The following is a 115,343-nucleotide window of genomic DNA, read 5'->3' on the forward strand; positions in this document are numbered from 1 at the left end:
ACACCCAGCAGCAGGACACCCCGGCCTTCCGGGCCGAGTTCCTCCGGACCCTGGAGCTGCTGGAGGAGGTCGGCACCTGGCTCTCGCCGAACAGCGGAAGCGCGCACATCCGGCTGCCCTGCCCGGTCTGCGGCTGGGCCGAGAAGTACGCCGACCGGACGAGGCTGGTGGAACTGGACGAGGCCGGCGGCCTGTTCGAGGCCCACTGCTTCGAACACGGCCACTACGAGGCCGACATCACGCCCCTGGGCGGCGGCTACCTCGATCTCGCCACGCTCTACCGCAACGTCGTCAAGGAACGCTCCTACCGGCCCGACGACCGCACACTGCACGTCATGGTCAAGGGCGGCGACTGGGCGTTCGGCTGCCAGCTCGTCGACGGCGCGCACGCTGCCCTCGGGCTGCCGGTCGGCCCCCTGCCGGTCCGGATCTTCACCCCCCAGATCCTCGGCAGCGACGGCGGCAAGCTCTCCAAGAGCCTGCTGCGCGAAGCCGCCGAACTCGGGCTCACCCAGGACGAGAACACCCCTGCCTGGGTGCTCGACCCCTCCGCGTGGCCCGGCACCCAGGAGGACTACGTCGACGCGCTGACAGGACTCGGCGAGCTGGTGCTCAGCGACCCCAAGCACTTCTTCCGGTCCTACACCACGACCGCATTGGAAACCCTGATGAGCACCCGCCAGCCTGCACCGCACAACTCCCAGGCGAAGCGCCCCCGCACCATGCCGATCTACCGGCAGTACTTCGACCTGATCGCCAAGGGCGAGAAGACCGTCGAGGTGCGCGTCGGGTACGAGTCGATGAAGCGGATCAAGGCCGGAGACCTGATCAACTTCACCTGCCGCGAGTCGAATTGCCTGACCCGCGTCACGCGGGTCGGAAGGTATCGCACCTTCACGGAGATGTTCGGCACCGAGCGCGTGGAAGCCGTCAACCCGCACGCCACCGAGATCGAACAGCTCGAAGCGATCCGCGCCATCTTCCCGCCCCACAAGGAAGCGCTCGGCGTGCTCACGTTCGAGATCGAGCGGGTGGATCACGCATGAGCCTCACCCGCCGAAAGGTCCTGGTGATCTGCAGGGGCAACCACTGCCGCTCCCCGATCGCCGCGCTGGTCATCGCCGAGCGGGCCGGCGGCACCCTCGACGTGCGCTCGGCCGGCACCCGGGACTGGCACGTCGGCAAGCCCGCTCACCCCCTCATGGTCCAGGCCGCCGCCGGATTCGGCTACGACCTCACCGAGCACCGCGGAGCGTTCCTGGACCGGGAACTGCTGGACTGGGCGGACGACCTGCTGGTCGTGGACGAGGAGACCGCCGCAACTGTCCAGGCCCTCGTCGACCCGGACCGGCCCGTGCGCATCCTCGGCGAGGGCATCGTCGACCCTTGGGGCGGCGAGCTGCCGGACTTCGCCAGGGCCGTCTCCGAGATCCAGGACGCCACGAGGCTGTTCTACGCCACGTAGTTCCATCGCTGGTTCCGGTCGCTCCCGGACGTGACGAGCCGCCGGGGAGCGGCCGGACGTCCGGCGCCGGGGAGGTGGTCACCCTCACGGGCTACGTGTCGCGGCCGCCCAGTCCGCCAGGGTGGTGAAGTCGGTCGCCGTCAGGCCCACTCGGGGGTCGATCCGGTGGAGCAGGGCCGGGCCGTTGTGGTGGGTGGCGACCCAGGTGCGGTCGGCGTCCGTGATCTCGTCGTCCACCCAGGCGAACGGGCGGCCCTGGGCCCAGGAGACTATGGCGGGTGTCTTCCAGAACACGCCGTCCGCGGGCTCCGGCCGGGGGTCTGGCCAGGTGATGACGGGGAGTTCGGGCAGGCCCAGCAGGGGGGCGATGAAATCGTTGGCCTCCGCTTCCCAGGTCGTCGCCCAGGTGAGGGCGAAGGGGAGTGCGGCGAGGGCCGGGCCGTGGGTGGGGTTGAGCCAGACCCGGAGGGGTTTGACCGGCTTGTTGGGCAGGCCGTGGGCGCGGAGGCGGGCGCGTTCGGCGGCGTGCCAGTGGGGTGTCAGCAGGCGGTGGGTCCGGTAGCCCTCGGGGCGCCGGTGCGGTTTGGCCGCGTACGGGTTCAGGGGCCCGTCGACGTCCAACAGGAGCAGGGGTTGCATCGGGTCACCTCCGGGGATCGTCCCCGGCACCGTAGCGTGTGGGCTGCGTGCGGGGCACCGGGATTGATGTGGCCAAGGGGAGGTCCGGGTGGTGGGGGACGAGGTCGGCGGGCTGGTCGGGCGGGGGCGGCGGCTGCTGGACGAGCACGACTCGGCGACGGATCCGCGGCGGGCCGCGATGGCGCTGTCCGGCGCGCTGACCGCGTTCACGGCGGCGCGCACGCTGCTGGAGGACGCGGGGCCGGCCGCGCCGGGCGGGGCGCTCGCGGAGGTCCGGTGCCTGCTCGGGCTGACGCTCGCGGTCCGGTACTGGAACGGCGTCGATCGGCCGGAGTTCGCCGAGGACGAGCACATCCGGGCCGCGATGTGGGACGAACGGTCCGATGCCATCGGCCTGTTGACGATCGGTACGGCCGTGCTCGACCCGGCCGCGCCGGAGCGGGCGGTGGCCGCGGCGAAGCTCGGACTGCTGCTGTACGCGCGGCTCGGGGACGCGGAGGAGGACGGGCGGGCCCGCCCGGAGGACCTCGACCGGGCCGTGGAGGCGCTGCGCCTGGCCTGCCCCGTCCCGGTACCGCTCGGCCCGTGGCGGGTGCTCGGCCCCGGCGGACCGGACCGCACCCGCGACGGGCGGCAGGGGCGGGAGGGGGACGGCGGCTACGGCGCGTACAACGCCTACGACGAGCAGGATCCCGGTTTCCTCCTGGCCCTCGGCTGCGCGCTCGCCGACCGCCACGAGCGCGACGGCGCCCCGGCCGACCGCGCCGCCGCCGACGCCGTCCTGACCAGCCTGCTCGACCGGCTGCGCCCGCAGCCGTGGCACGAAGCGGGCGCCGCCCCGCCGCGCCCCGACCCGGCCGCCGGTCCGGGACCGGCCGAGCTGGCCGAACCGGTCGAACTGCTCGCCCGCCAGTGCCTGGTCCGGCTGCTGCTCGGCCCGGAGCGGGACGGCGCCGGGGACCCGGTGACGGTCGGCCGGGCCGTCGCCGAACTGGAGACGGTCGCGGCCACCACCGAGCCCGACGCGCCCGCCCGGCTGTGGGCCTGCCTGGCCCTGGTGGAGCAGTACGAGGCCCGCGGCGGTGGTACCGTCCGTCCCGAGGACGCCGCCCACCGGCTCGCCCGGCTGCGCGACCTGCGCCGGCTGGTCCCGCCCGAGGACCCGGACGGCGGCACCGTGCGCTGGGCGCTCGGGAGCACGCTCGGCGGCCTCGCCCGGATCGACCACTACCTCCTGACGGCCGAGGCGCGGGAGGCCGTCGAGGTGCTGCGCGAGGGCCTCGCCGGGATGGCCGAGGACGACCCGGTGCGACCGCCCTCGCACGCGGTGCTCGGCACGATCGTCAACGCGCTGTGCGAGCAGGAGCCCGACTCCTACCCCCTGGAGGAGGCGCTCCACCACCTCGAACGGGCCGTCGCCACCATGGGGGAGGAGGACCACCGCGTCCACCGTAGCGACATCCTCCAGCAGCTCGCCCACGCCTCCATCGCCCGCGACGAGTTCTCCACCGACCAGGCCGCACTGGACCGGGTGATCGGCCTGCTCGACGACGCCCGGGCCCGGCCCTCCGGCAGCCTGTGGTCGGCGGAGCACCTGGACGGCTCGCTGGCGGCCGTGATGAGCAAGCGCTTCGCGTTCACCAACGCCGCCGCCGACCTGGACGCGGCGATCCGGTACGAACGCGCAGCGTTCCGCCGGGCCGCGCCGGACGACGTCAACCGGGTCGTGCACCTGGAGAACCTGTCCGTCAGCCTCTACCGGCGGTACCTCCTCGGCGGCGACCACCAGGACCTCGAAGCCTCCCGCCGCTACACCGACGAGGTGGTGGCCTTCCTCGCCACCAGCGGCCTCCCGGGCGTCGGGCGGCTGCTCGGCGGGCACCGGCCGATGCTTGAACGGACCCGGCTGATGCTGGAGTTCCAGGCCGCCCTGGCAGTCCAGGACGTCGCGGCGATGGGGCGGGTGGTGGCCGAACTGGAACCGCTGGTCGCGGCGGTGCCCGAGGACGACCCGCTCCGGCTGGTGGCACGCGGCGACCTCGGCGCGGTGATGTTCTTCCACGCGCTGCACGCGGGGTCGGCCCGGCTGATGGACGCGGTAGGTCTGATGATGGAGGCGGCGGACGCGACACCGGCCGGGCACCTGTACAAGGCGGTGCTGACCCTGCGGGCCGCCGGCGCGTTCGTCCTGCTCGCCGCGAAGCGGCCGTTCAACGAGCACTACGCGGGCGGCGCGCTCCGCTACCTCGACGCCTTCCTCGCGGAGACCGACCCGGCCGGCCTGGAGGGCTCCCGGGGCCTGCTGCTGCGGGCCACCCTGCTGCTGGAGCGCTACCGCCACGCGCGCCGGCCCGCCGACGCCGTCGAGGCGCTGGCCGCCGCGGGATCGGTGCGCGAGCGGATGCGGCAGGGGACGCCGACCCGGCTGCTGGCCAAGGTGAGCGGGATCCTCGCCGCCGTCCACCGGGCCCGGCTCGGGCCGGAGGACCGCCGGCTCGGCCGTGGGTTCGGGCTGGCCGGGCTGCGCGAACTCGCCGCCGCGACCCTGCTCCAGGCCTCGGCCGAACCCGCCCTGCTGCTGGCCAGGGACGCCGCGTCCGAGGCGCTGACGATCGCCGGGTGGTGTATCGCCGACCGGGAGCACGAGGCGGGCCCGGGCGGCGGTGCACCACCCGGCGACGAGACGCACCTGCGGGCGGCCGTCGAGGCACTGGAACTCGGCCGCGGCCTGGTGCTGCACGCCTCCACCGCCACCACCGACGTCCCCGACCTGCTGCGGATCGCCGGGCACCAGGACCTCGCCGACGCCTGGCTCGGCGCCGGGCCGGAGGAGAGGACGGCGGCCGGCCCGGAGCAGCGGACGGCAGCCGGCCCGGAGGAGAGCACGGCGGACGGCCCCCGGCAAGGCCCGCCCGCCGACCCCTTCGACTTCGACGCGCTGCTCGGCCTGCCCGGCACCCTGCTCGAATCCCTCCCCGGCGGCGCCGACATCCCCATGCCCGACGACCTGCGCCGCCGCGCCCTCACCGCCCTCGCCGCCTCCCCGGCCGGGACGGCACTCGTGTCCGCGCCCCCGGTCGAGGAGATCGCCCGGAGCCTGCGCGCGGCCGACGCGGACGCCCTGGTCTACCTGCTGCCGCCCGCCGACGGGCGCAGCGGCCAGGCCCTGCTGATCACCGCCGGCGAGGACGGCGGCGCCGTCCACCTGCTGCCCCTCACCCTGGTCAGCAGCTCCGCACTCGACCTGCTGCACACCTACCGGCGGGCGCACCGAGAACGCCGGGCCACCCTGGACCACCTGCCGCCCCGCCACCCGGAACGGGTCGCCGCCCGGCGCCGCTGGCAGGGCACCCTGGGCGAACTCTGCGACTGGGCCGGCACCGCTGTGATGCGCCCGCTGCTGCGCCACCCGGCCCTGCGGTCGGCCGCCGCCCGCCGCGCGCCCGGCGCGCCGCCCCGGCTGGTGCTGGTGCCGTTCGGCGCGCTGGGCGGGGTGCCCTGGCACGCGGGGCTGCTCAGCAGCGGGCTGCGCGACGGCGGCCGGCCGGTGCGGGTGGTGGAACGGGCGGTGGTCTCGTACGCCGCCTCCGCGCGGCAGTTCTGCGAGGTGGTCCGGCGGCCCCGGCTGCCGCTCGCCGAACGGCCGGTGATCGTCGGCGACCCGACCAGGGACCTGATGTTCGCCGAGGTCGAGGCCGAGTACCTGCACGCCGACCACTACCCGCACGGCACCCTGCTCGGCTACGTCGAGGACGCCGAGGGGGCGGGCACCCCGGGTGAGGTGCTGGCCGCGCTGCCCGCGCCCGGACGGGCCGGGGCCTCCGTACTCCACCTGGCCTGCCACGCGCTGCCGTCCGGGCGCTCGCCGCTCGACGCCTACCTCGCGCTCGCCCCCGACCCGGGTGCCGGGGACCGGCGGGGCCGGCTGCCGGTCGGTGACATCCTCCGCCAGGCGCTGGGCCGCCCACCGGGCTCCCCGGGCGGGCTGGTCGTGCTCGACGCCTGCGTCAGCGACCACACCGGCGAGGACCTCGACGAGGCGCTCACCCTCTCCAGTGCCTTCCTCGCCGCCGGGGCGACGGGTGCGGTCGGCTCGCGCTGGGAGGTGTCCGACGAGATGGTCTGCGTGCTCATGTACGTCCTGCACGGCCGCCTCGCCGCCGGGGACCCGCCCGCCGAGGCGCTGCGCCGCGCCCAGCTGTGGGCCCTCGACCCCGACCGCGGCCTGCCGCCGGGTGCCCCGCCCGAACTCGTCTCGCTGGCCCGCCGCGCCCCGGACGCCCTGGAGGTCTGGGCGGCCTTCTCCTACCAGGGCTACTGACCGGCGCGGGGCGCCCGGCCCACGCCGAGAGCGGAGGGCAGGACCGAGGCCGGGGAGGACCGGGTCCGCGTCGGGGCTGTACAACGGCCGGCCGTGCGCTGTGCATGGCGAACACAAGGACACCCGGACGCGGCGTCGGCCGAACGTCGGGGGGCAGGCGTCTGCCAGGCCGCTGGCGCGGAGGGGGTGGGAGGGTGCAGGGTGTGACCATGTCCGAACGCCGTGACCGTCGCCGTCTGCACGCCCGCGCCCGAGCTCTCGGAGTGCCCGTCGGGCAGGTCGGCCGCCGGATCTCCCTTCGCCGGCCCGGGCCGCCGCTCGTGGAGCCGGCGTGGCCGCGTACCGCGGTGCCGGACCGGGACGAGGCCCCTGTTGTCGCCCGAGCGATGCCTCCGGCACTGGTGGCGTGCTGCACGGTCTCGCGCGACCGGCAGGTCACGGACGGCGGGACCGTGGTGATGCTGACCCGCCACACGGCCGACTGCCCGATCTGGTCCGCCCGCTGAGCACGGGCCCCGACGGACCCGACCGTGCGGCGGGTGTCCGACCGCTTTCAGGCGGACACCCGCGGCAGCGTTCCGCCGGACGCTCCGGTCGGGCTCGCGCGCCTGCGGAGGGAAGAGGCGGTGCCCCCGGTCCTACTGGTGGCTGCCCGCCGATGACGTCGGCGTTGCCCCCACCACCATGGCCCCGATGGTGTCCTCCGACCGTCGCGGGCGCCCGGTGGAGTGGGAAGTCGGAGAGCCCGACTTCCCACTCCACCGCAGCTGCTGTCAGCCGGAAGGCTTCGCGAACGTCGGCCGCACGAGTACGGCGAGCAGGGCGAGCACCGCTCCCGCCCTCACCAGGGCGGAAGACGCCGCGGCCGCGAGCGGCGGGCGGCCGTCGACAGTGTCAGGCGGCTGCGCGGGCCGCCTTGGTGCGGGCCGCGTCGAAGACGGCGGCCGGGTTCCCGTAGTAGAGCCATGGGCCGGCGATCTCCCGGCCCATCCTGCGGAAGAGATTCAGGGCCTGCGCCGGGCGGCCGTTCTCGATCAGGCCGTGGGCGATCCAGCCACGCGCCGGGACGATGCCGGGATGGGCGGGGTCGGCGGCTTCCAAGTCGGCCAGGGCGGCGTCCAGGGCGGCCGTGTACTCGGCGGAACGGTAGAGCGGGGCCGCGGACTCGTCGCGCAGGACCTGTTCCCAGTACGCCCGCAGCTTCAGCACCGTCAGCAGGCTGCCCGTCGGCGCTCCGGCGATCGCCTTGTCCACGAACTCGTGCATCAACTCGTGACTGCCCCGCCACTTCTCGCACCAGTACTGCAGCGCGGCGGCGTGCGCGCCGTAGTGGTGGGGCTCGCGGGCGACGATCTCCGACCACAGTGCGCGGTAGCGCTCGTGCGACCAGCCCTGGCCCATCGCGATCGGCTGCTGCATCACCCAGGCGTTCGGGTCCCCGGCCGGGGCGAGCCGGACTGCCTCGTACGACACCTCCGCCGCCTCCTGCAGCACCTGGTGAAAGCCCATGGCCTGCTCGCGGGTCACCTGGGAGGCGTACTGCGAGGTACGGATCTCCCAAGCCCGCTTGACCAGGGCGTCGGTCTGCACCTGGGCGGCCTCGGGGTTGTCGGGCTGCTCCTCGCGCCATCGCAGGAGCCAGGTGTCGTCGGTGGCCGCGAGGTCGCCGAACGGGTCCAACCGGGAGTAACGGGTGTTCCAGTCGCCGTCGCCGTCCGAGAGGTAGGCCGCGGCGGGTCGCCAGTTCCCTGCTCTGGCCGCGTCGAGTGCCGCCTGCGCCACCGGGTCGGAGGGTTCGCTGCCCACTTCGACCAGTTCTGCGCGCGGCACCAGGCCGGGTGCGGGTACACCGCGGCTCGTGGGGGCCGTGCGGTGCTTGTTCAGCCAGAGGCCCAGCCTGATGAGGAGGACGAGGGCGGCGATGATGAGGAACGGGTGGGACATGGGCCTGTTTCTCTATGGAACTCTGTCGCACGGGTGTGCGTTTGGTGGAGATCGTATAGCCGGTACCGGCCTGTCCCGACCCCGTCCTCCAGCCGCTCGCGGGCCGCCGACAGGTCCCCGGCGATGTGGGCGGCGATGCCGAGGTGGCGCAGCGCGTGCCGTGCGGAGGCTCCTCGGTGGCCGCTTCGCGCCGGTGCGGAACCGCCGGTCGGTCCCGGTGCGTGATCGGGGGTGTCCCGGAACCGCCCGTCCCCGCACACGTTTGGAGTCCCATGACCGACTACCGGACCGTCGGCCTCGTCCACCTGTTCATCGCGGCCGTCTCGGTCCTCACGCCGTTGGTCGGTGCCGTGGTGGCGGGCACCTTCATCCGTCGCCGGGGGCGCAACGCCCGCCTGGCGATGATCGGTTGTCTGGTGACGGCCCCGGGGCCGATCATTCTCGTCCTGGCGTCGAGCCTCGGCCTCGACACCGTGTTCGCGGGCATGGAGCCGCTGGTGGCGCTGAGTCTCGTCTCCGCGGTCTCGGTCCTGTTCCAACTGGCCGGTCTCGTCCTGATCCTGGCCGGGGCCCTCACCGCTGCCGCCCCGCCCGCCGCTCACCAGGCTCCCTATCCCTACGTGGCCCCGTTCCACGTCTACCCCACCGACGCGCCCCCGGGGCACTGACGGAGGGGGACATGCCGGTGCCCGCCCCGCGAACGCGGCGGGGCGGGCACCGGACCGGTCGAGCGAGGGGTCAGAAGAAGGGGAGGCGGCGGCTAACGGTGCAACGTTCGTAAATGCCACGGCAGTTGATGGACCGTCAATGTTCCGTTGATCGCGCCCCCGCCCACGCGCCCCGCCCGGGCCTGTGGCGGCTTCCCGCCACTGCGGTGCTTGTCGCTGCAGCAAGCCTCGAGCGAAGAGGACTTGGCGGAGTCCGGCGGCCGAACGGCGGCGCCGAACGCGGGAGACGGAGGAGCGGGGTCCAGGTCCGTTCCGTGTCACAGCCGTCCCGGGTCCGACGGGGGAGGCGGACCCGGGACGGGCTGGAATCGCGCTGCTGACAAGCGCGTTCGCCGGTCCGCCGAGGGGTCGGGGTCCGGCTCTGCGACTACGGTGGCCCAGGTCGGCCGGGGTGTCAACGCGGACCGCCCGCCCGGCCCCTGCCGAGCGGTCGGAGGCTGCCCCAAGGGGCACCGGCGCGGCGTACGGGCGTCACTCCGCCGGGATGTGCGCGAGCATCCGCTCCATCCCGCCGATCCAGTTGGCCCGCAGGGCGGTGATGGCGCCGGGCAGGTCGTCCTCCAGCAGCCGGCGGGCGATCTCGCAGTGCTCCTCCGACTCGCGCGCCACCGGCTCGTCCTCCGCGACGACCAGGTTCTCGTAGCGCCGCATCCCGGCCTTGACCCGGGTGAGGAGGTCGATCAGGCGCTCGTTGGAGCAGCCGCTGAGCAGCAGGCCGTGCCACTCGTCGTCGCGCCGGTCGACGGTCGCGTGCGTGGCGACCTGGTCGGGGAAGCCCTGGGCGAGGTCCAGCAGGCGCGGGGCGATGGTCCGCAGGTGGGCCGGGTCGGAGGACTCCAGGGCCAGCGACTCCAGGGCGGCGACGATCGCGACCAGTTCGCGGAACTCGGTGCGGCTGACCGGCGCGAAGCGGAAGCCCCGGCCCTGGCTGCTCTCCAGTACGCCCTCGCCGGCCAGGGCGATCAGGGCCTCCCGCAACGGGGTCCGGCTGACCCCGAGTTCGGCGGCCAGGACCGCCTCGTTCACGTCGGTGCCGGCCGCGAACTCGCCGCGGGTGAGGCGGTCCATCAGCTCGTCGCGGATCTGCTCGCGCAGTGGGCGGCGCTCGATCGCCATCGGGGTCCCCCTTTTTTCGGATTCGCAGCATAACTCTTGACCGCATTCAGTGTACTGCACTATGTATTTTGAATACAAAATTCCCAGCGGGGTCCTCGACCCCTCGAGGAGGCGGAGCATGGGCCTGACCCGGGTGCCGGGACTGCTGTTCGGAGGCGACTACAACCCCGAGCAGTGGCCCGAGGAGGTCTGGCAGGAGGACGTCCGACTGATGGCCGAGGCGGGCGTCAACCTCGTCACGGTCGGCGTCTTCTCCTGGTCCCGACTGGAACCCGCCCCCGGCGTCCACGACTTCGGCTGGCTGGACCGCGTCCTCGACCTGCTCCACGAGCACGGCATCGCCGTCGACCTCGCCACCGCCACCGCGACCCCGCCGCCCTGGCTGGTCCGCGACCACCCGGAGGTGATGCCGGTCGACGCCGCCGGGACCCGGCTGGAGTTCGGCTCCCGGCAGGGCTACTGCCCCTCCTCACCGGTGTTCCGCGCCGCCACCGTCCGGCTCGCCCGGGCCGTGGCCGAGCGCTACCGCGACCACCCCGCCCTCGCCCTGTGGCATGTGAGCAACGAGTACGCCGACCACACCGCCGAGTGCTTCTGCCCGGAGTCGGCGCGCGACTTCCGCCGCTGGTTGAAGGAGCGCCACCGCTCCCTGGACGGCCTCAACGCGGCCTGGGGGACTTCCTGTTGGGGCCAGCACTACACCGACTGGACGCAGATCGAGCCGCCCCGCAAGGCGCCGGGACCGGTCAACCCGGCGCAGCTGCTCGACTGGCGCAGGTTCTCCAGCGACGCGCTGCTCGCCTGCTTCGAGGCCGAGCGCGCGGTGCTCAAGGAGGTCACCCCGGACGTGCCGGTGACCACCAACTTCATGAGCGTGCTGCGCGACCTCGACTACTGGGCGTGGGCCGCCGCCGAGGACGTCGTCACCGACGACGCCTACCCGGACCCGGCCGACCCCCGGGCCGCGGTGAAGGCCGCGCTCAGCTACGACCTGATGCGCTCGTTGAAGCGCGGGCCCTGGCTGCTGCTGGAGTCCGCGCCGAGCGCGGTCAGCTGGCGGGCGGTCAACGTCCCCAAGGATCCCGGGGTGATGCGGCTGCACAGCCTCCAGGCGCTCGCCCACGGCTCGGACGGCGTGATGTTCTTCCAGTGGCGCCAGGCCCGCTACGGCCCGGAGAAGTTCCACTCGGCGCTGCTGCCGCACGGCGGCACCGCGACCCGGCAGTGGCGCGAGACGCTCGCCCTCGGCGCGGACGTCCGGCGGCTCGCCGAGGTCGCCGGCAGCACCACCCGGGCCGAGGTCGCGCTGCTGCTCGACTGGGACAGCTGGTGGGGGCTGGAGGCGCCCGAGTCGATGCCCTCCGACCGGCTCCGGCTGCACGAGCTGCTGCTCTCCTGGTACGCGCCGCTGCACGCCCGGGGCATCGCCGTCGACCTGGCCCCGCCCGGGCGCGACCTCTCCGGCTACCGGCTGGTGATCGCGCCCAACCTCTACCTGTGCACGGCCGAACAGGGCGCCGCGCTGGCCGGCTTCCCCGGCCACCTGGTGGTCGGGCCGTTCAGCGGGGTGGTCGACGCCGCCGACCGGGTCCACGGGGGCGGGGCGCCCGGGCCGCTGCGCGAACTGCTCGGGGTGCGGGTCGAGGAGTGGCGGCCGTTGCCGGACGGCGCCACCCAGGAGGTGGAGACGGCGGACGGCACCCGGCTGCTCGCCCGCACCTGGACCGAGTGGGTGGAGGCCGACGGGGCCGAGGTGGTGGCGCGCTACCGGGGCGGCCCGCTGGACGGCCGCCCGGCCGTCACCCGGCACGGCGGCGATTCCGGGCCCGGCCCCGCCACCGCCACCTATCTGAGCTGCCTGCCCGAGGACCCGGCCCCGCTGCTGGACGAGGTGCTGGCCGCCGCCGGCGTCACCGGCGTCGCCGGGCCCGACCTCCCCGAGGGCGTCGAGGCCTGCCGCCGCGGCCGCTACCTCTTCCTGCTCAACCACGGCAGCCGGACAGCCACCGTCCCACTGCCGACCCCGACCCCGACCACCACCCCCGCCGACACCGTGTTCACGGACCTGCTGACCGGCCGTCCGCTGCCGAGCGGCCCCCTGTCGCTCGCGCCGGGCGCCGCCGTCGTCCTGAGGCAGCCCTCAAGCAGTCCCGAGGCCGTCCTTAAACAGTCCCGAAGCAGTCCCGAAGCCCTGACCCGAGGAGCGCCAGTGGCCCATCCGTACATCCCCAACGCGGGGCCCGAGACCAGGGCGGCGATGCTCGCCGAGATCGGCGCCCCCGACGTCGCCGAGTTCTACCGCGACATCCCCGCCGAACTGCGGCTCGACCGCCCGCTCGACCTGCCCGCGCCGTACACCGACGAACCCGGCCTGGTCCGGCACATGCACGGCCTGCTGGCGCGCAACACCCACCCGGCCGAACTGCTGAGCTTCCTCGGCCACGGCTGCTACCACCACCACGTCCCGGCGGTGTGCGACGAGGTGAACGGCCGGGGCGAGTTCCTCACCGCCTACGCGGGCGAGCCCTACGAGGACCACGGCCGCTTCCAGGCCCTCTTCGAGTACGTCTCGATGATGGCCGAGCTGCTGGAGATGGACGTCGTCAACGTCCCCGTGTACGACGGCTACCAGGCGACCGGGACGGCCCTGCGGATGGCCGCGCGCCGCACCGGGCGGGCCAAGGTGCTGGTGAGCGGGGCGATCGCGGCCGACAAGCTGGCCAAGATCCGCGACTACCTCACCCCGGACGTCGAGGTGCTGCTCGCCCCGGTGGCCGACTCCGGGGAGATGGGCGAGGTGCGGCTGGACGACAGCTTCGCCGCCCTCTACCTGGAGACGCCCACCGTGCACGGCGTGGTCGAGACCCGGGGCCGGGAGCTGGCCGAACTGGCGCACGGCGTCGGCGCGCTGCTGGTCGTCGGCACCGACCCGATCTCGCTCGGCGTGCTCGCCCCGCCCGCCTCCTACGGCGCCGACCTGGTCTGCGGGGACATCCAGTCGCTCGGCATGCACCCGCAGTACGGCGGCGGCCAGGCCGGGTTCATCGCGAGCCACGACGACGAGCGGCTGGTCGCGGAGTTCCCGTCCCGACTGTTCGGCATCGCCCCGACGGCGGTGCCCGGCGAGTACGGCTTCGGCGACGTCTTCTACGACCGGACCTCGTTCGCGCTGCGCGAGGAGGGCAAGGAGTGGGTCGGCACCGCCGCCGCCCTGTGGGGCATCACCGCCGGCGTCTACCTCGCGCTGATGGGACCGCAGGGGATGCGGGAGATCGGCGAGACCGTCCTCGCCCGGACCCGCTACGCGATGCGCGCGCTGGCCTCGGCCGGCGCCGTGGTCCGCCACCAGGAGGCCGTGCACTTCCGGGAGTTCGCGGTGGAGGTGCCGGACGCCGACGCGCTGCTCGCCGACCTGCACGGCCGGGGCATCCTCGGCGGCGTGCGGCTCGGCGACCGCGAGCTCCTGGTCTGCGTCACCGAACGGCACTCGATCGCCGACATCGACACCCTCGCGGCGGCCGTCAAGGACGCCCTCTCCGCCCTGGGAGGCGCCGAGTGAGCTCGCACACCGAACCCTTCGCCGACCTGCCGGTCAGCCCCAAGCCGGCCCTGCGGCGCTTCCACCAGGCCCGCTGGGACGAGGAGATCGTCTTCGAGCTGTCCCGGCCCGGCCGCCGCGGCGTGGGCGTCCCCGCGCCGGACGCGCCCCTGGTCGAACTGCCGGAGTCGGTCGCCCGCCGCACCCCGCCCGCGCTGCCCGAACTCTCCCAGAACCAGGTGGTGCGGCACTACCTGCGGCTCTCCCAGGAGACCCTCGGCGCGGACTTCAACATCGACGTCGGCCAGGGCACCTGCACCATGAAGTACAGCCCCAAGGTCAACGACTCCTTCGTCCGTGACCCGAGGATCGCCGCGCTGCACCCGCTGCAGCCCGAGTCCACCGTGCAGGGCGTGCTGGAGGTCTACTGGCGGCTGGAGCAGATCCTCAAGGAGATCTCCGGCATGGCCCGGGTGTCGCTGCAGCCGGGGGCGGGCTCCGCCGCGATCTACGCCAACATCGCGATGATCCGCGCCTACCACGCCTCGCGGGGCGAGGGCGGGCAGCGGGACCAGGTGATCACCACGATGTTCTCGCACCCCTCGAACGCGGCCTGCGCCAAGGTCGCCGGCTACGAGGTGATCACCCTGATGCCGGACGCCGACGGCAACCCGGACATCGAGGCGCTGCGGGCGGCGGTCGGGCCGCGCACCGCCGCCCTGCTGATCACCAACCCGGAGGACACCGGGATCTTCAACCCGCGGATCCGGGAGTTCGTCGACCTGGTCCACGAGGCCGGCGGCCTGGCGTGCTACGACCAGGCCAACGCCAACGGCATCCTCGGCATCACCCGGGCCCGGGATGCGGGCTTCGACCTGTGCCACTTCAACCTGCACAAGACGTTCTCCACCCCGCACGCCTGCGGCGGCCCGGCGGCCGGCGCCTGCGGCGTCTCGGCGGCGCTGGTGCCGTTCCTGCCCGGGCCGGTGGTCGACCGGGCCGAGGCCACGGACATCGAGAAGGCGGAGGGTGAAGTCGGCGGGGAGCGGGACGTGTTCACCCTGACCACCCCCGAGCAGTCGGTCGGCAAGATCCGCCCCTTCCTCGGCGTCACCCCCAACGTGGTGCGCGCCTACGCCTGGGTGATGGCGCTCGGCGCCGAGGGCCTGCGCGAGGTCGCCGAGACGGCCGTGCTCAACAACAACTACCTGCTGGCGAAGGTCGCCCGGATCCCCGGCGCCTCCGTACCGTGGGCCGACCGCCGCCGGGTCGAGCAGGTCCGCTACTCCTGGCAGCAACTCACCGAGGAGACCGGCGTCCACTCCGAGGAGATCGGCATCCGCGCGGCGGACTTCGGCGTGCACTACTGGACCAGCCACCACCCCTACGTGGTGCCGGAGCCCTTCACCCTGGAGCCCACTGAGTCCTACTCCAGGGAGGACCTCGACGAGTACGCGGCGATCCTCGCCCACGTCGCCGAGGAGGCCCGCAAGGACCCGGAGTTCGTCCGCAACGCGCCCTACCGCCAGACGGTGCACCGGATCGACCCGGCCTCGCTGGACGACCCGGCACAGTGGTCGCCCAGCTGGCGCGCCTACCGCCGCAAGCACGGCGGGCAGCCGCCGGCATGATCGTCGGCCTGATCGTGAACCCCGTCGCCGGCCTCGGCGGCGCCGTCGCCCTCAAGGGCAGCGACGGGCCGGACATCCAGGCCAGGGCGCTCGCGCTGGGCGCCGTCCCCCGGGCGGCCGAGCGCGCCGCCGCCGCGCTGCGCGCCCTGCGGGCCCACCGCCCGGACGTCCTGGTGCGCACCGTGGCCGGCCCGATGGGGGAGGACAGCGCCCGGGCGGCGGGCGTCCCGTACCGGCTCGCGCACCGGGCCGCGCACCGGGTCGGGGACCGCCCGGCGGCGTTCACCGGGGCGGCCGACAGTTTGGCCTCCACCGGCCCGGCGTCCACCGGCCCGGCCGACACCCGGGCGGCGGTCGCGGCGCTCGGAGAGGTGGACCTGCTGCTGTTCGCGGGCGGCGACGGGACGGCGCGCGACGTCCTGGACGCGGGGCCGCGCCCACCGGTGCTCGGAGTCCCGGCCGGGGTGAAGGTCTACTCCGGCTGCTTCGCCGTCAGCCCGGCGGCGGCGGGCGCGACCGCCGCCGGGTTCGACGGCCGGACCGTCGACGCGGAGGTGGTCGACCTGGACGAGGAGGGCCACCGCGCGGGGCTGGTCGGCGCCCGGCTGTACGGCACGCTGCGGGTGCCGGCGGCCCGGGAGCGGCTGAGCGGGCGCAAGACCGGCTCCTCGGCGGCGCCGCCCGGCTCGGCCGAGTCCATCGCCCGCGCGGTGGTGGCGGGCATGCGCCCCGGCACCGCCTACGCGCTCGGCCCCGGCGCCACCACGCTGGCCGTGGGGCGGGCGCTCGGGCTGGCGCTGACCCCCCTCGGCGTGGACGTGGTCCGGGACGGCGCCCTGCTCGCCCCGGACGTGACCGAGCAGCGGCTGCATGCCATTGCCATGTCACAGGTGACGCATGGTGTGCTGTCGGTGATCGGCGGGCAGGGTTTCGTGATCGGGCGCGGGAACCAGCAGTTCAGTCCCCGGGTCCTGGCCGCGCTCGCCGGGGTCGTCGTGCTCGCCACCCAGCAGAAGCTCGCCGCGCTCGGCGGGCGGCCGCTGCTGGTCGACAGTGGCGACCCCCGGGCCGACGCCGCGTTCGAGGGCCACGTCCGGGTGGTCACCGGGCACCGTGAATCAGTGCTGTACCGCATCAGTTCGGCGAGTGAGGAGCTTTCATGAACACCCTGCGCAACAAGGTCGCCATCGTCACCGGCGGCGCCTCCGGCATCGGCCGGGCCACCGCCGAACTGTTCGCCGCCGAGGGCGCCGCGGTGGTCGTCGCCGACCTCGCGGACGCGAGCGAGGTCGTCGACGGGATCGAGGCGGCAGGCGGCCGGGCGGTGGCGGTGCGCGCCGACGTCTCCTCCGAGACCGACTGCGAACGGATCGTCACCATCGCCGTGCGGACCTTCGGCGGGCTGCACGTCCTGTTCAACAACGCCGGCATCATCCGCCGCCAGACCGCGCTGGAGATATCCGCCGACGACTGGGACCGGGTGATGGCCGTCAACGTGCGCTCCGTCTACCTGATGTGCCGCTTCGCCGTGCCGGCCATGACCGAGGGCGGGTCGATCGTCAACACCGGCTCCGGGTGGGGGCTGAAGGGCGGCGGCAACGCGCTGTCCTACTGCGCCTCCAAGGCGGCGGTGGTCAACATGACGCGGGCGCTGGCGATCGACCACGCGGCCGCCGGCATCCGGGTCAACTCGGTCAACCCCGGCGACACCATGACGCCGATGCTCCGCGACGAGGCACGCCAGCTCCAGGAGGAGTGGACGGTGTTCGAGAAGGACGCCGCCGACCGGCCGATGGGCCGGGCCGGCACGCCGCAGGAGATCGCCGCCGCGGTGCTCTTCCTGGCGGGCGAGGCCAGCAGCTACATGACCGGCTCCGCCCTCGTCGTCGACGGCGGCGGCCTCGCCTGACACCCCCGCACCACCCGCTTCACATACGGACGCACCTCAGGTACGGACGCGCCACCCCCCTGCACGCACCGAGGTACCACCCCCCTGCACGCACCGAGGTACCACCCCCTTCGCGACGCCCCACTCTCACGAAAGCCCAGGAGGCATCCGATGTCCGCTTTCACGAGTATCACGAGTATCACGAGTATCACGAGTTTCACGAGAAGAACAGCCCTGGTCGCCGCCGCGGCGGCACTGGCCGTCACCGTCACCGGCTGCAGCGGGACCAGCGGCGCGGGCGGCGCCGGTGACGCCAAGGCCGACGGCGGCAAGGTCACGATCCGCTGGTCGACCTGGGGCTCGGCCGAGGACCTGGCCGTCTTCAAGACCTTCACGGACGAGTTCGCCAAGAAGCACCCGGACATCACCCTCAAGCTGGAGCAGGTCGCCTCCTACGAGGACTACCACCCCAAGCTGCTCACCCAGCTCACCTCGAAGACCGCGCCGGACGTCTTCTACGTCGGTGACGACTACATCGGCAAGCTGGTCGCCGACGGCGTGCTGTCCCCGCTCGACCAGCAACTCGCCGGACCGGACAGCCGCAGCAAGCCGGCCGACTTCTTCGAGGGCATCTACGGCGGCGCCAAGAAGGACGGCGTCACCTACGGCGTGCCCAACGACACCAACCCCGAGGTGCTCTGGTTCGACAAGAAGGCCCTCGCCGCGGCCGGTATCACCGAGGACCCGGCCGCGCTGAACGAGGCCGGCCAGTGGACCACGGCGAAGTTCCTGGAGATGAACGCCAAACTCAAGGCGGCGGACCGGACCGGCACCATCTTCTGGAACTGGTACGGCGCCAACTACAGCGTCGTCAACGGCTTCGGCGGCAAGGTCTGGGACGGCGGCAAGTTCGTCGCCACCACCGACCCGAAGACCCGCCAGGCGCTGAAGACCCTCGCCGACGGCTACCGGGACAAGACCTTCGCCTCCGCCGACCTGCTGCCCGAGGGCAACGGCGCGGCCACCCAGTTCATCAAGCACAAGGCCGGGTTCTACGCCGGCGGCCGCTGGGTCATCGAGGGCATCGACAAGGGCGGCGACCGCGAGAGCTACGACATCGTGCCGTTCCCGTCCGAGAACGGGCAGCCGATACCCGGCGCCGTCGCCGCCTCCTACCTGACCGTCAACAAGAACAGCAAGCACCCGAAGGAGGCCTTCACCTTCCTGACCGAGTTCGTCAGCAAGGAGGGCCAGCAGTTGCGGCTCAAGGGCGGCAGCGCCGTCCCCTCCGTCCGGGGCGCCGAGAGCCTCGTCACCGAGGGCAGCTACCCGCCGCACGCCAAGACCTTCCTGGACGTCCGCGACCGGGGCTTCGCCAACTACCCCGACGAGGTGGCCGTCCCCGGTCTGACCAAGGCGATCAACGACCAGCTGATGAAGATCTGGGAGGGCAAGACCGGCTTCGACGAGGGCATGGACCAGCTCCGGACCCTGGTCGACGGTATGAAGGGCAAGCAGGGTTGAGCGCCCTCACTCAGGCCGCGGCCCGGCGGCGGGAGCGTCCCGCCGCCGGTCCGGCGGGCAGCGCCCCCACCGCGCGCGGCGGCCGGGAGCCGCTCTGGCGCCGCCGCGACCGGCGGTGGGCCCTGGTCTTCCTCGGCCCCCAACTACTGGGCCTGCTGGTCTTCCTGGTCGGCCCGCTCGGCTTCGCCGTGGTCCTCTCCTTCATGCGCTGGGACGGCCTCGGCGACGCCACCTGGGTCGGGTTGGACAACTTCCGCACCCAGCTGACCGATCCGGAGTTCGGCCGGGCGGTGTGGAACACCGTCAAGATCGGGCTGATCACCGTGCCCGGCGGCCTCGCCCTGGCGCTGCTGATCGCCCTCGCCCTGCACGGGGTGCGGGGGCGGACCGCCTACCGGGTCGTCTACTTCCTCCCGGTGGTGACCAGTTCGGTCGCGGTGTCGGTGATCTGGCAGATGATCCTCGGGGGTGGCGCCGACGGCATCCTCAACGGGACCGTCCACGACATCCTCGGTATCACCCTGCCCGACTGGCTGGCCGACCCCGACTGGGTGGTGGTCGCGGTCTCGGTGGTGACCGTCTGGTCCTCGCTCGGCCTCAACGTGGTGATCTTCCTGGCCGGTCTCGCCACCATCCCGACCAATCTGCTGGAGGCCGCCCGGATCGACGGCGCCGGCCCCTGGCAGACCCTGCGCTCGGTCACCCTGCCGCTGCTGTCGCCCACCGTCTTCTTCACCGTGGTGGTGTCGGTGATCAGCTCGTTCCAGGCCTTCGACCTCGTCTACGTCCTGGTCAACCCGGACCACAACGAGGGCGCCCAGACCATCGTCTACAAGGTCTACCAACAGGGCTTCCGGGAGTTCCACTTCGGACTGTCGAGCGCCGCCGCCCTGCTCCTGCTGCTGCTGACCCTGATCGTCACGGCGATCCAGTTCCAGGCGCAGAAGCGCTTCGTCCACTACGAGTCCTGAGGCGCCGCCATGACCGTCCGCCACTCCACCGCCCCCCGGCAGCTCCTCCTGCACACCGGGCTCGTCCTCGGCGGCCTGCTGATGCTGTTCCCCTTCGTCTGGATGGTCCTGACCTCCTTCAAGGGCGTCAGCCAGATGATCAACGAGCCGCTGTCCTGGCTGCCCACGCCCTGGCGCGCGAAGAACTACCCCGACGTGCTGAACGAGGTGCCGATCGGGCGCGCGTACTGGAACAGCATGTACATCGCGGCGATCACCGTCGCCGCCACCCTGTTCACCGGCGCGATGGCCGCCTACGCCTTCGCCCGGATCCCGTTCCGGGGCTCCGGGCCGCTGTTCGGGCTCTTCCTGGCCACCCAGATGGTGCCCGCCCAGGTGACCATCGTGCCGCTGTACATCATGCTCGCCAAGCTCCAACTGATCGACTCCCACCTGGCGTTGATCCTGCCGGCGATCGCCAACCCGTTCGCCGTGTTCCTGCTGCGGCAGTTCATCCGGGCCGTCCCGGTCGAGCTGGAGGAGGCGGCCAGGATCGACGGCGCCGGCCGCTGGACCATCTTCTGGCGGATCGTCCTGCCCAACATCCGGCCCGGCCTGTGGACGCTCGGCATCATCGTCTTCCTGGCCAGCTGGAACAGCTACTTCTTCCCGCTGGTGTTCCTCAACACCTCGGAGCTGTTCACCGTCCCGCTGCTGCTGGACTCCTTCAACTCCCAGCGCGGCGGCGTCGACTACGGGCTCACCGCGGCGCTCTCCGTGATGACCGTGGTGCCGATGCTGATCGCCTTCCTGGTCGGACAGCGCAAGATCCTCAACAGCATGGCCTCCTCGGGCCTGGGAGGCCGCTGATGTCCCCCTCTCCCGCCCACCACGTCGAACTCGACCTCGACCAGCGGCCGTTCACCGAACGCGGCTCCCGGCTGCTGGTCACCGCCGGCCCGGACGGGCTGCGGGTGGCCCGGGCCGAGTACGAGACCCGGCTCGCCGACACCGTCGAACTCACCGGGCTGGTGCTGCGCGACGTGGACGGGCACCCGCTGCCCGTCCGCTCCGCGACCCCCACGGCGGTCGAATTCGCGGGCGGAGCCGCGCTGTTGTTCGCCGACCCCGCCACCCTGGTGCTCGCCGGGCACGACGTCCACGCCTCCTGGCGGCTGCCCGACGGCACCGGACGGGCGCTCGCGCTCGACGGCTGCCACGTCCTGCACGGCCCGCCGGGGGAGTGGTCGGCCGCCGCCGTCCGCGCCGCCGCCGAGGCCCGCTGGGCGGCGTGGTTCGCCCGGATGCCGGCCGTCCGCCCCGACCTCGCCGCGGCGGCCGGGACGGCCTGGTGGACGCTGGCCGTCAACCTGCTGCCGATCGCCGGCCGCGAGGGCCTCGTTCCGTCCAAGTACGGCTACGTGGGGGTGTGGAACTGGGACGCGCTCTTTCACGCCGTCGCCCTGCGGCACGCCGATCCGGCGCTCGCCCGGGACCAGATCCTGCTCTTCCTCGACCACCAACTGCCCGACGGCCGGCTCCCGGACGTGGTGCACGAGCACGGCGTGCTCGCCGACACCACCGACCTGCCCCGCGCCGACCACGCCCGGCTCGCCGAGCACGTCGGCACCGCCAACGGCGCCCGGCCCACCCGCGAAGCGGTGCCGGTCACCAAACCGCCGCTGGCCGCCTGGGCCGTCTGGAAGGTCCACGAGACCGACCCCGACCTGTCCTTCCTCGCCGCCGCCTACCCCCGGCTGGCCCGCGCCCACCGGTGGTGGTTCGCGGCCTCCGACCCGGACGGCGACGGCCTCCCCGAATACCTGCACCCCTACTCGTCCGGCCTCGACGACAGCCCGATCTGGGACCACGGCCCCCGCGCCGAGCCCCCCGACCTCAACTCCTACCTAGTCCTGGAGGCCGACCGGCTGGCCGACATCGCCGACGCCCTCGGCCGGCCCGCCGAGGCCGCCGACTGGCGATCGCGCGCCGCCGCCCACACCGCACTCCTGGTCGCCCGCCGCTGGGACGGCACCCGCTTCACCACCCTGGCGGCCGGCACCCCCGTACCCGTCCGCACCGCGCTCGACCTGATGCCCCTGTTCACCGGCCGACTGCCCGCCGGGATCGCCGCCACCCTGGAACGCACCCTCCGCTCACCCGCCTACTGGGGTGAACGGCCGGTCCCCACCGTGGCCTTCGACGACCCGGCCTTCGACCCGGAGGCGATGTGGCGCGGCCCGGTCTGGCTGAACATCAACTACCTGCTGATCGAGGGCCTGCACCGCTCCGGCTTCCCCGGCACCGCCGAGGAGTTGCGCGAACGGACCCTCGCCATGGTCCGCGACGGCGGGGGCCTCCACGAGTACTGGAACCCGCTCACCGGCACCCGGGCGCCGAGGGCGACCTCCGGCTTCGGCTGGTCCGCCGCGCTCTTCCTCGACCTCGCCCGCGAGTAGCGACCGCCCGGCGGGAATCCCGTTGCGGTCGGGGTGCTCCGCGCCCCGCCCTCGGCCCGCTCCGACGACGAGGACCGCTGTCGCCCCGGGCGCGGTGATCGGGCGTGGTGATCGGCCAACTCCCCGACGTTTCCCCGCCGTCGCGGTACTCGGCAACCGATGGTCCAGTAGCGTGTCGACCATGGACGCCGGATTGCTCTGGACGGCCGGGGGAACAGTCGCCGGATTCGTCGCCTTGGGGGTCGCCAGCTGGCAACTGCGGCTGCAAATGCGCCAGCACCACAGCCGGCCCGCCCTGCCCGACGCGGCCGTGCCGCCGCCCTCGCCCTCCGCCGCGGACGGCCCGGAGACCGCCGCTGCCCCGGCCTCCGTCCTCGCCCCGCTACGGAGCCTGCCGGCGGAGATCCGCGGTCGGCAGGAGCAGCTCCGTGAACTCCTGGGTCTGGCCGAGAAGTCCACCGGACACGCGGTCGTGCTGGCAGGCCTCGGCGGGATCGGGAAGTCCACGGTCGCCGCGGCGCTCGCCGAACGGGTCCGGGCCGACCCCCGTCGCCACGTCTGGTGGGTCTCCGCCGCCGAGGAGGGCAGCCTGCCGTCCGGGATGCTCGCCGTCGCCCGTGCGCTCGGTGCCCCGGTCGCCGAACAGGAGGCGATCGCCTCCGGCACCTCCCGGGCGCCGGACGCGCTGTGGGCCGTGCTGGACCGGGAGAAGCGCCGCTGGCTGCTGGTCATCGACAACGCCGACGCCCCGCAGGCCCTCGCCGCCCCCGGCTCCCCGCCCGGTTCGGCAGGCGTGGCCGACGGCACCGGCTGGCTGCGGGTACCCCGCTCCGGCCTCGTCGTGGTGACCACCCGGCACGCCGACCCCGCGACCTGGGGCCGGGGCATCGTCTTCCGCCGGCTCGACCGCCTGGACGCGGCGGACGCCGGGCGGATCCTGCGGGACCTGGCACCGGCGGCCGGGACCGAGGAGCAGGCCACCGAACTTGGCGAACGGCTCGGCGGTCTCCCGCTCGCCCTGCACCTCGCCGGAAGCTACCTCGGCTCCGACTTCGCGCTCACCCGGGGATTCGCCGACTACCGGCGGGAACTCGACGGTTCGCCGCGCACCGTCGACCTTCTCGCACCCGACCCGGAACTGGCCGGCGACTCCCGCTCCACCCTCATGTACACCTGGGAGACCTCCCTCGACGCACTCGCCCGCTACGGTGTGCCCCAGGCCCGGACACTGCTGCGGCTGCTCTCCTGCCTGGGCGCGGCGACCCCGGTCCCGGACGATCTGCTGGACGTCGCCCTGTTGGCCGCGCTGCTCCCGCCGGAGGCCGTCGAGCGGACGGAGCAGGTGGTCTGGCTCGAACAGGGCATGCGGGGCCTGCTCCGCCTCGGCCTGCTGAACCGGCTCGATCCGCCGCCGTCCGGCAGCGGCGGACGGGCCCTGATGGTGCATCCGGTGGTGGCCGACGTCGGGCGTGCCCACCTGGAGGCGGACCGGCAGGCCGGCGGGGCGGCCGCCCGGACCGTCCCGGCCACCGCCGTCCTCCTGGTGACCGAGGCACTGGCGCGCCTGGCTCCGGACCGGCCCGCCGACTGGCCGGCGTTCCGCCTGCTCACCCCGCACTTCCGCTCCTTGCTGAGTACTGCGGCGCCGGTGCTGGACCCGGACGGCCTGCGGCTGGCGGCGCGCGGCGCTCGCATGCTCGCGGACTACTCGGAGTGGAGCGGACCGGCGGCCATCGGGGAGGAGATCTGCGCGGCGACCCTGGCCGTGGTGGGCGCGCTCTCCTCCGGGGACCGTGAGGTGCTGGACCTGCGGTACTCGCTGTGCCGCGCCGTCGCCCTGCAGGGCCGCTGGACGGAGGCGGAGGAGGGGCTGCAGCTGCTGCTCGTCGACCAGCGGGAGCACCTGGGAGACGCGGACCGGTCGACCCTCAGGACGGAAGGGGAACTCGCGCGGGTCGTCGCCGACCTCGGCTGCCACACCGAGGCGAGGGCCACCCTCGCCGCACTGCTGGAGACCCAACGGGTGAACCTGGGTGAGCAGGACCCGGACACCCTCGATACCTACCACGTCCTCGGCCGGGTGGAGGCCCACACCGGAGGCTGGGCCGAGGCCGAGGCCCTCTTCCGGACCGCCCGCGACGGCCGGGCCGCCGCGTTCGGCATCGACCATCCCGTCACCCTGGCCAGTCGCAACCGGCTGGCCTGGACGATCGGCCAGCAGGGCAGGGCTGCGGAGGCGGGCGAGGAGCTCCAGGAGGTGCTGCGGATCCGGCGGGAGCTGTTCGGGGACGAGCACCACGACACCCTCGCTACCCGGGAGCGGCTGGGCTGGGTGCTCGGCCTCCAGGGCCGGCTCGTCGAGGCGGAGGAGGAGTTGACCGCGGTCGTCGCCGAACGCACACGGCTGTTGGGCCCGGACTACTCCGGGACTCTGAGTAGCAGCGTCCTGCTCGCGCGGGTCGTCGCCCAACGCGGCCGCCAGGAGGAGGCTGCGGCCCTGCTGGCCGATCTGCACCGGCGCCAGTCGCGCCTGTTCGGACCCGATCACCCGCAGACCCGGGAGACCGGGCACCTGCTCGACGGCCTGGGGAACGGCTAGTTGAGGCGTCGCGGCGTCGCGCCCGTGGCGTCGGGCCCGGTCGGTCTCACATGTGGGCGCCGATCCGGCCGCCCGCGGTGAGCACGATGTACACGCCGTTGGCGACGGCGCCGGTGTCGTGCTGGTCGGCGTCCAAGGTGTCGTTCACGGCGTTGTCGAGGCCCAGGATCTGCGCCCGGTAGTGGAGTTCGCCGACCTTGGTGACCTTGGCCGTCCAGCCGCCGGCGAGCTTGAAGGTGCCCGGGCCCTGGTGGGCGCCGCCCATCCAAGAGTGGACCGTGCCGTCGACGGAGAGCACCACGAACATGTCGTTGGCGTCCAGACCGGCGTCGGCGTCCTTGGTCTCCAGGGTGGCCAGGACGGAGCCGCGGCTGACGATCCTGGCGGTGTAGTTCTGGTTGCCGACCGGCTGGACCTCGGCCGTGCTGCCGTCCACCAGGGGGTAGCTGCGGCCCGGGGACTTCGGCTTGGCGGTCGGCGTGGGGGTGTCGGACGGCTTGGCGGTGGTGGCGGCGGGGGCCAGGGATGCGGCGGTGGTGGTCCCTGCCCCGGCCAGCGTGGGCGGTGCCGTTGTGGCGGGCGCGGCCGTGGCGGGCGTGGTCGCGGCGGGCACGGGCGCGCCGGGCACGCCGGTCGCGGTTCCGGGCGCGGGGGAGGCGGTGCCGCTCGCCGTCGCGGACGCGTCGGAGTCGGGCCCGCAGGCAGTCGCCACGGGCACGATCAGGGCGACGGTCAGGATCGCTCCTGCCAGCGTGCGGACGGTGGTCGGGCGGCGGGTCGCCGTGCGGGACATGAAGGTTCTCCTGAGCGGTTGTGCCGGGTGGCCGTGCGGTGCCGTGCACGACCGAACGTAGTGCGAACAATCGACGGAATCGGGCCTTCCGTGTCACCGGACTGCAACGCCTGGGGCAGACTGGACGTCCGACCGCCCGACGAACCGGGGGAGTGCCGGACCATGACGTTTCCTCAGCCTGTAGGCCCTGACCCGGCCGCCGCCGCCCGCCGTGAGCGCGTCCTGCGCGAAGCCGTGCGGCACCGGCTGCTCGACCCCGAGGACGCGCTGCTCGCCGCCTTCGTGGACCTCGACGGTGTGGCCGCGAGCGTCGCGGACCTGCGGGCGGCCTTCCCCGGCCGGCTCGACGTGCTGCACACCTTCGCGGCGAAGGCGAACTGCCTGGTCCCGCTGCTGGCCTGGCTGCGGGAGCTGGGCATGGGCTGCGAGGTGGCCAGCCCCGGCGAGTTCGCCCAGGCGCTGGCGGCGGGCTTCGAACCGCACCGGATCGTCCTCGACTCGCCCGCCAAGACCCGGCGGGAGCTGGCCGCGGCGCTGGAGCTGGGTGTCGCCGTCAACATCGACAACTGGCAGGAGCTGGAGCGCGTCGACACTCTGCTGGGGGCCGGGACGCCCCGCTCCCGGATCGGGGTCCGGATCAACCCGCAGATCGGCGGCGGGTCGATCGGCGCGATGAGCACCGCCACCGCGACGTCCAAGTTCGGGATCGGGCTGGCCGACGAGGGGAACGAGAAGCGGCTGCTGGAGGCGTTCCGGGAGCGGCCCTGGCTGACCTGGGTCCATGTGCACGTCGGCTCGCAGGGCTGCTCACCGGAACTCATGGCCGAGGGCGTCGCCCGGGCCGTCGGCCTCGCGGAGCGGGTGAACGGCGAGCTGCGGCGCCGCCAGGTGGCGGGCATCGACCTCGGCGGCGGGCTGCCGGTCAACTTCGCCGACGACACCACCGCGCCCACCTTCGCCGGGTACGCCGAACTGCTGCGGGCCCGGGTGCCGGAGCTGTTCGGCGGCGGGTACCGGCTGGCGACCGAGTTCGGCCGCTCCCTGCTGGCGAAGAACGGCTTCACCGCCGCGTACGTCGAGTACACCAAGACCTCCGGCGGCCGGCGGATCGCCCTCACCCACGCCGGGGCCCAGGTCGCGACCCGCACGGTGTTCATGCCGGACGCCTGGCCGCTGCGGATCACCGCGCACCACCCCTCCGGCGCGGAGAAGGACGGCACGCCGGTGCCGCAGGACGTCGCCGGGCCGTGCTGCTTCGCCGGGGACCTGGTCGCGGTGGGCCGTGCGCTGCCGCTGCTGGAGCCCGGCGACCTGGTCGCGCTGCTCGACACCGGCGCCTACTACGCGACGACCCACTTCCAGTACAACAGCCTGCCCGAGCCGGCGGTGCACGGCTTCACGGTGGACGCGGCGGGCGCGGTGCGGTTCGTGCCGCTGCGCCGGGCGCAGGAGGTCGGGGATCTGCTCCGGCCGGTCGACTGACACCTCGGGCCCGTCCGTACTGTGACTGTCTGTCAGAACCGCAGACGGGAAGGGGTTTCCGGGACGGTGGTGGGCGGGTATCACCCTGCCGCGGCCCGCCGTCCCGGCCGCGGTGCAGACAGCCTCAGCATGTCGAAGGAGGCCTCGCCATGTCCGCCCACCTCCCTGCCGAAGCCCGGACCCCCGTGGATCCCGACCCCCGTGCCCAGGACGTCCGGACCGTGCGGCGCCTGCGCCTCGGCATCGGTGTCCTCGGGTTCCTGCTGCCGATCGCCCTGCCGCTCGGCAACAGCCTCACCTCCGCCCGGATCGCGCTGCTCGACTCGATGAGCGCGTCCTACTACACCCATATGCGCAACGTCTTCGTCGGCGGTCTGTGCGCCGTCGGCGTCTTCCTCATCTGCTACCGCCACGACCGCCGGGAGGACCGGCTGAGCTCGGTGGCCGGGGTGCTGGCGATCGGGGTGGCCCTGTTCCCCACCGAGCCGCCGTCCGCCCTGGTGCCGCACCCCAGCGGTGTCCAGACCACCGTGGGGATGCTCCATCTGGCCTTCGCGGCAGGCTTGTTCGGCGTGCTCGGGTACTTCTGCCTGCGGCTGTTCACGGACTCCCCGGCGGCCGGCCGCCACCGCCCGGCACGCGACTGGGTGTACCTGGTCTGCGGCTGGGTGATCGTGGCCGGGGTGCTGACGGTCGCCGTGGCCGGGGTGCTGCACCTGGCCAGGGACTGGCCGCTGACCCTGCCCTACCTCGGCGAGGCGGTGTCGGTGTTCGCCTTCGGCGTGGCCTGGCTGGTGAAGAGCGAGGCCGTCCCGCCCCTGCTGCCCCGCGTCGCCCGCCCGGCCCCCGGCACGCCCTGACCGCGCCGGGGCGGCAGACCCGCCACGCCCTGACCGGGCCGCGGCGGCAGACCCCGGCCGATGGCAGGATGCTTGCGGTCGGTACCGTGCCGGCCGGGGCGTGCCGCGGTGCCCGGGCCGACCGCGGAGGAGTGGAGGCGGCCCGATGGGTCGAGGCAAGCACCGGGTCGCCGTGCTCGTACTGGAGGGGGCGAAGCCGCTGGACGTGGGCATTCCCGCGCAGGTGTTCTCCAGCCGGCCGAGCATGCCCTACACGGTCCGGGTCTGCGGTCCGGCGCCGGGCCTGGTGGCCGGCGGCGACGGCCTCTCGTACCACGTGGCCGAGGGCCTGGAGGCGGTGGAGCACGCGGACACCGTGTTCGTCCCCGGCTACCGCGACCCGGCGACCACCGCGCCGCCGGCCGCCGTCGTCGGGGCACTGGTGGCCGCCCACGCCCGGGGCGCCCGGCTGGCGGCCATCTCGACCGGGGCCTTCGCCCTGGCCGCCACCGGGCTGCTCGACGGCAGGCGGGCGACCACCCACTGGCACTACGCCAAGGCCCTGGCGGAGCGCCATCCGCGGATCCGGGTCGACGAGAACGTGCTGTTCGTCGACGAGGGCGCGGTGCTCACCTCGGCCGGCGCGGCCTCCGGCATCGACCTGTGCCTGCACCTGGTGCGGCGCGACCACGGCGTGGGCCTGTCGAACCATGTCGCGCGGCGGCTGGTGGCCGCGCCGTACCGCAGCGGCGGCCAGGCCCAGTACGTACCGCGCAGCGTGCCCGAGCCGTTGGGCGACCTCTTCGCCGGCACCCGGGAGTGGGCGCTGGCGCAGCTGGCCGAGCCGCTCACGCTGGAGGGCCTGGCCCGGCACGCGCGGGTCTCGGCGCGGACCTTCTCGCGGCGGTTCGTGGAGGACACCGGCTACACGCCCATGCAGTGGGTGCTGCGGGCACGGGTGGACCTGGCGCGGGAACTGCTGGAGCGCACGGACCTGGGGGTGGAGCAGATCGCCGGCCGGGTCGGGCTCGGCACCGGGGCGAACCTGCGGCTGCACTTCCACCGCGTCCTCGGCACCTCGCCGACCGAGTACCGGCACACCTTCGCGGCCCGCGCCGAGGGCTGAGCGGCGGGCGGGTGCGGGCATCCCCGGAGGGCTGGCGGGATCCTTGCGACCGTTGGCGAGGGGTCTGGCGCGATCCTTGCGGACCATGTCGATCCAGCCCCTGGCCGGCCCCCGGCGGAGTCCCGATCATGGAGGTGTCAGCACACGACGGAACGCCCCGGGACCACCACCCCGGAGCACTCCGGCACCGCCCGGCACCGCCGGAACCGCAGAGGGAGCCCTCCATGACCCGCATCGCCATCAACGGGTTCGGCCGCATCGGCCGCAACAGCCTGCGCGCCCTGGTGGAGCGCGGCAGCGAGCTGGAGGTGGTCGCGGTCAACGACCTCGCCCCCATCGACTCGCTCGCCCACCTGCTCCGCTTCGACAGCGCGCTCGGCCGCTTCCGCCACCCGGTCGCCGTCGAGGGCGACGAGCTGGTCGTCGGCGGCCGCCGGATCAAGGTGCTCGCCGAGCGCGACCCCGCCGCCCTGCCGTGGGCCGAGCTCGGCGTCGACCTCGTCCTGGAGGCGACCGGCCGCTTCACCTCGGCGGACGCCGCCCGCGCCCACCTGAAGGCCGGCGCCGCCCGGGTCCTGGTCAGCGCCCCGTCCGACGGCGCGGACGTCACCCTCGCCTACGGCGTGAACACCGCGGACTACGACCCGGCCGCGCACGTGATCGTCTCCAACGCCTCCTGCACCACCAACGCGCTGGCCCCGCTGGCCGCCGTGCTGGACGAGCTGGCCGGCATCGAGCACGGCTTCATGACCACGGTGCACGCCTACACCCAGGAGCAGAACCTCCAGGACGGCCCGCACCGCGACCTGCGCCGGGCCCGCGCCGCCGGGGTCAACATCGTGCCGACCACCACCGGCGCCGCCAAGGCGATCGGCCTGGTCCTGCCGCAGCTGGACGGCAAGCTGTCGGGCGACTCGATCCGGGTGCCGGTCCCGGTCGGCTCGATCGTCGAGCTGAACACCACGGTCGGGCGCGAGGTCACCCTCGACGAGGTGCTCGCCGCCTACCGCGCCGCCGCCGACGGCCCGCTCAAGGGCATCCTCGACTACGCGGACGAGCCGCTGGTCTCCGGCGACATCACCGGCGAGGCCGCGTCCTCGATCTTCGACTCCGCGCTCACCCGGGTCGACGGCCGGCACGTCAAGGTGGTGGCCTGGTACGACAACGAGTGGGGCTTCTCCAACCGGGTCATCGACACCCTGGAGCTGCTCGCCCGCAGCTGACCGGCCTCCGCGACCGGGTCGCCGCGGGGCCGCGACAGGTCCGCCGCAGGGCCGCGACAGGTCCGCCGCAGGGCCACTACGGGGCCGCTCCGGGATCACCCCGGGGCGGCCCCGCGGCACGCCGCCGGTGGTTCGAACACAGCGGCGTGACAGGGATGTTGCGCCCCATGACGAATCCCCGGCGGCCCTTGAGCGCCCCCGGCCGGTGTGTGACGGTGGACGGCACGCCGCCCGGCCGGTCACCGTCGGCGCCCGGGGGCGCCGAGGAAAGAGGACACCGGTGCCGTCGCACGCGAGGCCCCTGCGCAGGCTGGGATTCCTGACCATCGGACTGTTCGACCCCGCCGACCCGGCACAGGGCCACGAGCAGACCCTGCGGCTCATCGAACTCGGCGAGCGACTGGGCTTCGACAGCGCCTGGGTGCGCCACCGCCACCTCCAGTACGGCATCTCCTCGCCGGTCGCCGTGCTCGCGGCCGCCACCCAGCGCACCCGCCGGATCGAGCTGGGCACGGCCGTCGTCCCGGTCGGCTGGGAGAACCCGCTGCGCCTGGCGGAGGACCTCGCCACCACCGACCTGCTGTCCGGCGGCCGGCTCAACCCGGGCGTCAGCGTCGGCCGTCCCGGCCACTGGGACCGGGTGTCCGGCGCGCTGTACCCGGACACCGCCGAGGCCGAGGACTTCGGCTACCAACGGGTCCGCCGGCTGCTGGGCTTCGTGCGCGGAGAGCCGGCCACCGACTTCGGCGGCGTCGAGGGCATCGAGGTCTACTCCGACCGGGTCCAGCCGGTCTCGCCCGGTCTGGCCGACCGCCTCTGGTACGGCGGGGGGAGCCTGCGCTCCGCCCGCTGGGCCGGGGAGCAGGGGCTCTCGCTGCTCACCAGCAACGTGGTGCGGGCCGAGGAGTCGGAGGACTTCGCCGAGATCCAGCGCTCGCAGATCGCGGCCTTCCGCGCGCACCACCCGCTGGGCGCCGGGGCCCGGGTCTCCCAGGGGCTGGTGGTGATCCCCACGGACAGCGCCACCCCGGGGCAGCGGGCGCGCTACGAGGAGTACGTCCGGGCCCGGACGCCGCGGACCGCCGCCCCGCAGGGTCCGGCGCGCACGATGTTCGCCCGGGACCTGGTCGGCCCGTCCGCCGCGATCGCCGAGCAGCTGTCCGCCCACGCGGGCTTCCGCGAGGTGGACGAGGTGGTCTTCGCGCTGCCGTTCACCTTCGCCCACGAGGACTACGTCCAGATCCTCACCGACATCGCCGCCCACCTGGCCCCGGCCCTCGGCTGGAAGCCGACCGCCTGACCGGCCGCCACGCGGTGCGACGGACCACAACGGGAACGGGGCGGGGGCTGCGAGAGCCCCCGCCCCGTTCCGAGCGGTTCTGTTCCGTCCTGTGCCGTCCTGTTCAGTCCTGTTCCCCGCTCTGTCCCGTTCGCTCCCGGGTGCGGTCAGAGGCGCTCGGGCACCGGGTTGCCGACCGCCTCGATCGCGCGTCGGACGGGGACCCGCAGCAGCACGGCGAAGCCGATCACGAAGAACACCAGCAGCGAGATGATCGCCGAGCGGTAGCTGCCGGTGATCTGGTAGGCCAGGCCGAAGACCAGCGGGCCCATCCAGCTCGTGCCGCGGTCGCTGACCTTGTAGACGCTGAAGTACTCGGCCTCCCGGCCGGCCGGGATCATGTGCGAGAACAGCGAGCGGGACAGCGCCTGGCTGCCGCCGAGCACCAGACCGATCATGCAGGCCAGGGCGTAGAACCAGGCGGGCTGGTGGGCCGGCATGAAGTAGCCGAGCGCGAGGGTCACCACCCAGCCGACCAGCGAGCCGAGGATGGTGCTCTTGGCACCGAAGCGGTGCGCGATCCGGCCGAGCAGCAGCGCGCCGCCGATCGCCACTATCTGCACCAGCAGCACGGCGACGACCAGCGAGGTCTGGTCCATGCCCAGTTCCTCGCTGCCGTACAGCGAGGCCTGCGAGACGACGGTCTGGATGCCGTCGTTGTAGCAGAGGAAGGCGCCCAGGTAGAGCAGGGTCAGCGGGTAGCGGCGCATGCCGCGCAGGGTGCGGCCGAGTTCGCGCAGGCTCCCGGCGGCCGGCTCGGCGTCCTTGCCGCCGGCGGCCTCCCCGGCTGCGACCCCGGTGGCGTCCCCGGTGCGCGCCGCCGGCACCCCGGGCCGCCCCGGGAGCACACCGGCCCGCGAGGGCAGGCGGAGCAGCGGCACCAGGGTGAAGATCGCCCACCACAGTCCCGCCGAGGCCAGGCAGATCCGCACGGCGGTGCCGGAGGACAGCCCGAACGCGTCGTGGCCCTGGAACAGCGCCAGGTTCGCGATCAGCAGCAGGCCGCCGCCCGCGTAGCCGTAGGCCCAGCCCTTGGAGGACACCGCGTCCCGCTCGTCGGGCGAGGCCAGGCCGGGGAGGTAGGCGTAGGAGAGCGCGACCGACACCGCGTACGCGATGTTCGCGACCACCAGCAGGCCGCCGCCGAGCAGGTAGCGGTCACCGCCGAGGAAGAACATGCCCATCGTCGCGGCCGAGCCGACGTACGCCGCGCCGCACATCAGCTCCTTGTGCCGCCCGGTGCGGTCCGCGACCGTCCCGAGCAGCAGCATCGCGCCGACCGACAGCAGCACCGAGAACGACACCGTGTACGGGAAGAACGAGCCTGCCCGGATCGACAGCCCGAGCGGGTGCACATTGCCCCGGGCGTCGGCCGCCTCCTTGGCGATGGAGGTCAGGTACGGGCCGAGGAAGACGGTGAGGACGGTGGCGGAGAAGGCCGCGTTCGCCCAGTCGTTGATGTACCAGCCGAACTGCATCCGGCGCAGCGCGCGGCCGTCGTCGGTGGCGGTCGCCGGATGCTCCGGCAGGTCGGTCGCGGTGCTCATGGGGCGGTTCCTATCACCGTGCTGGAGCCGTTGCCGCCGTGGGGCCAGCATCCGCGCTCGCGGAGGACATCGCGCAGGACGTCGATGCGATCGGCCATGATGCCATCCACACCCAGGTCGAGGAGAGCCCGGATCCGTGTGGCGTCGTCCACAGTCCAGACGTGAACCTGCAGGCCCAGACGGTGCGCGGCCCGGACGAAGGCCCGGTCGACCACCCGCACACCCCTGTGCCGCTCGGGCACCTGGGCGCAGGTCCCGGCCCACGGCGCCCCGCCGCCGCGCCCGAGCGGCCCGGCCAGCGAGCGCAGCCGCAGCCGCGCGACCTCGCGCGGGCCGAGCGAGGTGGCCAGCCGGGGCCCGGCGCCGGCCCGTACGGCGGCGAGCCGGGCGTCGGAGAAGCCGCCGACGCAGACCCGGTCCCAGGCCCCGGTCCGGCGCACCGCCTCGACCAGCGGGCCGACGGCGGGCGCCGCCTTGACGTCGATGTTGAAGCGGGCCTCGGGGAACGCGTCGAGCAGGTCCTCCAGCAGCGGTACCGGCTCGGTGCCGCCGATCCTGGCCTCCCGCACGGTGCGCCACGGCAGTTCGGCGAGCACCCCGGTGCGGTCGGTGACCCGGTCGAGCCGGCTGTCGTGGAACGCCACCAGGACGCCGTCGGCGGTGGCGTGGACGTCCGTCTCCAGGTACCGGTACCCGAGTGCGACGGCGGCCTCGAACGCGGCCAGCGAGTTCTCCGGCCGCCCGAGCTCACCGCCCCGGTGCGCGAAGGCGAGCGGCCCCGGATGGTCGAGGAAGGGGTGCATGACGTGCTCCGAGCTTGCTGGAATCGGTCGCCGCCGGACCTGCCGGCCCCGCGCGCGTTACATTGTGACACTTGCTGTCAAGATGTAACGGCGCAGGGTGCGGGGCGGCCGACCGGGGCGAATGCCGGGAGCGGCCGGATTCTCCGACCCGGCCGCTCCCGGCATTCGCCCGCTCCGGAGCGGTCAGGCCACTTCCTCCGGTATCCGCCCGCCGACGAGCGCGGCGAGTTCGCCGAACGTCCGGTGGGTGACGATCTCGATCGCGTCGATCTCGACCCGCAACTGGTCCTGGATCTCGGCCGCGAGATAGACGGCCACGACCGACGTACCGCCGGACTCGAAGAAGTCCGTGCCCTCGGTGACGTCTTCGCACCCGAGGAGCTCGGTCCACAGTGCCGCCAGGCGGCTGTTCACCTCTGCCATGTCGCACTCTCCTGACTGCCGGTAGGCAGGTTGGGAAGAAGTCCCGCCGAAGGTGCGGGACGTTCCATGGAAAACACCAGGTGGGACAAGCGCGCCGAGGAAGCGCGGAAATTCACGCCGGGGAACCGGCGGGACCCGTCGTCGCGAACACCGGCTTCAGTGCCCGGTCGCAGGCCCAGGCGGAGGCCAGGTCCTCGGCGACGATGCAGTACATGACGCCGTTGTTGCCGTCGAAGGCGTTGGTCAGCACGACACCGGTGCGGGTGGCCGGGTCGTAGCGGAGACCGGCGCCCTCGACGGCGGTGAGGGCGGCCGTGAACGAGGTGGTCGCCCAGCCCTCCGGCCACACCCGTTCGAGGATGATCCGGTCCTTGCCGAAGCCCTCGCCCACCACGGTCCCGCCGATCCGGCCGTAGATGTGGGTGGAGCCGGTGACCCGGCCGTTGTACTCGGTGAAGAGCACCTCGCGGTCCGGGGTCACGATCGCGTCCGGGCCCAGGACGCCCCGGTAGCCGATCGCGTGCAGCGCCTCGGCGAGCCGGCGCCCGCCGTCGCGGATTCCCTCGAGCACCTCCGGTTCCAGGCCCTGGGACGGCATGATCTGACCGACCGCGTAGGGGGCGGAGAGCAGTTCGCCGTCACCGGTCAGCTCCACGCCCTCCTCGGTGAGGAGGAACTCCGCGAAGAACGCGGAGCTGTCGCGGACGTAGCGCTCCGCGACCGGCCGCCCCCGCCCGCCGGCGGTCAGCCACTCCCACCGCTCCCGCAGGTAGGACCGCACGTCCTCGCGGCCGGTGACGGTGACCACCCGGCGGGCGCCGATCGGGCGGAAGCCCTCGCCCGTCGTCAGGATCTCGTTGCCGCGCCCGCCGGAGAGGAAGTCGTGCTTGACCATCACCGGGCCGCCGCCGAGCAGTTCCAGGATCGCCTCCTCCGCGACCTGGGGGCTGACGAGGACGGCGCCCGCCGGCATCGGCACTCCCGCGCCGCCCGCGATGGTCCGGAACGCCGACTTGCTGTTGACCATCACGCCGCCCGCCTGGTCCACGAAGCCGTGGCCCGGCATCGCGTCCCGCACGCCGAGGGCGGCGGCGAGGCGCGCCACGGCCGCGTCCGGCCACAGGGCGGACAGATGGGTCACCTCCCGCTCACCGACGGCCAGTTCGAGTGCCTCGACGAACTCCGGGTCGGCCAGGCGGGCGGGGGAGAGGGTGCCCTCGCCGGCGGCGTGGGCGGGCGGGACGACGACCGTCAGGCTCTCCCGCCGCACGCCGGTCAACGAGGTCACGTAGTCGAGGAAGTCCTCCTCGGGGCGCACCGGCAGGACGAGGATGTCGCCGTCCTCGGCGAACCAGGCGATCCGCTGCACCCACCAGCCGGTCCAGCCCCGGTCGGTGCGCACGTCCTCGCTGAAGTCGTTGCCGACGAGGACGCGGGTGGAGTGCGCGTTCCGGTCGGCCGTCCGCGCGGGCCGCGCGCCGGGCAGGATCAGCATCGGTTCTCCCGTTCGATCAGGTGGGCCATGGTGGCGACGGTGGGGGCGGCGAGGATCTCCAGGAGGTCCAGTTCGACGCCGAGTTCGGCCTGGAGTTCGGAGAGCAGGGCCAGCAGCTGGATCGAATCCCCGCCGCTGGAGACGAAGTTGCTGTGCAGTCGAGCCGACGGGATGCCGAGGACCCGGCACCACACGGCGGCCACCGCCCGTTCGGTCGGGGTGTTCGGGGCGTCGCCGGTGTCGGCGGGGGCCTCCTCGGGCGCGGGCAGCGCGGCGCGGTCGACCTTGCCGGTCGGGCCGAGCGGCAGCCGCTCCAGGGCGACCACCCGCCAGGGCACGGCGTGCTCGGGCAGGGTGCGGGCCAGGTAGCGCCCCAACTCCTCGGCGTCCGGCGGGAAGGCCGTCGCCGGGGTGACGTACGCGACCAGCCGGGCGGTCGGCCGCCGGGTGTCGACGGTCAGCACGGCCTCCGCGACCGTGGGGTGGCCGCGGAGCACCGCCTCGATCTCCCCGGGCTCGATCCGGTGGCCGCGGATCTTGATCTGCCGGTCCCGGCGGCCCAGGAACACCAGCGCCCCGTCGGCGCGGCGCCGCACCAGGTCGCCCGTGCGGTAGAACCGGGTGCCGTCCGGCGCGGTGCCGAACGCCGCGGCGGTGGCCTCGGGTTGGTCCCAGTAGCCGGCGGCCACCCGCTCGCCGCGGACCTCCAGCTCGCCGCGGAGTTCCGTGGGGTGCCCGTCCGCGTCGACGAGCCGGATCCGCACCCCTTCGACCGGACCGCCCACCGGGAGCGCGCCGCCGCCGAGGTCGGCCCGGCCGGCCAGGTGCTGGGTGACCAGGGTGCACTCGGTCGGGCCGAGCCCGTTGACCAGGGCAGTGCCGTCGGGGAAGGCCCTGAGGAAGCGGCGTAGGTCGTGCTGACCGGCCTCCTCGCCGCCGAGTACCACCACCCGGACGGTCCCGAGCGTGGCCTCGTGGTGCGCCGCGTCCTCGGCGAGGTCGCCGGTCAGGTGCCGGAAGACGGTCGGGGTGCAGTGCAGCACGGTGGCCCCGGCGTCGGCGAGCCGCCCGCGCAGCCGGGGCGCCGGGAGCAGCGGGTCCAGTACGTGGAGGGTGGCTCCGGTCAGCAGCGCGCCGTAGAGGTCCATCACGGCCGCGTCGAAGGTGTGGCGGGCCAGCAGCGGCACCTGGTCGCCCGGGCCGAGGCGGATCCGGTCCGCGTAGGTGAGCGCGTGCGCGAGGACGTTGCCCCGGGTCTGCATCACCGCCTTCGGCTTTCCGGTGGAGCCCGAGGTGTGCAGGAGGTACGCGAGCGCGTCGGGCCCGGCGGTGGGAGGCTCACCGGCGCCCGGCCGTACCTCGGCGGTGGGGCCGGGGTCGGTCGGGTCCAGGGGGACGATCTGCCGTCCCCGGGCCAGTAGCGAGGCGCGCTCCGCGAGTCCGGGGTCGCAGACGATCGCGGCGGCGTCGACGTCGAGCAGCAGCCTGGTCAGCCGGCCGTCCGGCTGCCGGGGATCCAGCGGGACGTACGCCGCGCCCGTCCTGAGCACCGACCAGGCGCCGACCACGGCGCCGATGTCGTGGTCGCAGAGCAGGGCGACGCGCTTGCCGGGGCCGCCGAACCGCCGCAGCCGTCGTGCCGCCGCGGCGGTGACGCGCTCCAGTCCGGCGTAGTCGAGCGCGCCCGAGGGGCCGGTCACGGCGGTGCGGTCGGCGTGCGTGGCCGCCGTCCGCAGGAACCGGTCGACCAGGGTCTCGCCCGGTCCGGCCGGCGCGGGGGCGGTGAAGCCCGCCGGGGCGGGCAGCGACCAGGCGTCGGCGGGCGGCTCGTCCTGCACCCGCAGCTCCCGGACCGGGCGTCCGGGGTCGGCGAGGGCCTCCTCGAGCAGGGTCAGGCAGTGGCCGAGCATCCAGGCGGCGGTCGAGCGGGACAGCAGGCTCGTGTTGTAGCGCAGGCACAGGCCGGCGGCCCCGTCCTCGCGCTCCAGCGACAGGGCGACGTCCGGCGCCGTTTCGCGCAGCTCGCGCTCACCGGGGTGGCCGGCGACGGCGCGCAGCTCCGGCGGTGCGGTGTGCGGGACGGCGGCAGCGGCGGCGGTGGCGTCCGCAATGGCGTCGGTGGCAGCGGCGCGGACGCGGGCGAGCTCCTCGGCGAACGGGGCCCCGGGCCGCAGCCGCAGGAGCAGCGGCAGGACCGTGGGGCCGGCCGCGGGGCCGGTCTGCGGGCCGGCGGCCAGGCCCAGCAGCAGTTCCGTCTGCCCGGTGTGACGGTGCAGCACGGCGGCCCAGGCGGTGAGCACCGTGATCGACGGGAGGACTCCCGCCGAGCCGCTCACCTCGTCGAGGCGGGCCGTCGTGGCGGCGGGAAGCGGCAGGCGCTCGGTCCCGGGGCGGTACGGCCCGGCGGTGGGCCGGGGCCGGTCGGTGGCCAGGTCGATCGCCGTCGCTCCGTCGAGGTGCCCGTGCCGGGCCCCGGACCGGATCGACGCGGTGTCCGTCATGTGGTCCCCCTTCGTGCTTCGGTGTCTGGGTGGCGCGACGGCGGCCCGCGGGCGCGACGGAGCGTCGGCCCGGCGGATCCCGCCGTCCTGCTGTCTGTGCTGTCCCTGCTGTCCGTACTGTTCCTGTCGTGCCGGTGTCCCTGGTGAGTCCGGTCAGGTCGGCTCGGTCGGCTCAGTCCGCTCGGTCGGCCGGCTGGTCCCGGTCGCCGTGCCAGGACCGCCAGAGCCGGGCGTACGGACCGTCCTGCCGCACCAACTGCTCATGGCTGCCGGTCTCGGTGATCCGGCCGTCCTCCATCACCACGACCCGGTCGGCGTCGTGCGCGGTGTGCAGCCGGTGGGCGACGGCGACGACCGCGCGCCCCTCCAGCACGGCGGCCAGGGCCCGTTCCAGCTGCCGCGCGGCCCGCGGGTCCAGGAGCGAGGTGGCCTCGTCCAGGACCACGGCGACCGGGTCGCTCAGCACCAGCCGGGCGAGGGCCAGTTGCTGCGCCTGGATCGGGGAGAGCGGTGCGGCGCCCGAGCCCACCTCGGTGTCCGGGCCCAGTTCGCGGGCCCACTCCCAGGCGTCGACGGCTTTCAGGGCGTGTTCGAGTTCGTGGTCCCCGGCGTCCGGCCGGGCGATCAGCAGATTGTCCCGCACGGTGCCGCGGAAGACGTGGTGCTCCTGGGTCACCAGGGCGATCTGGCGGCGGAGTTCGGCCACCGGGACGGCCGCCATCGACGTGCCGCCGATGGTGATCGAGCCGGCGGTGGGGGTGTGGAGCCCGGCCAGCAGTCCGGCGAGCGTGCTCTTCCCGGCGCCCGACGGACCGACGACCGCGATCCGCTCCCCGGCGCGGATGGTCAGATCGACGGAGTGCAGGATGTTCCGGCCCTCCCGGTAGGCGTGCGACACGCCTTTCAGGACGATGTCCTTCCCGGCGCCCGCCGGGGCCGGACGGGGGCCGGCCGTCCCGGACCGGTCGTCGGCGGACGTGCCGCGCTCGCCCGCGGACGCGCCGCGTTCGCCCACGGACGCGGGCCCCCGCACGCCGAGGATCCTGGCCAGGGAGGCCCCGCCGACCTGCAGTTCGTCCATCCAGTACAGCAGCCGGTCCACCGGGCCGATGATCTGCTGCACGTACAGGGTGGCCGCCGTCACGGCCGCCAGGGAGACGTGGCCGTCGAGGTAGAGCAGACCGCCGATCAGCAGGGTGGCGACCACCGGCAGCACATAGCCGGTGTCGGCGATCGGCAGGTAGACGCTCCGCAGGTGGAGCGTTCGGCGCTCGGCCGCGTAGGACTCGGCGATGTCCTCGTTGACCCGGGCGAAGCGGTGGTCGGCCAGCCGCAGCGCGTCCACGGTGCGCGCCCCGTCGACGGTCTCGCCGAGGCCCCCGGTGAGCCGGGCGTACGAGGCGTTCGCCCGCAGGTAGCCGGCCCGGGCCCGGCGCAGGTACCAGGTGGTCGACAGCCACAGGACGGGCACGGCGACCAGGCACGGCAGGACCAGCACCGGCGCGGTGAGGGCCACGGCGCCCAGCGTCAGCGCGACCGTCGCGAGTGCCACGAGGGTGTCGGGGACGGCGAGTTGCACGGTTCCGGCCAGCACGTCGATGTCCCGGGTGGTGCGGGTGATCAGCTCGCCGGGGCCGGCCCGTTCCACCGTGGCCAGCGGCAGGGCGAGCACCCGGTCGACGAACTCCTCGCGCAGCCGGGCGAGGACCTTCTCGCTGAGCCGCAGCGAGGCGAGCAGCGCGAAGCGGGTGAGGACGGCCTGGGCCACGACGGCGGCGCCGATCGTCAGCGCGGTGCCGGTGGCGCCGTCGATGCCGCCGCCCCGGCCCGCGTCCTCGACGAGTCCGCCGAGCAGTTTCGGCGCGACCAGCCCCGCCGCGGTGGCGAGGGCGTGCAGCAGCAGCGAGAACGAGAGCTGTCCCGGGTACCGGAGGGCGAGGCGCCTGGCGTACGCGCGCACCTCGCGGGGCGTCGCGACGGGAAGGGTGCTCATGCCACCGTCACCTCCCTGGTGACGACCGCGCGGTAGCGGGCGTCGGCGAGCAGTTCGCCGTGCCGGCCCTCGGCCACGACCGTGCCTCCCTCGACGAGGACCACGTGGTCGGCGCGGTCCAGCAGGATCGGGCTGGTGGTGAACACCACGGTCGACCGGCCGCGCCGGTGGGCGCCGAGCCGTTCGGCGATGCGGGCCTCGGTGTGGGCGTCGAGCGCGCTGGTCGGCTCGACCAGGACGAGCGTGTCCGGGTCCGCGACCAGGGCCCGGACCAGGTTCAGCCGCTGCCGCTGGCCGCCGGAGAACTCCCGGCCGCCGGTGATCTCCTGGCCGAGGCCCTCGGGCAGCGCCTCGACGACGTCGTGGGCCGAGGCGGTGTCGAGCGCCCTCCGCAGCCGGTCCGTGCGGCCGTCCGTGCCGCCGTCCGTGCCGCCGAGTGCCCGTCCGTCCGGCTGGCCGTCAGCCGCTCCGTCCGCCGGTCCGCCCGCCGCTCCGTCCGCTGCTCCGCCCGCCCGGCCGTGCGGATCGAGCTGGGCGGCGAGGCCGCCGGAGAACAGCCGGGCGTCGTGGTCGACGACCAGGATCCGGCGGCGCACCTCGGCGAGCGGGAACTCGGCCAGCGGGGTGCCGCCGAGGGTGGCCGGGGAGTCCACGTACCGGCCGAGCCGGTCGGCCAGCAGCAGCATGTCGTCCGGGCGGGCGCAGGCGACGGCGACGAACCGGCCCGGCGGGATCTCCAGGCCCGAGCCGGGGTCCCGCAGCGGCCCCCGCGCCCCCTCGGCGGCGAGGTCCCGGTCGCCCGAGCCGAGCCCGGGTTCCATCGCGAGGAGGTCGGTCACCATCCGGGCCGCGACGAACGCCCTGGTCAGCTGGTCGACCATGGAGGTCGCGCGGCGCAGCTGCTCGGCGAGGAACACGGCGTACCCGTAGAAGGCGACCAGCGCGCCCGGGCTCATCCGGCCGGTGCCGACGAAGTGGGCCCCGAGCCAGACGATCACGGTGACGAGGAGTCCGGGCAGCAGCAGCCGTCCGGCGGCCACGCTCGACTCGACGCCCGCGACCCGGACGCCCTCGTGGCGCACCCGCTGGGAGCGCTCGCGGTACCGGTCGGCGAAGACCCGCTCGCCGCCGATGCCGCGCAGGACCCGGAGGCCGTCGACGATGTCCACGGCGAGGTCCGCCAACGCGCCCTGCTCCTTCCGCAGGCCCTGCTGCCTGGCGTGCAGCAGCCGCATCAGCGCGGCGATCGCCGCCGCCGACAGCGGTACGCCGACCAGGGCGACCAGGCCGAGCTGCCAGGAGACGGTCAGCATGACGCCGGCGATGACCGCGATGGACACCACGGCGCCGCCGCCGCGGGCGGTGCTCTCCAGGGCGGCGCCGATCCGGGTGATGTCGGTGGCGCCGACGCTCACGACCGTGCCGGCGGAGACCCGCCGGGGCAGTTCCGCGCCCAGCTGGGCCGCCTTGCGGGTGACGAGCTGCATGGTGCGGTAACTGGCCCCGAACCGGTTGGTCACCGAGCAGCGGTCGCGCAGGGTGCCGGCGACGGCCTGGGTGACGCCGAGGCCGAGGACGACGGCGCACCAGGCCACCAGCGCGCCCTTGTCCCCGGCGATGAGCCCCCGGTCGACCCCGCGGCCGATCGCGGCGGGCACGAAGGCCTGGGCCAGGGTGCAGAGCACGCCGTAGCCCACGGCGAGGGCCGCGGAGGCGCGGTGGGCCGCCGCGAGCCACAGCAGGTAGCGGCCGGGGGAGCCGAGCGCGGGCTCGCCGGGGTCGGGTTCGGGGAAGGGGCGCATACCGGGGTTCAGGTCCTCTCTTTCGGAGCCCTAGGCCTTCGTGCCGAGGGTGAGACCGTGCTCGTAGGGGAGTCCGCCGACGGTCCGCACCTCGGTGAAGCCCACCCGGCGCAGCCACTCCTCGTAGTCCTTGGCCGGGTAGGCCATGCCCCGGCCGCTGGCGAGCACGTTGAAGTAGAGGCCCAGCCGGGCCGAGAAGATGCCCTCGGTCTCGTCGTCGGACACGTTGAAGCCGTAGACGAAGACCTTGCCGCCGGCGGGCAGGGCGTCGTACGCCTTGGTGAGCAGCGCGAGGATCTGCTCCTCGGCGAAGATCTCCAGGACGTGGCTGAAGAGCACGGCGTCGGCGCCGGGCGGGAACGCGTCCTCGAAGATGTCGCCGGGGTGCAGCCGCACCCGGTCGGCGAGTTCCGCGGCCGCGCCGGCGCCGGCGAGTCGCGACACGCTGGGCATGTCGAAGACGGTGGCCGTGAGTCGGGGATGGCGGCGGGCGAACTCGGCCGAGGTGGTGCCGTCGCCGCCGCCGATGTCGAGCAGGTGCCGCACGGTGGCGAACTCGTCCCGTTCGACCAGGGCGTCGACGGTCCGCAGGGTGAAGGCGCTCATCGCCCGGTGGAACACCGTCTCCAACTCGGGGTTGCGGGACAGGCGCTGGTAGAGCGTGGGCTCGTCGCCGGGGTGGTCGGCGAGCGCCGTGTTGGTGCCGGCGTGCAGGGCCCGGGTCATGTGCGAGAAGGCCGGGTAGTAGACCTCCTTCCAGCCCACCAGGATGTGGGACCAGCTGTCCGGTGCGTCGGTCGCCAGCAGGTCCGCGGCCACCGCGGAGTTGGCGTACTGGCCGTCGGTCCTGGTCAGGAGGCCGGTCGAGCAGACGCCCTGGAGGAGTACCCGGAGCTGGTGGGCGGGGATGCCGGTGACGGCGTGGAGCTGCTCGAACGAGGCCCGGTCGTGCTCCTGGAGGTACCGGAAGACGCCGAGCTCGACTGCTGTCGTCACCGCGTTGAAGAGCGCGGGGGCGTTCACCAGGAACCGGAAGCGTTCGTAGACCGGATCACCTTCGTGCGCGTTGCTCATATGGACGAGCATTCCCTTCTGGATCGTCGGCGGAAGACTTCCCGAAGCGCGACAACTCGGAACGCGAATAGCGGAGAACTCGGAAGCGCCCGAGGAATGCGGGCGGCCCGGACGGAACAATCGTCGCGGGGGCCGTCGATCCGGGGATCCACGGCCTGGGCCGGTCCGGTGGACACCCCGGCGCCCAGCAGATGGTACGTCACATTGCACCGGTAGGCGACCCCTCGGGATCAAGAAGCTCGGCGCGGCCGACTGTGTGCACTTATGGGTGAATCATCCCGCCGGAATCGAAGTCCCGTTCGTCACCGGGGTCTTGACGCGCGGTCGGGCGGGATGAAGTGATGGTGTGCGGACACCGCGTCCACCGGGGCGCATATGACGAGCCGTCAGATCGGCGGACGGTCGGTCCGGCGGATCGGCCGTCCCGGTTCCGGTGCAATTCCGCCCCCCCTGGACCCATGGGCGGCGAACGGCCGACCCCACTCGGTGATCACCCGGTCCCCGGACCTTTCACATGCCGGCAGAACCCCCACTGGAGGAGTCCGCGATGCAGCTGAACAGCTTCGACGAATGGTCGCCGCTCAAGGAGGTGATCGTCGGTTCGGCGGAGAACTACACCTCGCACGAGCGCGAGCTGTCCTTCGACCTGTTCTTCCACGACAACATCGCCAAGGACAACTCCTCGCGCTCGGAGTGGTACTACCCCCGGCTGACGGCCACCGCCGACGGCGGGCCGGGCGCCGGCTCCGGCCGGAAATCGATCAAGCAGCGCTATGTGGACGAGCTGAACGAGGATCTGGACGGCATCGTCAAGACACTCGAATCGCTCTCCGTGACGGTCCATCGGCCGATGAGCGTCGACGCCGCGACGGCCAGGGTCGAGACGCCGGCCTGGACGGCCTCGGTGGTGCCGCCCCTCAACGTCCGCGACAACACCCTGATCCTGGGTGACGAGATCATCGAGACGCCGCCGATGATCCGGTCCCGCTACTTCGAGACCCAGTTCCTCACCGGGATCTTCAACGACTACTTCCAGCAGGGCGCCCGCTGGACCGTCATGCCCCGCCCGCTGATGACGGACGCCTCCTTCGACCTCGACTACGCGCGCACCAGCACGGTCGGCGGGCCCACCGAGCCGATCGGGGACCCGCGGCCGTCCCCGTACGACGTCGGCTTCGAGATGATGTTCGACGGCGCCCAGTGCCTGCGGCTCGGACGCGACCTCGTCGTCAACATCTCCACCGCCAACCACGCGATGGCCTGCGACTGGCTGGAGCGCCACCTCGAGGGCCGGTTCCGGATCCACCGCGTACACCGGCTGAGTGACAGTCACATCGACAGCATGGTGCTGGCGTTGCGCCCGGGCACGCTGCTGGTCCGGTCCGAGCGGGTGGTCGAGAAGCTGCCCGAGGCGCTCCGGAAGTGGGACCTGATCGTCCCGCCGCCGGCCGAGGGCAACAACTTCCCGCGGTACGACGACGACGACCTGATTCTGACCAGCCCGTTCATCGACCTGAACGTGCTCTCCGTCGCCCCGGACACCGTCCTGGTCAACGAGGCCTGCCCGGAGCTCGCGCGCACGCTCGAACGGCACGGCTTCACCGTGGTGCCGGTCCGCCACCGCCACCGGAGGCTCTTCGGCGGCGGCTTCCACTGCTTCACCCTGGACACGGTCCGCGAGGGCGGGCCGGAGGACTACCTCGACTGACGGGCGACACCGAAGAAACCACCGAGGAAGCGTCCGGAGGAGACGACGATGAAAGTGGCCGACCGGAGTGTCCGGAACCGCCCGAAATCCTGGTCCGCGGAATCCCGAACGACATCCCCCGCGATCGTGGGGGTCGGCACCTCGGTGCCCGGCACCTCCTATGCGCAGCGCGAACTGCTGGACATCTTCGGCATCACCGACCCGCGGGTCCGCTCGATCTTCCTGAACAGTGCCATCGACCGCCGCGCGCTCACCCTCCCGCCGCGGCTGCCGGACGGCTCGATGCCCGTCGAGACCCAGGGCCAGCTGCTGGCGAAGCACGCCACCACCGGCCTGGCCCTGGGCCGGCGGGCGGTCGAGGCCTGCCTCGGGGCGGCCGGTGCGACCCTCGCCGATGTGCGGTACCTGTGCTGCGTCACCTCGACCGGACTCCTCACCCCGGGCTTCTCCGCGCTGCTGATCAAGGAGCTGGGCATCGACCGGCACTGCGCCCGGCTGGACGTGGTGGGCATGGGGTGCAACGCGGGCCTCAACGGCCTGACCTCGGTGGCCTCCTGGGCCGCCGCCCACCCCGGTGAGCTGGCCCTGATGGTCTGCATCGAGGCGTGCTCGGCGGCGTACGTGATGGACGGCACCATGCGCTCGGCCGTGGTCAACAGCCTCTTCGGGGACGGCTCGGCGGCGGTCGCCGTGGTCGCTCCGCCCACCGCCGCCCCGCCCACCGCCGCTCCCTCCGCCGTCGCTCCGCCCGCCCCGGGCCCCGCCGCCGCGCCCGCGGGCCCGGCACTGCTGCGCTTCTCCAGCTGCCTCGTCCCCGAGGCCTCCGCCGCGATGCGGTACGACTGGGACGACGTCCAGGGGAAATTCAGCTTCTATCTGGACCCGGACGTCCCCTACGTCGTGGGAGCGCACGCGGAACTCTCGCTCGACCGCCTCCTCGACGGAACGGGACTGAACCGGTCCGACATCTCCCACTGGGTGATCCATTCCGGCGGGAAGAAGGTCGTGGATTCGGTCCGGGTGAATCTCGGCCTCACCCGGAAGGACGTCCGGCACACCACCGGCGTCCTGCGCGACCACGGAAACCTTTCGAGCGGATCCTTTCTGTTCTCGTACCAGCGGCTCGCCGCCGAAGCCTGCGCCGAACCCGGCGAATTCGGCGTCCTCATGACCATGGGTCCCGGATCAACCATCGAACTGGCCCTGGTGGGCTGGTGACGGAAGGAATGGCGGTCACGATGCATGCGAACCTCGACCCGACCCCGCTGCCCGACGGACTCGGCCTCGAGGTGAGGATCGACGGGACCCGGCCGCTGGCCGAGCTGACGGCGGCGGTGAACGCCGTCTGCGACGAGGTGGAGAACCGGCCCGAGCGGTCCGTCGTGGTGCTGCGCCTCGACGCCACCCCGGCCGACTCCCGGTCCTGGCCCGGCGCCGTCGACGTCCGGCAGGTCAACCGCTGGGAGCGGGCCGTGCGCCGGTTCGAACGCCTGGCCGCGATGACCATCGCCGCCGCCCGGGGCGCCTGCGGGGGCCCGGCCCTGGACCTCCTGCTGGCGGCGGACTTCCGGATCGGCGCACCGGACCTGCTGCTGATGCTGCCCGTCAACGACGGCCACTTCTGGCCCGGCATGTCGCTCTACCGGCTGGTCCAGCACCTCGGGGTCGCCAGGGCCCGCCAGATCGTCATGTGGGGCAATGACATCTCGGTCGACCGGGCGCTGGAACTCGGCCTGGTCGACCAGCTCAGCGAGGACGTCGCGGAGGCCGTGCACACCGCGACCGTGCTGATGGGACGGATCTCTGACCGGGAGCTGGCCGTACGCCGCCAGCTCCTGCTGGAGGCCGGCTCGGCCGACTACGACGACGCCCTGGGCGCCCACCTGGCCGCCTGCGACCGCGAGCTGCGCAGGCTCGCCGCCGCCGCGGCCCCGGGCACACCGGGGAGCGCCCGGTGACGACCCCGGAGCGGGTGGCCCGGGCCCACCGCCAGGACGTCCTGGCCCGGGCCGGGGCCCGCCGGTGAGCCCCCGCCCGGTGCGCCTGGACGCCACCTCGCTGCACGCCTCGCTGGCGGAGCCCGTACTCGGCTCGATCGGCTTCCTCAACGAGGTCATGGCCCGCTACCCGGACGCCATCTCCTTCGCCCCGGGCGCCCCCCACCCCGACCTGCTGCCCGACCCGGCCCCCGGGCGCTACCTCGACCGCTTCCTCGACCACCTCGTCCGGGACCGCGGCCACACCCCGGAGCGGGCCCGCCGGCTGCTGCTGGAGTACGGGCCGAGCCGCGGGCTGATCGGGGACCTCGTCGCCGGGGCGCTGCGCCGGGACCACGCCGTCGACGTGCCGGACGCGGCGGTGGTGGTGACCGTCGGCGCCCAGGAGGCCATGTTCCTGACGCTGCGCACCCTGTTCGGCTCCCGGGGGGACGTGCTCGCCGTCGCCGACCCCTGCTTCGTCGGCATCAGGGGGGCCGCCCGGCTGCTCGACATCGACCTGGTCGGGGTCGAGGAGACCCCGCTCGGGCTCGACCTCGACGCCCTGGCGGCGCGCTGCCGGACCGCCCGCGGCACCGGCCGGCGGGTCCGCGCGTGCTACGTCGCACCCGACTTCGCCAACCCGGGCGGCGGCCGGATGCCGCTCGACGTCCGTCACCGCCTGCTCGAACTCGCCGACCGCGAGGACTTCCTGGTGCTGGAGGACAACGCCTACGGCTTCACCGCGGCGCCCGGGACGGAGCTGCCGCTGCTCAAGGCCCTGGACCGGAACCGGCGCGTGGTGCATCTCGGGACCTTCGCCAAGATCTGCTTCCCCGGCGCGCGGGTCGGCTACGTGGTGGCGGACCAGGAGGTCGTCCGGTCGGCCGGCCGGGGGACGCTGCTGGCCGACGAACTCGCGGCGGCCAAGAGCATGGTGACCGTCAACACCTCCCCGGTCTGCCAGGCCCTGATCGGCGGCATGCTGCTGGAGCACGGCGGCTCCCTGATGGCGCTCGGCCGGCGCAAGGCGGAGCTCTACCAGCGGAACCTCACCCACCTCGCCGAGGCGCTGGACCGCCACCTGGCCGACGGCCTGCCCGACGGAATCAGCTGGAACCGGCCCGAGGGCGGGTTCTTCGTCCGGATGACGCTGCCGGTGCCCGCCGACACCGCCCTGCTGGAACGGTCGGCGGCGGAGTACGGCGTGCTGTGGACGCCGATGGCGCCGTTCCACCTCGGCTCCGGGGGCGACCACCGGCTGCGGCTCTCCTGCAGCTACCTCGACCCCGGGGAGATCGAGACCGGGGTCGCGCGGCTCGCCGAGTTCCTGCGCAAGGAGGTCCGATGACGCACGCCGCCCGACCGACCCCGCCGCCGACCCCGCCGTGGTGCCCGTCGGCGTCCCCGCTGCCCACGGTCCGGCCCAACCCCTTCGACCCGCCGACCGACCTGGCCGACCACCGCGGCGGGGAGCCGATCCGCCCGCTGGCCTACCCCGACGGCCACACCGGCTGGCTGGTGACCGGCCACGCCCTGGCGCGGAGCGTGCTGGCCGACCCGCGGTTCAGCGCCGGCTCCGAGCTCAAACGGGCACCGGTGGCCCGGCCCGGCGCCGATCCCTTCTTCGGTGTCCCCGCGCTGCCCGGCTGGATGGTCGACATGGATCCCCCCGCCCACACCCGGGTCCGCCGGCCCCTGGCCGGCACCTTCACCGCACACCGGATGAAGGCCCTGCGGCCGAGGATCGAGCAGCTCGTCGACGAACACCTCACCGCCATGGCCGACTCGCGGCCGCCGGCCGACCTGGTCGAACGGTTCGCGCTGCCGGTGACCTCGCTCGCGATCTGCGAACTCCTCGGCGTGCCCTACGGCGAGCGGGCCGCCTTCCAGCGCGACAGCGCCCTCCTGTTCAGCCTGGACGCCTCCGCCGAGGAAGCCTCCCAGGCGATGGACCGCCTGGACGGGTTCCTTCGGGAGCTCACCCGGAGCAGGCGGACCCGGCCGGGCGACGACGTGCTGAGCATGCTCGTCGAGGACGGCACCCTGAGCACCGAGGAGATCGCCGGCGCCGGCGTCCTGCTGCTCACCGCCGGGCACGAGACGACCGCGAGTTCGCTCGCCCTCGGGACCTTCGCCCTGCTGTCGCACCCCGAGCAGCTGGCCGCGCTGAAGCGCGATCCGGGGCCGGCCGACAACGCGGTGGAGGAACTGCTGCGCTATCTGACGATCTTCCACTTCGGGGTGCCGCGGACGCCGCTGGAGGACGTCGAGCTCGGGGGCCGGCTGCTCAGGGCGGGGGAGTCGGTGACGGTGTCGCTGTCGGCGGCGAACCGGGACCCCGCCCGGTTCGCCGACCCCGACCGGCTGGACCTCTCCCGGCGGACCGCGGGCCATCTGGCCTTCGGCCACGGGATCCACCAGTGCCTGGGCCGGAACCTGGCGCGGATCGAGATGCGGGTCGCCTTCCCCGCCCTCTTCCGGCGCTTCCCGGACCTGGCCCTGGCGGTGCCGCCGGAGGAGGTCCCGCTCGCCGGCGACATGGGCTTCTACGGGGTGCACCGGCTGCCGGTCACCTGGTGAGTCCCGGCCCGGCCCCGGCAGCCCTCCCGTAGGCGACCGCAGCCCCACGACGAGTGAGAGGGAACCATGCACGGCACCACCATCTCGGCCATCGGATACGAGTGCGGCGACCTCCGCCCGGTGTCCGACCTGGCCGGGACCACGACCGCGGACATCTCCCCGCTGGTCACCGAGATCATCCACTTCCGGGAGAGCCGGCGCGAGATCTGGGACCTCGCGGCCACGGCCGCCGAGCGGACCCTCGCCACCGCCGCCCGGCCCGACCTCGTGGTCTACGTCAGCGAGAACGACCCGGACACCACCGGCTCGCTGGCCCGGATCCTGGACCGGCTCGGCCTCGACGACGTCGAGCACCTCGCCCTGTCCGGGCAGGACTGCGGCAACCTCGTCCCCGCCGTCCGGGTCGCCTCCGACGCCCTGGCCTCCGGCCGGAGCGAGCGCGTCCTGCTCCTGCTCGCCGACCGGGCGGAGGGCCGGGACCGGATCATGGCGAGCGGCCTGTCCGTGTTCAGCGACGGGGCCGCCGCCTGCCTCCTCTCCCGCGGGCCGGAGCCGGCCGGCCCCCGGCTCCGGGTGGAGGCCGCCGGCAGCCGCACGGCCGTCCGGCTCGCCGACGCCGACCCCGCCGAACAGGGCCTGCTCTCGACGGTCCGGCTCGCCTCCGAGACCGTCACCGCCCTGCTCGACACCCTCGGGCGGACCCGCGCCGACTTCCGGTACGCGATCCTGCCGAACTACCGCCCGGCCGCCCAGAAGTTCCTGCTCGCGGCCATGCGGATGCCCCCCGGCAAGCTCCTGCTCGGGCCCGTCACCGAACTCGGGCACTGCTTCTCGGCGGACCTCCTGATCACCCTGCACCGGCTGGCCGCCTCGGGCGCGCTCGACCCCGGGGACCGCCTCCTGCTCGCGACCGGCGGACCGTACTCCTGGTCGGCCCTGGCGGTCGAGTACACGCACGACGGACCGGCCCCGCGTCGATGACCCGGGAGCGACCGGCCGCACCCATGTCCGAAGGCCCATCCACCACGTGCCCCGCCCCGGGGCCGCACCCGGCAGGTGTCTCATGATCGACGACGCGTTCGTTTCGACGGTGAAGTCCCTGGAGGTCCCCGAGATGGGGACCGACTCCACCGCCCCGCTGCTGTACTGGCTCATCCGCACGCTCCGGCCGCAGCGCGTCCTGGAGGTCGGCATGGGGTACACCACCCCCTACCTGGCCAGGGCGCTCAAGGACAACAAGGAGGCCTTCGAGGCCGAACGCGCCCTGCTCGGCACCCCCGGGTCGGGCGACGCGCAGCCGCTCGCCCACGCCCCGTACTACGACGAGCCGTACGAGCCGAGGCTCATCTGCATCGACCGGATGACGGACACCTCCTCCTCCGCCCCCCGGGCCCTCGACGTGCTCGACCAACTGGACCTCACCGGCGTCTGCCAGGTCATCGAGGGCGACCTGCGGGGCTCGGCCGACAAGGTCAGGGACGCCTTCGGCCTGATCGACTTCGCCTGGATCGACACCTGGGACACGCTCGCCTTCGTCCGCGAGTACTGGGAGCTGGTCAACCCCGCCGGCGGCATGTTCGCCGCGCACTACCTGATGACGTACCCGCAGGGGCGGGCGGTGCTGCGCTACCTCGAATCCCTCAAGGGCCGGGACGGCGGCCGCCTCGAGATCACCAACCTCCGCGAACCGCACCGCTTCGGCCAGAACAGCACCACGCTGATCCGCCGGATCCGCGACTACGTGGACCCCGAGGACCTGCGCCCGCAGGGGAACAGCAACGACCCGACCGGCGTACTCGCCATCGACTGACGGAGGAACACCGTGCACGTCTATTCCGTGACCCCGGAATCGGCAAGCCAGCAGCGTGAGTTCGAGCAGGACTACCTCTCCCGGCTGCGGGAGGCCGGAGCGGCCTGCGAGCGCGCCGGCTGGTCGGGCGTCCTCGTCCCGCACAACCTCCACGAGGTCGACCCCTGGCTGATCGCCGGCCAGCTCGGCGCCGCCACCGACACCCTCGTCCCGCTCGTCGCCGTCCAGCCCTCCTCACTGCCGCCCCACACCGCCGCCGCGATGGCCGCGGCGTACGCGACCCTGTACGGCCGCCCGCTGCACTTCAACCTGGTCGCCGGCGCCCGGGACGACGAACTGCGCCGCACCGGCGACCGGCTCGGCCACGACGAGCGGTACGAGCGGATGCGCGAGTACGGGCTGGTCCTGCGCGCCCTGCTGCGCGGCGAGGAGGTCGACACCGAGGGGCGCTTCTACACGTACCGCGGGTTCCGGCTGGAGCCCCGGCCCGAAGTCCTCTCGCAGTGCAAGCTGTTCGTCGCCGGCTCCTCCCCGGCCAGCATCGGCGTGGCCAGGGACGTCGCCGACGTGGTGGTCACCCACCCCGCCCGCTACCCGGAGTGGGAGGAGTCCTTCCTGAAGCCGCTGCTGGCCGGCGGCTACACGGGCGAACTCGGGATCCGGATCGGCATCGTCGCCGGGTCGGCCGGGGAGGACGCCTGGGCGACGGCCAGGGAGCGGTTCCCCGAGACCTGGCAGGGCCGGCAGGAGACGCTGCTCAAGACCGTCTCCCAGAGCTCCTGGTCGCGCCAACTGGCCGTCGACGCCCTGGCCGAGGCCGCCGAGGCCGCCGAGGCCGCCGAGGAGAAGGAACCGGGCACGGACGCGGAGCCGGACGTGTACTGGCTGGGCGCCTTCCGCAGCGGCCAGGCCAGCGCGCCGTTCCTGGTCGGCAGCCACGAGGACGTCGGCTCCCGGCTCGCCGAGTACCTGCGCGCCGGGGTCGGGCACGTCCTGCTCAACGGCAGCTACGAGGACGACCACGAGGACATCAACCGGGCACTCCTCGCGGCCCGGCGGGCGGCCGGCTCCTAGGAGTTGGCGCCCGGCCGGTTCCCGGGGCGGGCCCGACCGGGCCGCGTCCCACTGTCGATCCACGGAGGGGTGGAGAAGTTGAGTCTTGTCGCACGGAGCGGTCCGCTCACCGAACAGCAGGAACGCTGGTGGCTGCGGCTCTACTGGCGGGAGAAGGGGGACATCGACAACGCCTGGTCCAAGCAGTGGGACCTCCCGGCGGGCATCTCCGTCGAGGCGGCGACGGCGGCGCTGACGGTGCTGGTCGAGCGGCACGAGGTGCTCAGGACCGGGTTCGGGCTCGGCCCGGACAACCTTCCGTACCAACTGGTCTTCGAGGCCGAGGGCTTCCGACTGCCGCTGGCCGTAGCCGAGTTGGGCACCCTGGCGGAGTACGGCGAGGAGGGCGGGATCCACCCGCTCGTCGGCGGCTCGATGTACACCCGGCCGCTGTGGTCGGTGCGGCTGTTCGTCGAGGACGACGAGGTCCGGGTACTCAGCCTCGTCTTCGAGCACATCATCCTCGACGGCTCCGGGGTGCGGAACCTCAGGGAACAGTTCCTGGCGCTCTGCGCGGGGACCGGGAGGCCCCTGCGGATCACCCACCCGCTCGACCGGGCGGCCAAGGAGCACCGGATCCCGCGGACCCCGGAGAGTCGGGCGCGGTACAGCCCGGACCCCCGGGCGCTGGCCCCCCGGCTGCTGGTCCCGGCCACCGTGAAGGAGGAGACCCCGGAGCCGCGGTTCCTGATGTCCGCGGTGCGCTACGAGGGCCTCCTGCCGCTCCTGGACCGGGTCGGCCGGGCGCACGGGGTGTCCCGGGCCATGGTGCTGATGCACGCCATCGGCTGGCTGATCTCCCGCTACTCGGACATCCCCCGGATCATGGTCGTCAACGCGATCGGCCTGCGGCTGCCCAGTGACGACAGCATCGACCTCGTCGCCAAGGCGCTCGAGATCATGGTGGACCTCGACGAGGACCGGACGCTGGCGGAGTCCCTGACCGCGGTCTCCGCCGGGGCCCTGCGCGCCTACACCGAGGAACTGCGGCTGGGCATTCGGGACCAGGACTCCCGGCTGCGGCTGGAGAAGGAGCGCGGCATCGGATCCGTCCGGGGCCTCTACTTCAACTACCAGGGGCCCTCGGAGCCGGACATCCCGGAGGCGGACGGAAGCCCGGTCGCGGAGGTCGAGGTGACCCGCACCGACGAATGGCGGTCCGGCGAAGAGCCCTGGAGCTACGCCACCTGGATCTACGTCGACGACACCACCGTGGCCGTCGACTTCGACGTGGACGTGGTGATGCTCCCGGCCGGGACGGTCCACCGGATGTCCGAACTGCTGCCGAGGTTCGTCCAGTTGGTCGCCGAGCAGCCGGACGCCCCGCTGGCCGCCGCCCGCGCGCTGCTCCCGCCGGACTTCGTGCGCCCGACCGAGGCCCGGCTGGTGCGGGGGACCTGGGTCCACCTCGACACCGTCGCCGGGGTGGTCGCCGGCTGCCCCGGGGTGCTCGCCGCCGAAGTGTCCGAGGAGGACGACGAGATCGTGGCGCGGGTGTCCCTCGACGGGCCGACCTGCCTGTTCGACGTGCACGAGTACGTGCTGTCCCGGCTGCACCTGGAGGGCGACCTGATCGCGCCCCACCGCTACCGCCTCGCCGAGGGCTCCGCGAGCCGTGCCACCGGCCCCGGTCTCCCCGACCTGGCGGCCGGCGCCGAGTGGCTGCCGCGCGACGGCATCCCGGTGCTCGGCCCCACGACCGAGCCCGAGCGCGAACTCGTCGCCGCCCTGCGGGAGACCCACGGCATCGGGCCGGTCAACCTGGCCCTCACCTACGCGGAGGCGGGCGGCCGCGCCGTCCTCGCCCCCGCCCTGGTCGAGACCCTGCGCCGCCGGGGCCTCGAGGGCCTGCAACTCCCGCACTTCGCCACCGCGCACACCCTCCGGGCGATCGCCAGGGCGCTGGTCCGCAGGACGCCCGGTCACGCGATCTGACCCGGGCGAGGTGCCTCTGGCGGGGGGCCGGTCGAAGCACCTCGGAGGAAGCGGCACGACCGTAGTGGCGCGACCGGACCGGCACGACCGTAGTGGCACGACCGAACCGGCTCGACCGAACCGGCTCGACCGAACGGGCTCGACCGAAGTGATTCAGAACGAGGGAACGACAAGTGACAGAACGTCTTGACATCCTGGTGGGCGGTAGGAAGGTCGGCGTACGGGTCGCGGCGGCCCGGCCCGGGGGCGGCGCCGCGGGCGCCGTCCTCTGGCCGAGCATCGGCGAGTACCCGGTCTACGACCCCGAGCTCTACGGCGTGCTGACGTCCGACGAGAGCCGGGTGGACCGGTTCCGCGCGGCGGTCCGCGCCTTGGCGCCGGGGCGGCGGGTGCTCGACATCGGTACCGGCGAACACCTCAACTGGGCCCGGGAGAGCGTGTCCTGCGGCGCGAGCGGCGCCGTCGCGATCGAGGCCATGGCGGAGAGCTTCCGCAACGCGTCGGCGAACCGCCTGGCCTGGGGCCTCGCGGACCGGGTCACCCTGCTGCACGGAGCGTCCACCGAGCTGGAGATCGGGCCCCGGGCGGAGGTCTGCGTGGCCGAGGTGATCGGGTCGGTCGCGGGCGCGGAGGGCGCGGCCGTGGTCCTGGCCGACGCCCGGCGCCGGCACCTGGTGCCCGGCGGAGTCGTCGTGCCGCACCGGTGCGTCACCCGGGCGGCCGCGGTGAACCTCCGGGAGGTGCTGGGCGGCGCCCCGGTGGCCTTCGCTCCCGAGGCGGTCCCCTACCTGGAACGGATCTTCGACTGGAGCGGGGCGCCGTTCGACGTCCGCCTGCGGATCGCCGACCCGGCCCCGGAAGCACTCCTCTCGACCGAGGAGGAGGTCGAAGTCCTCGAGTTCAACGGTGATCTGCGGGCGGAGCAGGAGCGGCGGGTCCGGCTGACGGTCCGCCGCCCGGGCAGCGTGGACGGCGTGCTCACCTGGCTCCGGATCTCCTGCCTCCCGGACGAGGAACCCCTGGACGCCCTCCGGGATCCGACCAGCTGGGCTTCGGTGTACTTCCCGCTGTTCGACGCCGAGGTCCCGGTCGAGCGCGGCGACACGCTCGACCTGACCTTCCGGGTCCGGACCGGTACCGACGGCGTCCACCCGGACTACCACCTGGCCGCCACCCTGCGCACCGCGGCCGGGGAACTCTCCGCCACCCACAGCTCGCCGCACCGCGGCCTGGGCTTCCGCGAACACCCCGTCCACCGGACGCTGTTCCCGGCGTAGCCGCCCTGGCCCGGCTGTCCGGCCGCCCGGCTGCCCGGCGGTCGTGCAGCAGTGCCTCAGCGGTCGTGCGGCTGTGCCTCAGCGGTCGTGCAGGGCCCACCGGCCGCTCTCGACCCGGACCGTGTCGGTGCCCGGCAGGGCGATGAGTTCGGGTTTGAACAGCGGCGGCGCGTCCATCGCGGGCTCCCAGGTCGCCAGCTTCTCGTCCTGGGGGACCTCGATCCGCCGGTTCGCGGCGAGGTCGGCGACCACCTTCAGCAGCAGCCGCACCCCGAGCGGCGCCAGATGGTCCCGCCACAGGGTCTGCGCGGTCGAGCCCGGCGGCACCAGAAGGTGCTCCTGGGCGGCGAGCGGCCCGCCGTCCGTGCGCTCGGTGAGGTGGTAGACGCTGCCGCCGGTCACCTTGTCGCCGTCCCGGACCGTCCACCGGATCGCGTCCCGGCCCCGGTGCAGCGGCAGCAGACTGGGGTGGTAGCCGATGGTCGCGACCGAGGCCCTGGCCCGGGTCCGCCGGCCGAGGAAGGCGTGCGAGTGCGCGGCGAGGATGATGTCCACCCCGTCCGGGATGTGCACCGCCCGCAGCTCCGCCGAATCCGTCCACGGGACGTCCCGGTGGTACGCCCAGGAGCGCAGCCGGTCCCAGGACATCGCGTCGCCCTCGTCGGACTTCCCCTTGCGCAGCCGGGGGGCGGCCGCGCCGACGATCTTGTGCCCCTCGTCCAGCAGGGCCTCCGCGACCTGGACCGCGAACGCCCCCTGTCCTGACATGTAGATGTTCATCCGCACTCCTGCGCTCACTGATCGGACGGTGGCCGGCGTCAGGCGTCGGCGGCCCTCGGTCCGGAGGGGTCGGGGGTGAACCGCACCGGCATCGTGGAGAACCCGGTCAGGAAGTTCGACCGGATCCGCCGCGGCTCCTCGGTCTGCTCGAAGCCGGCGGTGAAGTCCCGGAGCGCGTCGAGCAGTTCGGCGATCTCCACCTTGGCCAGGTACGAGCCGACACAGAAGTGCGGACCGTAGCCGAAGGCCATGTGCCGGTTCGGCGCGCGGCCGAGGTCGAACACTCCGGGCCGGTCGAAGACCCGCTCGTCCCGGTTCCCGGAGGCGTGCCAGAGGGTGACGATCTCGCCCGGCCGCAGCCGGACGCCGTGCAGTTCGGTCTCCCGCTCGACGCTGCGCCCGAAGTGCATGGTGGGCGAGGCCCAGCGCAGCACCTCGTCCACCGCCGTCCCGACCGCGACCTCGCCGTGCTTGAACCGCCGCCACTCGTCGGGCCGGGCCGCCAGGGTGTGGAGGCAGTCGATCATCGTCAGCCGGCTGGTCTCGTCGCCCCCGATGATCAGGCTGTAGCAGTTGAGCACCACGTCCTCGTCGGACAGCGGCACCCCGTCGATCGAACTGGCGATCAGCATGCTGATCACGTCCTCGCCCGGCGACTCGCGGCGCTCCTCGACGACGTCCATGAAGTACATCAGGATCTCGTTGCGGGCCATCTCGGAGTCGACCGCGTCGACGTCCTCCCCCTCCGCCGAGAGTGCCGCCTTCGTCAGGCTCAGCAGGTAGTCCCGGTCCTCCTCGGGCACCCCGAGCAGGCTGGAGATGGTGGTCATCGGGATCCGGCTCGCGATCTCCTCGGCGAACTCGCAGGTGCCGGCCTCGACCGCCTCCCGGATCCACCGCCGGGTGTTGACCCGGACCGTGCGCGCGACCTCGTCCAGGACCCGCGGCGAGAGCACCCGTTGCAGGATCTTGCGCAGTTCGTGGTGCCGGTGCCCGTCGGTGACGGCCAGCATCCGGCCGGCCGCCGCGTCGCCGCCCTCCAGCAGGGTGACGAGCACATTGCCGCGCTCCGAGGTGAAGTTCACGTTGTCGCGGTAGGTGGCGATGATGTCCTCGTGGCGGGACAGCACCCAGAACCCCCGCCGGCCGTCGGCCGGCGGGTTCCAGTGCAGCGGCGCGTGGTCGCGCAGCCCGCGCCAGTAGCCGTCGAGGTCGGGGCCGTGGTCGGCGAAGGTCGCCGGGTCGCCCAGGTCCAGGGCATCCAGGGCCGGGACCGGTGTGGAGGCGTTCATGTTCACCAGTCCGTGCGCCAGAACCGGCGGGGCCGGAACGGGTAGGTGGGCAGCGGCACCCGGCGCCCGGAGTCCCCCCGGTGCAGGGCGCCGAAGTCCACCTGGCCGCCGCCCACCCAGGCGGCGGCCAGCCCGGCCAGCGCCCGCGCGTCGCCGCCGGCCGGCACCAGGCCGTGGTCGGTGCGGCCGAACGCGCCCGGGTCGGACGGCGGTGCGGCGGCCGTCGTGGTGACGGTCGTACCTGCGTCGGCCTCCCCGGACAGCGCCGCGATCAGCTCCTCGCGGCTGCGCACCACCGCCGCCCAGCGGCGGGCCATCACCTTGCGGCCGAGGTTGAGGCTGAAGCAGACGTCGTCCAGCCGGAGTTCCGGGTCGGCCTCCAGCCGGGCCAGCAGCCGTTCGCGCTGCCGGGCGAGCGCCTCGTCGTCCAGGGCGGACAGGGTGGCCAGCCGTGGCCGGCCGGTCGGCTCGGGCGCGCGCCGGGCGGCGTCGGGCGCCTCCTCCAGCAGCAGGTGGGCGTTGTAGCCGCCACCGCCGATCGAGGTGATGCCGGCCCGGCGGATGCCGGCCTGCGGATCCCAGGCGGCCGTCTCCAGCTGCGGCACGAAGGGGGTGCTGGGGAAGTCGAGGTCCGGGTTGACCTCGGTCAGGTTGATCGTGGCCGGGAGCGTCCGGTGGTACAGCGCCAGCGCGGCCTTCATCGCGCCGAAGCCGCCCGACACCACGCCGCCGTGGCCCACGTTGCCCTTGACGCCGCCGATCGAGGTGGTCCCGGTCTGCTTGCCGAAGGCCATACCCGCCGCGTGCACCTCCAGCTCGTCGGTCATCGGCAGGCCAAGCCCGTTGGCCTCGTACATGGACACCGTCTCCGGCTCGACGCCGCCGACCTGCATCGCGTTGGCGATGCAGGCGCTCAGCCGCTCCGGCTGGGCCAGGCCGTACGCCATCGCGCTGACACCGTTGTTGTTGACCGACGAGCCCTTGACCACCGCGTAGATGTGGTCCCGGTCGGCGACGGCGCGGCCCAGCGGCTTCAGCAGCAGGGTGACGACACCGCTGGACAGCGCGGTGCCGGTGCCGTTGGCGTCGAAGGGCCGGCAGTGGCCGTCCCGCGACAGGACGCGGTTCTCCTCCCACAGGTGGCCGCGGGGGTGCGGCAGCCGGACCATCGAGCCGCCGGCGATCGCCATGTCCGTCTGGCCCAGCAGCAGCGACTGGCAGGCCAGGTGCACCGCGTAGTGGAAGCCGGCGCAGACCGCGGCGACCGTGACGGCCTCGCCGGTGAGCCCCATGTAGTACAGCGCGTTGGAGGTCATGGTGTCCGGCGACCACGCCAGACTCGCCTCGATCGCCTCCGGGCCGACCGACACCCGGTCCGGTGGGGAGCTGTAGAGCGCGGCGGTCTGCGGGTTGTTGGCGCCGTACATGCCGATCTCGGCGGTGAGCCGGTCCGGGTCGTAGCCGCCGTCCTCCAGGGCCTCCCAGGCGCTCTCCAGGTACAGCCGGTTCTCCGGGGTCATCGCGGCGGCCATCCGGTCGCCGATGCCGAACACCGACGGGTCGAACTGGTCGTAGGTGTCGAGCACGCCGCAGGCCCGTACGTAGAACGGGCTGTGGATCAGGGTCTCGTCGACGTGGATGTCGTCCTTGTCCAGGAAGGAGACGGACTCCCGGCCGTGGACGAGGTTGTCCCAGAACTCCTCCTTGGTACGGGCGCCGGGGGCCCGCAGCGACATGCCGATGATGGCCACGTCACCCGGGTCGTAGTCCTGCTCCGGGCTGTCGGTCATGGGGAACGCTCCTGCTTCGGTCGAGGGCGGTGACTCGGCGGGCGGTGCGGTGGCGGTGCGGTGCGTTGGTGGTGCGGTGCGTTGGTGGTGCGACTTGGTAGCCGATGCGACTCGGCGGCCGGTGCGGCTCAGCGGCCGGTGTTGCCCCGGCCGCGGAGTGCGGCCCGGCGGGCGTCGGCGCGCTGGCGGGCGGACTGGACCACCTCGGGGGTGGCGCCGCTGTCGTCGTCGAGCCAGCGCCCCAGGGAGACGATGTCGCGGAAGCTGAACAGGTCGGGCACCCGGACCCGGCGGTCGAAGCGCCGGGTCATCAGCCGGGCCAGGCGGACCAGCAGCAGCGAGTCCCCGCCCAGGTCGTAGAAGGCGGCCTGCGCGTCGATGCCCGCCGGATCGAGGCCGAGCAGCTCGCCCCAGATCTCCGCGAGGGCGGTCTCGGTCGGCGTGCTCGGCGCCGCCAGAGGCCCGTCGGCGCCGGCGGCCGGCGCGGGCGGCTCGGGGAGCGCGTCGCGGTCGAGCTTCCCGCCGGGGCGCAGCGGCAGGGCGGGCAGCACCACGACCGTCGCGGGCACCATGTAGTCGGGGAGTGCGGCGGCGAGGCGGGCCGTGACGGCGCTCTGGAGCGCGGCGTCCAGCCGGGGGCCGGCCGGCGCCGGGACACCGCTCGTCGGCACGACGTAGCCGACGAGCCGGTTGCCCCGGACGACGACGGCGGCCTCGCGGACCTCGGGGCAGCCGGTGAGCCGGGCCTCCACCTCCTCCAGCTCGATCCGGTAGCCGCGCAGCTTGACCTGGTGGTCGGTGCGGCCGAGGAAGCGCAGCTCGCCGTCCTCGGTGAACCTGACCAGGTCCCCGGTGCGGTACATCCGCTCGCCGTCCAGGAACGGGTCCGGCAGGAAGCGTTCCGCCGTGGTGAGCGGCCGGTTGACGTAGCCGTGCGCGAGGCCGACGCCGCCGAGGTACAGCTCGCCCGCCTCCCCGGCCGGGAGCTGCCGCAGCTCCTCGTCCAGCACGTACACCCGGGCCGTGGTCGTCGGCGGGCCGATGGTCGGCTCCTCCGTCCCCTCGGCGGGCACCGGCCCGAACGAGCAGAACACCGTCCCCTCGGTGGGGCCGTAGGCGTTGAACACCCGCTCGACGCCGGTCTCCCGGTACGCCCGGTCCACCAGCTTGCGGCGCAGCGCCTCGCCGCCGAACACGACGGACCGCACGTTCGGGGGCAGCGCCCCCGCGTCGAGCAGCCCGTTCATGACCGACGGGACCATGTTCAGATGGGTGATCCGGTCGGCGTGGCGGCTCTCCGCCAGGTGCACGGCGCTCTCGACCAGGACGAGCGAGCCGCCCCGGCAGAGCGCGTTGAAGATCTCCATCACCGACATGTCGAAGCACACCGAGCTGGCCGCCGCGACGCCGCTCAGGTCGCAGCCCTCCAGGACCCGGTCCATCTCGGCGAGCATCGCCACACAGCCCGCGTGCCGGACGGCCACACCCTTGGGGGTGCCGGTGGAGCCGGAGGTGTAGATGATGTAGGCGGTGTCCTCGGGCACGACGGCCGAGGGCGTGTCACCGGGCTCGGTCGTGACGCTCTCCCCGAGCACCACCACGGTCGGCCCGGCCGGGCAGCCGGCCCGCGACGCGGGGGTGGTGAGCAGCAGCCGGGTGCCGCTGTCCCGGACCATGAACGCCAGCCGCTCGGCCGGGTAGTTCGGGTCCAGCGGCAGATAGCAGGAGCCGGTCCGCAGGACCGCCAGGATCGCCACCAGCAGGTCGGGGGTGCGCTCGACGCAGATGCCGACCGGGACGCCGGGACCGGCGCCGTCGGCCGCCAGCCGCTCGGCCAACTCGGCCGAGCGACGGTTGAGTTCGCCGTAGGTCAGGACTCCGGCGTCGGAGTGGACGGCGGTCGCGTCGGGGTTCTTGACCGCTTGCGCGACAAACTCGGAGTGCAGGGTTTCGGTCACCGGTCCGTCTCCTCCGGGAGGCCGCCCGGCGCGAGGTCGCCGAGGGCCAGGTCGGGTCGATCGATCGAGTCGAAGAGCACAGTGCGGTACAGCGCGAGCAGGTCCGTCACGGTCCGCCTTTCCAGGTAGCTCGGTTTGAACTGGACGTGGCCCGCCACCTCGCCGTCGATGTCGGCCATCGAGATCTCCAGGTCGAACTTGGCGAGGTGCCTGCGCACCTGGAGCGGTTCGAGCGGGAGCGCGCTGTCCGGCGCGACGGTGTCGCCGACGCCGTGGAAGAGCTTCACCGAGCGCGGAAAGGCGTCCGAGGAGAGCCAGTTGACCACCACGTCGAACCACGGGGAGCGGCCCTCGAGACGCGGCGGCTTGAGCTGGGCCGCCAGCAGGTCGAGGGGGTAGTTCATGTGCTCCAGCAGGCCGAGCGAGAACGCGTGGACCTCGCGCAGCAGTTCGCGGAAGCTGCGCCCGGCGGCGGGCTGCGCCCGGACCAGCACCGTGTTGAGGTAGTAGCCGACGGCGGACTCCCAACCCGGCTCGGAGCGCTGGGCGATCGCGGTGGCCAGTACCGAATCCTCCGTCCCGACCGCCCGGTTGAGCGTGGCGAAGAAGCCGGCCAGGACGACCGTGCTGACCGAGACGCCCTCGCGCAGCGCGAACTCCCGCAGCCGGCGGGTCTCCTCGGCGCTCCAGCGGAAGGCGAGGTCGCGGCCCTCGTAGGTGACGCCCGGCGGCCGCTCCTTGTCGGACAGGTCCAGCCGGGCCGGCGGGTCGGCCAGCTTCGCCGACCACCAGTCCAGGGCCGCGTCCGCGGCGGGACCGGCCAGCCACTGCCGCTCCCGGGCGACGAACTCCGTGTACGGGGCGGCGGGCGCCCGGCCGGCGGGGTCGGCGCCCTGGTAGAACTCCTGGATCTCGCGGATCATGACATCCGCCGAGGCCGCGTCCGAGGCGATGTGGTGGACCAGCACCAGCAGGTAGTGGTCCGCCGGGCCGCGCCGCAGCAGGACCACCCGCACCAGCGGCCCGTAGTCCAGGTCCAGCGGCCGGTGCCCGTGCCGGGCCAGCTCCTCGCGGGCCTGCTCGTCGTCCAGCCCGGAGGTGTCCGCCACCACGAACTCGTACACCGGCTCGTCCAGGACGACCTGGTACGGGCTGCCGCCCGCTTCCACGAACAGGGTGCGCAGGGCGGGGTGGCGGTCCAGCACGGCCCGCACGGCGCGCTCCAGCGCCTGCTCGTCGACCGCGCTCCGGATCCGGGCGGTCACCATGAAGTTGTAGGGCACGGCGTCCGGCGCGACCATCTGCATGAACCACAGCGCGGCCTGGCCGTGCGAGGCCGGTGCGAGGGTGAGGCCGAGGCCGTCGGCGCGCAACTGCTCCAGGGCCGGGGCGCCGGTGGCCTCCAGCAGGCCGCGGGCGTCGAGTTCCTCCACCAGCTCCTCGGCGTCGAGTTCGGACAGCTCGTCGAGGAAGGACGGCTCGTCGAGGAAGGACTGCTCTGCGGTCGGGGCCGGGGCGAAGTCCGGGGCGGCCGGAGGTGCTGCCGGAGGGGATGCCGCCGGGACCGGTGCGGGCGCCGGGGCGGCGGGCGGTGCGGGCGGGCCGCCGGCGATCCCGACGAAGTGGGCGACCACCTCGGCGATCGAGCGGCCGTCCAGGAAGACCACCGGCGACACCCGGTGCCCGAACAGCGACTGCATCCGGTTGACCAGGCGGATCGCCAGCATCGAGTCGAGGCCGAAGTCCCGCAGTCCGGCGTCCGCGTCGAACCGGCTCACCGGCACCCCCAGCGCGTCGGCCAGCTCGGCCAGCACGACCTCGTCCACCGGCCGGGCCGCGGCGGCTGGAGCTGCTGCTGGTGCGGGTGCCGCGGCTGCTTCGGCTGCCGCCGCGTTCGCGTTCGTGCCAGGGCTCGCCGTGACGGCCCATGGCCCGCCGACGCCCGGGATCGACGCGGGCGCGCGGTGGGACTCGGTGTCGATCCAGTACCGGTCCTTCTGCCACTGGACGAGCGGCGTCTCCACCACCTCGACGTCGTCGGCGAACAGCGGGTCGAAGGTCAGCGGGACGCCCCGGACGTACAGCGAGGCGGCTGCGCCCAGCAGGCAGCGGACGTCGCTCTCCTCGCGCCGCAGGGAGTTGACCGCGTGCACCTGGGCGCCCCGGGTCAGCGCGATCTCCTCGACCGCGCCGCGCAGCGTCTCGTGCGGGCCGATCTCGACGAAGGTGCCGACCCCCTGGTCGACCAGCGCGCCGATCGTCTCGGCGAACCGGACCTGGTTGCGCAGGTTGTGGACCCAGTAGTCGCCGTCGGCGACCGGGTTGACCGTGCCCGCCAGGGCCGTCGAGTGGAAATCGAGTTCGGGGGCCAGCGGGGTGATGCCCTCGATGCGCGCCCGCAGCGGCGCGAGCAGCGGGTCCATGCCGGGGCTGTGCACCGGTCGTTCGACCCGGATCCGGCGCACCGGGATTCCGTCCCGCCTCAGGTCCGCCTCCAGCCCGTCCACGGCCTCGGGCGAGCCGGAAACCGCCGCACTGGTCGGGCTGTTGACCACGGCGACCGCCGCGTGCGCGGCGTACGGGGCGAGCCGGGGCAGCAGCTCCTCCTCCGGCAGGTCGACCGAGATCATGGCGCCTGCGGCGGCTTCGCGCTCCAGCAGGTGGGAGCGGGCGACCACCACCCGGGCGGCGTCCTCCAGCGACAGCGCGCCGGCGACGCAGGCCGCCGCGACCTCGCCCAGGCTGTGTCCGACCACGGCCGCCGGCCGGATGCCGAGCCCGATCCAGACCTGCGCCAGCGAGACCTGGAGGGCGAACAGCACCGGCTGCTGGAAGTCCATCTCCTCGTACCTGGCCAGCTCGGCCGGGGCGGCCAGCAGGTCGAGCACCGAGGCGCCGCCGGCCGCGCGCACGGCGTCGTCGCAGGCCCGCATCCAGGTGCGGAACCCGGCGTGCGAGCGCAGCAGTTCGCGGCCCATGCCGACCCACTGGGTGCCGCCGCCGGAGAACACCAGCGCCACCCTGCGGTCCGCGCCGCCGGACACGGTGCCGGTGACGAGGCCGGGGTGCGGCTGCCCGGCGGCGACCCGGGCGAGTCCGTCCAGGACGTCCTGCCGGGAGCGGGCGAGCAGGGCGATCCGGTGGTTGTGGTGGCTGCGCCGGGCGGCGAGCGTGTAGGCGAGGTCGGAGACCCGCAGGGCGGTGTTCCGCTCGACGTGGCTGGAGAGTTCGCGGCAGCTGTCGGTCAGCGCGCCCGCCGTCCGGGCCGAGACGGTGACGAGGTGCACGTCCCCGTCGGCCGCGGCCGCGGCCGCGGCCGCGGCCGTGTTCGTGCCCGCGCCCGTGGCGGCGGCTCCGCTCCGGCTCGGCGCGACGTGCCGCCCCCGGTCGCCCGCGAGGAACGGGTGGGCCGCGACCGGGAGTCCGGCGGTGTACAGGGCGCCGAGCGAGCCGAGCAGGGTCGCGGCCTCGTCGGCGCCCCGGCGCATCGAGGGCAGCGTGGCCGCGGGCAGGATCTCGGACACCGACTTGAGCAGCAGGGGGTGCGGGCCGAGTTCGATCACCGCGTCGACGCGGTGCTCGCGCAGCTTCAGCAGCGCGTCGACCACCAGGATCTCCTGGCGCAGGTTGGCCGCCCAGTAGTCCGGCCCGAGCTCCGCCCCGTCGACGTGCTCGCCGGTGACCGTCGAGATCATCGGGATGCCGGCGGTGCGGGGCCGGATGCCGGCGAGTTCGGCCCTCAGCGGGGCGAGGACGTGGTCGACCAGCGGCGAGTGCGGGGCGTGGCCCATCCGCACCCGGTGGTTGGTGACACCGGACTCGGTCAGCCGCTGGACGAGTCCGTCGATCTCCTGCGGAGCGCCGGTCACCAGGGTGGAGTTGAGGCCGTTGTAGCCGGAGAGGGTGAGGCCGCCGGTCAGGTACGGCCGGACCTCGTCGGCGGGCGTCATCACCACGATGCCCTCGCCCCGGCCCACGGTCAACTGCTGGAGGAGCCGGCCGTGGTGGGCGGCGAGGAGGGAGGCGTCGTCGTAGTCCAGGGCACCGGCGACGTACGAGGCGGCGAACTCGCCGACGCTCTGGCCGAGGACGACGTCCGGTTCGACGCCCAGCGAGCGCCAGGTCTCGGCCAGCGCGACCTGGAGCGAGAACAGCAGCGGCTGGAAGACGTCCATGTCGTCCAGCCGGCCGTCGGCGGCCAGCAGCTGCTCGACCGGGGAGAAGCCCAGCAGCTCCCGCATCCGCCGGTCGGACCTCATCATCGACCGGCGGAACACCGGCATCCCGGCGAGGAGTTGGCGGCCCATGCCGACCCACTGCGAGCCGTTGCCGGAGAACAGGAACGCCACCCGGGGTCGCCGCCCTGCCCCTTCTCCCGTACTCAGCCCGGCGGCGGGCGCACCGTTGGCGAAGGCGTCCAGCTGGGAGCGGAGTTCGGACATGTCGCGGGCCGCCGCCGCGAGCCGGAACGGGCCGTCGCCCGGCGCGCGGCGACAGAGCTCGCGCAGGTCGGTCCCGTCCCGCAGGGCGAGGGCCCGCTCGGCCAGCGCCTCCCGGGAGTCGGCGGACAGCAGCAGCAACGAGGCTTCGGGGCGCGGCAGTTCCTCTACCGCGAGATGGCAGATCGCGCCACCGAAGCCGAACGAGCTCACGCCGCCCCGGCGGGCGTCGGAGCGCCGCGGCCACGGCGTCAGCCGGTCCTGCACGGTGAGGTTGTACTCGTCGAACATGATCTGCGGGTTCGGCGCGCTGTAGTGCAGGCTCGGCGGCAGTACCCCGTTGCGCATCGACAGCGCGAGCTTGACCAGGCCGACGATGCCGGCCGCCGCCTCCAGATGTCCGACATTGGACTTCACCGAGCCGAGCCGCAGCGGCTCCGCGCGGTCGGCGCCGCCCAGGACGGCGCCGATGGCGTTGGCCTCGATCGGGTCGCCGAGCGGCGTCGCCGAGCCGTGGGCCTCGATGTAGTCCACGAGGTGCGGGTCGATGCCGGCCCGCCGGTACGCGGTGCGGAGCATCTTCTCCTGCGCCTGCGGGTTCGGCGCGGTCATGCCGTTGCTCAGGCCGTCGTTGTTGGAGGAACTGCCCTTGATCAGGCAGTACACCGGCAGGTCGCGTTCCAGCGCCACGCTCAGCGGGGCCAGCACCACGACCCCGGCGCCCTCGCCGCGGACGTAGCCGTCGGCGCGGGCGTCGAAGGACTTGCAGCGGCCGTCCGGGGCGAGTGCCCCCATCGCGTCCATGGCGGTGTAGTAGTCGGAGACGAAGCTCAGGTTCACGCCGCCGGCCAGCACCAGGTCGCTCTCGCCCAGTTGGATCGACTGGCAGCCGACGTGCACCGAGACCAGCGAACCGGCGCAGGCGGCGTCGATGGCCATGCTCGGTCCCTGGAGGCCGAGGACGTAGGAGACGCGGTTGGCGATGATGCCGTCGTGCATGCCGGTCGCGGTGTGCGGGGTGATCTGGACGTCGGGGCCGCGGTAGTGCGCCAGCGCGGCGTAGTCGCCCCAGCAGGAGGCCATGAACACGCCGGTGTCGCTGCCGACCAGGCTGTTCGGCGCGATCCCCGCGTCCTCCAGCGCCTCCCAGCACAGCTCCAGGACCAGCCGCTGCTGCGGGTCCATCTGGACGGCCTCGCGGGGCGAGATGCCGAAGAACAGCGGATCGAACTGGTCGATGCCGTCGATGAATCCGCCCCAGCGCACCCGGTCGTTCAGCAGTGCCCGGCGCGCGGCCGGCACCGGTCCGACGGCGTCGCCGCCCTCGACCAGCAACTGCCAGAACCCGGCCGGGTCAGCGCCCCCGGGGAAGCGGCAGCCGATGCCCACGACGGCGACCGGCTCGTTCGGCGCGGTCCGGCGGCCGGGGCCGGACGCGGCGGCGGGCTCGGCCTCCCGCGGGCCCTCGACCAGGGCCCGGGCCAGTCCGTCGACGGTCGGGTACTGCCACATCATGGTGGCCGGGACGCGCCGGCCGAGGAACTCGGAGAGCGAGGCGGCGAGGGCCACCGACTGCACCGACTCCAGGCCGTACCGGTGCATCGGGGCACGCCGGTCGACGGTGTGCGCGGGGATGTCCAGCAGCTCGGCGAACCGGGACAGCAGGAAATCGGTGACGCTGGAGATGTCTCGCGCTGCGCGCTCTTGAGGCATGGCGACTCCCTCGGCAGGGCGGGTGGCTGGGGTGGTGGGGGCGGCCGGTGTGCTGCGGCCGGGCGGAGCGTCAGCGCCGGCGGGGCGAGGAGCGGTCGGCCGGCGTCAAGATCGTCATGGGCATGACATGATTGTTTCCGTGTCCGGGCAACTCTGCTCCTCCCGTGGCAAGAAGAAAGGCTCGCGAACTCCGGACCGCGCGGCTGGGCCCTACGGTCCGGATGTCAAGGCGTGTGTGAGGTTGCTCGATGGATCGCACATCAGCGGCCTGCGACGGGCCGACGGTCTCCTCGTCCGCCTCTGGGGCGCGAGGAGTGCACCGACTACAGGATTGCGTACAACGCGTGCCGGTCGTCGAGCTGGCGAGATTTGATCGACAAAGTGTCCGATTCGATCTCCTGGAACCGGGCATCACGCTCAGGTACCATCCGTGTACAGGCGGGCTGGACAGTGGTCGAGTGGGCAATGCAAGCTGGCCCCATGGCAGTTGAGAACTTCGAGGCACCGTCGGACCGCGCTCCGGGCGTCCTCCCGCACGGCCTCCCGCAGTCAAGCCCCGCCCGGGCGGCCGCCCGCCACGCCGCCGGCCGGAGGCTCGCATGACCGACCTCGCCGTCAAGTCGGTGGTCCGCCCCGGCCTCGCGCTCGGGGTGCTGGCCGGCGCGCTCGCCCTGGACGTGAGCGGCCTCGGAGTGCTCAACGCCGCCCTCCCGTCGGTGGGGTCGCGCTTCGATCTGGCCGACACCACCCTCCAGTGGGTCATGACCGCCTACGCCGTCACCTTCGCCGGCTTCCTGCTGATCGGCGGCCGACTGGCCGATGTGCTGGGCCGGCGACGGGTGTTCGAGGCCGGTGTCGCCCTGTTCACGGTGTCCGCGCTGGTCGGGGCGGCCGCGCCGAGCACCGCCGTCCTGCTGGGCGCGCGCGCCGCCCAGGGCGTCGGCGCCGCCCTGTCGGGACCGGCCGCCCTGGCCCTGCTCACCCAGACCTTCCCGGCCGGTCCGGCGCGCAACCGGGCGTTCAGCGTCTACGCGGCCGTCGGCGCCGCGAGCTTCAGCGGCGGGGTGATGCTCGGCGGCGTCCTGACCCAGTTCTGGGGCTGGCGCTCGGTGTTGTGGTTCTCCGTCCTCCTCGGCCTCGCCGTGCTGGCCGCGACCCGGGCCGGCCTGCCCGACAGCCCCGGCCACAGCGGCCGGCTCGACCTGCCCGGCGCGATCACCGGCACCGTCGGCCTCACCCTGCTGGTCGTCGGCGTCAGCAGCGACGGCGCCGCGGTCTGGTTCCTGCTCGCCGCCGCCGCGCTCGCCCTGGCGCTGTTCGTCGTCCGGGAGAGCCGCACCGCCGACCCGGCCCTCCCGCTCGGACTCTTCCGGCTGGCCCCGGTCCGGGCCGCGAGCCTCGCGGCGTTCCTCCAGTACATGGGCTCGGTCGGGATGCTGTTCTTCGCGCCCCTCTACCTCCAGGGCATGCTGGACTACTCGCCCTTCGAGTCCGGACTCGCCCTGGTGCCCATGTCGGCCGCCGTCTTCCTGACCGCCAACTTCGCCACCGGCCGCCTGCTCGCCCGCTGGACCCCGCGCACCCTGATGGCGGTCGGCCTCGTCCTGATCGGCGTCGGCACCGGTCTGTGGCTGACCACCCCGCTCGACGGCGGCTACATCCAGCACATCCTGCCGGGCCTGGTGCTCAGCGGCATCGGCCAGGGCCTCAACTTCCCCTCGATGACCTCCGCCGCCCTCTCCGGCGTCCCCGGCGAACAGCACGCCGTCGCCGGCGCGGTCAACGTCGTCACCCAGCAGATCGGCGCGAGCGCCGGCGTGGCCATCATGGTCCTGGTCGCCGGCACCCGCGACGACCACCTCGCCGGCTACCACCTCGCCTACCTCACCGCCGCCCTCGCCTGCCTCGCCGGCGCCGCCCTCATCGGCCTGCGCCGCCGGGCCTGACCCGCGGTCGGGCCGGTCGCCGTCACCGGCGCGGTCGTCGTGCGGCGACGATTTCGTGATCGTTCTCGCGGTCCACGGGCGGCCCCGGGGCGGTAGCGTCGGCCCCGGAAGGGTGGCGGGGAGGCCGCTCCAGGGTGAGGGGAGTGTGGGGCGTGGAGCCGCTGGAAGCGGACGATCCGCAGTGGGTGGGCGAGTACCGGGTGCTGGGGAGGCTCGGTTCGGGCGGGATGGGCCGGGTCTACCTGGGCCGGACCGCCGGTGGGCGGACGGTCGCGGTCAAGCTGGTCCACCGCGACCTGGCCGGGGACCCGGAGTTCCGGGCCCGGTTCCGGCACGAGGTGGCGGCGGCCCGGCGGGTCGGCGGGGTGTGGACGGCGCCGGTCCTGGACGCGGACACCGAGAGCGGACATCCCTGGGTGGCCACCGGCTACGTCGCCGGACCCGCGCTCACCTTTGCCGTCCGGGAGTTCGGGCCGCTGCCCGACCCCGCCGTCCGCGCCCTCGGCGTCGGCCTCGCCGAGGCGCTCGCCCATGTGCACGGCCTCGGGCTGGTGCACCGCGACGTCAAACCGTCGAACGTGCTGCTGACCCTGGACGGGCCGCGGCTGATCGACTTCGGCATCACCCGCGCACTGGACGCCACCGCCGGGCTCACCCGGTCCGGCCAGGTGTTCGGCTCACCGGGCTTCATGTCACCGGAGCAGGCGAACGGGCTGCCCGCCGGTCCGGCCGGCGACGTCTTCTCGCTCGGCGCGGTGCTCGCGTTCGCGGCGACGGGCACGATGCCGTTCGGCTCCGGGGTGAGCGCGCCCGTCCTGCTCTACCGGGTCCTGCACGAGGAACCCGATCTGTCCGGCCTGTCCGGCCCGATGTACGCCGTGATCCGCGCCTGCCTGGCCAAGGACCCGGCCGCCCGCCCGGTACCCGGGCAGCTGCGGCGGTTCCTGGACGGCGACGGCGCCGCCGCCGCCCGGCTGGGGCGCGGGGACTGGCTGCCGCCGGGGCTGGCGGCGGCGGTCGGGCGCAGCGCCGTGCAACTGCTGGACCTGGAGGGGGAGCGGGGGACCGGCTGGACGGCTCCGGGCCCGGCCCCCGCTCCGGCCTCGACCGTGCCGCCGTCCGTGCCCCCGCCCCAGCCTCCCCAGCCGCCCCCGCCGCCGGCGCTCCCGACCTGGTCGGCGCCGGGCCGTGCGACGTCTCCCCGGCGGAGGTACGGCGCTCTGGCGGCCGGGCTGGCTGCCGTCCTGCTGCTGGGCGGCGGCGGGTACCTGCTGCTCGACGGGCTGCGGGGGGACGAGCAGCAGGTCACCGCGTCGACCCCCGCCCCGTCCGCTCCTGCCGCATCCGCGCCCGCCCCGTCCGCGACGACGGCCGGGCCTGGCATCGTTCCCGCGAAGTACCTCGGGAAGTGGTTCGGTCAGCGCACGGCAGCCAACGGGGACGTCACCACCGTCACCCTCACCATCGTCCAGTCGGCGCAGAGCGAGGAGAAGAGCAAGATCCGCGCCGAGACGCCCAGTACCGGCACCTGGTGCGAAGGCGCCTGGACGCTCTCCGACGCCGACGACAGCCACGCGACCTACGCGTCCCGGGTGACCGGCTCCTCGCCCGGTGACCAGTGCATCACCGACCGCTCGGTCTACCGCCGGATCAGGATGCAGCCGGACGGCGCGCTCCAGTACTGCACCGACCTGCTCAAGCCGGACCAGTACATCGTGCTGCAGAAGCTGGGCTGAGGCGGGTCCTGGGATCCGGTGGGAACCGGATCAACACTCTTTTCACTCCCCACCGTTGACCTTCCGTACGTTCACTGCCGAGGAGAGCCGTGGTCACCACCGTCAACTCGTTGATCTCCCGCCTGCAAGACCTGCTGCTCGGGCACCTGACCAACAGCGGCGTCGACGTGGTGGCGGGCCTCCACGACATCGTCGCGCGCGCCTCGGTCCTCGGCCCCGACGGCGCGTGGCTCGCCGCCGCGGCCCACGCCGATCTGTCCGACCTGGCCGTCGCCCAGGGGCAGGTGGACCTCGGCCTGCGCCACCTCGACGCCGCGGTGGACGGCGGCTACAACGACTGCGTGGCACTGCACGTCCCCACCGTGCGCCCGCTGCACCAGGACCCCCGGTTCCGGGCCGCCTACGGGCGGATGCGCGTCACCGAGGCGGACCTGGACGAGTTCTTCTGGCTGCACCGGGAGATGCGGATCGCGGTGAGCGACGCCCGCACCGCGACCGTCGACAACATCGGCCGCCTCGACACCGGGGTGTCCCTGCTCCCGCAGGCCCCCCTGCCCACCCGCGAGCCGAACACCCCTGGCGTCCTGATCACCCGCATCCACCTCGCCGTGATCCAGGGCGCGCTCCAGCAGAGCGCCGTGAAGGCGGAGTTCCAACGCAGCTCCGGCAACACCGCCCTCGACCTCATCGACGGCACCTGGGACCCCACCCGCGCCAGGTACGACGCCTGGCACGCCGACGAACGCGACACCCGCCGCCAGCAGGCCGCCCAGGCCCGGGCCTTCGTCGAACGCCCCGGTGCCTCGACCACCCTCGCCCCCTGCCCGCCCCTCGGCTCCATCCACTACCCGGCCTGATCCCGAGGCACCCCCGGACGGCGGACCGAAGTGTCCGCCGTCCGGGGGTGCCCCGGGGAACCAGTGCCCCGCCGGATCAGTGCCCCGCCGGATCAGCGCACCGGCATCGACATGTAGACCGCGCGCCGCCCGTAGGACGCGGGAACGGCCACCTCCCGGTGCGAGCGGTAGCCGATGATCCGCAGCAGGATGTCCGCCCCGCGCACCGCGACCATCGAGATCTGCTCGAAGCCCAACTCCTCCGCCCGCGTCCGGAAGTGCCGCATGAACCCCAGCGCGACCTCCCGGCCGCGAAGGTCCTCGGCGATCACCAGATCGTGCACGTGCAGGTTGTCCGACTCGAACGCGGTGTCCTCCGCCCGGGCGAGGTCCGGGCAGCGCAGCGGCGGGTACGGCAGGCTCAGCAGGTAGCCGCGGACGGTGCCGTGCTGCTCCAGCACGAAGCAGGTCTCCGGTGAGGCGACGGCGCGGGACCGCAGCGCCTCCCGCCCCTCCGACAGGCCGTCGGCCGCGTAGGCGTCGTACTCCAGCGCGACCACGGCATCCCAGTCCTCCTCGGTCAGCTGCCGGATCAGGAAGTCCTGGCTCACCCCGCGGCCCCGTCCAGGCCGGGGCGCAGGCCCTCGGCGCGGGCGGCGGCCACCATCCCGGCCCAGGACTCCACCAGCACCGCCCAGCGCTCGGCGTCCTCCTGCGCCTCGTCCATGAGCTGCTGCCGCTTCCCGGCCACCGCGTCCGCGAGCTCGGCGTACTTGCCGCCCAGCTTGCGGTAGGAGCGGTCCAGGACGTCCAGGCAGTGCTCGTTCCCGGCCCGGTCCCAGTCGACGCTGCCCCGCACCAGGTCGAGGATCGGCTCGACCTGCAGCCGGTGCTGCTCGTCCAGCAGCCCGCGGCCGTGGTCGATCATCCCGCCGTAGACCGGGTACAGGTACAGCATCGAGAGCAGGAACTTGACGAACCGCATCTGGTACGAGATGAAGCCGGCGCCGATGCGGCGCTCGGGCGTGTAGTAGTTGACGATGTGGCGGTTGTGGACGACGCCGGGCGACTGCGAGTGGACCAGCGCGTGCAGCAGGGCGTAGTCGCAGCCGATGGTCTCGATAGAGGGCAGCAGCGGCAGCACCTCGTAGGCCCGGTGGTCCAGGGCGATGTTGCACATGTAGACGTTCCAGATGTCGGGAACGCCCAGGACGGACCGGTCGGCGTCGAACGGCTCGGCGCCGACGCCCTTGAAGGAGAGGTCCACCATCGCGTCCCGGTCCTCGTCCGACCACACCGGCGGGGTCCACAGGCGCACCAGGTCGCGGTAGACGGCCGGGTCCAGCTCGAGGATCTCGCCGATGTCCACGTTGAGTTCGCCGAGGAAGGAGCCGCTGACCAGCATCACCGGCCTGTCGGCGTCGGCCGGGTCCAGCTCGGAGTGGGACACGACGGCCGCCGCCTCGCCGGCCGGCCGGCCGATCGAGAGCAGCTCGTGGTGGATCGGGAACACCTTCTCGCCGTCGACGACCTGGAAGTCGGCGTCGTCGTTGCGCAGGTGCGTCGAGGTGCAGCCCAGGGCCGCCGCGCCGAGGAAGAGCCGGTTGACGCAGGAACCGTACGCGACGGCCTGCGGAAGCATCAGGTCGAGCAGCAGCTCGGGGTCGGCGCCACCGGAGCGCTCGGCCACCCCGCGCAGGAACTCCCGCTGCTGCGCGTTGCCGAGGTGGTGGACGAACACGCCGGGAGTGGGGGCCAGGGCGGCCACGGCGTCCGCGTTCTTCGCGAACTCCGCCTCGTCGGTGGTGTCGAGCACGAGGAGGTGCACCTCGACCCCGAAGGTCGCGACGGCGTAGGCCGCCTCCTCGGCGAGGTCCACGATGGTACCCGGGCAGGAACGCATGGTGGGCAGGGCGAGGCAGACTCGTTGCATGGTGTGGAACTCTCCGTCTGATCGTCAGATTCGGTACAGCGGTGGTGGGTCGGGCGCGGGACGGCGTGCGGTTGGCGTACGCCGACGCCACGACGGCGTCCCGGGCGGACCTCCACGCCGACGTCCCCCGCCGCGCATGCGGCCTCCCTGCCGGTGGCCCTGCTCCACCAAGGTGGACTAGACCAACTTAAGTGTCAACGGAGTGCTTTCAGCGAGCGGGCGGCGCACACCGACACTGCCCGAATGGGCAGCCGCCCCTGCCCTGCCGCAGGCGGGCGGCCCGCCGACCGATCGCCCCGGCGCCGGTCGGGCCTCGGTCCTCGCGATCGACGACCTCGGCCGTCAGGGCCTCCGGCCGCGCGCTGCCTTGCTCCGGGTCAACGGGTTCGGGCCTGGGCAAGGTGCGGTGGGTGGAAGCGGGCCAGTCTTCGCTTCTCGGCGCTCTGCCCCGCGAGAGGGTGCCGGGCCGGTATGGGGTTCGACCGGGCCTCACCAGTTTCGGCGAAGCCCGGTCCACCCTGTCCCGCAGGTCAGGCCTGCTGACCCGCCAGGCGCTTAGCGGCCCTCAGGCGCTCGGGCTGCAGCGGGTCGATCATGGTTCCCGCACCCTGGCCAGGAGTGAAGGCCCAGCCGCGGAGCTTGCCGGAGATGCTCGTCAGCCGCCGGTCGCCGGGCGGTACATCGATGTAGAACAGGGACTCGTCGGGGACCTTGTCGTCGCCGCCCCAGCGGACGACGCCTTCGCAGTCGGCGAGGATGTCCCGAAGTGTCAGTTCTTCCAGAGGGTAGAAGCCGCCACGGGCGCCGGTGGGGTAGGAGGCAGGACGGATCTGGACCGCTGTGCCGGATGCCTGGTTGGACTCCGCCAAGTGCCGCCGCACCGAGGCCGGCGGGCGCCAGCTGACGACGTCGCCTTCGTGGAGTGCGGCGACCTCGTAGTGGAAACGGCTGATCACGTGCACCAGGACCGTTTCGACGTTCCCCATGCGCACGTTAATGCCCAGTGGCGTGCCGGGAACCGGGCGGGTGTAGATGTTCCCGCGGTCGTTCACGACCTTCTCCATTTCCCAACCGTTCCCCGACGCGGCGCCGGTCCGCACCCGGGCTTCCCGCTCCCGGGCGTCCTGTGTCAGCTTGCGCAGGGCGCCAAGATCGGGGCCAGGAGCCGGAGCCGCCGCCGCATGGCCGGGCGTCGCGAGCACCTGTGATCCGACTGCGGCACCTGCGGCGATGCCGATGGCGCGACGCAGTACGGAGCGCCGCGGAATGTTCGCCGTCACGTGGTTTTCTCCTTGCTTCGGACGATCGCGAATGCGGTGAGCGTTGCGGCGCAGACCACGAGTGCGGCCAGCACCGGATTGACGTAAGAGGGTATGACCACGGACACCGTGTGGCCGTCGGAGCTGAGGCAGCCGAATTTCAATGGGAGGAACGAAGGCTCGTAGCCCACCAGTTGCTTCCCCACTGCCTCGTCGCACGCCCGCGCCTCGGTGTGGTCGTCGGCCATGAACAGGTGCAGCAGGCCCCAGGTGTAGAGACCGATTGTCGCCGCCCACGCCAAGGTCGAGGAGGCGACGAGAGCCCTCGTGTTGGATCGGGCGGCCCGGGCACGGACCAGGGCTCTGGTGCCGTACACGGTCAGTGCCGGTGCGGCGAGGAAGCCGACCAGCAGCATCACGAGGACGACGGAGCCTTCGTGCCTGGCAAACGGTTGATCTGGGGACATCACGGCCTCACACCCTGCTAGCGGTTCCGGGAGATGGCGTTGTACTTCTCCATGAGGTAGTAGAGTCCCATGCGCTTCTTCGCCTCCGCGTACGCTTCTTCACCGGGGCCCTGGTAACGGCGGAGGACGTCGTAGATTTCCTCGTCCACGTAGTCCAGGCGCGGCGACCTCATCACTGGCGATGTGTCGTCGCCGTGAGGCTTGCCCGCGATGTCCCACATGTGGATCAGGAAGACGCTGGTGATGTCGAATGTCTCGGAGTCGTACGCGCTCTTCCAGATGTTGTATTTGTCCTGGTCGCTGTTCGGATCAGCGATGGCCCGGCCGGTTACGAGGCCTTCACTGAGGCAGTGGTTCCATGCCCCGACCAGCGTCAGGCCGCGTTGCTTGGCGATTCCCGTGGATGTGTCCTTGAACTTGCCGGTCGTGTTGAACAGCACGATCGCGACATCCCAGGCGGCCAGGTCCGCCGGCTCGATGTGCCGCATCTCCCAGTAAGCAGACGTCTGGACGAGGGCTTTGCGCATGTTGTACTTGTTCGACAACTCGGTGATGAGGTCGTCGTGGTCCACCACGGTCGACTGGAAGCACTTCCAGTGCTGGTAGGTGCGAGTGCCGCCGTCGTTCGGGTAGCCGAGGGACTCCATGTACTTGCCGACGTCAGTCTTCATGGCCTCGATGACGGTCGGGTCGAGCCGAACGTCGGGCTTCACAGGGCGTGGCGGGTCGAAGGAGCCTTGGCCGGTGTCGCGGCCGGAGGCGATGTTGTTGTCGATGTTGATCGCGCCGGCGCCGCTGCCGACTGTACGTGTGACGATCTGGTCGTAGGCCCAGTCCGACGGCAGTGGGTAGCCATAGTTCCCGGAGAACCCGTATGACATATCGGACACGAACGAGGCTGTCGAGTGGCCGGCCTTCGCCACCCGGCTGCACACGTTGCGCGGCCCGTACACGCCGATCTGGAAGCGGTTGCCGTCATCGGCGATGGCGTCCTGGATCCCCTTGAAGTGGGGCAACACGTTTGAGGTGATGTCGGAATCCATGGCGTCGAAGTCGACCGCGAAGAAGATCCGTGCCCCTGGTTTGAACCCGTGATCGAGAGCAGCGTTGACGGCGGCCTGGCCCGCTGTGCGGCCAGCCATGTACGTGAAGTTCGAAGCGTCGCGTCCGTACGTCTGGTAGATGGGGAAGCAGCGCAGTCCGGCCGACACGATGGTCTGGAGTTCGCCCTCCTGGATCGCCTTCTCCGGCAGGTTGCTCGGCAGCGGCACGAGGGGATTGGTGAGGTAGCGTCCGACAAAGGTGATGCCTTCGGCCTTCAGTGCCGCCGCCCGCGTTGACGTGATCCGGGTGACGCAGTCGCAAGCAGCGCCCTTGCGGGACTGGTCGCCGTAGGAGACCAACAGGGAGGCCCACGTCGAGAAGTCCCCGTTGCCGGTGGCTGGGAGGCCGACGAACGACTGGAAGGTCCGCACGAGGGCCGCGGTGGCGCTATCGAAGGTGTTCGTGAAAGTGACCGGCTGATCGTTGAGGACCATGGCCGCGGAGAACAGGGAGGCCCAGGTGCCGCTCGTCCCCGGTGACACCGAATGGGACTTGACACCGGCCTGGGTGCCGGGGCCGAAAACGCCGTTCGCGACTCCGTCGGCCATCCCCAACTCGTACTGAATGGCAAGGAGCATGGACCTCGCGACGTCACGGGAGTTGTGGCCGTCGCAGGGGATGACGAAGAAGTCCTGACGGTTCAAGTAGCGGCCGTTGAGCCATTGTTGGACGCTCCGGATCGCACTCGATCCGGAGTTCACGCTGACGTACGCGTCCATGTTCAGCAAGGCCTTGAAGACCTTGGGCGTCAGGTCGCTGCCGGGAGACAGACCGATCAGCCCCATATCGGTCTTGAGCTTCGTCATGCCTGCTTGAACGCCCGAGTTGTAGATACCGTCCAGGCTGCCTCCGTCGTACCCCTTGCAGTACAGGGCCGACTGGATGATTTTGCAGAAATTCTCCGACGGTATGTTCCCGCTGTTCAGGACCGGGTACTTGGCCGTCAACTGGGAGAGAGTGGTCGCGCCGAAGCTGTTCGACAGGCTCGAGATGCCGAGTTCGAGCTGCAACGCCCGGGTGAGCGCGTACATAGTGGGCCAGCCGGTCTTCCCATTCTCTTCCACGGTCATGCCTATTCGGCTTCCGTAGAACGAGTTCACGAAGCTCTGGGCTCGTCGCACCATTTCGTCGGCCACTGCCGTTTCCTCCTTCGAGTCACTGCGGGGGGTACCGTCCGATCACGGGCGGTGCGGGTCGGTGCATGCCGCGGCAAGCGCCATGGCGGGAGGGAGAGTCTGTTTAGCCGGTATTGAAGGGGGCGCTACCGTCTCAGCGCCTCGGCAGGCTGGATTCGGGAGGCTCGCCAGGCGGGGTAGACGCCGGCAAGCAGCCCGGTGGCGAGGCCCAGGAGCGGAGCGGAGGCGATGGTGGCCGGGTGTAGCACCGGGGTCCAGTGCTTGGAGGCTGCGACGGCGACGATCGTCACCGTTCCCAGGGACGCTCCGACCAGGCCGCCCAGCAGCCCGAGTGCCGTGGATTCGGCGAGGAACTGGGCAACGATGTGCCGGGCTCCGGCACCCAGCGCGCGGCGCAGTCCGATCTCGGCGCTGCGTTCCAGGACGGCGACCAGGGTGGTGTTGGCAATGCCTACCGCGCCGATCACCAAACAGATGGCGGCGAGGAGAAGGAAGAGCTGCCCGAGGTCGTTCTCCACGCCGGACCGCAGGCTGCGGGGGTCGGGCGGTGGAGTGACCCGCAGGTAGTCGGGGTGGTCAGGACGCAGAGCAAGGGGTACCTCGGAGGCGATCTGGGTGGCCGCGCCGAGCTGGGTGGTGACGAGCATCCTGGCCGGGTCGTCGGTGGGCGGTCCCCACAAGTCCTGGGCTGCCGAGCGCGGGATGATCACGGATGTCAGCAGGTCAGGGCGGCGACGGACATCGGTGAGAATGCCGATGACGACGAAGGGTTTGTTGCCGAGGAATACGGCCGGCTGGCCCTGCAGGTTGGTGATGCCTAGGCGGGCGGCGGCGGCGGCGCCGAGAACGGCGACCCGTTCATGGTGGTTCTCGTGGAAATCGTCGTAGACACGGCCTTGCTGAAGAGTCGGCCCGATGGCGCGCAGTGCGCCGGCGGAGGCCGCGGTCAGCTGGGCCTGGCGGTCGGTGGTGGAGTAGGCGGCGCCGGGCGGACCGTTGGCGATGACCTGCCCCGGCTGGAGCCGCACGTGCCAGGAGACGCCGGCGGCGGTCACTCCGTGGAGTCGTTCCACCTTCGCGTCGGCATCGGCGGGGAAGGCCGGGCCCGGCTGCCCAGACGTGCTTGGCGCGATGTCGTCGACGGTGACCTCGGTGGCCGTCAATCGGTTGAAACGGGCGTCGATCTGGGAGGCGGCCGTGCTTGTCAGACCTGTGACGGCGATGAGTGCCCCGACACCGAGGACGGTGCCGACGGCAGTGAGCACCGAGCGGGCGGGCCGTTGCAGGATGCCCGCCACGGCTTCGGTGCCGAGGTCGCGCAGGTTCATTCGGGATCGGGGAAGCTTCATGCCAGCACCTGGCCGTCGCGGATGACAATGGTTCGTTGGCCGCGGCGGGCGACCTCGGGATCGTGGGTGATCACGACGACCGTCATGCCGTCCTGGTGCAGGCCGTCGAGCAGGTCCAGGACGGACGCCGCGGTCTGCGAATCGAGGTTGCCGGTCGGCTCGTCGCACAGAAGCAGCGACGGCCGGGCTGCGAGTGCCCTCGCGATTGCGACCCGTTGACGCTCTCCGCCGGACAGTCGATTGGGTAGTGCGTCCAGCCGATGGCCCAGACCCACCCTACGGAGAGCCTGTTCAGCGCGCTGCTTGCGCGCGCCGCGCACAGTGCGCTGGTAGACCATGGCCAGTTCGACGTTCTCACAGGCAGTGCGATGGGAGAGCAGGTGGAAAGACTGGAAGACGAATCCGATGCGCATCCCACGCAACGCGGTGCGTTCGGCGTCCTTCACTGCCGCAGTGTCGATGCCGTCTAGTAGGTAACTGCCGGAGGTCGGTCGATCCAGGAGGCCGATGATGTTGAGGAAGGTGGACTTTCCGGCGCCGGAGGGGCCGACGATCGTGAGGAATTCGCCCCGTTGGACGGTCAGGTCGCAGGTGCGCAGCGCCACCACTTCGGGTGGTCCCGGATATGTCAGTCCGGCCCGGCGGAGTTCGATGACCGGTGGAGGGCTCACGGAGTGCTGCCCACCACGACCTTGTCACCGGGGGCCAGGACTGACCCGGCCTCGGGTATCACCGCCACGAAGCCCCCGCCGGAAGCCCCAGGGCGCACCTTGACCCGGCGGAGGCGCCCTTCGGCTCCGAGTACGGTCACGCTGGTCTGTCCATCGGCGCCTGCCGAGACGGCGGCGGACGGTACGGCGAGGACCGGCCCGTCGGTGGAGGAAGCGGTGACGGAAATCCGCACTTCCCTGCCGGTGAGTTCGCCAGGTAGAGGACTGCCGGGCGTCACGCGCAGCAGATAGCCGGCGACCGGTCCCGGTTGGTTACCCTTGCTCGCCGGTGGCGCATCGACGACGGCCTGAACGGTACCCGACACCTTCAGCCCGCTGTCCTCGGAGAGTATGTCGGCCTGCTGGCCTTCCTTCAGCAGAGTCTTGTCCTGTGCGGAGACCTCGGCGACCACGACAGCGGCGCCGGTGGAGACGGTCAGCATCGCGTCGGCCGGCGCCTTGCCCACGGTGGCCGCGACTGTGTCCACTCGTACGGGCAATGCACCCAGGAACACCACCTCTGACATCGGCACCGCGACGGGTGGAGGCGCGGGAGTGCCCGAGGGCGTAGTGGGAGTGGGCGTCACCGGATCGCCTCCATTGTCACGGGAGATGGGTGGGGCCGTCCCCGCACTGCCCGGCCCGTTTTCAGGGACGTTCGCCGCAGTACGGACGGGGGTGTATCCGATTGATTTATAGAAGGCGAGTACCGCGCGCTCCGTGCCTGATCCGAATGTCCCCGAGGTGTCCGGAGCGGTGCGGTGTCCGAGCGAAGCCAGGGCCTTCTGAAGCTGCGCGACATCCTCACCTTTGGTGCCGGTCTGTAGGTCGCGATAGGCAGGGAGCGCGCCCGGGAGGGTGAACACCGGCCGACCGGAGATCTCGAACAGAACTTTACCGTAGGAGAGTTGTTCTCCGACATGGATCTTGACCTTGGTGACGATCGGACGTGATCCCGGAACCCCGGCGGGCGCTGGCACGGAGATCTCCGTAGTCGCCGCCGCAGTGACCTTTCCGCGGGTGACCAGGGTGTCCGCAATTATCCGTTCCTCCACCTGGGCGGTCAACGTGTCCGGGGCCGGCGGAGCGGTTTCCGCCGCCACCTGTGCCGGCGACTTCAGCAACGCTGCGGCTCCCACCCCGGCTGTACCGACCAGGGCCGATCCGACCACGACGGCGACCAGCCATCCTCGCCGACGTCTGCCGGATCTGGCACGGCGGCCCTTGGGTACTGAGGCCAACCCATTGGCTGCCCCCACATCATCTCCGTCGAAGGCAGGAGAACTGTCGTGTGTCATCGGCCGCTCCTCTAGCGCTTGCCCGCCAGGGCGGCGTTCACGTTCTCCATCGCCGAGTCCAGTTTGGCGCGTCCGTCCTGCAAAGCCTGGGCGTTCATCTCCAAGTCGGCCTTCTGCAGGCGCACCTCGGCCTCGTACCACACCAGGGCCACGTTGCTGCGGCCCCGGCACTTGAGATCAGCCACCGCCGTGTCGATCTCCTCCTTGGTCACATCGCGGCCGAACTTCGGGTTGTCCACGGCATCGAGCGGCTCGCGGTAGGTGTAGCCGCTTTCCTTCATGCAGCCCGACCACTGGGCGAAGGCAGCGGCGACGTCCGGCTCCTGCTTCGCCTTGGTGAAGGCCCGGTTGGCGAGCTGCTCAGCGAGTTGGAAACCCGCCTGGGCGTCACCGATCTTCTGTTTGCCCTGCTGGCCGCAATTCTTTTCGGCTGATACCGTCGCGCCTCCGGGGCGGGCAGCGACCGCAGCCTCCACGGCAGCGTCGTGCGCCGCTTTCTCCGCGGCGTCAGGGTGGTAACCCCGCTTCGCGACGAGCGCCGCATCATGGATGCCGTACCGAAGGTCCGTGAGGGTCTTCGAGCCGACCTTGGGCAGCTCGGGCGGGGAGTTCCAGCTGGCGTATCCGGCCGTGTGCATGCAGTCCTCCGTGAGCGTGCTCACCGCCCGCCCCAGCTGGGCCTGCTCGTCATCGGTCATGAGATAGGCCTCCAGCGGAAGCTTCCACGTAGCCGGATCCGCACGGTCGAAGTCCGCTGGATGGTCTTGCCTACCGGCCGAGGAACCCGGTGCGGGCGCAGAGCCTGGTTGAATACCCGAGGACGGTGATTCATGAGAACACCCGGCGATCAAAGCACACAGTAGTGCGGCCGTCAGTGCCGTCGAACCTCGTCGACTTATCAGCATTACGGATTCCCGATCATTTTGTAGCACGCCATGGTTGGCGAATCAGCATTCCGCGACTGTTTCGTGGCGGGCGGCAGTGTCGCCCGCCACGAAATCCATCAGCGCCAGTCGAATGAAGCGTTGTTGTTGTAGGTCTCCTTCAGCTTGAACCAGCTGGAAAGGGGAGTGAGTGTATCCCGGGCCCCCTGGCCCCAACTGTTGAAGAAGACGACGGCGCTGTACCGGGTGTTGCGGTTCTGTGCGGAAGCGGCGTTGTTCTTAACTCCAACGTTCGAGCCGTTGCCCCAGCCGTCGCAGAAGTATAGCGGTGCCGGCTCGTTGCTCGGGATCGAGCCGCCGTAGGGCTCGTCTGCGAAGTTGTTGACGCCGGATCCGAAGTTCCGATGGGACCCCGAATACGAGGAATTGAACCAGAGGGTGAAGTCGAAGCTGCTCTCCGAGTGAGCGTTGCACGCCTCCTGGCTCTGATGGTTGTCTGCACCGTTCGCATGGGCTGCAGGAGTTGAGAGGATGCCGATTGCCACCGCGGTGGCGGTTGCGGACATGATTGTACGAAGAGATCGCGAGATTCCCATAAACTCCCCCTTTATGGTGATTGGATTTCACTTCGTAGTCCATGGACCTGAAACTCCGCCGAGGGGAGCCGCTCGTGAAGAGCGACTGAACCAGGCCAAGGTTGTCTGCGGAGCATTCGGACATTTCAACCCCCCGGAAGAAGTCCGTGACGATTAGAGCACGTCAAGATCGGGCGCAGCAACCGCGTCGGCGAATGCCATTGTAACGATCCGATATCGGTCGAACTGGAAGGATCGACTCCAGTTCGTCAGCGATGGAGTGGCACATTGGACGAATAGGTACAATGGCGCCAGGATTCGGCTGGGGGCTGGTGAGTTAACTAACTGGGACATAAGAGGAGATCCCATCCGGACGGCCGAGCAGGCTCTATGAATGGCGATCGCTAATCGCCTTGTCCTGTACCAGTGGGGGGAGCCGGTCCGCTGGTGACGCCGCCGGCGATCGTGTCCGTACCGCTTCTTCGCGAGTGCCCTGCCCGGTGCATGCCCATCACCTCGGGCCGTCAAAGCCGGTGGTGTGGGATGGCACGCTTCCATCTGCCCGGTAGTCGGTAGGACGCTCGGTCCAATGCCGGCGATGGAGCCGTGTTGCGGGTCCGGCGGGGGCGTCGTCGGGTCCGATCTCTGTGGCGAGGCCGCTCGCTTCGGTGGCGGCCTCGGAGCCGAGCGAGGGTGGCTTCGGGGGGTGCCGGCCGGCCTGGGTGCAGGGGCTGCTCACGCTCAATGCGGTGAAGGGTCACGTAGAGGCCGCAGGCTGCGCCGGCCGGAACGAAGGGGCGGGAGGCTGTAGCAGCCCAGCAAGTTGAGGGGAAGTGTGGCCCGGTCAGCGCCGGGTGCCGCCTGGCACCAGCGATGGCCTCCGCTGGTGCGGGTCCGGGCAGCGGTGGTCACTACTGAGGTCATCAAGGAGGCTCGGGCCGGGCGGGCAGCGCGGGGAGGCTCGAGTCCGGTGGCGATGGCGGACGGTTCAAATCTGTTTGGTGAGCCCTCTCGCCCGTGCTGAGGTGCGCGGATGGATACTTCTCGCGTACTCGCTCTCTTCGACCGTCAGATGCGGCGGGACAGCGTCGCCGACGCGCCCGGCGCCCGGATCGAGCGGGTCGGCAAGGTGGTGCGGCAGGTCGGTGCCGAGGGCGGCTGGAGTGCGGTTGTCTGGTCCGACCTGGACCAGGTCACGGCGCGGTCGGCGATCGCCGAACAGGTGCGGTACTTCACCGAGCTGGGCCGCGAGTTCGAGTGGAAGCACTACTCGCACGACCGGCCGGAGAATCTCGGCGAGCTGCTGCTGGCGGCCGGGTTCGAGGCCGAGCCCGACGAGGCCCTGATGATCGCCCGGATCGCCGACCTGTCCGACGGCGGCGGGCTGCCCGAGGGGGTCCGGCTGCACCCGGTGACCACCCCGGCCGACGTGGAGCTCATGCTGTCCGCGCACGAGGGAGCGTTCGAGGCGACTGCGGACCGGCTGCGGCCGAGCCTGCTCGCCATGCTGGCCGAGAGCCCCGGGACGGTCAGCATGGTCGTCGCGATGGCTGACGACGTGCCGGTCTGCGGGGCGCGGATGGAACTGCACCCGGGCACCGAGTTCGCGAGCCTCTGGGGCGGTGGCACCGTACCCGCCTGGCGCGGTCGGGGAATCTACCGGGCGCTGGTTGCCCACCGCGTCAAGGTCGCCGCCGAGGGCGGCTACCGCTATGTGCAGGTGGACGCCTCCGCCGACAGCCGACCGATCCTGCGGCGGCTCGGCTTCTCCGCTCTGAGCACCACGACCCCGTACGTGTACAAGCCGTAACCGGCACTCCTTGGACCATGTCCTATGTGGTGGGAGGTCCTATGTGGTGGGAGCGAGCCGCCCGCTGTGCGGGTCGGCCTGGTTCCGGGCCGGGGAGGCAAGGCCGGACGCGGCGGGGTTCCGCGCCGCCCACACCGGGGGGCGGACGGCGCGGAACGGCGCAGGGGCGGGACGCGGTCAGGCCCTGATCTCCTTGCGGCTGCCGCTGTGGCCGATGGCGATCTTGCGGGGCTTGGCCTTCTCTGCGACCGGGATCTTCAGGGTCAGCACGCCGTAGTCGTACTCGGCGGCGATCCCCTGGGGGTCGAGCGTGTCGGAGAGCATGACCTGCCGGGAGAACACACCGAGCGGGCGCTCGGACAGCTCCCACTTCACGTCCTCGCCCTCGTGGCGGGGACGCCGTTCGGCCTTCACGGTCAGCATGTTCCGCTCGACATCGATGTCGATCGCGTCCGGGTCCACCCCCGGCAGGTCGAAGCAGATCACGTACTCGTCGCCGGCGCGGTAGGCGTCCAGCGGCATCGGGGTCGGCCGCGACCACGTGCCGTTCGTGCCGAAGAACTGCTGGGTCAGCCGGTCCAGCTCGCGGAACGGATCGGTGCGCATCAGCATCGCGAAACACCTCCACTGATCGATGGGTGCCAGTGCGCTTCATCTGAATCCGTTCTAACATGTCATCCATCCGATGACAAACCACTGAGTCGCCAAAGGAGTGACATTGAGGGGAGAGCGGCCCGAAGTGCCCGCGGCCCGGGGGTGATCACGGCGGTGGGTGCATGGCAGGCTGCTCCGCATGGAGATCAGTGATTCGTCGCAGGCCGGCGATGAGGTGTTGGTGGTGTGTCCTGACCTGACGGATGCTGAGCTCAACGAGTTGTTCAGTGCGTCATGGCCGGCTCACCACCCGACCTCCTTCGCGTCGATGCTGGCCCGGAGCCTGACCTGGATCGCGGCGCGACGACGGAACCGACTGGTCGGGTTCGTCAACGTCGTCGGTGACGGTGGTGCGCACGCCTTCATCCTGGACACGACTGTGCACCCGGAGGAGCGCCGGCAGGGGCTCGGGGTACGGCTGGTGAGGGCGGCCGCCGACGAGGCGAGAGCTCACGGTGCCGAATGGCTGCACGTCGACTACGAGCCGCACCTGGAGTCCTTCTACGGTCAGTGCGGATTCCGGCCGACCGCCGCCGGGCTCATGCGGCTGTGAATGGGCTGCCTTCGTAGGTCCATCGGTACGGCCTGGTGGACGACCAGTGGAAGTGGGCCAAGGACGGCAATACGTTGCTGACCGACCGCGACAACGGCAGGTACACGACCGCCTACTGGACCTGGGACGACGACGACCAGGAATATGAGCTGGTCAGCACCGAGCACCTGCAGGCCATCGACTGCCGGGCGCAGTAGCGCACTCGTGGACGGGAGCACTCGACCTGCGGCGAGGATTCGGGGACCGCTGGCAGTGCGGGAGTGAGCCGGAATGGAATCCGGGTGTCATCGGGACTGCGGTCCGGGTGGCACCCGGGTTCGTCGCCAGGAGTTCGTGGCGGTCCTGCGACGGCGGAGGGGGCGCCCCGGCGAGAGGTCCTGGCTGCGTCGGCCGGTGTTGGTCACGACGTCCGGTCGGGCGCGCCTTCCACCCAGAGGTTGGCTTCGTTGAGCGTCCACTCGGCGGTGCGGTGGTGGCCGGGGAAGGGGACCGGGTGGAAGCCGGTGACGGTGTCGAGGGGGAGCATGGTGGCGGCGGGGTCCTGGCCGGCGTGGATGTAGTAGTCGGGGGCCAGGTCGAAGGTATGCAGGAGGTTGGGGCCGCTGTCGGTGGCGATCGCGGGAGTCGGCGTCTGCCGGTGGTCGAGTTCGCCTGATTCGGCGGCCAGCGCGACCGACGGGCCGTTGTCGGGGTGCCAGGGCGGGATGCTGCCGGTCGTGTCGAGGAAGACGCGCGGGCGATGGAGGGGATGGGGGTCCTCGGAGCGGGCCAGTGTGTAGTCGGAGCCGGGGCGGTCGAGGACCGCGCTGTTGCGGTCGGTGTCGTCCCAGACGACGGGCAGGGGTTCGTCGTTGTCGGCTCGCCACGGGTGGTTCTCCCGGCAGGGCCGGCCGGCGAAGGCCAAGGAGAAGTCGGGCGTCCACGTGAAGTCGACCCGGTGCCCTTGGGCAAGCGCCTTGGAGAGCCAGACGAGCGGGTAGACGTTGGCGGCGCCGTTCTTCGGGGGCGGGAGTGCGGGGGTCGCGCGTTGGCCCGTGTTGACCGGCAGGACCGCGAAGACGGCGAAGGTGAGGTCGGGCTGTGGTGAGCGGTTGTGAAGAGTGAGGGTGTAGGCGTGCGCCAAGGCGTTCCTCCGGTTTCGGCCGCCAGGGCGGAGCCGGGTGGGCGGGTTGCCGCCCACCCGGCCCGGCTCGGGGGCGGATGATCGGGTTCTGCCGGCTGTGCGGGGTTGCGGCTACTTGTCGCGGACCCACACGTTGCGGTCGTTGAGGGTCCACTCCTGCGAGAACTCTCCTGGCTCGTACTCCACCTTGGCCTGGTTGGTCTGGGTCGAGAGGTCGACCATGGTCCCTTCCTCCTTGTCGCCGGCGACGACGTAGTACGTCGGATGCAGCTCGAAGTCGTGATGGAGGGACGGCCCGCTGACACCGGCGATCGCCGGGTTGAACTTCGCGGGTTTGCTCTGCTCGCCGCCGGAGATGGCAAGCCCCACGCTGGGCCCGTTGTCAGGGTTGTAGGAGGGAACGTCGCCGGTGGTGTCGATGTACAGATATCCGGGCTTGACCGGGTGCACGCCGGGATTGGACGTGAACGAGTAGTCACTGTTCGGGTAGTCGAGCAGCGCGGCATTGTTCGCGGCGTTGTCGTCCGCGTCCACGCTGCCGCTCTCCGTCCACTTCACGTCCTGCTGGACCCCCTGGTCGGCGAACGTGAGCTTGTAGCTCAGCGTCCATTCGAACACGACGGTGTTGCCCGAGTTCAGCTTCTTCGTCAGCCAGGCGACGGGAAGCTGGTGACTGCTGTCCGTGATGTTCGTCGCCGTGTAGACGGCGAAGGTCCAGTCGGGATCCGTCGACTGGTTGTTCAGGGTGAGGGTGTAGGTGTCTCCCATGGTCTTCTCCGTTTCCGCGAGATGGGCGAAGCTCCCTCGGTGCCGAGTGGGACGCCTGGCGCGAGCCGGCCGCCCGCGAAAGCCCATTCGGTGTCTCTCTGCACTCGGTCGAGTTCACTGTGTCATGGCGTGAGACTACCCAGAACACGTTCGTCTACGCACGACATTCTTCGAACGGGAAATTCGGCCGGATCGTCCGGCTGATGACGAGCTCAGGAGGAGACGAGGACGACGGCGAGGTACTGCTGGGCCGTCGCGAGGCTGGAGACCGTGACGCCGTCGACGGTGTGGGGAGGGGTGGTGGGATCCTTGAGCTTCTTCACCGCCCAGCCGGAGAAGGCTCCCCAGTCGTTCTCCAGCGCGGTGATGAACGTGCGCTGCCCCACCGTGCCGGTCCAGCCGTCGGAGACGAGGTCTTCGATCTTCGAGAAGCGGGCGGCCTCACTGGTGTCCTGCGCCAGAGCGAGCAGGGCCCGGGCGGCGCGTTGCGCGTTGAGCGGGACCATGGTGGCGTCGGCGAGGTCGATGACGGCCTGGTTCATGCACGTGTGCTCCTGGCGTGTGGTGGCGAAAGTCGTGCGTAAGCAGATGAAGCTTCGCCGAAAAAGGTGGCCGTATACACATGTTCGTGGCCGTCATCCCGTCGGCGCACTCGGCTTCGCGGCCGGTCGGTGCCGCGGCGCGGTGGTCGTGTTCGCTCGACGCGGGCCTCGGTGGCGCGGTCGGTCAGGCTGGGGGGCCTGCGGGGGCTCAGGCCCGCTGGAAGAACTCCAGCTCGGCCAGGGCGAGATGGCGGTCGCCGTCCAGGCCCGCCGGGGAGTCGAGGGTCAGGCGGACGGTGGTGGCGTCGCTGATGCCGGTGGGGAAGGTCTGCGGGCCGGGCTTGTCGGTCAGGGTCAGCTGCTTGACCGTCTTCCGGCCGTCCGAGGCCGTCACCTCCAGGTCGATCCGCAGTGCCCGGCCCTCGCGGGCGTAGTCCTCGGGTGAGGTCGAGGCGCCGTTGGTGACGATCACGGCCACCAAGCGGAAGGGCTTGGCGAAGGTGCAGGTGACCGAGGCGCCGGGGCCGGGTGCGCCCCAGTAGCGGTTGCTGAGCCCGTCCGTGGCGTTGCCGACCGGCCGGCCGGGTATCTCGGCACTCGCCTCCACTCGGACCGGGGTCACCGGCTTGCTCTTGCCCAGTTTGTCCCGGGTGTCCTCGATCAGGTTCCGGCCGGCCGGCAGCAGCAGGAAGCCGCCCGCGCACAGGGCCAGCACCACGGCCAGGATCACCAGGAAGCGCGTTGTCCGGCCCGAGCCGGCCCGGGTGCGGCGGCGCAGCGGCCGGATCGTTCGCCACCAGGGGAGCGGCGGTGGCGCCGTACCGGGCGTGAGCGGGGTCGCGCAGCGGCGGCAGAAGCGGCGGTCGGGCGGGTTGGGCGTGCCGCAGGAGGGACAGGGCGTCCCGGTGGCGGTGTCGTCCACCGGGACCGGCCGGACGACCGGACGTGGTGCGACGGCCTTCGCCGGCCGCACGGGCTGCGGTGAGTCGGGGGGCGGAGGGTCGGAGGGGCGAGGGTCGGAGGGGCGAGGGGGTTCGGCGGGAGATGAGGGGTCGGATGGTGAGGGCTCGGAGGGAGGCAAGGGGGCTGCAGCCGGGGCCGCCGGGGAGTCCGGGGTGTCCGACCAGTCCAGGTACGAACCGCAGTTGCCGCAGAAGCCGTCCGTCGGGCCGTTGGACGCCCCGCACGCGGGACACTCGCGCATCACCGTCACCCCTCCTCACTCGTGGGCGGTCCCGGGAGGACCTCCACCCGGCAGACCGTGTGGACCGGGCACAGGCTCCGGACCAGCGCGCGGACCCGGTCCGCGTCCACCTCGTCCACCTCGTGCGCCGGGTCCGCCTCGTGCGCGGCGTCCACCTGGTTCGCCGCGTCCGCCGCTCCGCCGTGCCGCGGCCACACCCGGACGACCACCTCGTCGGCCGGGGCGGGCGGCAGCGCGCCACCGGCCGTCCTCGACCAGGCGGCCCCGCCGTCCCCGGTGATCTCGGCGGACACGCCCAGCACCAGGCGCAGGGCCTCGACCAGGCCGCGCCCGGTGCCGCTCCGGCGGTGCAGCTCCACCGCGCGGGCCACCGCCTCGCGGCGCAACGCCAGCGGCCAGCGCGGGTCGTCGGCGCCGCCCACCCAGGTGGCCAGCCAGGCCAGGAAGTCGGCCGGGGCCAGTCGCGGATCGAAGTAGGCGGGCAGGTTGTCGAGGGTGGTGAACACCGGGGCCAGTACCGTGTCCAGCCCCGCCGTGAACCGTTGTGCGAAGTCGTCGTCGGCGTACAGCGCGGGCAGCTGCTCGCCGATCGGGTGCCGGCTGGGCAGGCCCGGGACCGCGGCCCGGCTCATCCGCGCACCTCCGGCTCCCGCGCGGTCACGACCACCTGGTGCTGGTAGGAGAAGGCCAGCGCGCCCGCGCCGACGTCGATCCGGTCGACCGGGGCGCCGCGCCGGCCCGTGACCGGGTCGGCGGCGAACAGCCGGATCTCCTCCACCACCACCTCCCCGACGGCGCGTTGCAGCACGCCGAACACCTCCCCGTACTGCACGGGCCGCCCGAACGGCCGACCCGTTCCGTCGGGTCCGCCGCGCAAGGGGTCGAGGTGCCGGTAGAGCGCGTCGAGCGCCGCGTCGCGCACCCGGTCGGCGTCCGCGGCCGGTGCCGAGAGCCGGGCGACGACGGTGACGCCCTGGTAGAACGGCGGCTCGACCAGGAGCCGGGTGCCGATCAGGCGCCGCTCGTCGAGGGCCGCGGTGATCCTGGCGAGGACCTGGTCGGACGGGATCAGCTGCTCGAAGCGCAGCCGGCCGCCCGCGTCGGCCACCGCGTCCGGCACCACCAGGACCCGCACCGCGCCCGCGCCCGCGTCCCGGTCGGGCAGGCAGCGGACCCGGCGCACGGAGGGTGCCGCCTGCCGGGCGATGACCTCGTAGTCCTCGGCGGTCACCGCGCGCTCCTGCATGCGCAGCGTCTCCGGTGCCCGCAGCTTGGCGTTGTCGATGGTCTCCCCGGCGACACCGCCGCGCGCCGCCTCCCGGTTGACGACCCGGGCGACGTACGGGACGGAGCTGCGCAGGACGGAGACCGCGCCGCGGGAGACGTTGCCCGCCGGGCCGCCGCCGGTGCGGTAGCGGGCCACCCGGATCCGGGCGCCCTTGGCCGGTACGGCCCCGCACGGACGGAGGGTGCCGTCGGCCTCGCGCAGCACCGGCGGGAACGCGAACTCGCCGGTGGTGGCGTCCACCCGGACGTGCCGGTCGGCCGGACCCGAACGCCCGAAGTGCTCCACCACCTCCCAGCGCTGCCACCCGTCCGGCGAGGACACCTCCACCACCGGGGGTTCCCCGTCGAGCAGCACGGGCGGGCGGCCGAGCCGGAAGGACTGCCCCGCCACCCCCTCCGACACGCCGAGCGGTACGTCGGTCACCCGCTCGGCGTGCTCCACGGCCGTCGTGCCGCCGACGGTGAAGACGGCCGCCTCGCGCACCGTCGGCGACTCGGAGTAGAACGGCTGCCCCGGCTCCGCCTCGGTGACCCGGCAGCGCAGCCAGCCCGCCCGGGTCCCGTTGACCAGCGACGCCGTGTGTCCGGCCGGAACGTACACGATGACCTCGCCGGGCCGGTTCAGCCCTCCGGTGCTGTCGGAGCCGGTCTCGCAGCGCTGCCACCGGCCGCCGTCCCAGGCCTCCCACACCAGCGGGGGCTGGCGCGGGTCGACCCCGACGCCCTCGACGCGGCTGTCGAGGCGGACCGCGACCACGCAGCGCGGTACCGCCGTCGGCAGGCCGAACAGCAGCGCGTCGCCGGGCTCGGGCGCGGCCTGGAAGCACGGGATGTCCCGGCCCTCGGCCAGCGCACCCGTCCGGTCGGTCTGCTCACCGGTGCGGGGCGCGGTGACCAGCCGGGTCAGCTCGCTCGGCACGATGCGCAGGTCGTCGGTGGTGGCGAAGACCACGGCCGCCTCGGTCTCGCCGGCCGCGGTCGTCACCTCGGTGCCCGCGGGCAGCGTCACCGTGTCCGGTTGGGGGGCCGACAGCCAGAAGTCGACCTCGGCGACGGCCGCCGACGGCGGGTACAGCCGGATGCCCAACAGGTCCAGGAAGGCCAGGTAGTTCTTGTCCGGGACCCGGTTCAGGCGGTAGAGCAGCTGGTCCACGAGGTAGGCGAACGTCTCGATCAGGGTGACGCCCGGGTCGGAGACGTTGTGGTCGGTCCACTCCGGGGCGCGCTGCTGCACGTACCGCTTCGCCTCGTCGACGAGCTGCTGGAACCGTCGGTCGTCCAGGTTGGGGGAGGGCAGGGCCATCAGTCGGCGACCGTTTCCTCGGTCCCCTCCTCGGAGGGGATCGTGTAGAAGGGGAAGACCAGGTTGCGCCGGTCGTTGGTGGTGCGCACCGTGTAGCGCACGTCGATGTAGAGGGTGGCCGTCTCCACCGCGTCGAAGGCCACGACGACCTCGTCCACCGCGATCCGCGGCTCCCAGCGCTCCAGCGCCTCGCGCACCTGCTGGGCGATCCGCCCCGCGGTGACGCCGTCGCCGGGGGCGAAGACGTACTCGTGGATGCCGCAGCCGAAGTCGGGCCGCATCGGTCGCTCGCCGGGCGCGGTGCCCAGCACGAGGCGGATGGCCTCCTCCAGTTCCCGCTCCCGCTCGACCATGGCGATCCCGCCGGTCGGCCCGACCCGCAGTGGGAACGCCCAGCCGCGCCCGATGAACCGGTCGCCCATCACAGGCCCCCGATCAGCACGTCGGGCGCACCGGTCAGGACCGCCGCGCCGCAAGCCGCCTGGTCGCGGGCCCGCGCGGCGGGCAGTCCGCCGATGAGCACCGCACCACCGGTGACCGCGGCCGGGTTGGGCAGCAGCACGTTCCCCGGCCCCAGGGCCGCGTGCGGCGGGACCGGGCAGACGTGAAGGCTGCCCACCACGGCGGCGGGCCGTCCGCCGATCAGCACCGTCGCCACCCGCGCGGCGGTGCCGGGCGGCGGGGTGGTGATCCGGCCACCGTGGTTGGTGGGGTCACCGGTACGGGCTGCGGCTGGCATCGGGGCTCCTCGGGGAGAAGGGGGAGACGGGGGGAGAGGGATCGGGGGAGTGGGGGATGCTCACGGGGGGTCAGTTGATCCGGACGAGGCGGCCCTTGAGGACGGCGAGCAGGCCGCCGTCGACGGAGACGTCCGCCGTCCCGGAGACCTGGACCGACCGGCCGCCGATGCTGACCCCGGCCGTGCCGTCGATGTCCACCTGCCGGCCGGTCACCTTCACGGTGCCCTGCCGGGCGTCGAGCGTGATGCCGTCCCGGTCCAGCAGGACGGAGGCCAGCGGACGGTTCCGTCCCGCGTACACGGTGAGCTCGATCCGGTCCCGGCGGTCGTCCAGGCGGACCTCCAGCCGTTCGTCGCCGGTCACCAGCCGCAGCCCGGAGGGGCCCGGCGCCGGCGCGTCCAGCAGCTCCACGCGGTGGCCCGAACGCGAGGCCACCGAACGGCGGTTGACCTTGCCGCTGGTCGCGTCGACCAGCGGCACCTCGTGCGGCGAGGGCCGGTCCACCCCGTTGTAGAGTCCGCCGATCACGTACGGACTGTCCAACAGGCCCTGCTCGAACCCGACCAGGACCTCGTCGTTGACCTCGGGGCTCACCACCCCGCCACCGCCCTTGCCGCCCCACTGGACGGTGCGCACCCAGTCGGTGACGTAGGTGCCGTCCAGCCAGGGGAACGTCAGGCGCACCGCGCCGCGTTCGGAGCCGTTCGGCTCGCGCACGTCCGTCACCACGCCGATCGCCAGGCCGGGGATGCGCGGGCCGCGCCCCGGAGCGTCGGCGCCGGTCATCAGACCGGGCAGGGAGCGGTCCGGGCCGGCACCGACCCACACGGTGGTGCGGTAGCCGCCGTGCGGCTCCAGCACGTGCTGCACGGCCGTCGCCGTGTACCGGCCGGAGAACGCCGGCCCCACGTTGCCCAGCGCCACCGGCCTGCCCGCCCGCAGCAGCGGATTGCCCTCGGCCACCGCCTCCAGGTCGCCGAAGCCGGCGCTCACCCGGGCCGCCGCCGCGCGGGCGGCCGCCGCCGTCTCCGCCTGCGTCCGGTAGGGGGTGTCGGTGACGGCCACGGCCGATGTCCCGAACCGGGCGGCCGACCCTGGAGCGAGCCCCGGCACCACGGTGTCGCTGACCACGGACGGCTGCTCGGAGACCAACGGCCGCTTCGTGGCGACGTCCCAGCCGCGCACCTGCACCTTCGAGGCTCCGTCGGCGGCCGACAGCGCGGCCCGCAGCGCCAGCAGGTTGCGCCCGTACTCCAGGACCATCGGGTCGAGCGCGGCCGACGTCGAGGGGGAGGGCGCCCCGGACGCCTTCGCGGGCCTGGTGAACTGGAGCAGCCCCTTGTCGTCGACGCGCACCAGCGCACCGCTCTCGCCCGCGAGGAACTGCAGGAACTCCCAGTCGGAGACGTTCGCCTGGGACAGCTGCCGGTAGGTCACCGGCGCGGCCTCCACCTTCCCGACTGCCAGGCCGGCGCCCGCAGCCACCTTGCGGACGATGTCCGCGGCCGTCATGTTCCGGTACGCGACGACCTTGCGGCCGCGCTGGAGCCGGTGGGCCTTGGAGTAGGCGCGGACGACGGTGAACGACCCGGTGCCGTCCCGGTCGATCTCCAGGGCCGTGACCTCTCCGTCGAACAGCCGTTCCCGTGCCTGCCCCTTCGCCGTCGTCACCGACACGCGCAGCGGGGAGCCGATGGTGACGCCGGTGGCGCGCAGGAACTCGTGGTCGGGGTCGCGGTAGGTGAGCACGGCGGCGTCCGGCAGGCTCACGTTCTCGTCGACCACGCAGCTGACCAGCTGCGCCGCCCAGATCTGCGGCAGCTCGCCGGGGGCCTCCACGATCGGGTCGGCCGCGAAGGACCTGCCCCCGGAATCGAACCCGCTCACCGTTCCCCCTCGCCGCTGCCGTTGCCCGGCCCGCTGCCGCTGCTTCGTCCGCTGCTTCGTCCGTTGTCGGCTCCGCTGTCGTGCCCGCTGTCGTGTCCGTTGTCGAAGGCGTGTCTGTCGCCGGCCGCTCGGACGTGGTCGTCGTCCCGCAGGGCCGGCACCACCAACTCGGTGCCCGGGGCGAGCGCCATCGGGTCGTCGATGCCGTTCGCCTCCGCGATCACCCGCCAGGCCGTCGCGTCGCCGTACTCGCGCCAGGCCAGCATCGCCAGGCTGTCGCCCGCCACCAGGGTGTGCGTGCTGCGTGCGGTGCGCGCGCCCGACGTCGGGTTCTGGCCGGGCGGTTCGACGCTGGCCTCCTCGATGGAGAGCGAGCAGGTCGCCCGCAACGGCGTGCCGTCCACGTCGAAGAGCGTGTACGAGACCGACAGGTTCGACAGCACCCCGTCGAACGAGGTGGTTCGCGCGCTGCCCCACTCGAATCGCACCCAGGGGCTCGCCGGCTTCTTGCGGCCGAGACTGGCCGGGGTCGGCACGCACGCCTTCATCAGCTTCTCGACCGCCTGCTCCACCGAGTCGTCGTGGGTGGCGGTGGCGTCCAGGAAGACCTCCAGGCTCAGGGTGCGCGGGCCGCTGCCCACGAACTCGGGCAGCGCCGACTGCCCCGCCATCCGGGACGGGGACCGTCGCCACTCGGTGGTCTTGCCCAGCTGCAGGGTCGAGGGGTTGAACTGGAGGTCGAGCCGGGCGATCGTCCCGCCGGGCTTGGCCCCGACCGAGGCCGGGGGCTCTTTCAGGGTGAGCTGGGCCCTGGCGCGGCTGGCGCGTGCCGAGAAGGCCATGGCGTGGCTTCCTTCCGGAGCGGGAGTGCGGCGGTCGTCGGACGGGGCGGTGGCGGGACGGTCAGGCGGGGCGGTGGGTAGGACGGTCAGGCGGGGAGCAGTCCCGCGTGGGCGATCTCCAGGGTCTCCACCGCGGCCGCGGAGTTGGCGGGGTCGAAGGACGGACCCTGCCAGCGGACCGGGACGATCCCGAAGACCTGCCAGCTGATGATCCGGCTCAGATCGGGCCGCAGGGCCACGATCTCGCCGTCCTTCGGTTCGACCCGCCGAAGCGTCTCGTCCAGCCAGCGACCGATCTTCGCCGTGTCGGCGGTGACCGGCCGGGTGAGGGTGATGTTCGACCAGGTCACGCGACCCGGGAGCTGCCAGGTGAAGCCGTTGTTGCCGCCCTCGGCGTAGCTCTCCATCTCGACCTCGGCGCCCATGCCGGAGCAGGTGTGGAAGGCGCCCAGGTCGTTGCCGCCGATCGCCAGCCGGAAGAACACGCTGGTCGCGAAGATGTTGTCCGTCATCGGTCCGTCGTCCGTTTCTCGTTCGTGCGGTGCTCAGCGGCGGCCGTCGAAGGTCCTGCCCGCTCGGTCCCGGCCGCGCCGCAGCTCGGCGCGCAGCAGGCGGGCGACCGGGTCGAGCAGGCGGCGTGCCAGGTCGTCCAGGTCGAGATCGCCGCCCTGTGGCCCGGCGGCACGCGGACTTCCGCCGGTTCGGTCGGCGGCGGTGGCGCGCTGGTCCGGAACGGTGGTGCGCGGGGCGGTGGTGGTGGCCGGGACGGTGGTGCCGGGGGCGTTGGTGCGCTGGGCGGTGGTGGCCGGGGCGGCGCCGCGGACGCTGCCGGTGTCGCGTTGCACGGGGAGCGGGGGCGCCGCCGGGGGGACTCCCGGCGTGCCGCCGGGGTCCGGCGTCCTGGACCGCAGCAGGGGCACCACGGGTACGGGCCGTGCCGAGGACTCGGCCGGGGAAGGCCGGACCACCAGCGGTGGCGCGTGCGGGGTGGTCACGGGCAGCGGGCCGGACGGGCGGCCGGGGTCGGAGGTACGGAGGGCTTCGGGTCCGCGAAGGGGGTCGGACGCCGCCGCCGGGTGCGGGCCGGGGGCGCCGGGCGCTCGCTGGACGTGCTGCGGTGCGTCGGGGGAGGGCGGAGCGGCCCAGCGTGCCGCGACCACCGGGCGGCTCACCGCGCGGGCGGCAGGGACGGGGGCCGTCGCACTCCCCATGTCCCGGTCGCTGCCGAGGGCCAGGGGCCGCGCCGCGAGCAGTTGGACGCTGTGGTGCGGAGCGGCCGGTACCCGGCCCGGGGCCCCGGCCCGACCGGCGAGGACGAGCGGGACGGGCCCGCTCGTCCTCGCCGCTGCGGGCGGCGCGGGAACTCCGGTGCGACCGCCGTGCCGGGACGCGGTGGTCGGGGACGTGGGAGCTGGTGACGGGGCCGGGGACGCGGGGTGCTGTCCCGCTTCCGACACGGGCACGGTCACGGGCATGCGCTGGAGCGTGGACGGGACTGCGGGACGGTTGGCGGTCCGTGGCATCGCGGGCAGCGGGGCCCCCAATCCGGCGCGCGGACGCCGCACGGTCCGCCCGGGGCCGCCCTCGGCAGCCGGAGCCTCCGGCTGCCGCTGCACGACCGGCCGGGTCGGCGCCGAAGGTGCGGAGGGGAGTTCGCCGGCCTGCGCCCGGACGGCCGTGCCGGTTCCCAAGGGTTTTGCGGTAGCGGGGAGTTCGGCCATCGGCGGACCGAGGGTCGGTCGGCTGGCCGCGCGTTGCACGGGTGCGTCGGTTGTGGTCTCCGTCGCGCGTTGGACGATCGGCATGGGTGGTACGGGGGTGGCGGGAGCTGGCTCCAGGAGTGCTTCCGTGGTGGTGGGTTCGGACGAGGGTGCGCCGAGGGTGGGGTGGTCGGCCGCGCGCTGCACGGGTGCGTCGGTTGTGGTCTCCGTCGCGCGTTGGACGATCGGCAGGCCCGGCGTGGGAGGGGTGGGATCTGCTCCCGAGGGTGCGGCGGTGGTGGGGAGTTGGGTCGCTGGTGCGCCGAGGGTGGGGTGGTCGGCCGCGCGCTGCACAGGTGCGTCGACTGTGCGCTCCGCCCGGTGCTGGAGCGTGGGCGCGGCTGGCGCGGGGACGGTGACCTCCGGCGCCAGGGGCCGGGTAGCAGGCGGGAGTTCGGATGTCGAAGCGCCCGGGGCAGGGCGGTCGGCCGCACGTTGCACGGGAGTCGCGTCCCCGCCCCGCACAGGCGTGCCGGGCCGGTCGGGGGCGGCCTCCGCCTGCCGCTGGACGACGGGCATGGCCGGTGCGACGTCCGGACTGGGGCCGACCATGTCCGAGGGCGCGGCGGGCGCCGGGACTTCGGCCGGCGGCGTGCCGAGAGGGGGCGCGTCGTCGGTCGCCTGTTGTACGGGCGCGTCGGGGGAGGGCCCGCCGATGTGGGCCGGGGCGGCAGCGGGTCGTACGGCGGGCACGCGGCGCCTGGGTGTGGCGGGCACCCTGGCGACGGTCAGCGACGGGCCGACAGGGCGCGTCCGCACGACGGCGGGTGTCGCTTCGGCGCGGTCCGCCGGAGCCCCTTCGCTGGGGTGGCCGGGACGGGTGCCGGTGGTGGCGGGGGCCTCCCGGCCCGGCTGGCGGCCGGTGGCGGCGGGGAGGGATCCGGATCCGGTGGCGGTCCGCTGTACGGGACGGCCTGCGGGCGCCGCCCCCGGGGCGCCCTCGCCGGAGGCGCCGGGGACCACCGCGACGCGGCGGACCAGCGGGAGCCGTGCGGGTGCTGGGGTACGGCCGGGACCGGCCGGGGCTGCGGCGGTCGCTTCGGCGCGCTGGAGGACGGGAGCGGCGTCCGCACCGAGCACCGCCGCGGACTGCGCAGGCTGCGCGGGCGGGCGGTCAGGGGTGCCGGGTGCATCGGCCGCCGCCCCGGCCCCCGAGGGGGTCTCCCGCCCGCCGCCGGTCCGAACCGGGCGCTCGCCGGCCACCTCGGCCTGCGAGCGGTCGGTGCCGGTGCTTACCGCGGGCGCGGCCTGTGCGGACACCGGAGCGCCCTTCGCCGAAGCGCGCGCACCCGAAGCACGCGCACCCGCCACGTGCGCACTCGACCCACCCGGCCGCGCGCGCCCGGCGGCCTGCGCACCCGGTGCGGGAGGCGCCTCCCGCTGCGCCGCCCCCGCCCCCAGCACGGCGTCCGGCGCGGCGTCCGCCTCGGACGGGCGCAGCGCCCTGAGCAGCAGCGGGCCGCCGCTGCTGTGGGTGGGGTGCGCGACGGCGGGGCCGGTGATGCCGCGGACGAGGCCGGTCGGGGCGGTCGGCAGCAGGGCGTGGGCGAGACCGGTGTCGAAGGACGGATCGCGCCAGGCGGCCAGCCCGTCCCGGAAGGCGAGTCCGTCGCTGACGCTCATCGGCGCCCGGGACACGGTCAGGAGGCCCGGCGCGGTGCGGCGCCAGCCGCCGTCCCAGTCTGCGGGCACGCCGGGACCCCGGCCGGCGGCGGCCTCCTGGCCCGCGCCCGCCGCGCCCGCACCCGCGCCGCCCGCAACCGCCGAGCCCGTGCCGTCCGAGGGCGCGACGTCCGGCGCGGCGCCGCGCCGACGCACCCTGTCCCGCCACCCCATCTGCTCAACCGCCTTCGTTGATCCGAGAGTTGATCCGAGCGATCTCGGTGACCCACTGCCGGCGTTCGGCATGGGTCAGGTCGAGGATCTCGTCGCGCTGCCAGTGGAAGTGGTAGGCGATGTACGCGATCTCCTCCCTGAGGCGGGGGAGCGCGTACGTCACGATTCCCCCAGGCGCCCACCGGAGAGGTCGACCTCGAAGCCGCCCTCGCAGTGCGGGCAGGTGACCGCCGCGCGGGTGTGGCCCTCGCTGTTGACGCGCCGGTAGAAGTCCTGGAGGAACGCGACGTCGGTCGCGTACATCCGCTCCACGACCCCGGCGTGCACGTCGGTGACGGTGCCGAGCCGGGTGATGACCTGGCTGAGCAGCACCACGCTCAGGTACGCCGGGTTCTCCTTGACCCGCAGGTCGATCTGGGGCCGCAGCTCGTCGCGGGCGGTGGCCAGGCGCATCGAGCCGTGCCGGTGCAGGGTGCCCGCCTCGTCCACGTACCCGCGCGGCAGTTCGAACTCGAACTCGGTGCGCAGCGCGTGCTCCTCGCGCCGGGCCGGAGCGGCGGCGGAGGGTGCCGCCGGCGGTGCCGGGGCCGTGGCCGGGGCGGGCTCCGTGGCCCGGAGGATCTCCTCCAGGCTGCCCGCCGTCACCGTACGTCGCCTCATTCGACGATGATCTCCTCGAACACGATGGTCACGGACTCGGTGGCCGCGGCGGACTCGCCGGCCTTGAGGGAGGGACCCTCCCATTTGGAGGCCCAGCCGTTCATCAGCTGGATGCGCCGGACGGTCTCGCCCGTGGAGTCCTTGATCTCGATGGTGAGGTTCTGCCGAGCGGTGTCGACGGCCCCGTTGTTCAGGGTCTCCTTGATCCACAGGGTGAACTCGCTGCTCTTGTCGAGTCCCCGGGTGATCGTGACCTCGCCGGCCTGGCGGGCGCCGGGCTGCTTGCGGATGATCTGCTTGCCGTCCTTGCTGACCTGCCGGACCTCGACGACCTCCTCCTCGACGGTCAGGCCGCTGATCTCCTGGACCGACTCGACCAGGTAGCCACCGAGCTGCACGCCGAAGATATGGGTGGAAAGAGCATCGCCCTCTGCCATGGCTGTCCGTCACCTTTCGTTGCTGCTCGTCCCGGTGGTCCCGGGACCGTCGGACCTGCGGGTCATTCGTCGATGAGGCTGGTGCTGTCGGAGAACTGCGCGAGCCGGAACACCACGAACTCGGCCGGCTTGACCGGCGCCACACCGATCTCGCAGATCACCCGGCCCTGGTCGATCGACTCCTGCGGGTTGTTGTCCCGGTCGCACTTGACGTAGAACGCCTCCGCGGCCGTCCGCCCGAACAGCGCGCCGCGCCGCCACTCCTCGGTGAGGAACGCGGTGGCGTTGCGCCGGATGCTCGACCAGAGCCGGTCGTCGTTCGGCTCGAAGACCACCCACTGGGTGCCCAGGAGGATGGACTCCTCCAGGTAGTTGAAGAGGCGGCGCACGTTCAGGTAGCGCCAGGCCGGATCGGAGGAGAGGGTGCGGGCGCCCCAGATCCGGATGCCCCGGCCGGGGAAGGCCCGGACGCAGTTCACCCCGATCGGGTTGAGCAGGTCCTGCTCGCCCTTGCTCAGCCGCAGTTCCAGGTCGACCGCGCCGCGGATCACCTCGTTGGCGGGGGCCTTGTGCACCCCGCGCTCGGCGTCGCTGCGCGCCCACACGCCGGCGATGTGGCCGCTCGGCGGGACGGTGGTGTTGCGCCCGGCGGCCGGGTCGAAGACCCGGATCCACGGGTAGTAGAGGGTGGCGTAGCGGGAGTCGTAGCCCGCCTCGTCGTTGCGCCAGGTCCGCACCTGCTGCGCGGAGAGACCGGGCGGGGCGTCCAGGACGGCGACCCGGTCGCCCATCTGCTCGCAGTGCGAGATCACGGCGAGCTGGACGGTGCGCACGCCCTCGGCGTCGATGTCACCGCGCTGGTGGGAGCCCATCAGGTCGGGCACCGCGACCATGGTGATCTCGTCGATGGTCTCCAGGCCGCCGAGCCCGGTGCGGGTCGCCGCGTCGCCGACGTACTCGGCCGGGTCGAGCCGGGCCGCCGCGCCCTGGCCGGCGGCCGGGGCGGGCACGGCGGCGGGGGCGTCGGGCAGGGCCGCGGTCTGGTTCGCGGGCCGGCCCTGGGCGGTGCCGCGCTGCTCGGTGACCTCGATCAGCGCCGAGCCGCGGGCCTGGGTGACGAGGTAGCCCTTGACGTTCCGGCGGGCCGACACCTCGAAGGTCTCGGCCACCGCCCCGTCGCGGTGGACCAGCAGCCTGAACCGGTCCTCGGGCGGGTTCTCGCCGTCCGCGTCGGCGATCTCCACCGAGACGCCGGTGACGCCCGGCCGGGCCGCGAGCAGGAACCCGCCGAGCGCGACGGGTTCCGCCGCGCGCTGCTCGGGGGTCGCGGCGGCGGGCGCGGAGCTGTCCAGGTCGGAGCCGCCGACCCGGACGACGTACGCGGCGCCGCCGCCGTTGGCGAAGTACCCGTAGACCGCGTGGGGCAGGTAGGCGCCCTCGGTGAACCCGCCGAAGCGCTGGGAGTACTGGTCCCAGCTGGTGACGAGCGTCGGCTCGTGGAACGGGCCGGTCCGGGCGAACCCCACGAACGCGGCGACGGCGGTGCCGACGCCTTCGATCGGGCGGGCACCGGACTGCACCTCCTCCACGTAGACCCCCGGGGTGAGGTACGTCGGCATGCTCGCTCCTTCGTGTCACCGGTCTTCGGTGGACGGTCTTCTGGTGGACGGTCTTCGGCGGATCTCCGGCCAGGTTCTGCAAACGGCGGACGGCGGACGGCGGAACCTCGTCGACGGATCCCGGTCGCGCGCCGTCGCGCCCCGCCCACAGCCTTTCCGGCGGGCCGTCACCGGCGGGAGGGACCGGGGGACCTGCCCGGGGGCAAGCGCACTGCCCTCCCCGGCCCTCCCCTCCCCGGCCCTTGACGGCGCGCCGCGACGGTCCGCCGGCCGGCCCCGCCTCAGACCCGCGTGACGTGGGCCACGTACGGTCCGAACTCGCCCTCCAGTACCAGCCGGCCGAGCTTGCGGTACTCCTGCGCGACCGCCGTCACCGTCTGGACCATCGTCAGCGGCCCGCCCGACTCGGCGGCGAGGTACGCGGCGGTCACCGCGCAGGCCCGGATGGAGCCGCCGGCCAGGTCGAACCGGTCCGCGCAGAACCGGAGGTCGAGGTCGTCGCCCCGGGGCACCCGGTCGCCCAGGCAGCGGTCCCACAGGGCGAGGCGCTGGTCGGCGTCGGGCACCGGGAAGTCCGCGATCACGTCCAGGCGGCGGGTGAACGCCTCGTCCAGGTTGGCGCGCAGGTTGGTGGTCAGGACGGCGATGCCGTCGAAGGACTCCATCCGCTGGAGCAGGTACGCCGACTCCATGTTGGCGTGCCGGTCGTGGGCGTCCTTGACCTCCGAACGCTTGCCGAAGATCGCGTCCGCCTCGTCGAACAGCAGCACCGCGTTGACGACGGAGGCCTCGGTGAAGATCCGCTCCAGGTTCTTCTCGGTCTCACCGACGTACTTGTCGACCACCGTGGACAGGTCCACCACGTACAGGTCCATGCCCAGGTCGGCCGCCACCACCTCGGCCGACATCGTCTTGCCGGTACCGGACGAACCCGCGAACAGTGCGATCACCCCGCGCCCCCGCCCGCCGCCGGGCCGCATGCCCCACTGCCCGAGCACCTGCTCGCGGTGGCGGGCGCGCACCGCGAGCTCCCGCAGGCTGCGGTGGGTGGGGGCGGGGAGCACCAGGTCGTCCCAGCCCACCGCGGGTTCGACCCGGCGGGCGAGGCGGGCGAGCCCCGCGCCGTTCTGGGCCCGGACGGCCGTGCGCAGGTCGTCGGGGGAGACCGGTCGGCCGTCGAGCGCGGCCGTGCGCACCGCGGTGCCGGCGGCCCTCCGCAACTGCCCGGCGTCCAGGCGGTGCGCGGCGACGGACCGGGCGAGCGCCTCGGCCCCGTCCTCGCCGACGCTCCCGCCGACGCCCGCGCCGACGCCCTTGCCCCCGCCGCACCCCGCGCCGTGCGGCTCGCCGGCCTGCTCCAGTGCGTGCCGCCAGCGTGCGACCTGCCGGTCGGGGGCGGGGGCCGCCACCGTCAGGGTGACGGGGGTGTCGGCCGCCCAGGCGGGTTCCCAGCCGCCGGTCCCGTGGGTGAGAAAGGGGAGGCCGCGCAGGGCGTCGCACAACGTGCGCAGGATCCTGGCCCGCTCGTCGGGCCGGTCGGGCAGCTCCTCCAGCGGCCCCAGCAGGACGCCCGCGCCCAGTAGCCGGGCCTCGCGTGCGACGGCCCGGGCGACGCCCGGCACACCCCGGGGGTCGTGGGACAGCGCGGCCGGGTCCAGGGCCAGCGGTGGCAGTCCGCCCGCCCGCAGCGCGGCGACGGCCAGCCCCTCGGGATCGCCGCCCCGGCTGCGCAGGTGGACGTGGCCGGTGCCGGTCCCGGCCGCGGCGGCGGCCCGGCGCAGCTCGGCCGGGTCGACGGCCGGATCACCGGCCGGACGGGCGAGCACACCGGCCAGCAGCGGGTCGGGCGCGGTGTCGCCCAGCAGGTGCGCGGTGACCCGGTCCGGGACGGTCAGCACCCGGGACAGGGGCGGCCGTTCGGACTCGGTGACCTCCAGCAGACCGCCCGCGACGAGCGGCGCGGAGGGAGCCAGCCGGAACCGGGCCGCCGCCACCCCGTGCTGCCCGCACAGCTCGAGGGCGAGCCCGACGGTGGGCCGGCGACGTGTCAGGTCGTCGTTGAGGTAGCCGTAGAGCCGCTCGAAGCGGGTGTCCAGGTCCGGGGCCAGGGCCACCAGCAGCAGGTCCAGGTCCAGGGGCGCCAGGGCGAAGCGGGCGGCGAGCACGGCCAGCGGCGAGCCGGGCGGCGGCGCGTCCGGACCGGGCAGGGCGGGCGGAGCGGGCCGGTCGCCCTCGTCCAGGACGCGGGCGACCGCCTCGGGGGTGAGGAACTGGCCGCGGTACGGATCGTCCGGATCGGGATCGAGCGCGCGCCGGATCGCGACGGCCTCGCGCACCCGCTCCTCGACGACCCGCAGCCGCGTCCACAGGTACGGGACCGGGGCCGGGGCCGTCGTCGAGGGCTCCAGGGTCCGCGTCACGGCTGCCGCTCCCCGCGTCGGCGGCGGGCGGGGGCCGGCCCCCGCTCCCGGGGGCCACCGAGGCCCTCCGGACCGGGCTCGGCCGCCTCCGTGTAGCGCAGGCGCCGCGCGGCCCCCGGCTCCTCCGGTTCGGCCCGGGCCGCGGCGCGGACCACGAGCCCCTCGGTGACCGGCGGGGCGACGGCGGTGGTGGCCCCGGCCAGCGGCGCCCTCACCCGCAGCCCCAGCGACGGCCTCAGCTCGCCGCCCAGCGCCGACCACACGTCGGAGGCGGCGGGCGCGTCGAGCCCGGTGCCCCCGCCGTCCAGGCCCACGATGAGGCCGAGTTCGGCGAGTGAGCCGGTGAGCAGGCGCGGGGGCAGCGCGTCGGTGGACACCAGGCACCTCAGCACCTGGGAGAGCAGCCGGTGTTCGTCCTGCGGCCGGCTCGCCCACGCGGTGACGAGGTACGTCAGCTCGAACCAGCGGGCCGGGGCGCGGCGCGCGGCGAGGAAGCCGTCCGCGTCGTACACCTCGCCCGCGCCGCTGGCGCGCCGGCTGTGGTCCTCGCGGACGTCGTACAGGAACACGCACACCGTCGGGGCGCTGCGGCGGGCCGCCCAGTCGCGGGTCGGCGCGTCGAACACCACCTCGACGCCCGACGCGTCCAGGCCGGACTCCGCGAGCAGTCGGCGCAGCCCCTCGTCGACCTCGTGGATCATCGGATGCCTCCAAGGAGACCCCGGTCTTGAGGTCGGGGAGGAATGGGATCGCCCGCGATGGGGGCGCCCCCGGGCGAAGGCTGGGGGAGGGTCAGGAGTGGCCGAATTGCCGTCAAGGCGGTGCGGTGTCTTGGCATGTGATTGTCCGTCATGTGGTCACAAGCAGTGGTGTTAGTGTGTGATTCGTGGCGACCACTCATGTGAAGCGGGCGTTCAAGTACCGCTTCTATCCGACCGATGCGCAGGCGGCCGAGTTGTCGCGTACGTTCGGGTGTGTTCGCAAGGTCTACAACATGGCGCTTGCGGCCCGCACCGAGGCGTGGACGCTGCGTCGGGAGCGGGTCAACTACAACGCGACCAGCGCGATGCTGACCGGGTGGAAGAAGACCGAGGAGCTGGCCTACCTCTGCGAGGTGTCGTCGGTTCCGTTGCAGCAGGCGCTGCGGCATCTGCAGGGGGCGTTCGCCAACTTCTGGACCAGGCGGGCGAAGTATCCGACGTTCAAGTCCCGGAAGAAGTCCCGCCGCTCCGCCGAGTACACCACCAGCGGCTTCCGGTTCCGGGACGGCCGGCTGACCCTGGCGAAGATGGATCAGCCGCTGGACATCGTGTGGTCCCGTCCTCTGCCGGCGGGCGCTTCCCCGTCCACCGTGACCGTGTCCCAGGACGCGGCCGGACGCTGGTTCGTCTCGATGCTGTGCGACGACCGCCCGGCCATGCCCGGGGCGGTCAACGCTGCCGTGGGTGTTGACGCCGGCATCACCAGCCTGGTGACGCTCTCCACCGGGGAGAAGATCACCAACCCGAGGCACGAGCGCAAGGACCGGGAACGCCTCGCCAAGGCCCAGCGGGATCTCTCCCGCAAGGCCGAGGGTGACGGTTCGAATCGGGCGAAGGCCCGGCTCAAGGTCGGGCGGGCGTACGCCCGGATCGCCGACCGGCGCAGGGACTTCCTGCACAAGCTCACCACTCGACTCGTTCGTGAGAACCAAACGATCGTGATCGAGGACCTGACCGTCCGGAACATGCTCAGGAACCGGCGGCTGTCGCGTGCCATCAGTGACGCGTCCTGGACCGAGCTGCGGTCCATGCTGGAGTACAAGGCCGACTGGTACGGACGCGAGGTGATCACCGTCGACCGGTGGTTCCCCTCGTCCAAGCTGTGCTCGGCCTGCGGAACCCTGCAGAGCAGGATGCCGCTGAACGTCCGCGAGTGGACGTGCGCCTGCGGGACGGCCCACGACCGGGACGTCAACGCGGCACGAAATATCCTGGCCGCCGGACTGGCGGTTGCAGCCTGTGGAGACGGTGTCAGACCTCAACGGAGCACTCCGGGCGGGCAGTCGTCGATGAAGCAGGAAGTAGTCCCACCGCCGCGCTCACGCGCAGCGGCTCGGCCGCGAGGCTGAGGGGAATCCCCGCCCTTCAGGGCGGGGATGATGTCAACGCCGGATCATCTCGTTGGGCGGCTGGACCGTGCCGCTGACCACCAGGAAGCCGGTCTGCACCGGGGAGAAGCCGGGGCCGTTCGCGGTGATGACCCGGGGGCCGGTCTGATCCTTGGCGAGGATCAGCAACTGGCCGATGAACCGGCCGTCCGGCCCGGGGACGGTCGGCGCCGCCGCGGCCGTGATGCCCGGCTGCCAGGTGAACCGCACCGGCGCGCCGGGCGGGAAGTCCTCACCGCGTACCGAGGTGACGAAACCGGGCTTGCCGATCGGCGGGACCGCGACGATGCGCGGCTGGAGGATCCGCAGCTGCTGACGGGCGTCGTTGTCCCCGGGGTCGGCGTCCGTGCCGGTGGTGGTCAGGGAGCCGGTCACCAGGCCGGTCAAGGCCCGATCGGGGCTGAGGACGACCTGGACCACGGTCCGGGCGCCCGGGGCGAGGTCGGGCAGCGCGCACACCCAGGCCCGGTCGCAGCCCGGCGGCGGCCCGTCGTGGGGCACGCCCTCGGGCAGGCCCACACGGAGCCGCAGACCGGTGGCCAGCCCTTCGCGGCCGTTGCGAACGGTGTAGGTGAGGACCACGCGACCGCCCACGTAACCGGGGTTCGGCTGCGCCGTGAGGCTCAGCCCGGGGCCGGCCGGCGGCGCGGGCGGCAGCGGCGGGGGCGGGGGCGGCGGCGGGGCCGAAAGCGGCGGCGGCGTGCCGATCGGCGGCGGGGCCGGCGGAGCGGGGGCGGGTGCCGGAGAGGGCGGCGGTACCGGGGCCGGCAGCGGATCCGCGGTCGGGGTCGGGCTCGCCGTCGGAGTCGGAGCGGGGGTCGGGCTCGCCGTCGGAGTCGCCGTCGGAGTCGGGGTCGGCGCCGGGCGCACCGGCACCACGGTCCGGCCGGTGTTGTCGCTGGGCCGGGGGTCGAGGACCGCACCGGTGACCGACCAGTCCAGGGGCTGGTCGCCCGGCTCGACCCCGGTGACGGTGACCGTGACCGGCACGGTGGCGCCCGGGCGCACCACGCCCAGGGCGCAGACCAGCGCCGCCGCGTCACAGGTGGCGCCGGGCGCGGCGAGGCCCGTGACCGTCAGGCCGGCCGGGGGCGCGACGGTCAGCCTCGTCCCGGGCGAGGCGGCCGGGCCGTGGTTGACGACGTCCACCCGGACGGTCCCGGAGTCGCCCGCGGTGATCGGCGCGGCCGTACCGGGTGCCCGGACCGCGAGGTCCACGGACTGCTGGACGCCCGGCTCCTTCTGGCGGCCCGGCAGCCCGGCGGTGAGCGGGGTGCGGGCCCCGGAGACCGCGTCCACCAGGGACAGCTTCTCCGGGCTGTTGGCGGCCAGGGCGGCCCGGGAGCTGATCACCAGCGTCCTGCCGTCGGAGCTCCAGGCGGCGTCGCGGGGCTGGAAGGGCCCGGTGGCGGTGGTGTCGGGCAGCTCCCGGCCGCAGGCCCCCGGCCGGTCGCGGGCCGCGTCGGGCAGCAGCACCCGGCAGCCGCCGACCGCCGCGGCGACCAGCAGGATCCCGTTGCGCTCGTCGACGCGGCCGGCGCCGTTCTTGCGGTTGAAGGCGATGGTGGCGCCGTCCGGTGAGAACGCCGGGCTGTCGTCGACGACCTCGCAGGCGCCGGGGCAGTGGGCGGCGCTCAGGTCGCGCTGCCGGTCCAGACGGTCCAGACGGTCCACGGGCACGGTCCAGACGTGCTTGTTGCCCCCGCCACCGTTGATCACCTGGTTGCGGGTGAACGCCAGGGCCGAGCCGTCGGAGGACCAGGTGGGCTGGGCGTCGCCGCCCTGGAGCTGCCCCTCGGGCGGGACGATCACGCCCCGGACCGCGCCGGTGGCGGCGTCCGCGATCAGGATCCGTCCGGGACCGGAGGCGCCGCCGACCCCGCCGGGGGAGGTCCGGGTGAAGGCCAGGTACCGGCCGTCCGGGGAGAACGTCGGATCGGTGTCCCAGTCCCTGGGGCCGCGGTCCGCCAGTGGGAGCGCCGTCGGGCCGGAGCCGTCGGCGTCCGCGATCCAGATCCGTTCGATCCGCCCGGCCGGCAGGTTCGGTCCGGCCGGCGCGTCCTCGAAGCGGGTCACCACGATCCGGCGGCCGTCGGGCGTGTAGTTCTGCCGCTCGGTCCACGGGTCGGACCCGGCGGCGGGCCGGAACAGCGGGTCCTTCGCCGGATCCGTCTCGGTGTCGGCCGCCGGGTCTTCCTTGAGGACGGTCCGGTTGAGGTCCCGGGGGTCGGAGCCGTCCGGCCGGACGTCCTGCAGGGTCACCGTGTGCGGCCCGTCCGCCGAGACGCGTTCGACCACCGCGCCACCGCCCTCGAGCGGGCCGAGCCAGGTGGCCGGTCCGACCTCGCGGTTCTCGCTGAGCACCACCCTCGGTTCGTCCTCCGAGAGCGCTTTCACCCGGAAGACGTGGTCCCAGTCGCCCTCGCAGCTGCAGGTCCGGTCCGGGCTGAGGAAGAGCAGGTCGGTCCCGTCGGGCAGCCAGGCTGCCCCGTGCGTGCGCCACTGGGCCCGCGCGCCCGCCAGCAGCGGCCCGCCGGTGCGCCCGTCGGTACGCCCGTCGGTCCACCGCAGCCGGGGTCCGTCCGGTCCGGTGGCGGTGTACGCGATCCGGTCCCGGGTCGCCGGCGCGTCCACCGGGTTCCACACCGGCTCGGTGCCCGGGCCGTCGGCGGGGTCGGAGACCCGGGTGGCGGGCCCGCCCCGCAGCCGCCGGACGTAGACCTGCCGGCCGGCGGCCCGGTCGGCGTCGGAGGAGTACGCCAGCCGCGCGCCGTCGGGCGAGACCGTGGGGTGCTCCTCGTTCGCGGGGGTGTCGGTCAGCCGGGTGAGGCCGGTGCCGTCGGTGCGCACCAGCCACAGGTCACGCTGGGTGCCGCCGGCCCCGGCCGGGCCGGACGCGTCGAAGACGACCGACCGGCCGTCCGGCGTCAGCCGCGGGTTCGCCGCGTCCAGACCGCTGGTCAGGCGGTGCACCGAGCCGTCGGCGGAGCGCAGGTAGACCTGCGGGGCCTGCTCGTCGCGGCGGGACGCGAAGACCAGCCGGTCGCCCAGGGCGGCGGGCTGGACGTCGAAGTGCGCCGGGCCCTCGCCGAACAACGGGGGGCTCGTCGTGTCCGTCGCCACCCGGCCGAGGCTCCGGTGGCGGGTTCCGGCGTACGCGATCCGGCTCTCCCCGGTATCGGCCGCCGCGGACGAGGACCCGGTGCCGGCCGCGGGGGGCCGGTCCCCGGCGCCGCCCGGGCCGGCGGCCGTCGTCACCGCGAGCAGGGGCACCAGCAGCAGCGCCGCCGCACCGGCCCCGCCCCAGTGGTGTCGCCGACGGCCGGAGCCACCCGTGCCCATCACGGTCCACCTCACTGTCCGGTCCAGCATCCATGTCCGACGGTGCCACCCTGCCGCCCCGCGGCCGTGGGGCGGCAGGGCCCCGGGGCCGCGCCCGGGGGAAGCGCCGGCTGCGCTTTCGGGCAGCCGGCGCCGGTCCGGTCAGATCAGCCCGTTGCGCAGCGCGTAGCCCACGGCGTGGGAGCGGTTGCGCAGCTGGAGCCGGGTGATCACCTCGTGCAGCACGTTCTTGACGGTCCGTTCGGAGTACGAGGTGTTGCGCGCGATCTCCGCGGTGTCCAGGCCCTCCGACACCAGGCGCAGCATGTCCGCCTCGCGCGGCGTCAGCGTGGACAGGGACACGGCGTGCGGGTCGAGGGCCGACCGCTGCAGGCTGCCGACGTGGTCGAGGAGCTTCGCGAGCAGGTCGCCGGGCAGGACGCCCTCACCGTTCGCCATCGCCAGTACCAGCCGCAGCAGCCGGTCCTGGTCGGCCTCCGCGCGCCGAAGCACCGCGGTGACCCCGCACTCTATGGCGCGCTGCAGGGCGTCACCCGAGTCGAAGGTGCCGACCACGAGCCCGGTGCGGGTGGCGGAGTTGTGGCGCAGCCGGTACAGCAGGGCGGCCGTCTCGTCGTCCACGCTGTCCACCGCGACGAGCGAGACCCGCGCCTCGTGCGCTTTGGTGGCGTCGACCAGTTCCACCTCGGGCCGCTGGCGCAGCTGTTGGACGATACCGACGTGCAGGACCGGGTCCGAGGCGTACACGGCCACGGTGACCCGTCCGCCGGGCTCGCCGGCCGCCGCGTCGGGCGCGGCCCGGGCGTGGGCCGGGCTGGGGGCCGGCCTGTGGGCCTGGGCGCGGCCCTGGGACGGGACGGTCGGCCGCGTGGTGCCGGTGCCGGACGGGTGGACGGTACCGATGAGGTCGGTGTGGAGCATGAGGCGTACCTGATTCCATGATGCGTACGAGGGGAGTACTGCGAGGGCTAAGGGCAATACAGCTCCTGGACCGGGGAGTTGGGGAGTTCGCGGGGGCATCGCGGCTGCCCGGGGCCTTGCCCCCGCGTCCGTGGAGGCGGGCGGGGCGGCGGCGTAGCGTCGCGGCGTGACGACCCCAGCAGCCATTCCCAGCCCCGGTGCGCCCGGCCTCGACATCCCGTCGGTGACGGTGACGCCGGGCGGTACCGCGACCACCAGCCTGACCGTTCGCAACGACGGCGACATCGTCGAGGCGTACCGCCTGGAAGTCGTCGGTGACTGCGCGGCCTGGACGACGGTCGAGCCCGACCGTGTCTCCCTCTACCCCGGCACCTCGGAAACGGTGACCATCCGTCTGGCGCCCCCGCGTTCGCCGCGGGTGCGGGCGGGCGAGGTGCCACTGGCCGTACGGGTCCTGCCCACCGAGCACCCCGAGGCGGTCAAGGTCCCCGAGACCACCGTGCGGGTGGAGGGATTCCGGCAGCTTCGGGCCGAGAGCGCTCCCAAGCGCCGCCGCGGCTGGCTGCGCGGACGCTACCGCCTCGCCGTCCACAACGAGGGCAACCGCCCCGTCCAGGTGGGATTCACCCCGGCCCAGCCCGGTGAGGATTTGAAGTTCGACGTCCGCCCCGCGGCTCCGAAGCTGGAGCCGGGCGAGTCGGTGGAGGTGGCGCTGCGGGTCCGCGCCGGGAAGCCCGTGTGGTTCGGGAAGGCGGCCACCTGGCCGTTCACCGTCACCGTGGCGTCGACCGTGGCGGAGACCGGGGCCAAGGGCGGGGCGGAGACCGGGGCGAAGGGCGGGGAGAAGGCCGGGGTCCGGGCCGAGGACGTCGGTGAGGACGCCGGCGAGGACGACCGGGAGCGACCGCGGCCGGAGGCCGAGTTCGTCCAGCTGCCGATCTTCCCGACCTGGCTGCTGGCGGCCCTCGCGGCGCTCCTCGCGCTGCTGCTGGCCTGGTTCCTGCTGGTGCGTCCCGCGGTGCGCAGCACCGCGAGGGAGGCCGCCGACCAGGCCGTCCAGCAGCAGGCGACCCCCAGCGGGGACGCCGCCGACGGCCGGACCCCGGCTGCGGGCCCCAAGCAGCCGGGCTCCGGGCAGCCGGGCTCCGGGGCCGGGAGCGCCCGGCCCGGGGCGGGCGTGGGCGGTACCGGCACGGGAACGGGCACAGGTGCGGGAACTGGCACCGGAACGGGCGGCGACACCGTGACCGGAACGGGTGGCGGGCAGCAGAGTTCGGCCACCATCGACCTGACGACGGCCGGCGGCGAGACCAAGGTCGGCACCTACGTGGTGCCCGTGGGCAAGACGTTCGGGATCACGGACATCGTCGTCGCCAACTTCCAGGGCGACGAGGGCGTCGTGACGATCGGTTTCGGCGACCGCAAGATCACGACGATCGCGCTGGAGACGTTCCGTAACCAGGACTACCACTGGGTCACCCCCATCAGGATCACTGAGAACCAGACCGTGACGGTCCAGGTGACCTGTGCGAAGCCGGGCACTCCGGCCACCGGCCTGCAGGCCCAGGAGTGCCACGAGGTCCTCAACGTGAGCGGTGTGTTGAGCGACCTCAGGTGAACAGATGCCATACGCATCGTCTGTCAGGTTGTCCCGGGAGCAAAGGGGCGCCCGAGTCGTTTCCGGCTGAAAACCGACGGTTCGGGGGCCGGGAAGGCGTCCAGCTCGTGACTGTACATTCTCATTTCGGCGGCCCTGGGAAGCTCCGGCCTGACGTTCGAATGTGAACCTGACGGTCATTCAAATACGGCTGAATCCGATCCCTCCCGGCGCCCGCCCGACCGTTCGGGCGCCGACGAGGCGGGAGGGCGGCCGTCCCGGCGTGTCGGCGAGTACCGAGGGCCGGCCCGCGTCACGGGCCGGCCCTCGTCGGACGCCGGTACGCGTCACGTACCGTCGCGCCTGCTGCGGGCCGTGTCGCCGGCCAGCGACCGGTCGTGCCGGTACGCCTCCTCCGCCCAGCTCGCGAGGTCGCGCAGCTCGGCCTTGAGCTGGTCCCAGGTCTTCATCAGGGAACCCATGGTCCGGATCTCGAAGGGGACCATCATGGAGCCCTCCTCCTCGTGCGGGTCGATCTGGTTCATACCGCCGAACACGCTCTGCTGAGGGATCTGGGGGACGCCCTTCAGCGTCGACTCGGCGAACGCGAGGAGGGTCACCGGGAGGCCGTCGATCTCCCGGGTGGCCTCGTCGCGGAACTGCAGGTTCGCGCCGCCGTCGCCGGGATCCTCCTGGAACTGCGCGAGCAGATCGACGATCACCTCGCTGTTGGCGGACAGGAAGTCCTGGAACCCGGGGTCGAGGAGCGCGCGGACGTCCGTGAGCTGGGACCGGGACAGCACGACCGTCAGGTTCTTGATCTGGCCCTCGTCCTGATCCTGCGCGAGGTAGTCGGCCATGGCCGCGACCTGCATGAAGAACAGCTGGCTGTAGCCGTCCAGGGCGTCCGTCTCCAGCCGCTTGCGCTTGCGCGCCGCCCCCTCCTGGCCCTGTTCGTACCGGGCCACGACCTGCTCGGCGAACGTCCTCGACTGCGAGAGCCGGAACCGGGCGCGGGGGAGCGGCGCCCCCTGGGCCTGGGGAGCGGCACCCCGGAGGTGGTCGAAGAACATCGGCATCCCGGCGAGCGGCACACCGACCGAGTAGTGGACGAACAGCCCGTCGCCCATACCCGGGGCGCCGGCGTAGTCGGGGAAGTCGAGGTCCGGGGCGATCCGGGCGTCCTGCCCCGCGGGCAGGATCTCCAGCTCCAGGCCCATGCCCGCCAGTGGGGTCTTCTCGGTCTTCCCGTAGAACGCCTCGCGCACCGTCCTGATCTCGTCGACCAGCCGTTCGAGGGTCACCGGCCCGGACTCGTTGCCGGTGCCGACGACCGGGACGGCTCCGGTCACGAACTCCAGGTTCGAGTAGTCGGCGCCGTCGTTCAACGACCGCGAGTCGGAGACCAGTTTGAAGTCGGCCGCGGTGCTCTGGGCCAGGTCGGTGTCGCCCTCGTACTTCTCGCCCCTGGCGTTCTCGACGGGCATGTCGATCTCCGTCTCGAACCCCAGCTTCCGCTGCACGGCGGGCCCGGCGACTCCCGGGGCGGCGGCGCCGGGCTCCGCCCGCCGGCCCGCCTCCGGCCCGCCGGCCGGCCGCGCCATCACCCGTCGCGCGTTGGCCTCGGCCTCGCGCTCGAAGGAGTCACCGGGATCGCTGACCCGCAGCCCGTCCCCCCGGTCGGTACCGGCGACGGCCCCCTTCCGCTGCTGGATCACATGGGTCAGCTCGTGCGCGAGGGTGTGCCGGTCGCCGCCCCCGTGCCCGATGACGACGTCCCTGCCGGACGTGTAGGCCCGCGCACCGATCTCGGCGGCCGACCTCTGGGCGGCCGCGCCGGTGTGCAGCCGCACATCGGAGAAGTCCGCCCCGAGCCGCCCCTCCATCTCCTCGCGCACCGGCCCTTGGAGGGGCCGTCCGGCCCCCCGCAGTACCTCGTGCACACCGGACCGCTGGACCGGGTCCGGGTCCTGTTCTCCCCGCCCACCCCGCACCATCCGGGCCACGACCGCGTTGCCGATGCTCCGCTGCAGCTCACGAGCCTGCTGCGGGGACATCACCCCCGCCACGGGCCCGCTCACCCGCGCCTCGCGGGCCCTGCGGTCACCTCCACCGGCCCGCTCGCCGCCGGCCCCCCTGCGATCGTCCGCCCTCGCGCGCACTGGCCCTCCCGCTCGCCTACCGCTGCCCTACCCTCTCCTCCCTACACCGCCGGCACCTGCCGCTCCCATCCCCGAAAGGGCACCCCTGGGGCCAAGCCCCCTGCCCTGGACCGGCCGCACCTGCGGCGCCCCGGGGGCAGGCCGGGGGCCCGCAGGACCGCGTCGAGCAGAGCCGGGTGGAGGCTCGGCCCGCCCTCGGGGCGTGTCGGCAGCCCGTCCGGGCGCCCGGTGGTCAGGCCCCGTGGTCGTAGGTGACGGTGACGGGGGCGTGGTCCGACCATCGCTCGGCGTGCGTTGCCGCCCGCTCGGTCACGGCGCCGGTAGCCAGTGCCGCGATCCCGGGCGTCGCGCATTGCAGGTCGATCCGCCAGCCCGAGTCGTTGTCGAAGGCGCGGCCCCGGTAGGACCACCAGGAGTAGGGGCCGGTGCGGTCGGGGTGGAGGCGGCGGACGACGTCGACGTAGCCGGCCTCGTCGTAGACGCGGGAGAGCCAGGCGCGCTCCTCGGGGAGGAAGCCGGCGGCCTTCTGGTTGGACTTCCAGTTCTTGAGGTCCTCGGGGCGGTGGGCGATGTTCCAGTCGCCGCAGACCACGACCTCGCGGCCGTCGGCGGCGGCGCGGGTGCGGAGTTTCTGGAGATGGACGAGGAACTCCGCCATGAAGCGTTCCTTCTCGTCCTGGCGCTCGGTGCCGACTTCGCCGGAGGGGAGGTAGAGGCTGGCCACGGTCAGGCCCGGCAGATCGATTTCGACATACCTGCCCGAATTGTCGAATTCGGCCGATTCGAAGCCGATGGTCGTCCGGCTCGGCTCCTGGCGGGAGAGGACGGCGACGCCGGCCCGGCCCTTGGCGGCGGCCGGGGCCCATACCGCGTGCCAG

The 115,343-nt window shown here is 73.2% G+C and carries 85 protein-coding genes and 1 pseudogene (2 of these 86 cut by a window edge); 36 read left to right on the forward strand and 50 right to left on the reverse strand.

The window, feature by feature from the left end; genetic code table 11:
• A protein-coding gene (locus tag SM793_RS04875) for an ASCH domain-containing protein (protein ID WP_320436748.1) crosses the window boundary here: on the forward strand, positions 1-1,046 show its 3' portion. The gene continues 409 nt to the left of window position 1, outside the view; the window shows 1,046 of its 1,455 coding nt (coding positions 410-1,455); the start codon falls outside the window, past its left edge; its stop codon occupies positions 1,044-1,046.
• Entirely contained in the window at positions 1,043-1,465 is a 423-nt protein-coding gene (locus SM793_RS04880; RefSeq protein WP_320436749.1) for a low molecular weight phosphotyrosine protein phosphatase, read from the forward strand. The genes SM793_RS04875 and SM793_RS04880 overlap by 4 nt, the downstream gene beginning before the upstream one ends.
• An 84-nt stretch (positions 1,466-1,549) precedes the next feature.
• On the opposite strand, the gene SM793_RS04885 is transcribed toward SM793_RS04880, so the two are convergent.
• Entirely contained in the window at positions 1,550-2,104 is a 555-nt protein-coding gene (locus SM793_RS04885; protein ID WP_320436750.1) for a hypothetical protein, read from the reverse strand.
• 88 nt (positions 2,105-2,192) lie between these two features.
• Between SM793_RS04885 and SM793_RS04890 the strand changes: the two genes are divergently transcribed.
• On the forward strand, positions 2,193-6,425 hold the full coding sequence (locus SM793_RS04890; protein ID WP_320436751.1) for a CHAT domain-containing protein: 4,233 nt from the start codon (positions 2,193-2,195) through the stop codon (positions 6,423-6,425).
• A gap of 894 nt (positions 6,426-7,319) precedes the next feature.
• Here SM793_RS04890 and SM793_RS04895 read toward each other — a convergent pair.
• The gene (locus SM793_RS04895; protein WP_320436752.1) at positions 7,320-8,369 is read right to left on the reverse strand and encodes a hypothetical protein; all 1,050 of its coding nucleotides are present in this window, start codon (positions 8,367-8,369) and stop codon (positions 7,320-7,322) included.
• Between the two features lie 272 nt (positions 8,370-8,641).
• On the opposite strand from SM793_RS04895, the gene SM793_RS04900 reads away from it, so the two are divergent.
• Positions 8,642-9,037, forward strand: a complete 396-nt coding sequence (locus SM793_RS04900) for a hypothetical protein (protein WP_320436753.1) — start codon at positions 8,642-8,644, stop codon at positions 9,035-9,037.
• Between the two features lie 531 nt (positions 9,038-9,568).
• Here SM793_RS04900 and SM793_RS04905 read toward each other — a convergent pair.
• Positions 9,569-10,213 carry a GntR family transcriptional regulator gene (locus SM793_RS04905; protein ID WP_266309865.1) on the reverse strand — a complete coding sequence of 215 codons (645 nt, stop codon included), beginning with the start codon at positions 10,211-10,213 and terminating at the stop codon, positions 9,569-9,571.
• A 118-nt stretch (positions 10,214-10,331) separates the two neighbouring features.
• Between SM793_RS04905 and gcvPA the strand changes: the two genes are divergently transcribed.
• The 9 genes from gcvPA to SM793_RS04950 all read left to right on the forward strand — a co-directional run bounded on the left by gcvPA (position 10,332) and on the right by SM793_RS04950 (position 24,802).
• Positions 10,332-13,772, forward strand: coding sequence for an aminomethyl-transferring glycine dehydrogenase subunit GcvPA (gcvPA, locus tag SM793_RS04910; protein WP_320436754.1), 3,441 nt, complete (start codon positions 10,332-10,334; stop codon positions 13,770-13,772).
• Positions 13,769-15,382 carry an aminomethyl-transferring glycine dehydrogenase subunit GcvPB gene (gene gcvPB / locus SM793_RS04915; RefSeq protein ID WP_320436755.1) on the forward strand — a complete coding sequence of 538 codons (1,614 nt, stop codon included), beginning with the start codon at positions 13,769-13,771 and terminating at the stop codon, positions 15,380-15,382. Before gcvPA ends, gcvPB begins: the two co-directional genes overlap by 4 nt.
• Positions 15,379-16,545 carry an ATP-NAD kinase family protein gene (locus SM793_RS04920; RefSeq protein ID WP_320436756.1) on the forward strand — a complete coding sequence of 389 codons (1,167 nt, stop codon included), beginning with the start codon at positions 15,379-15,381 and terminating at the stop codon, positions 16,543-16,545. The genes gcvPB and SM793_RS04920 overlap by 4 nt, the downstream gene beginning before the upstream one ends.
• Positions 16,542-17,291, forward strand: a complete 750-nt coding sequence (locus SM793_RS04925; RefSeq protein WP_320436757.1) for an SDR family NAD(P)-dependent oxidoreductase — start codon at positions 16,542-16,544, stop codon at positions 17,289-17,291. Before SM793_RS04920 ends, SM793_RS04925 begins: the two co-directional genes overlap by 4 nt.
• 150 nt (positions 17,292-17,441) lie before the next feature.
• Positions 17,442-18,794 (forward strand): sugar ABC transporter substrate-binding protein, encoded by a 1,353-nt coding sequence (locus SM793_RS04930; RefSeq protein ID WP_320436758.1) that lies wholly within the window; start codon positions 17,442-17,444, stop codon positions 18,792-18,794.
• Positions 18,791-19,765 (forward strand): sugar ABC transporter permease, encoded by a 975-nt coding sequence (locus SM793_RS04935; RefSeq protein ID WP_320436759.1) that lies wholly within the window; start codon positions 18,791-18,793, stop codon positions 19,763-19,765. Before SM793_RS04930 ends, SM793_RS04935 begins: the two co-directional genes overlap by 4 nt.
• 9 nt (positions 19,766-19,774) lie before the next feature.
• Positions 19,775-20,614: a carbohydrate ABC transporter permease gene (locus SM793_RS04940; RefSeq protein ID WP_320436760.1), complete on the forward strand. Its 840-nt coding sequence runs from the start codon at positions 19,775-19,777 to the stop codon at positions 20,612-20,614.
• Positions 20,614-22,203 carry an MGH1-like glycoside hydrolase domain-containing protein gene (locus SM793_RS04945; protein WP_320436761.1) on the forward strand — a complete coding sequence of 530 codons (1,590 nt, stop codon included), beginning with the start codon at positions 20,614-20,616 and terminating at the stop codon, positions 22,201-22,203. Before SM793_RS04940 ends, SM793_RS04945 begins: the two co-directional genes overlap by 1 nt.
• Before the next feature lie 181 nt (positions 22,204-22,384).
• Positions 22,385-24,802 (forward strand): tetratricopeptide repeat protein, encoded by a 2,418-nt coding sequence (locus tag SM793_RS04950; protein ID WP_320436762.1) that lies wholly within the window; start codon positions 22,385-22,387, stop codon positions 24,800-24,802.
• Positions 24,803-24,848: 46 nt separating this feature from the next.
• Here the strand turns inward: SM793_RS04950 and SM793_RS04955 are convergent, their stop codons facing one another.
• Entirely contained in the window at positions 24,849-25,595 is a 747-nt protein-coding gene (locus SM793_RS04955) for a hypothetical protein (protein ID WP_320436763.1), read from the reverse strand.
• A 162-nt stretch (positions 25,596-25,757) separates the two neighbouring features.
• On the opposite strand from SM793_RS04955, the gene SM793_RS04960 reads away from it, so the two are divergent.
• The 5 genes from SM793_RS04960 (at position 25,758) to SM793_RS04980 (ending at position 31,565) form a co-directional block, all read left to right on the forward strand.
• Positions 25,758-27,077, forward strand: coding sequence for a diaminopimelate decarboxylase (locus SM793_RS04960; RefSeq protein ID WP_320436764.1), 1,320 nt, complete (start codon positions 25,758-25,760; stop codon positions 27,075-27,077).
• 149 nt (positions 27,078-27,226) lie between these two features.
• On the forward strand, positions 27,227-27,937 hold the full coding sequence (locus SM793_RS04965) for a DUF998 domain-containing protein (protein ID WP_320436765.1): 711 nt from the start codon (positions 27,227-27,229) through the stop codon (positions 27,935-27,937).
• A gap of 145 nt (positions 27,938-28,082) precedes the next feature.
• Positions 28,083-29,042 carry a GlxA family transcriptional regulator gene (locus SM793_RS04970; RefSeq protein ID WP_320436766.1) on the forward strand — a complete coding sequence of 320 codons (960 nt, stop codon included), beginning with the start codon at positions 28,083-28,085 and terminating at the stop codon, positions 29,040-29,042.
• 224 nt (positions 29,043-29,266) lie between these two features.
• Positions 29,267-30,265, forward strand: a complete 999-nt coding sequence (gene gap / locus SM793_RS04975; RefSeq protein ID WP_320436767.1) for a type I glyceraldehyde-3-phosphate dehydrogenase — start codon at positions 29,267-29,269, stop codon at positions 30,263-30,265.
• Positions 30,266-30,545: 280 nt separating this feature from the next.
• Entirely contained in the window at positions 30,546-31,565 is a 1,020-nt protein-coding gene (locus tag SM793_RS04980; protein WP_320436768.1) for an LLM class flavin-dependent oxidoreductase, read from the forward strand.
• A 146-nt stretch (positions 31,566-31,711) separates the two neighbouring features.
• Here SM793_RS04980 and SM793_RS04985 read toward each other — a convergent pair whose 3' ends face one another.
• From SM793_RS04985 to SM793_RS05020, 8 genes are all read right to left on the reverse strand, one after another.
• Positions 31,712-33,151: an MFS transporter gene (locus tag SM793_RS04985; RefSeq protein WP_413815877.1), complete on the reverse strand. Its 1,440-nt coding sequence runs from the start codon at positions 33,149-33,151 to the stop codon at positions 31,712-31,714.
• On the reverse strand, positions 33,148-33,954 hold the full coding sequence (locus SM793_RS04990) for a glycerophosphodiester phosphodiesterase (RefSeq protein WP_320436769.1): 807 nt from the start codon (positions 33,952-33,954) through the stop codon (positions 33,148-33,150). Before SM793_RS04990 ends, SM793_RS04985 begins: the two co-directional genes overlap by 4 nt.
• Before the next feature lie 183 nt (positions 33,955-34,137).
• Positions 34,138-34,377: an acyl carrier protein gene (locus tag SM793_RS04995; RefSeq protein WP_320436770.1), complete on the reverse strand. Its 240-nt coding sequence runs from the start codon at positions 34,375-34,377 to the stop codon at positions 34,138-34,140.
• A gap of 112 nt (positions 34,378-34,489) precedes the next feature.
• Positions 34,490-35,872 (reverse strand): peptide ligase PGM1-related protein, encoded by a 1,383-nt coding sequence (locus tag SM793_RS05000; protein WP_320436771.1) that lies wholly within the window; start codon positions 35,870-35,872, stop codon positions 34,490-34,492.
• A complete protein-coding gene (locus tag SM793_RS05005) occupies positions 35,866-38,373 on the reverse strand; it encodes an amino acid adenylation domain-containing protein (RefSeq protein WP_320436772.1) in 2,508 nt (835 codons plus the stop codon). Before SM793_RS05005 ends, SM793_RS05000 begins: the two co-directional genes overlap by 7 nt.
• 172 nt (positions 38,374-38,545) lie before the next feature.
• On the reverse strand, positions 38,546-40,366 hold the full coding sequence (locus SM793_RS05010) for an ABC transporter ATP-binding protein (RefSeq protein ID WP_320436773.1): 1,821 nt from the start codon (positions 40,364-40,366) through the stop codon (positions 38,546-38,548).
• Complete coding sequence (locus tag SM793_RS05015) at positions 40,363-42,168, reverse strand: ABC transporter ATP-binding protein (protein ID WP_320436774.1); 1,806 nt, start codon at positions 42,166-42,168, stop codon at positions 40,363-40,365. Before SM793_RS05015 ends, SM793_RS05010 begins: the two co-directional genes overlap by 4 nt.
• A 30-nt stretch (positions 42,169-42,198) precedes the next feature.
• The gene (locus tag SM793_RS05020; protein ID WP_320436775.1) at positions 42,199-43,242 is read right to left on the reverse strand and encodes a methyltransferase; all 1,044 of its coding nucleotides are present in this window, start codon (positions 43,240-43,242) and stop codon (positions 42,199-42,201) included.
• Positions 43,243-43,789: 547 nt separating this feature from the next.
• Here SM793_RS05020 and SM793_RS05025 point away from each other — a divergent pair.
• The 10 genes from SM793_RS05025 (at position 43,790) to SM793_RS05070 (ending at position 55,644) form a co-directional block, all read left to right on the forward strand.
• Positions 43,790-44,950, forward strand: coding sequence for a glycine amidinotransferase (locus SM793_RS05025; RefSeq protein WP_320436776.1), 1,161 nt, complete (start codon positions 43,790-43,792; stop codon positions 44,948-44,950).
• Between the two features lie 123 nt (positions 44,951-45,073).
• Positions 45,074-46,168, forward strand: a complete 1,095-nt coding sequence (gene dpgA, locus SM793_RS05030; protein ID WP_320436833.1) for a 3,5-dihydroxyphenylacetyl-CoA synthase DpgA — start codon at positions 45,074-45,076, stop codon at positions 46,166-46,168.
• 20 nt (positions 46,169-46,188) lie between these two features.
• Positions 46,189-46,908 (forward strand): enoyl-CoA-hydratase DpgB, encoded by a 720-nt coding sequence (gene dpgB / locus SM793_RS05035; protein WP_320436777.1) that lies wholly within the window; start codon positions 46,189-46,191, stop codon positions 46,906-46,908.
• Between the two features lie 64 nt (positions 46,909-46,972).
• Positions 46,973-48,277, forward strand: a complete 1,305-nt coding sequence (locus SM793_RS05040) for a PLP-dependent aminotransferase family protein (protein ID WP_320436778.1) — start codon at positions 46,973-46,975, stop codon at positions 48,275-48,277.
• A complete protein-coding gene (locus SM793_RS05045; protein ID WP_320436779.1) occupies positions 48,274-49,509 on the forward strand; it encodes a cytochrome P450 in 1,236 nt (411 codons plus the stop codon). The genes SM793_RS05040 and SM793_RS05045 overlap by 4 nt, the downstream gene beginning before the upstream one ends.
• A 66-nt stretch (positions 49,510-49,575) precedes the next feature.
• On the forward strand, positions 49,576-50,490 hold the full coding sequence (locus SM793_RS05050) for a 3-oxoacyl-[acyl-carrier-protein] synthase III C-terminal domain-containing protein (protein ID WP_320436780.1): 915 nt from the start codon (positions 49,576-49,578) through the stop codon (positions 50,488-50,490).
• Positions 50,491-50,572: 82 nt separating this feature from the next.
• Complete coding sequence (locus SM793_RS05055; RefSeq protein ID WP_320436781.1) at positions 50,573-51,319, forward strand: class I SAM-dependent methyltransferase; 747 nt, start codon at positions 50,573-50,575, stop codon at positions 51,317-51,319.
• A gap of 12 nt (positions 51,320-51,331) precedes the next feature.
• Positions 51,332-52,393, forward strand: a complete 1,062-nt coding sequence (locus SM793_RS05060; RefSeq protein WP_320436782.1) for an LLM class flavin-dependent oxidoreductase — start codon at positions 51,332-51,334, stop codon at positions 52,391-52,393.
• Positions 52,394-52,471: 78 nt separating this feature from the next.
• Entirely contained in the window at positions 52,472-54,367 is a 1,896-nt protein-coding gene (locus SM793_RS05065) for a condensation domain-containing protein (RefSeq protein ID WP_320436783.1), read from the forward strand.
• A gap of 173 nt (positions 54,368-54,540) precedes the next feature.
• The gene (locus tag SM793_RS05070; RefSeq protein ID WP_320436784.1) at positions 54,541-55,644 is read left to right on the forward strand and encodes a class I SAM-dependent methyltransferase; all 1,104 of its coding nucleotides are present in this window, start codon (positions 54,541-54,543) and stop codon (positions 55,642-55,644) included.
• A 78-nt stretch (positions 55,645-55,722) separates the two neighbouring features.
• Here the strand turns inward: SM793_RS05070 and SM793_RS05075 are convergent, their stop codons facing one another.
• From SM793_RS05075 to SM793_RS05095, 5 genes are all read right to left on the reverse strand, one after another.
• Entirely contained in the window at positions 55,723-56,424 is a 702-nt protein-coding gene (locus SM793_RS05075) for a formyltransferase family protein (protein ID WP_320436785.1), read from the reverse strand.
• Positions 56,425-56,462: 38 nt separating this feature from the next.
• Positions 56,463-57,716 (reverse strand): cytochrome P450, encoded by a 1,254-nt coding sequence (locus SM793_RS05080; RefSeq protein WP_320436786.1) that lies wholly within the window; start codon positions 57,714-57,716, stop codon positions 56,463-56,465.
• A gap of 2 nt (positions 57,717-57,718) precedes the next feature.
• Positions 57,719-59,506, reverse strand: a complete 1,788-nt coding sequence (locus SM793_RS05085; protein WP_320436787.1) for a type I polyketide synthase — start codon at positions 59,504-59,506, stop codon at positions 57,719-57,721.
• Between the two features lie 128 nt (positions 59,507-59,634).
• Complete coding sequence (locus SM793_RS05090) at positions 59,635-61,464, reverse strand: non-ribosomal peptide synthetase (RefSeq protein WP_320436788.1); 1,830 nt, start codon at positions 61,462-61,464, stop codon at positions 59,635-59,637.
• Complete coding sequence (locus SM793_RS05095) at positions 61,461-67,616, reverse strand: polyketide synthase (protein WP_320436789.1); 6,156 nt, start codon at positions 67,614-67,616, stop codon at positions 61,461-61,463. The genes SM793_RS05090 and SM793_RS05095 overlap by 4 nt, the downstream gene beginning before the upstream one ends.
• Before the next feature lie 599 nt (positions 67,617-68,215).
• Here SM793_RS05095 and SM793_RS05100 point away from each other — a divergent pair.
• The 3 genes from SM793_RS05100 to SM793_RS05110 all read left to right on the forward strand — a co-directional run bounded on the left by SM793_RS05100 (position 68,216) and on the right by SM793_RS05110 (position 72,155).
• Entirely contained in the window at positions 68,216-69,562 is a 1,347-nt protein-coding gene (locus SM793_RS05100) for an MFS transporter (RefSeq protein ID WP_320436790.1), read from the forward strand.
• A 152-nt stretch (positions 69,563-69,714) separates the two neighbouring features.
• Positions 69,715-71,298, forward strand: coding sequence for a serine/threonine-protein kinase (locus SM793_RS05105; RefSeq protein WP_320436791.1), 1,584 nt, complete (start codon positions 69,715-69,717; stop codon positions 71,296-71,298).
• Between the two features lie 89 nt (positions 71,299-71,387).
• Positions 71,388-72,155 (forward strand): hypothetical protein, encoded by a 768-nt coding sequence (locus SM793_RS05110; protein WP_320436792.1) that lies wholly within the window; start codon positions 71,388-71,390, stop codon positions 72,153-72,155.
• 92 nt (positions 72,156-72,247) lie between these two features.
• Here the strand turns inward: SM793_RS05110 and SM793_RS05115 are convergent, their stop codons facing one another.
• The 10 genes from SM793_RS05115 to SM793_RS05160 form a co-directional block, all read right to left on the reverse strand.
• Positions 72,248-72,745, reverse strand: coding sequence for a GNAT family N-acetyltransferase (locus SM793_RS05115; RefSeq protein ID WP_320436793.1), 498 nt, complete (start codon positions 72,743-72,745; stop codon positions 72,248-72,250).
• On the reverse strand, positions 72,742-74,067 hold the full coding sequence (locus SM793_RS05120; RefSeq protein ID WP_320436794.1) for a DUF6271 family protein: 1,326 nt from the start codon (positions 74,065-74,067) through the stop codon (positions 72,742-72,744). The genes SM793_RS05115 and SM793_RS05120 overlap by 4 nt, the downstream gene beginning before the upstream one ends.
• Positions 74,068-74,597: 530 nt before the next feature.
• Entirely contained in the window at positions 74,598-75,347 is a 750-nt protein-coding gene (locus SM793_RS05125; RefSeq protein ID WP_320436795.1) for a hypothetical protein, read from the reverse strand.
• A complete protein-coding gene (locus SM793_RS05130; protein WP_320436796.1) occupies positions 75,344-75,796 on the reverse strand; it encodes a hypothetical protein in 453 nt (150 codons plus the stop codon). Before SM793_RS05130 ends, SM793_RS05125 begins: the two co-directional genes overlap by 4 nt.
• A 14-nt stretch (positions 75,797-75,810) precedes the next feature.
• Complete coding sequence (locus tag SM793_RS05135; protein ID WP_320436797.1) at positions 75,811-78,033, reverse strand: glycoside hydrolase domain-containing protein; 2,223 nt, start codon at positions 78,031-78,033, stop codon at positions 75,811-75,813.
• Positions 78,034-78,158: 125 nt separating this feature from the next.
• Entirely contained in the window at positions 78,159-79,361 is a 1,203-nt protein-coding gene (locus tag SM793_RS05140) for an ABC transporter permease (protein ID WP_413815878.1), read from the reverse strand.
• Positions 79,362-79,378: 17 nt separating this feature from the next.
• Positions 79,379-80,053: an ABC transporter ATP-binding protein gene (locus SM793_RS05145; RefSeq protein WP_320436799.1), complete on the reverse strand. Its 675-nt coding sequence runs from the start codon at positions 80,051-80,053 to the stop codon at positions 79,379-79,381.
• Positions 80,050-81,216 carry a peptidoglycan-binding protein gene (locus SM793_RS05150; protein WP_320436800.1) on the reverse strand — a complete coding sequence of 389 codons (1,167 nt, stop codon included), beginning with the start codon at positions 81,214-81,216 and terminating at the stop codon, positions 80,050-80,052. Before SM793_RS05150 ends, SM793_RS05145 begins: the two co-directional genes overlap by 4 nt.
• Before the next feature lie 185 nt (positions 81,217-81,401).
• Entirely contained in the window at positions 81,402-82,088 is a 687-nt protein-coding gene (locus SM793_RS05155; RefSeq protein WP_320436801.1) for a hypothetical protein, read from the reverse strand.
• A gap of 305 nt (positions 82,089-82,393) precedes the next feature.
• Complete coding sequence (locus SM793_RS05160; protein WP_320436802.1) at positions 82,394-82,840, reverse strand: hypothetical protein; 447 nt, start codon at positions 82,838-82,840, stop codon at positions 82,394-82,396.
• A gap of 1,042 nt (positions 82,841-83,882) precedes the next feature.
• Between SM793_RS05160 and SM793_RS05165 the strand changes: the two genes are divergently transcribed.
• Positions 83,883-84,659 (forward strand): GNAT family N-acetyltransferase, encoded by a 777-nt coding sequence (locus tag SM793_RS05165; RefSeq protein ID WP_320436803.1) that lies wholly within the window; start codon positions 83,883-83,885, stop codon positions 84,657-84,659.
• Between the two features lie 177 nt (positions 84,660-84,836).
• Here SM793_RS05165 and SM793_RS05170 read toward each other — a convergent pair whose 3' ends face one another.
• Positions 84,837-85,271 (reverse strand): Hsp20/alpha crystallin family protein, encoded by a 435-nt coding sequence (locus SM793_RS05170; RefSeq protein WP_320436804.1) that lies wholly within the window; start codon positions 85,269-85,271, stop codon positions 84,837-84,839.
• 181 nt (positions 85,272-85,452) lie between these two features.
• Here SM793_RS05170 and SM793_RS05175 point away from each other — a divergent pair, with 181 nt between their 5' ends.
• Entirely contained in the window at positions 85,453-85,866 is a 414-nt protein-coding gene (locus SM793_RS05175; protein WP_320436805.1) for a GNAT family N-acetyltransferase, read from the forward strand.
• A 74-nt stretch (positions 85,867-85,940) separates the two neighbouring features.
• Positions 85,941-86,063: a hypothetical protein gene (locus SM793_RS05180; RefSeq protein WP_320436806.1), complete on the forward strand. Its 123-nt coding sequence runs from the start codon at positions 85,941-85,943 to the stop codon at positions 86,061-86,063.
• Positions 86,064-86,266: 203 nt separating this feature from the next.
• Here the strand turns inward: SM793_RS05180 and SM793_RS05185 are convergent, their stop codons facing one another.
• The 18 genes and pseudogenes from SM793_RS05185 to SM793_RS05270 form a co-directional block, all read right to left on the reverse strand.
• Positions 86,267-86,989 (reverse strand): hypothetical protein, encoded by a 723-nt coding sequence (locus tag SM793_RS05185; RefSeq protein ID WP_320436807.1) that lies wholly within the window; start codon positions 86,987-86,989, stop codon positions 86,267-86,269.
• A gap of 111 nt (positions 86,990-87,100) precedes the next feature.
• Positions 87,101-87,757: a hypothetical protein gene (locus tag SM793_RS05190; protein ID WP_320436808.1), complete on the reverse strand. Its 657-nt coding sequence runs from the start codon at positions 87,755-87,757 to the stop codon at positions 87,101-87,103.
• Positions 87,758-87,969: 212 nt separating this feature from the next.
• Positions 87,970-88,299 (reverse strand): ribosome-inactivating family protein, encoded by a 330-nt coding sequence (locus SM793_RS05195; RefSeq protein ID WP_320436809.1) that lies wholly within the window; start codon positions 88,297-88,299, stop codon positions 87,970-87,972.
• Between the two features lie 208 nt (positions 88,300-88,507).
• Entirely contained in the window at positions 88,508-89,221 is a 714-nt protein-coding gene (locus SM793_RS05200) for a zinc ribbon domain-containing protein (RefSeq protein WP_320436810.1), read from the reverse strand.
• 287 nt (positions 89,222-89,508) lie between these two features.
• Complete coding sequence (locus SM793_RS05205; RefSeq protein ID WP_320436811.1) at positions 89,509-90,135, reverse strand: phage tail protein; 627 nt, start codon at positions 90,133-90,135, stop codon at positions 89,509-89,511.
• On the reverse strand, positions 90,132-92,093 hold the full coding sequence (locus tag SM793_RS05210) for a putative baseplate assembly protein (protein WP_320436812.1): 1,962 nt from the start codon (positions 92,091-92,093) through the stop codon (positions 90,132-90,134). The genes SM793_RS05205 and SM793_RS05210 overlap by 4 nt, the downstream gene beginning before the upstream one ends.
• The gene (locus tag SM793_RS05215; RefSeq protein WP_030307173.1) at positions 92,093-92,515 is read right to left on the reverse strand and encodes a GPW/gp25 family protein; all 423 of its coding nucleotides are present in this window, start codon (positions 92,513-92,515) and stop codon (positions 92,093-92,095) included. Before SM793_RS05215 ends, SM793_RS05210 begins: the two co-directional genes overlap by 1 nt.
• A complete protein-coding gene (locus SM793_RS05220) occupies positions 92,515-92,832 on the reverse strand; it encodes a PAAR domain-containing protein (protein ID WP_320436813.1) in 318 nt (105 codons plus the stop codon). The genes SM793_RS05215 and SM793_RS05220 overlap by 1 nt, the downstream gene beginning before the upstream one ends.
• A gap of 70 nt (positions 92,833-92,902) precedes the next feature.
• Entirely contained in the window at positions 92,903-94,720 is a 1,818-nt protein-coding gene (locus tag SM793_RS05225; RefSeq protein WP_320436814.1) for a VgrG-related protein, read from the reverse strand.
• Between the two features lie 143 nt (positions 94,721-94,863).
• Positions 94,864-95,562, reverse strand: a pseudogene (locus SM793_RS05230) (LysM peptidoglycan-binding domain-containing protein); the annotation flags it as partial.
• Positions 95,563-95,648: 86 nt separating this feature from the next.
• Positions 95,649-96,074, reverse strand: a complete 426-nt coding sequence (locus SM793_RS05235) for a phage tail protein (protein ID WP_030394849.1) — start codon at positions 96,072-96,074, stop codon at positions 95,649-95,651.
• Positions 96,075-96,107: 33 nt separating this feature from the next.
• Positions 96,108-96,407, reverse strand: coding sequence for a hypothetical protein (locus tag SM793_RS05240; protein ID WP_320436815.1), 300 nt, complete (start codon positions 96,405-96,407; stop codon positions 96,108-96,110).
• A gap of 2,755 nt (positions 96,408-99,162) precedes the next feature.
• A complete protein-coding gene (locus tag SM793_RS05245; RefSeq protein ID WP_320436816.1) occupies positions 99,163-99,321 on the reverse strand; it encodes a DUF6760 family protein in 159 nt (52 codons plus the stop codon).
• A complete protein-coding gene (locus SM793_RS05250) occupies positions 99,318-99,818 on the reverse strand; it encodes a hypothetical protein (protein WP_320436817.1) in 501 nt (166 codons plus the stop codon). Before SM793_RS05250 ends, SM793_RS05245 begins: the two co-directional genes overlap by 4 nt.
• Positions 99,815-100,255, reverse strand: a complete 441-nt coding sequence (locus tag SM793_RS05255) for a phage tail protein (RefSeq protein ID WP_320436818.1) — start codon at positions 100,253-100,255, stop codon at positions 99,815-99,817. Before SM793_RS05255 ends, SM793_RS05250 begins: the two co-directional genes overlap by 4 nt.
• 62 nt (positions 100,256-100,317) lie before the next feature.
• Positions 100,318-101,874, reverse strand: coding sequence for a phage tail sheath family protein (locus SM793_RS05260; protein WP_320436819.1), 1,557 nt, complete (start codon positions 101,872-101,874; stop codon positions 100,318-100,320).
• A gap of 281 nt (positions 101,875-102,155) precedes the next feature.
• Complete coding sequence (locus tag SM793_RS05265; protein ID WP_320436820.1) at positions 102,156-104,294, reverse strand: ATP-binding protein; 2,139 nt, start codon at positions 104,292-104,294, stop codon at positions 102,156-102,158.
• A complete protein-coding gene (locus SM793_RS05270; RefSeq protein WP_320436821.1) occupies positions 104,291-104,995 on the reverse strand; it encodes a DUF4255 domain-containing protein in 705 nt (234 codons plus the stop codon). Before SM793_RS05270 ends, SM793_RS05265 begins: the two co-directional genes overlap by 4 nt.
• A gap of 185 nt (positions 104,996-105,180) precedes the next feature.
• On the opposite strand from SM793_RS05270, the gene SM793_RS05275 reads away from it, so the two are divergent.
• Complete coding sequence (locus SM793_RS05275) at positions 105,181-106,404, forward strand: RNA-guided endonuclease TnpB family protein (RefSeq protein WP_320436822.1); 1,224 nt, start codon at positions 105,181-105,183, stop codon at positions 106,402-106,404.
• Between the two features lie 33 nt (positions 106,405-106,437).
• On the opposite strand, the gene SM793_RS05280 is transcribed toward SM793_RS05275, so the two are convergent.
• Complete coding sequence (locus SM793_RS05280) at positions 106,438-109,785, reverse strand: hypothetical protein (protein ID WP_320436823.1); 3,348 nt, start codon at positions 109,783-109,785, stop codon at positions 106,438-106,440.
• Between the two features lie 141 nt (positions 109,786-109,926).
• A complete protein-coding gene (locus SM793_RS05285) occupies positions 109,927-110,706 on the reverse strand; it encodes a response regulator transcription factor (RefSeq protein ID WP_320436824.1) in 780 nt (259 codons plus the stop codon).
• 166 nt (positions 110,707-110,872) lie between these two features.
• Here SM793_RS05285 and SM793_RS05290 point away from each other — a divergent pair, with 166 nt between their 5' ends.
• The gene (locus tag SM793_RS05290) at positions 110,873-112,324 is read left to right on the forward strand and encodes a hydrolytic protein (protein ID WP_320436825.1); all 1,452 of its coding nucleotides are present in this window, start codon (positions 110,873-110,875) and stop codon (positions 112,322-112,324) included.
• A 326-nt stretch (positions 112,325-112,650) separates the two neighbouring features.
• Here SM793_RS05290 and SM793_RS05295 read toward each other — a convergent pair whose 3' ends face one another.
• Complete coding sequence (locus SM793_RS05295) at positions 112,651-114,360, reverse strand: DUF4157 domain-containing protein (protein WP_320436826.1); 1,710 nt, start codon at positions 114,358-114,360, stop codon at positions 112,651-112,653.
• A gap of 337 nt (positions 114,361-114,697) precedes the next feature.
• Positions 114,698-115,343, reverse strand: the 3' portion of a protein-coding gene (locus tag SM793_RS05300) for an exodeoxyribonuclease III (RefSeq protein WP_320436827.1). The gene runs 158 nt beyond the window's last position; the window shows 646 of its 804 coding nt (coding positions 159-804); its start codon lies off the right edge, out of view; its stop codon occupies positions 114,698-114,700.

It is taken from the genome of Kitasatospora purpeofusca, from assembly GCF_034043715.1.
Taxonomy (GTDB): domain Bacteria; phylum Actinomycetota; class Actinomycetes; order Streptomycetales; family Streptomycetaceae; genus Kitasatospora; species Kitasatospora purpeofusca_A.

Excerpts from the sequence above, each read along its gene's own strand:
- SM793_RS04880 (WP_320436749.1), top strand. The coding sequence starts at position 1,043 with ATGAGCCTCACCCGCCGAAAGGTCCTGGTGATCTGCAGGGGCAACCAC.
- SM793_RS04885 (WP_320436750.1), bottom strand. The coding sequence starts at position 2,104 with ATGCAACCCCTGCTCCTGTTGGACGTCGACGGGCCCCTGAACCCGTAC.
- SM793_RS04895 (WP_320436752.1), bottom strand. The coding sequence starts at position 8,369 with ATGTCCCACCCGTTCCTCATCATCGCCGCCCTCGTCCTCCTCATCAGG.
- SM793_RS04900 (WP_320436753.1), top strand. The coding sequence starts at position 8,642 with ATGACCGACTACCGGACCGTCGGCCTCGTCCACCTGTTCATCGCGGCC.
- SM793_RS04905 (WP_266309865.1), bottom strand. The coding sequence starts at position 10,213 with ATGGCGATCGAGCGCCGCCCACTGCGCGAGCAGATCCGCGACGAGCTG.
- gcvPA (WP_320436754.1), top strand. The coding sequence starts at position 10,332 with ATGGGCCTGACCCGGGTGCCGGGACTGCTGTTCGGAGGCGACTACAAC.
- SM793_RS04920 (WP_320436756.1), top strand. The coding sequence starts at position 15,379 with ATGATCGTCGGCCTGATCGTGAACCCCGTCGCCGGCCTCGGCGGCGCC.
- SM793_RS04925 (WP_320436757.1), top strand. The coding sequence starts at position 16,542 with ATGAACACCCTGCGCAACAAGGTCGCCATCGTCACCGGCGGCGCCTCC.
- SM793_RS04930 (WP_320436758.1), top strand. The coding sequence starts at position 17,442 with ATGTCCGCTTTCACGAGTATCACGAGTATCACGAGTATCACGAGTTTC.
- SM793_RS04940 (WP_320436760.1), top strand. The coding sequence starts at position 19,775 with ATGACCGTCCGCCACTCCACCGCCCCCCGGCAGCTCCTCCTGCACACC.
- SM793_RS04945 (WP_320436761.1), top strand. The coding sequence starts at position 20,614 with ATGTCCCCCTCTCCCGCCCACCACGTCGAACTCGACCTCGACCAGCGG.
- SM793_RS04950 (WP_320436762.1), top strand. The coding sequence starts at position 22,385 with ATGGACGCCGGATTGCTCTGGACGGCCGGGGGAACAGTCGCCGGATTC.
- SM793_RS04955 (WP_320436763.1), bottom strand. The coding sequence starts at position 25,595 with ATGTCCCGCACGGCGACCCGCCGCCCGACCACCGTCCGCACGCTGGCA.
- SM793_RS04960 (WP_320436764.1), top strand. The coding sequence starts at position 25,758 with ATGACGTTTCCTCAGCCTGTAGGCCCTGACCCGGCCGCCGCCGCCCGC.
- SM793_RS04965 (WP_320436765.1), top strand. The coding sequence starts at position 27,227 with ATGTCCGCCCACCTCCCTGCCGAAGCCCGGACCCCCGTGGATCCCGAC.
- SM793_RS04970 (WP_320436766.1), top strand. The coding sequence starts at position 28,083 with ATGGGTCGAGGCAAGCACCGGGTCGCCGTGCTCGTACTGGAGGGGGCG.
- gap (WP_320436767.1), top strand. The coding sequence starts at position 29,267 with ATGACCCGCATCGCCATCAACGGGTTCGGCCGCATCGGCCGCAACAGC.
- SM793_RS04985 (WP_413815877.1), bottom strand. The coding sequence starts at position 33,151 with ATGAGCACCGCGACCGACCTGCCGGAGCATCCGGCGACCGCCACCGAC.
- SM793_RS04990 (WP_320436769.1), bottom strand. The coding sequence starts at position 33,954 with ATGCACCCCTTCCTCGACCATCCGGGGCCGCTCGCCTTCGCGCACCGG.
- SM793_RS04995 (WP_320436770.1), bottom strand. The coding sequence starts at position 34,377 with ATGGCAGAGGTGAACAGCCGCCTGGCGGCACTGTGGACCGAGCTCCTC.
- SM793_RS05000 (WP_320436771.1), bottom strand. The coding sequence starts at position 35,872 with ATGCTGATCCTGCCCGGCGCGCGGCCCGCGCGGACGGCCGACCGGAAC.
- SM793_RS05005 (WP_320436772.1), bottom strand. The coding sequence starts at position 38,373 with ATGACGGACACCGCGTCGATCCGGTCCGGGGCCCGGCACGGGCACCTC.
- SM793_RS05010 (WP_320436773.1), bottom strand. The coding sequence starts at position 40,366 with ATGAGCACCCTTCCCGTCGCGACGCCCCGCGAGGTGCGCGCGTACGCC.
- SM793_RS05015 (WP_320436774.1), bottom strand. The coding sequence starts at position 42,168 with ATGCGCCCCTTCCCCGAACCCGACCCCGGCGAGCCCGCGCTCGGCTCC.
- SM793_RS05020 (WP_320436775.1), bottom strand. The coding sequence starts at position 43,242 with ATGAGCAACGCGCACGAAGGTGATCCGGTCTACGAACGCTTCCGGTTC.
- SM793_RS05025 (WP_320436776.1), top strand. The coding sequence starts at position 43,790 with ATGCAGCTGAACAGCTTCGACGAATGGTCGCCGCTCAAGGAGGTGATC.
- dpgB (WP_320436777.1), top strand. The coding sequence starts at position 46,189 with ATGCATGCGAACCTCGACCCGACCCCGCTGCCCGACGGACTCGGCCTC.
- SM793_RS05045 (WP_320436779.1), top strand. The coding sequence starts at position 48,274 with ATGACGCACGCCGCCCGACCGACCCCGCCGCCGACCCCGCCGTGGTGC.
- SM793_RS05050 (WP_320436780.1), top strand. The coding sequence starts at position 49,576 with ATGCACGGCACCACCATCTCGGCCATCGGATACGAGTGCGGCGACCTC.
- SM793_RS05055 (WP_320436781.1), top strand. The coding sequence starts at position 50,573 with ATGATCGACGACGCGTTCGTTTCGACGGTGAAGTCCCTGGAGGTCCCC.
- SM793_RS05075 (WP_320436785.1), bottom strand. The coding sequence starts at position 56,424 with ATGAACATCTACATGTCAGGACAGGGGGCGTTCGCGGTCCAGGTCGCG.
- SM793_RS05080 (WP_320436786.1), bottom strand. The coding sequence starts at position 57,716 with ATGAACGCCTCCACACCGGTCCCGGCCCTGGATGCCCTGGACCTGGGC.
- SM793_RS05085 (WP_320436787.1), bottom strand. The coding sequence starts at position 59,506 with ATGACCGACAGCCCGGAGCAGGACTACGACCCGGGTGACGTGGCCATC.
- SM793_RS05095 (WP_320436789.1), bottom strand. The coding sequence starts at position 67,616 with ATGCCTCAAGAGCGCGCAGCGCGAGACATCTCCAGCGTCACCGATTTC.
- SM793_RS05100 (WP_320436790.1), top strand. The coding sequence starts at position 68,216 with ATGACCGACCTCGCCGTCAAGTCGGTGGTCCGCCCCGGCCTCGCGCTC.
- SM793_RS05120 (WP_320436794.1), bottom strand. The coding sequence starts at position 74,067 with ATGCAACGAGTCTGCCTCGCCCTGCCCACCATGCGTTCCTGCCCGGGT.
- SM793_RS05140 (WP_413815878.1), bottom strand. The coding sequence starts at position 79,361 with ATGAACCTGCGCGACCTCGGCACCGAAGCCGTGGCGGGCATCCTGCAA.
- SM793_RS05155 (WP_320436801.1), bottom strand. The coding sequence starts at position 82,088 with ATGACCGATGACGAGCAGGCCCAGCTGGGGCGGGCGGTGAGCACGCTC.
- SM793_RS05160 (WP_320436802.1), bottom strand. The coding sequence starts at position 82,840 with ATGTCCGCAACCGCCACCGCGGTGGCAATCGGCATCCTCTCAACTCCT.
- SM793_RS05165 (WP_320436803.1), top strand. The coding sequence starts at position 83,883 with ATGGATACTTCTCGCGTACTCGCTCTCTTCGACCGTCAGATGCGGCGG.
- SM793_RS05170 (WP_320436804.1), bottom strand. The coding sequence starts at position 85,271 with ATGCTGATGCGCACCGATCCGTTCCGCGAGCTGGACCGGCTGACCCAG.
- SM793_RS05175 (WP_320436805.1), top strand. The coding sequence starts at position 85,453 with ATGGAGATCAGTGATTCGTCGCAGGCCGGCGATGAGGTGTTGGTGGTG.
- SM793_RS05190 (WP_320436808.1), bottom strand. The coding sequence starts at position 87,757 with ATGGGAGACACCTACACCCTCACCCTGAACAACCAGTCGACGGATCCC.
- SM793_RS05195 (WP_320436809.1), bottom strand. The coding sequence starts at position 88,299 with ATGAACCAGGCCGTCATCGACCTCGCCGACGCCACCATGGTCCCGCTC.
- SM793_RS05205 (WP_320436811.1), bottom strand. The coding sequence starts at position 90,135 with ATGAGCCGGGCCGCGGTCCCGGGCCTGCCCAGCCGGCACCCGATCGGC.
- SM793_RS05210 (WP_320436812.1), bottom strand. The coding sequence starts at position 92,093 with ATGGCCCTGCCCTCCCCCAACCTGGACGACCGACGGTTCCAGCAGCTC.
- SM793_RS05215 (WP_030307173.1), bottom strand. The coding sequence starts at position 92,515 with ATGGGCGACCGGTTCATCGGGCGCGGCTGGGCGTTCCCACTGCGGGTC.
- SM793_RS05220 (WP_320436813.1), bottom strand. The coding sequence starts at position 92,832 with ATGCCAGCCGCAGCCCGTACCGGTGACCCCACCAACCACGGTGGCCGG.
- SM793_RS05235 (WP_030394849.1), bottom strand. The coding sequence starts at position 96,074 with ATGACGGACAACATCTTCGCGACCAGCGTGTTCTTCCGGCTGGCGATC.
- SM793_RS05250 (WP_320436817.1), bottom strand. The coding sequence starts at position 99,818 with ATGAGGCGACGTACGGTGACGGCGGGCAGCCTGGAGGAGATCCTCCGG.
- SM793_RS05255 (WP_320436818.1), bottom strand. The coding sequence starts at position 100,255 with ATGGCAGAGGGCGATGCTCTTTCCACCCATATCTTCGGCGTGCAGCTC.
- SM793_RS05260 (WP_320436819.1), bottom strand. The coding sequence starts at position 101,874 with ATGCCGACGTACCTCACCCCGGGGGTCTACGTGGAGGAGGTGCAGTCC.
- SM793_RS05270 (WP_320436821.1), bottom strand. The coding sequence starts at position 104,995 with ATGATCCACGAGGTCGACGAGGGGCTGCGCCGACTGCTCGCGGAGTCC.
- SM793_RS05280 (WP_320436823.1), bottom strand. The coding sequence starts at position 109,785 with ATGGGCACGGGTGGCTCCGGCCGTCGGCGACACCACTGGGGCGGGGCC.
- SM793_RS05285 (WP_320436824.1), bottom strand. The coding sequence starts at position 110,706 with ATGCTCCACACCGACCTCATCGGTACCGTCCACCCGTCCGGCACCGGC.
- SM793_RS05295 (WP_320436826.1), bottom strand. The coding sequence starts at position 114,360 with ATGTCCCCGCAGCAGGCTCGTGAGCTGCAGCGGAGCATCGGCAACGCG.